Below are 101,068 nucleotides of genomic sequence, written 5' to 3'. Positions count from 1 at the left end.
GCCCAGCTCGCGCATGAGGCGTTCGACGGATGTGTATAAGAGACAGGTCGTCGTACGTGCGGGGGCGCGGGCTCAGCGGCGGGGTGCGGCGTCCGGCGGTGGGCACGGCGCCCGGCGGTGCGGTGGGGTGCGGTGCGGTGCCGGCTCAGCGTCCGGCGGCGGCGGGAGGAGCGGGCTCCGCGTGGGTGCGGCCCAAGAAGCGCTGGAGCGCGGCGTTCTCGATCTGGAAGACCTCGACTCCGCCGGTCGAGTGCAGCTCCAGCACCAACTGCGCCCGTCCGGCGGGCCAGAGGCGCACCTCGCCGCTCTCGACCGGCGCGTTCATGCCGTCCTCCAGCAGTTCGCGGCGGAGCGCCCAGTCGGTGCCGCCGTCGAAGACGAGGTGGACGGTGCCGGGATCGCCGTCGGCGTCGTAGCGCAGGTCGACCGGGACCGGGCGGGTGAGCGGGCCGTCGGTGATGAGACGGGCCCGGGTGTGTTCTTCGATCACGGGGGACATCGGCCGACTCCTCCTGTTATTAACGCTTTGAAATCTAATGTCCCATATCTCACGACGCGTGTGCCGCGCGTAAATGTGGGGAATATGCTCTTGCATATCATTCGCAAGAAAACCCTATGATTGGCGGGTTCACGGCCCGCCCGGGTAGCTGACCCTGGTCGCAGCCTTGCCCTCGCCGACCCCGCAGAAGCGGAGCCTCCCCCATGCATGTACCCGACGGTTTCATCAACGCACCTGTCTCCGTGGCCACCGGAGTCGTCGCCGCGGGCGCCGTCGCGGTCAGCCTGCGCGGCGCCCGCCGTGAACTGGGCGAGCGCACCGCCCCGCTCGCCGGTCTGATGGCCGCCTTCATCTTCGCCGTGCAGATGCTGAACTTCCCGGTCGCCGCCGGCACCAGCGGGCATCTCCTCGGCGGGGCGCTGGCCGCGATACTCGTCGGGCCCTACACCGGGGTCCTCTGCGTCACCGTGGTGCTCCTCATGCAGGGCATCCTCTTCGCGGACGGCGGCCTCACCGCCCTCGGCGTCAACATCACCGACATGGGCGTCGTCACCACCGTCGTCGCGTACGTGGTCTTCCGCCTGCTGATGCGGGCCCTGCCGCGCCGCCGGTCCACCGTCACGGTCGCCTCCTTCGTCGCCGCGCTGGTCTCCGTACCCGCCGCCGCCGTCGCCTTCACGCTCATCTACTGGATCGGCGGCACCACCGACATCCCCATCGGCGAGGTCTTCAAGGCGATGGTCGGGATCCACGTCCTCATCGGCATCGGTGAAGCCGTCATCACCGCCGCCACGGTCGGCGCCGTCATCGCGGTCCGCCCCGACCTGGTGCACGGTGCCAAGGGCTTCGCCGCGCCGCTCAAGCTCCGCGTGGGCGGGCAGCTGATCGACGCGGCCCCCGCCGCCCCCGCCGCGAAGCCCACCGTCGGCGTCGCGACCCGCTCCACGCGCGGTCTGCTGGCCGCCGGCCTGCTCACCGCCCTCGTGCTGGCCGGCTTCGTCTCGTACTACGCCTCCTCCAGCCCCGACGGCCTGGAGAAGGTCGCCACCGACAAGGGCATCGACCGGAACGTCGAGGAGCACGCCTCCGCCGACTCCCCGCTCGCCGACTACGGCGTCAAGGACGTGGACGACGCCCGCCTCTCCGGCGGACTCGCCGGGGTCATCGGCGTCGGCGTCACCGTCGTCGTGGGCGGCGCGGTGTTCTGGGTGATCCGCCGCCGCCGGGACGACGGTACCGACGTGGCCGCCGCGGAGGCGGACGCGTCGCTCGCCGAGAAGGTCTGAGCCGCCTCCATGGGTGCCGGCCACGCGCACCGTCTCTACCGGCACGGGCACTCGCCCGTCCACCGGCTCCCCCCGCACTGCAAACTCGCCGCGGTCTTCTGCTTCGTCCTCGTCGTGGTCTCCACCCCACGCGAGGCGGTGTGGGCGTTCGCGCTGTACGCGGTGCTGCTCGCCGCCGTCGCCGCGGTGGCCCGGATCCCCGCCGGGTACCTGCTGAAGCGGCTGGTCGTCGAGGTCCCGTTCGTCGCGTTCGCGCTGCTCATGCCGTTCTTCGTGCCGGGGGAGCGGACCGAGTTCCTCGGCCTCCACCTGAGCGTGGCCGGACTCTGGGGTGCCTGGAACGTCCTCGCCAAGGGCACCCTCGGCGTCGCCGCCTCGGTCATCCTCGCCTCCACCACCGAACTCCGCGCCCTGCTGCTGGGCCTCCAGCGGCTCAGGCTGCCGCCGCTCCTCGTCCAGATCGCGTCCTTCATGATCCGGTACGGGGACGTCGTCACCGACGAGATGCGCCGGATGTCCGTCGCCCGCCGCTCCCGTGGCTTCGAGGCGCGCGGAATACGTCAGTGGGGCGTCCTCGCCAAGTCGGCCGGCGCCCTCTTCATCCGCTCCTACGAACGCGGCGAGCGGGTCCACCTGGCCATGGTCAGCCGGGGGTACGCGGGCACCATGCCCGTCATCGACGAGGTGACGGCCTCCCGCACCCAGTGGGCGTACGCGGCGGCGCTCCCGCTGGGTGCCCTCGTCGTCTGCGCCCTCGGCTGGGCCCTGTGACGGGCCCGCGTCCCGGGGCGTCGCGCGGGCGCCCCGCACCTCCACCCTCCTGCCGCACGTCTGCTGGGATGAGCACATGAACAGCCCGACCCCCACCGATCCGCCCCTCACCCCCGTGCCGCCGTCCCTGGAGGTCAGCGGCCTCGCCTACGCCTACCCGGACGGGCACCAGGCGCTCTTCGGCGTGGACCTGACCGTCGGCAGGGGCGAGCGCGTCGCGCTGCTCGGCCCCAACGGCGCCGGGAAGACCACCCTCGTCCTGCACCTCAACGGCATCCTCGACGCGGGCGCCGGAACCGTCCGGGTCGCCGGACTCCCGGTCGAGAAGCGGAACCTCGCGGAGATCCGCCGCCGCGTCGGCATCGTCTTCCAGGACCCCGACGACCAGCTGTTCATGCCCACCGTCCGCGAGGACGTCGCCTTCGGCCCCGCCGCCTCCGGGCTGCGCGGCGCCGAACTGGAGGCGCGGGTCACCGCCGCCCTCACGCAGGTCGGCATGGCCGAGTACGCCGACCGCCCGCCGCACCACCTCTCCTTCGGACAGCGCCGCCGGGTGGCCGTCGCCACCGTCCTCGCCATGGAGCCCGAGATCCTCGTCCTCGACGAGCCGTCCTCCAACCTGGACCCGGCCTCCCGCCGCGAACTCGCCGACATCCTCCGCTCCCTGGACGTCACCGTCCTGATGGTCACCCACGACCTCCCGTACGCCCTGGAGCTGTGCGCCCGCGCCGTCGTCCTCAGCGACGGGGTCATCGCCGCCGACGGACGTACGCAGGACCTCCTCCTCGACGAGGAACTCATGCGCGCGCACCGGCTGGAGCTGCCCTTCGGCTTCGACCCGGGTTCCGTGACCGTCGGGACCTGAACCGAGTTGTCCCCCGGCGTCACGGGGTCGGGCACGTGCTCGCGGCGTTGCCGGAGCGCCCTGGCAGCTCCGCCGCAAGGGCGCTCCGGCGCCTCGCGATCGCACGCATCCGACCCCGCGCGTCCACCCGAGGGACAACTCCGCCCAGGCCCTGACAGCAGGTGACCCGCCCCCCATCGGACCCACGCGGCCGTGCAGGATGGGGGGATGAGCGGGAGCGCGGAAACAGACGTGGACGTACGGGGCACGGTGGCCCCCGGATTCGAAGCGGTTCGGGACGCCTTCGTACGGAACTTCGAACAGCGCGGTGAACGCGGCGCGGCCGTCGCCGTCTACCGCGACGGGCGCAAGGTCGTGGACCTCTGGGCCGGTACGAGAGACGTGGACGGCACCGAACCCTGGGCGGTCGACACCGTCCAGATCGTCCGCTCGGCGGGCAAGGGCATCGCCGCCGCCGTCCCCCTGATGCTCCACCAGCGCGGCCAGGTGGACCTGGACGCCCCGGTGGGTACGTACTGGCCCGAGTTCAAGGCCAACGGCAAGGAACGCGTCCTCGTGCGCGAACTTCTCGCCCACCGCGCCGGCGTGCCCGCACTGGACCGCCCGCTCACCCCCGCCGAGGCCGCCGACGGCCACACCGGCCCGGCCGCCGTCGCCGCCCAGCGGCCCCAGTGGGAACCCGGCACCGACCACGGCTACCACCCCCAGACCTACAGCTGGCTCGTCGGCGAACTCGTCCGCCGGGCCACCGGCCGGACCATCGGCCGCTGGATCGCCGAGGAGATCGCACGCCCCCTCGGCCTCGACTTCTGGTTCGGGCTCCCCGCCGACGAAGCCCACCGCATCGGCCGGATCGGCCCCGTCGAACCACCCGCGACCGGCGACCCCGGTGCCCTGCGGATGCGACCCAAGCGCGCCGTCACCGAGGCGTACGCCGACCCGCACTCGCTCACCCGCCGGGCCTTCGGCGCGATCCACCCCGACCCGGACGAGAACGACCCCGCCTACCGCACCGCTGAACTCCCCGCCTCCAACGGCACCGCCACCGCCCGCGCGCTGGCCCGCTGCTACGCCGCGATGATCGGCGACGTCGACGGCCACCGCCTCTTCGCCCCGGCCACCCTCACCCTGGCCCGCACCGAGGAGTCCAACGGCCCCGACCGGGTCCTCGTCGTCAACACCCGCTTCGGACTCGGCTACATGCTGCACGGCCCCGCCGCCCCGCTGCTCGGCCCCGGCTCCTTCGGCCATCCCGGACGCGGCGGCTCCCTCGGCTTCGCCGACCCCGAGTCCCGCATCGCCCTCGGCTACGTCACCAACGGCCTCCAGAAGGGAGTCACCGCCGACCCGCGCGCCCAGGCCCTGATCCGGGCTCTGCGCTCGGCGCTCTGAGGCGGGTCAGCCGGTCCGCACGGCTTTCATGTCAGGACAACCGGGTTGGTGATCGCCGCCATCTGCCGGTCCGGGTGGCGCACTTCGGCGCGGACGAACCCCGACTCCCCAGCGCTGGTCCGCCACTCGACCTCGCCGGAGCCCTCCGGCGCCAGCCGGACGTGGTGGACCACGCCCCGTTCGGTGTGGAAGGAGACGGTCGCGGACGGGGCGCCCCGCACCCGTGCCCGTACGACGGCCTCCCGTCCACGGGTGTCGAGGCACCCGCCCACCTCCGCCGTCTCCGCACCTGCCGTAGCGGTGAACGACACGTCCACGGCGGCCGATCCGGCGATCCAGCTCCGCCCCGCGCGGAGGGCGGCGAGCACGGCGGGCGTGGTCAGCTCCTCCGCGAGCACCACGGTGTGCGGGACGCCGAGTTGCCCCGCCAGATGGGTGTCGCTGTTACCCACGGCCGGCCGCCACCGGCTCCGGTGGACCTCGGCGGCCAGGCCGCGCCCCCACTCGGCGAGCGCCGCCTCGTTGTCCGCGTTCCACGGAAGGTCCGACGCCCAGAGGCCGTTCCACACCTCGACCGCGTCGAAGCCCTCGTACGCGTGGGTGAAGGTGCCGGTCGGATACGGTGCGTGCGGATGCGCGGCCACGCAGATCCCGCCCGCCCGGTGAACCTGGGCCAAACGGGATCCGATCTGCCCTTCCCGTACCCCGTACTCCCAGTCGACGACCTCTCCCGGCCCGATGCCGAGCGCGAGCCAGTGCCCGGTCGCCGTGGTCACCTCCGCGCCCAGGATCACCAGCAGGCCGTCACCAGACTGCTCGGCCCATCCTCCGTGCGCGGCAGCGGTGTTGTGGTCGGTGGTCGCGACGAAGTCGAGACCCGCCGCCCGCGCGGCGGCCGCCAGCTCCGCCGGGGTCAGCTCCCCGTCCGAGTACACCGAGTGCACATGACAGTCACCTCGGTACCAGCCGCCCATGACGCCTCCGTCCGGTGCGCCTCCGCGTGCGCACGGCCCGAGTCTCGTCCAACCCCGACTCAGGTGGGCGCGGTTCCGTGCAACACCCGTGGCCACACCCGCCCCACCGCAGTACGGTCGCCCCATGACGACACCCACCTCCCTCGCGCGTTTCGACGGCCACACCGTCCTCATCACCGGAGCGGGCCAAGGCGTCGGTGCCGCCACCGCCCGCAGGCTCGCCGCCGAAGGCGCCTCGGTACTCGTCACCGACCTGGACCCCGACCGGGCCGTCGCCACCGCGGCGCGGATACGGGACGAGGGGTGGGCGGCCGACTCCCTCGCCTGCGACGTCGGCGACCGGACAGCCGTGGAGGCGGCGGTGGCGTACGCGGTCACCGCCTTCGGCCGACTCGACGTCCTCGTGAACAACGCCTACGCGGCCGGGCCGGACGCCCCGCTCTTCGAGGACGAGGACGACGAGGAGTGGCAGCGCCGCCTCGACATCACCCTCGGCGGCGCCTTCCGCTGCTCCCGCGCCGCCCTCCCGCACCTCGCCGCCTCCGGCCGGGGCGCGATCGTCAACATCGGCTCGGTCAACGGCGAACAGGACTTCGGCGGCCACGCGTACAGCGCCGCGAAGGCGGGCCTGGCCAGCCTGACCCGCACCCTCGCCGGCCACGCCGGACCGCGCGGGGTGCGCGTCAACCTCATCGCCCCTGGCACCCTGCGCACCGACGCCTGGGCGGGCCGCGAGGCCGACCTGGACCGGGCCGCCGACCTCTACCCGCTCGGCCGCATCGGCGAACCGGACGACATCGCCGCCGCCGTCGCCTTCCTCGCCTCCCGCGACGCGTCCTGGATCACCGGCACCACCCTCCGGGTGGACGGCGGGCTGCTCGCCGTCCACACCGGTTTCAAGCGGGCGGTGAGGGAGGAGTGAACGGGCACCCGGGTCTCAACCCGCGTGCAGCATCAGCCCGATGCCGACCACCATCAGCCCGGCCGCCGCGATCCTCGGGGCGCCGAACCGCTCCTTGAAGAGCAGGGCGCCCAGCGCCGCGCCCACGATGATCGAGGACTCGCGCAGCGCCGCGACCGGGGCGAGCGCCGCGCGGGTCTGGGCCCACAGAACCAGCCCGTACGCGAGCACCGAGAGTGCCGCCCCGCCCAGCCCCCGGAGTGCCAACGGGCGGAGTTGGTGGACCAGTTCACCGCGCCGGAGGTAGAGGGCGTACGCCGGTACGGCGAGGCCCTGCGCGATCATCAGCCAGGCGATGTACCCCAGCGAACTCCCCGACGCACGTACCCCGACGCCGTCCACCGTGGTGTACCCGGCGATCGCGAGCCCCGTCCCGAGCGCCGCCACCAGGGCCGGCCAGTCCGGGCGGCGGCCGGAGCCCCGGATGCCCCAGAGGGCGAGGCCCACCAGGCCCGCCGAGGCCACCGCCACCCCCGCCGCGGCCCAGGCGCCCGGCCGCTCGCCGACGAAGACGGCCGCCAAGAGGGTCACCACGAGCGGGGCCGTACCCCGGGCGATCGGATACATCTGGCCGAAGTCGCCCAGGGTGAACGACCGCATCAACAACAGCATGTACGCGATGTGCAGCAGCGCCGAGACGCCCAGGTACGGCCACGCCGCCGCGTCCGGGAACGGCAGGAACGGAGCGGCGACCGCGCTGATCAGCAGCCCGCCGCCGGAGATCAGCGTGAAGGACAGGAGCTGGTCCTTGAGGGCGTGGGCAAGGGCGTTCCATCCGGCGTGGGTGAAGGCCGCCAGCAGCACCGCACCCGCGACCAGTGGGGTCACGCGGTCCGCTCGCGCACGTCCACCACCGTGCCGCCCGCGTGGGCGATCAGACTCTTCGGATCGAGCGGGAAGACCGTGTGCGGAGTCCCTGCCGCGGCCCATACGACCGGGTGGTCGAGCAGCCCCTGATCGGCCAGCACCCGGGGCTTCGTGACGTGCCCGAAGGGCGGTACGCCCCCGATCGCGTACCCGGTCGCCTCGCGGACCACGTCCGCCCCCGCGCGCTTCACCTTCGCCGCGCCCAGCACCTCACGCACCCGCTCGACGTCCACCCGGGAAGCTCCGTCCATCAGGACCACCACGGGGTCGCCGTCGGCCACGAAGACGAGGGACTTGGTGATCTCGGCCTGGCCGCAGCCGATCGCGGCGGCGGCCTCGGCGGCGGTCCGCGTGGCGTCGGGGAAGCGGCGTACCTCGACCTGGAGCCCCAACTCCGCCAGCGCGGCGGCGAATCGCGGGTGCGCCTCGGCGTGCGCGGCGGGAGCGGTGGGCTGCGGGGACTCGGCGTCGGGGCCGGTGGCGGAAGCGCTCATGATCCGCAGGCTACTCGCGCGAACGGGACGTGCGCAGCACGGTACGGGCGTTCGGGACACGCCCCGCATGCGGCGGTGCGCCGGTCCACGACCTGGACCGGCGCACCTGCAACCGTCATAGCGGCATTGCGGCTTTACCCCGCGCCCAGTACCGCCGCGACGACCGGACCGGCCGCGTCGCCGCCGTGACCGCCGGACTGGACCACCCCGGCCGCCGCCAAGTCGTCGCTGAATCCGGCGAACCAGCTGTTGGACTTGCCCTGCCCGTCGACTTCCGCCGAGCCGGTCTTCGCGCCCTTGTAGCCGCCCACCGGGGCCATGGCCGCCGTCGCGGTGCCGCGTGAGCTGGTCGCGGTGAAGTTCATCATCTCCCGCAGCTGCTCGGCGACGCCGCCGGGCAGCTGCTGGGCGGTCGCGAACGGCCGGTCGTCCAGGTCACGGGCGACGATGTAGGGCTGCCTGAACGCGCCGTCCTTCGCGGTCGCGGTGACCGACGCCATGTTCAGGGGGCTCATGAGGACCTTGCCCTGGCCGATGTACGAGGCCGCGGTCTCGGCCCCGGACGACTCGGGGATGCTTCCGTCGAAGGACTTGATACCGATCTTCCAGTTGTCCTGGCCCAGGCCGAAGTAGTCGCGGGCCTCCTGGCCGAGTGCCGTGTCGGCCAGGTTCTTGTCGTCCAGCGGTTTGACCGCCTTGATGAAGGCGGTGTTGCACGACTGGGCGAAGGCATTCCGCAGTGTGCCGCTCGGGATGGAGAAGTCTTTGAGGTTGTGGAAGGTCACTCCGTACCACGGGACGGTCGACGGACACTCCACGGGGGAGTCGATGCTTCCCACACCGTTCTGGATGATCATCGCCGCCGTGATGATCTTCATTGTGGAGCCGGGTGCGAGGCTGCCCTGCGTGGCCGCGTTGAAGCCGTCGGCCCGGTTGTTGGCGATGGCCCGTATCGCGCCGGTCGACGGCTGGACCGCCGCTACGGAGGACTCGCCGAACTGCTTCACTGCCTTCTCGGCAGCCGCCTGCACGTTCGCGTCGATGGTCGTCTGCACCTTGCCGGGCTTGCCCTTGGCGAGGGTCAGCAGGGTGATGGCGGGGGTGTTCTCGTCACTGCTCTCGATCGACGTCTCGATGCCGGCGCTGCCGCCCGCCTGCGCTCCGTACCGCTCGCGCAGCTCACCGATGACCGGGCCGAGGGACGGGTACTCCTCCTTGGTCAGCACCTTGCCGTTGCGGTCCACCATCTCTATCTCCGGATCGGAGGACTCACCGGTGACGATGGTGGCACCCTTGGTCAACTGCGGGTGCACGACCGTGGGTTGCCAGTCGACGAGCGGCTTGCCGGTGGTCAGCCCGCGTACCACGGTCAACGTGGAGGAGTAGGAGAGAGGCTGGCTCTTCCCCTCGAACGAGACGGTCCCCTTCACCGTGTACGGCACCGTCGCCCCGGCCGCCGCGCCCGGGGTGATCACGACGTTCTCGATGTGCGCCTCGGTGGAGTACCCGGTCAGTACGGGCTCCGCGTCCACCGGATTGTTCGTCAGCTGCGAGGCGGCGGGCCCGTTTCCGGACGACCAGGCGGCGAAGAACGCCTTCGACGTCGCGGCGATCTCCTTCGTGTCCGGTGGCCCGGTCCTCACCTCGGCGGGCGCGTCGGCCGAGGTGATGCCCCCGCTCCCGTCCTCGAACAGCACGGTGTACGCGCCATAGCTCAGCCCCCCGGCCACCAGCACGAACGCCCCGCCGGCAATGGCGACTTTGGCTCCGCCTCGCATGGTTGTGGTCCTTCCCCCGTGATCTTTCTTGAACGTGTTCAAGAACCTGTCTGCGCGGATGACTGTACGGGACACGCGTGGTGCGGGTGAAGGTTGTTACCAGACCGGGACGATGGCGGGGATCGGCGATGGGGGAGCGCTCTCCCGATGGATGGCCGGTTCTCGTCGGTGCGTGGTGCGTGGTGCGGGTCGGAGTGGCGCCGCCCCGCCCGGAGGGGCGCTCACGCAACGTTCACCCGTCCGTCAGCCGCCCATTGTGGTCATGGGCCTGTCAGTTCGGTGGAATCGGGCCATGGGAGACCACGGGCACCATCATGCGCACGGGCACGACCATCATGGACACCACGACGGGCACCACGGGCGGGGCTCCGGCGAACAGGCCCCCGCACCGGGCCGCAGGACCGTGCTCGGCGCCGCCGCCGGAGCGATGCTCTTCATGGCGGCGGCGCCCGGCACCGCCCGGGCCGCGGCCACGGGCACCGCGGCCGGCAGCGGTTCGGCCGCCCTGGCCGCGGGCGGCGCGGACCGGGCTTCGCTGATCACGCGGGGGACGACCCTCGTCCACGCGGACCTGCACAACCACACCGCGATGTCGGACGGCGACGGGGACCCCGCGAACGCCTTCTCCTCGATGCGCAGCGCGGGCCTCGACGTGGCGGCACTCACCGACCACAGTGGCGTGTTCACCATCGGGGGTCTCAGCTCCGCCGAGTGGAAGCGTACGGCCCAGCTGGCGGACGCGGCGAACGTCCCCGGCGTGTACACCGCGATTCGCGGCTTCGAGTGGACCCACGCGCTGCTCGGCCACGCGAACGTGTGGTTCTCCGACTCCTACGTCGACATGGCGCTCGCTCCGGGCATGAACGCCTTCTTCGACTGGCTGGACGACAAGGACGCGGTGGCCGGATTCAACCACCCCGGCCGTGAGGTGCTCCGCTTCGACGAGTTCGGCCACAACGCGGCCGTTCACGACCGCATGGTCAGCCTGGAGATGTTCAACCGGACCGACGACTTCCTCTTCGAGGGCTGGTCGTCCGGCAAGAGCTCGCCCCTGGTCGCCTGCCTGAACGCCGGCTGGCGCACCGGCCTGACCGGCGTGACCGACGAGCACGGCACGGACTGGGGCTTCCCGGAGGGCAAGGGCCGCAGCGGCCTCTGGGTCACCGAGAACACCAGGGCGGGAGTCCTCGAAGCGATGCGGGCGCGGCGCTTCTTCGCGACCCGGGTCTCCGGCCTGCGCCTCGACGCCACCGCCGCCGGTGTCCGGATGGGTGGCCGACTGTCCCTCGCCTCGGGGGACGTACGCTTCCAGGTCGACCTCGACCGGGGCCCCGAATGGGTCGGCAAGCAGCTGGACATCCAGGTCTTGCGACCCGGCACCGCCGCCCCCGAGGTCGTGGACGTCATCACGACGACAGCCGGCCGCGTCACGGAGTTCACGGTCCCGCTGGACACCGCGGACGGCGACTGGGTGGTCCTGCGCGTCGCCGACCCGACCCGGGCCAACGACACGCCGGGCCCGGCCGGACACGCCTGCAACGACTGGGGCGTCGCGTACAGCAGCCCGTGGTGGCTGCAGGGCTGACGCCCGCGCACGAGCGCCCCGCGGTCGGGAGGGCCCGATCACCGACCGGGCCCTCCCGCGCACGTTCGCGGCGGCTACACCCAGCTGTCCAGCCACATCCGGTTCCGCCACGCGTCCTCCGGGATCGGCGTCCCGGTGTACAGCGGCCAGAAATAGATGAAGTTCCACAGGATCAGCAGCACCAGCAGTCCCGCCGCCACCGCGCCGATCGCGCGGCGGCGTTCGCCGGTGGGGTCGGAATCGGAAGGGGACAGACCCAGTTCGGCGCGGGTACCGGCGCCCGCGGCGGGGCCGATCATCGCGCCGATCATCATCGTCACGGCGAGACAGAGGAACGGCACGAAGACGACCGCGTAGAAGAAGAAGATCGTGCGTTCCTGGTAGAAGAACCACGGCACCCACCCGGCCGCGACCCCGCAGGCGATGGCACCGGCCCGCCAGTCGCGGCGGAAGAGCCAGCGCCAGAGCACGTAGACCAGGGCGAAGCAGGCCGCCCACCAGAGCAGCGGGGTGCCGAGGGCGAGGACCTCGCGGGCGCACTTGCCGGTCGCCGAGTCGGTACAGCCGGGCTCCTCGTAGAAGTACGAGACCGGGCGGCCCAGGACGATCCAGCTCCAGGGGTTCGACTGGTACGTGTGCCCGGAGGTCAGGCCGACGTGGAAGTCGTAGACCTGCCGTTCGTAGTGCCAGAGGCTGCGCAGCCAGTCGGGGAGCCAGGTCCAGCCGCCGCTGCGGCCCTCCGCCGTGTCCGCCCACTGGCGGTCGTACCCCTTGTCGGTGATCAGCCAGCCCGTCCAGGAGACGAGGTACGTGGCGAGGGCGACCGGGACCGTGGAGACGAAGGCGGGCACCAGGTCGCGGCGCAGGACCGCGGCGTACGGGCGGACCGCTCCGGCGGTGCGCCGGGCACCCACGTCCCAGAGGACCGACATCACGGCGAACGCGGCCAGGATGTAGAGGCCGTTCCACTTGGTGCCGAAGGCGAGGCCCAGCATCAGCCCGGCCGCGAGCCGCCAGGGCCGCCACCCCAGGCGGAGCGTCTGTGCGATCCGGGTGTCCGGGCGGAGCACCCCCTCCTCGTCGACGGGGAGGGCCTCGGCGAGTTTGCGGCGGGCCCAGTCGCGGTCGTTGACCAGGCAGCCGAAGGCCGCGACCACGAAGAACATCAGCACCAGGTCGAGCAGGGCGGTGCGGCTCATCACGAAGTGCAGCCCGTCCACCGCCAGCAGTCCGCCCGCCAGACAGCCGAGGAACGTCGAGCGGAACATCCGGCGTCCGATACGGCACAGCAGCAGCACCGAGAGGGTACCGAGCACGGCCACCATGAACCGCCAGCCGAACGGCGTGAAGCCGAACATCTGCTCGCCGAGCCCGATGACCCACTTCCCGACCGGCGGGTGCACCACGTATCCGGGGTCGACGGGGACCTTCACCCGGGACGGGTCGTTCAGGATGACCTTGTCGATGTCCTTGGGCCAGGCGCCCTCGTACCCCTGCTTGATCAGGGCCCAGGCGTCCTTGGCGTAGTACGTCTCGTCGAATATCACCGCGTCGGGCTGCCCCAGCCGCCAGAAGCGCAGCACCCCGGCGACCAGCGTCACCAGCAGCGGGCCGCCCCATCCCGACCACCGCTCCAGCCGGGCCGCGAGGGCCGGCGGCACGCCGAGGACCCCCCAGGTGCGGGGGCTCGGCCGGTTGTAGGGAGGAATGAGGCGCTCGCGCAGCCCGATGTCCTTCCGGGGCACGTGGCCGAAGCGGTGCAGCCGCCGCTCCCAGGGGGAAGGCTGCTCGCCGGAGAGTTCGTCCCCGGCGTCGTGGCCCTGCCGGGCGTCGGGCGCAGTACTCGTCACCGCGCCATCGTAGGGAAAACAGCTGTGCGACGGGGGCCGCCGGGGCTGGGAGGATGGATCCCGTGACTGAAACGCCTGGAACGACCGGACCGCAGGGAACACCGACGACCGGAAAGCCGACGACCGGAACGCTGGTTCTCGCGGGGACCCCCATCGGCGACGTGGCGGACGCCCCGCCGCGTCTCGCCACCGAGCTGGAGACGGCCGACGTCGTGGCGGCCGAGGACACCCGGCGACTGCGCCGCCTGACCCAGGCGCTCGGCATCCACACCACGGGACGGGTCGTCTCGTACTTCGAGGGGAACGAGTCAGCCCGCACCCCGGAGCTGGTCGACGCGCTGACCGGCGGCGCGCGGGTGCTGCTGGTCACCGACGCGGGGATGCCGTCCGTCTCCGACCCCGGCTACCGCCTGGTCGCCGCCGCCGTCGAGAAGGACATCAAGGTCACCGCCGTGCCCGGCCCCTCGGCGGTCCTCACCGCGCTGGCGCTGTCCGGACTGCCGGTCGACCGGTTCTGCTTCGAGGGCTTCCTGCCCCGCAAGGCGGGCGAACGCCTCGGCCGGCTTCGCGAGGTCGGCGACGAGCGCCGCACCATGGTCTTCTTCGAGGCCCCGCACCGCCTGGACGACACCCTCGCCGCGATGGCCGAGGTCTTCGGCGCGGACCGCCGGGCCGCCGTCTGCCGCGAGCTGACGAAGACGTACGAAGAGGTGAAGCGCGGCCCGCTCGGAGAGCTGGCGGAATGGGCGGCCGAGGGTGTGCGCGGCGAGATCACCGTCGTCGTGGAGGGCGCCGGCGACAGCGGCGCCGAGGAGCTGGACGCGGCCGAGCTGGTGCGCCGGGTGCAGGTCCGCGAGGAGGCGGGGGAGCGCCGCAAGGAGGCCATCGCCGCCGTCGCGGCGGACGCCGGGCTGCCCAAGCGCGAGGTGTTCGACGCGGTGGTCGCCGCGAAGAACGCGGCGCGCACACCGGGCGCCTGAGCGGCCCTTGGGGTCGTACCTACTCCGTCAGCAGCCCGTGGACCGTCGCCACGAACGGGTCCCTGAACGACACCCGCCGGGTGCAGACGGCGGCCAGCGCCGTCCCGGTGTCCGGGCAGTAGCCGAGGAACGCCTGCTGCCCGGGGGTCGCCCCGGCGTGGAAGTTCACCGGGCCGTGCGGTGTCGCGTGCTGGAACCACGTCAGCGTGTGGGTGTGGGCGTGGCGCGGGCCCCGGCGCAGCACCGGGTGCCGCATCCCCGCGAGCGCGGTGGCGAGGGAGGCGTCCGGCGGAGGGACGAACGGGGTGACCCCGGCGGCCCCGGTCCCGGCGTACGCGCCGCTCGCCGCGAGGTGCGCCTCCAGGAAGGTGAGCAGGTCGTGCGGGGTGGAGCGGACGGCGCCCGCCCCGGCGAACCCGCCGATGCCGAGCACCGGCGTCGGGCCGCCGCCGCGCCGGTGGCCGACCGCGTCGGCCCCGGGCACGCCCGGGGCGAGCGAGGTGGCGTCCAGGTGCAGGGGGGCGAGCACCTCCCGGTGGACGAGGACGTCCCACGGGGTACGGGTCGCGGCGGCGAGGGTGTGGGCGAGGACCGAGACGGCGAAGTTGGAGTAGTGCCAGCGGGTCCCGGGCGCGTGGCGCGGTCGGGCCCGCAGGAAGGCGCGGACGACCCGGTCGGTGGGGTAGCCGGCGTACGGGGTGGTGGTCCAGCGCGGTACGGCCTGCGGGTAGAAGTCGGCCGGCAGCCCGGGCAGCCCCGAGGTGTGGGTGACCAGATGGCGCAGGGTGATCGCCCGTACGGACGGGTGCACCGGGTGGCCGGGTGCCAGGAGTTCGGCGGCGGGGGCGTCGTACGAGAGCCGGCCGGCGGCGACCAGCCGGGCGAGCAGCAGCCCGGTGAAGGTCTTGGACGCCGAACCGAGCTCGTACCGGAGCCGGTCGCGCGGCCGGTCGACGGGTGGCGGTGCGGTGCCGGTGACGTGCAGGGTGCGCCGGCCGTGGCGGCTGAGCGCGAGCACCAGGTCGGGCGCCGGGCCGATCACCCCGGCCGCCCGGGCCAGCAGCCGCGCGTCGGCACCGGCGTCCCGGTCGGCGGGGGCGGGGAGTCCGGTGGCGCCGGGGCCGGCGGGACCCTCGGGTCCGGTACGGGCGACGGCGGGGCCCGTGCTCACGCGGAGGCCGCCGAGGAGAGGTCCGACAGGGAGCGGGAGACCGCCAGCGCCGAGGCGAACGCGGCCACCAGCGTCGGGTGGTAGACGAGGTCGAACACCGTCTCCGGGTCGCCCTGCGGCATCTCCAGCAGCGCCGGCATCGCACCGTCGGGCTGCTGGGCCGCGGCGAAGCCGTCCCACGCCGCCGCGTCGAGCGTCGGCTCGGGCAGGCAGGCGTCGACGACCAGTAGCTCGCCGAGGAGGTCCCAGCGCTTGAGGTCGAGCCAGTCGTCCAGCCAGACCGGGAGCCAGAGCGCCAGGTAGTCGGCGATCGCGGGCGGGAGGTCCCCGGGGGACTGGCCCCAGTCGGTGAGGTGGAAGACGGTGTGGGTGATGCCGTAGCCGATGTGGCCCTCGACGGTCCACGGCTCCGGACGCCCGGCGAGCCAGGTCCGCCGGAACGCCTCGTCCTCCGGGAGGCTCGCCGCCAGCCCGAAGCGGCGCTCGACCGTGGAGATGCCGAGACGCCGGGTCGGCTGCACCTCCAGCCGGCTCCAGCTGCCCAGCCGGTGGTTGAGGCGGACGGCCGCTTCGAGGCCCTGGTGCCGGTACCCGAGTTCCTTGAACGGCAGGTACACCTCCATCGGCGCCGGGGAGAGCGGCTCCCGGCGCTGGCCCTCCAGCAGGCGGTGGCCGGAGTCCAGCAGCTCGTGCCAGGCGAAGTCGAGGAGGGAGCGGGCGAGGGAGGCCTGCTCCGATCCGGCGACGCCCTCACGGAAGATCACCTTGCTGATGAGGGCCAGCTCGCCGAGGGGCTGGAACCGGTCCAGCAGGCCGACCTCGGGGGAGGGGTCGTCCTCCAGCCGGAACCCGTCCCGGTGGGCGTGCAGCCACTTCAGGGCCTTCGCGCCCACCTCGTGGATCTGCCGGATACCGCTCATGCGGGCTGTTTCCTTCCGGATGTGGTGGTGACGGCGGCAGGGACCGCGTCCGCCGCGGTGGTCTCCTCCAGCCGGCCGACCGTGAGCGACGCGGCGAAGGCGGTCACCAGCGTGGAGTGGTAGCAGGCCAGGAACGGGTACGGCTCCTCGTCACCCGGAACCGCGTCTTCCGGGTGCGCCACCGGAGGGCCGGTCTCCGGGAGGGAACCGCCCGCGTGCTGGACCCGGGCGAGCACCGGCCAGGCCGCCGCGAACAGCTCGACCGGCGGCGGGCCGGGCAGGCCCGCGCCCACCGCGAGCAGTTCGCCGGCGAGGTCCCACTGGTGGCCCTCCAGACAGCCGTCCACCCAAGGCGGCAGCCAGGTCCGCAGATAGGCGTCGAGGTCGGCCGGCATCCGCTCGGGGGCGGTGCTCCAGTCGGTCACGTGGTACGCCGCGTGGGTCAGCGAGTATCCGGAGGAGCGCTCCAGCATCCACGGCTCGCAGAGCCCGCCCAGCCAGGTGCGGCGCAGGACCTCCTCGGCGTCCGCGTGCGGGGCGACGCCCACCCGGCGCTCCGAGTTGATCAGCCCCAGCTGGCGGTTGGCGTGCTGTTCGGTGTGGGCCCAGCCGCGGGTGGTGGCGATCCGCCGGGCGAGGTGCTCGAAGCCCTCGTGGCGGAGTCCGTGACCGGCGAAGGCCGCGTAGATCTCGAACGGGTACGCGGCGAACGGCTCGGAGCGCAGGAGCTCCAGCAGCAGTGCGCCGTGCCTGGTCTGCTCCCACGCGAAGGCGATCAGCCGCCCGGCCGTGGCGTGCGCCGGGTCGTCGGGGGCGATGACCCGCTGGGCGGTGCCGCACAGCTGGGCCAGCTCGCCGAGCGGCTTGAGGGTGTGGTCGACCTTGGTGTGCGGCTCCAGCACGTCCTCGGGCAGGACGAAGCCGGTGAGGTGGTCCTCGGTCCAGGTCAGCGCGCGGTCGCGTACCCCGCGCACCTCGTGCGCGAGGCCGGTGGCCGCGGCGGACACGGCGGACGCGGCGGGCCGGTGCGCCGCCGCGTTTTCGTGTCCTGCCGCGTCCCCGTGTCCCGCCGCGTTCCGGCCGCCGGGGTGGTCCGCCGTCACCTGCCGCGCTCCTCGATCATCAGCCGGGCCGCGCGGACGTTCAGGGCCACCCGGGGGTCCTGCCCTCCCATCAGCTCGACGAAGTCGAGCCCCCGGCCGAGACCGAGCGTCGGCGGCTCCCCGCCCAGGGCCGCCAGCCAGCGGCCGGTGCCCGAGGCCTGGAGCCAGTCGCGGCGGCGCACGGCGCGGACGAACCCGCGCGCGAGGTCGGTCACCCGGCCCCGGGCGATCCGCGCGACGGAGGACGCCGCCGCCGGGACGGCGAGCGGCGCGAGGAGGGAGACCTGGTGCGACAACGTCTGCCACGGCGCGTCGTCCAGGCCGGCCAGGCCCGGTTCGTCCAGTGCGGGTACGCCGGCCGTCAGAGGTCCAGTGGTGGAGGGGGCCACCCGGTGCAGGGTGGAGAGCATCGCCCAGTGGCTCCAGGCGGTGGAGGGGGAGGCGTCGGGGCGGGGCGGGAAGTCCCGTACCGCGCGGTGGAAGACCGCCACGTCACCGGGGTGCGGGTTCTGTCCGTACAGCACGCTCGGCAGCAGCAGGTCGGCTCCGATGACCCGTACGGCGGCGATGCCTGTTCTGTCGTCCTCGTGGATTCCGGCCGCGCCGCACACCGTGGCGAGGTGGCCCCCGCTCCTAAGAGCGAGGACCACCTCGTTCGCCAGGTCGTGCACCGCGTCCGAGAGCCGGGACGAAGCGCTTGACTGGTTCATCGGTGAAGGGTCAGCCCTTCTTCGGCCGCGGGGTGGGCGGCGAAAGAAGGAGGAACGAGCCGCCACCGAGGAGCGCCAGGTACGCGCACTCGCGCGAGTCCCGGTGCAGGCCCTCGACCTCGCCCGGGTTGAGCGCGGCCTCCAGGTCCTTGTCCAGGTCGGTCGTCGTGGTGGGGGTGATTTCGGTGTGCATGAGCGTTCCCGTTCTGTTCTGTGGAAAAGCCGGGGGTTGTGTACTTGCGTACAGATCGAGTGAAAACCAGATAAGCGAACCGCGCAAACCGGACATGCTGTTTTCTCGTGGTGCGGAATTCAATTGAATGCTCAATTCACTCCGCGACCCGTGAATGCGCCCCCGGTGCGCCCCCTGTCGACCCATTGCCCGCCGGGATTTCCGCCGCTGATCCGGCCTGCGGTCCTCCGGCGCACGGAGGTGCGGATGCCGGGAAATGCGCCCCCCGGCCGTGTGAACGGGCGGTGCGCGCCCGCGCGTCCCCAACGGCTGGTCTCCGTCGGGGTGCCCTCGCACCATGCGCGGACCAAGGGCTCACCAAGGAGTCCAAGAACGCATCAACACTGGTCCTGAGCCGGTGCGATTCGCATTCGGCGGGTGTGCACTGGAGAAGGAAGCACTCGGAGCGGCTTGTCCTGCGGACAAGAGGAGCAAGTATGAGTGAGATCGCGGTGAACACGGTCCACGAGGCCTATGCCTTCGCCTGCATGCGATGCGGACACGGCTGGGAACAGGCCTACGAAATAGAGCACCACGTCGACGGGGCCGGACACACCTTCGTGGTCTACAAGGCCGACGGGGAGCGGGTCCCCTCTCCTCTCTCGACACCTACCTGCACGAACTGCGGCGGCCACGTGGTCCGCATCATGCGCTCGGGGCGGGTCTCCCTCGTACAGCAGCTGCTGCAGGGCACCCCGCGGCAGAAGCCCGCCGCCCTGGCCGGGGCCGCCACCACCGGCATACCCGCCGGCCCGGACGACGACGAGCGGGTGGCGGCGGTCGCCGTACCGGCGGGTGCCGGAGCCGCCCGCCACTGGCACCTGACGGACCTGTTCCACCCCTTCCAGCGCCGCTGACCCCAGCTCCCGACGGCAGAGCGCCCGCCCGTGTCCCCGGACCCCGGGCGGGCGCCCCCGTGTCCGGCGCTCCTCGTACGATCAAGGGCATGAGCCGCACCGAAGCGCCGCCGCTGCCCGAACCCCTGCGTGTTCCGGTCGCCGATTCGCACACCCACCTGGACATGCAGGACGGCACCGTCGAGGAGGCCCTCGCACGGGCCGCCGCCGTCAACGTCACCACCGTCGTCCAGGTGGGCTGCGACCTCGCCGGCTCCCGCTGGGCCGCCGAGACGGCCGCCGCCCACCCCCAGGTGCACGCCTCGGTCGCCCTCCACCCCAACGAGGCCCCGCGCATCGTGCACGGCGACCCCGACGGGCACACCCGCGAAGGGGTACGCGCGCCGGGCGGCCGGGCCGCGCTGGACGAAGCGCTCGCGGAGATCGACGCGCTCGCCGCCCTCGCCCACGTACGCGGCGTCGGCGAGACCGGCCTCGACCACTTCCGCACCGGGCCCGAGGGCCGTGCCGCCCAGGAGGAGTCCTTCCGGGCGCACATCGAGATCGCCAAGCGGCACGGCAAGGCCCTGGTCATCCACGACCGCGACGCCCACGCCGACGTGCTGCGGGTCCTCGCCGAGGTGGGCGCCCCGGACCGCACGGTCTTCCACTGCTACTCCGGCGACGCCGAGATGGCCCGGATCTGCGCGCGGGCCGGCTACTTCATGTCCTTCGCCGGCAACGTCACCTTCAAGAACGCCCAGTCGCTGCGGGACGCCCTCGCCGTCGCCCCCGCCGAACTGGTGCTGGTCGAGACCGACGCCCCCTTCCTCACCCCGGCTCCGTACCGGGGCCGCCCCAACGCCCCCTACCTCATCCCCGTCACACTGCGGGCGATGGCCGAGGTCAAGGGCGTCGACGAGGACACCCTCGCCGCGACCGTCGACGCGAACACGGCGCGGGCTTTCGACTACTGAGCGTAGGAAGGATCTGCGTACGCAGTCGCGTACGCAATCGCCCGTACGCTTAGTGGGTGAGCAGCACAGAGTCCGACGCCCTCCTGGGCCCCGCAGACATCCGCGAACTGGCGGCGGCGCTGGGCGTACGCCCGACCAAGCAGCGCGGCCAGAACTTCGTCATCGACGCCAACACGGTCCGCAGGATCGTGCGCACCGCCGAGGTGCGGCCCGACGACGTCGTCGTCGAGGTCGGGCCGGGGCTCGGTTCGCTGACCCTGGCACTGCTGGAGGCGGCCGACCGGGTCGTGGCCGTGGAGATCGACGACGTACTCGCCGCCGCGCTGCCCGCCACCGTCGCCGCCCGGATGCCCGGCCGCGCCGAGCGCTTCGCCCTCGTCCACTCCGACGCGATGCTGGTCACCGAGCTGCCGGGCCCCGCGCCCACCGCGCTCGTCGCCAACCTCCCGTACAACGTCGCCGTGCCCGTGCTGCTCACCATGCTGGAGCGCTTCCCGAGCATCGAGCGGACGCTCGTCATGGTCCAGTCCGAGGTCGCCGACCGGCTCGCCGCCCGCCCCGGCAACAAGGTCTACGGCGTGCCGTCCGTGAAGGCCAACTGGTACGCCGACGTGAAGCGCGCCGGGGCCATCGGCCGCAAGGTCTTCTGGCCCGCCCCCAACGTCGACTCCGGGCTCGTCTCGCTGGTCAGGCGGGAGAAGCCGGTCGCCACCACCGCGAGCCGCACCGAGGTCTTCGCCGTCGTCGACGCCGCCTTCGCCCAGCGCCGCAAGACGCTGCGTGCCGCGCTCTCCGGCTGGGCGGGCTCCGCGCCCGCCGCCGAAGCCGCGCTGGTCGCCGCCGGAATCTCTCCGCAGGCCCGGGGCGAGGCGCTCACGGTCGAGGAGTTCGCCGCCATCGCCGAGAACAAGCCGGAGCTCCCCGTATGACCGACAGCGTCACCGCGACCGAGAGCCCGAGCACGGCCGCAAGCGTCACCGTCCGCGTACCGGCCAAGGTCAACGTCCAGCTCGCGGTGGGCGCGGCCCGACCCGACGGCTTCCACGACCTGGCCAACGTCTTCCTCGGGGTCGGCCTGTACGACGAGGTCACCGCGACCCCCGCCGAGGGGCTGACGATCACCTGCTCCGGCCCGGACGCCGCCCAGGTGCCGCTGGACCGCAGCAACCTCGCCGCCCGTGCCGCCCTCGCGCTGGCCGGGCGGTACGGCATCGAGCCCGCCGTCCACCTCCACATCGCCAAGGACATCCCCGTCGCCGGCGGCATGGCCGGAGGCAGCGCCGACGGCGCCGCCGCCCTCCTCGCCTGCGACGCGCTCTGGTCCACCGGCGCCTCCCGCGAAGAACTGCTGGAGATCTGCGCCGAGCTCGGCAGCGACGTCCCCTTCAACCTGATCGGCGGCGCCGCGCTGGGCACCGGGCGCGGTGAACTCCTCACCCCGCTGAAGACCGGCGGCACCTTCCACTGGGTCTTCGCCGTCGCGGAGGGCGGACTCTCCACCCCGGTCGTGTTCGGCGAGTTCGACCGGCTCACCGCCGGTACGGACGTCCCCGAGCCCACCGCGGCCCCGGCCCTGCTCGACGCCCTGGCCTCCGGCGACCCGGTCGCCCTGGCGAAGACCCTGAGCAACGACCTCCAGGCCGCGGCGCTCTCGCTGCGCCCCTCGCTCGCCGCGACCCTGGCCGCCGGTACGGACGCCGGAGCCCTCGCCGCACTGGTCTCCGGCTCCGGCCCGACCACCGCGTTCCTCGTCCCCGACGAGGCCACCGCCCACCGGGTCGCCGCCGCCCTCACCGCGTCCGGCACCTGCCGCACGGCCCGGGTCGCGGTCTCCCCGGCGCCGGGGGCGACGGTGGTCTGAGCAGCCCGCCCGCTTGCGGGCAGGCGCGCCGCCGGGGGCGAGGTGCGACCCGGTGCGTGCGTGCCCGGTCAAGATCCGCCGGACACGCACGCCCTAAACCCGAGGCTCGGTCACCGTGAGCTTCGTTGGGTTGCGGGCGGTCCACATGCCGGTCGCTCCCCACAGGGGCCGCAGGATGTAGCGGGTGTTACCCCGAACGTCCGTCACGATGCCCTCTCTGCCGGTGACTTCGTCGCGCACCCTGTCGCCCACCCACGGCTTTCCGTCCTTCATGAGTCGGCCTCCGTGCCGAGCTCACTCCAGACCTGCTTGCCCCAGCGGTACAGCTCAGTGCCCCAGCGGTCCGACAACGCGTCCACCAGGAGAAGGCCGCGGCCCTGAACCTGATCGCCGTTGGAGTCCGTTCGCAGGAGCGGGATGCTCGTCGAGCGATCCACCACCCCCAGCACGACGGTCGTGAGGGTGGGGCGCGTGACGAGGACGCGCATCGAGGTGAGCCGGGCGTGCTGTACCGCGTTGGACACCAGCTCGGAGAGGATCAGCGTCCCGTCGTCGATCGATTCCGGCCCCACCCCCCACGCGGTCAGCGCAGTACGGACGAGTCCGCGTGCGGTGGGTGCGCTCCGTGGTTCACGGGGGAGCGTCACGGAGTACCCGGGATGCCCGGTCGGGCGCGGCGTGGTGATCACAGTCATCAGGACCTCGGTGGGTGCGTGAACTGCTTGCGGTAGGGCCGCCGGGCTCCGGCGGCCCTACCCAGTCAAGGGCGGTTGCCCTGTCGGCAGAAGGAAATATCGGGCCGGACATGGTTGCGGCGACCGGAAACTTCGCTGTTCCCCGCTCACCGAAAGGGAGACGGTCACTACCGTGGGTGTGTGAAAGGGAACGAGCGCCTCAAAGGCTTCATGGGTGAGTACGGACTCACGCAGGCCGGCTTGGCCGACGCCGTGAACGCCCGACTCCTGCACAGCGGCTGTGAGGGTACGGTCAGCGACCGGACCATCCGCAACTGGCTCAGCGCGAAGACGAGTTGGCCACACAGCCGCCAGCGGGAGGCGTTGGAGGCCGTATTCGCCACCACTGCCGAAGCGTTGGGGTTCCGCCCGCCGCTCCCACGACTGTCTTCCGACGACGAACCGGAGCCGCCTGTGAGGCGCAGAGACTTCCTCGCCGCCACCAGCGGTGCAGCCGCAGCCGTTGCCGTCCCCCACGTGGGGTCCGCTTGCCGGGTCGGTGCTTCCGACGTCCTGCGGCTCCGCTCCGGCCTGGATGCGCTGATGGCCTTGGACGACCACCGGGGAGGCCACGAGAGCTTGAAACTGACCGCGTTGGCGGGAGCGCGTGAGGCGCTGGAGAAACAGAAACGCGGAGCTACTCAGCGGATCCGGCGCCGGCTCTTCTCGGTGGCCGCCGACTACACCGCAACCGCCGCTTGGAGTGCTCTGGACGCCCGTCGAACCGATGCGGCTCAGCACCTTCTGGGTCGCGCGTTGTACCTCGCGGGCATGGGACAGGACCCCATGGCGGAGATCAGGGTCTGGAACTCCTACGCCATGCTGGCCCACCAACGCCGGGAATACAGGGAGGCGGTGGATTCGGGACTGGCGGCGCAGGCCACGGCCATGACCAAGCGGGACCCGCTCTTCGCTTCGCTGGCTCATGCGAGGACTGCGCTGGGGCATTCGACCCTCGGCGACCGCCAGGCAGCCCTGCGCTCCCTGGGATGCGCCGAAGAAGCCTTACGGAGGTCGGAACCCGGGCTTCCTCGGCCGAGCTGGATGGACTTCTACGGGCCCTCCGAACTCGCCGCCATCACCGCCATCGTCCGTGACCGGCTCGGTGATCCGGCAGCCGCCGAGGCGGCTTCCCATCGTGCGCTGGCCGGAATCCCCCGGCAATTCCGCAGAAATCGCGCACTGGCCACCACTAGGCTCGCACTCGCGCAGCTGCATCAGCGGGACATCGACCAGGCATGCGCCACGGCCGCCACGGCCTTCGCCCTGATGTCGGGCCATCCCATCCCCGGGCGGCTGAGGTCGCTGCTCGGTGACTACCACCGGGACTTGATCACGCTTGCGCCGGACGCGAGCGTCGCAAGAGAGTGGGCGGATCGCTACCGATCCGAATGGAGCCGACTGTGACCGTCGCTGAACCGGAACTCCGGCACTTCTGCCACCCCGACCTGCCCAGCATCAGGCAGACGCTCATCGACGTGCACGCCGAGGCGCAAGGAGACGCACGCGACGACGAGTTCAACCAGAAGTTCCCCTGGTTCGTCGACCACTGGGGCGGTAATCCCCACTTCACCTGCGTGATCGCGTACGACGGTGAGGAGGCGGTGGGCTTCGCGTACGGGGCTCCGGCGCTGGACGGACGGGAATGGTGGCGGGAGCACGTCCAGCCGGCACCCGGGAAGAGCAGGACGTTCGCGTACTCCGAGCTGGCGGTCGGTACGAAGTGGCGCAAGAAGGGGGTGGCGGAACTGCTGTCCCGCGCGCTTCTCGACCGTCGTGACGAGGACCTCGCGGTCCTCCTGGTCGACGTCGAGCACCCGCGCGTACAGGCCCTCTACGAATCCTGGGGCTTCCGGAAGGTGGGTCAACGCCGCCCGTTCGCGGACTCTCCGGTCTACGCCGTGATGCTGGCCGAACTGCCGCTCCCGGCCTGACGGGGAGCGCGGAAGGGGACGGGCCCCGGCCGGTACCGGGCAGACCGTGGCCCGAGAGGGCTGCCCACCGCGGATTCCGTGCGCCCGCCCGCCTGCGGGCAGCCATCGTGCCGGGCGGAGCCTCCGTCCGGCGGACGGTCTCAGCGGAAGAGCGTGATGACGCCGAGTGTCGCGCAGACGACGCCCGCCACGAACTGGATGGTTCCCAGCGCTTTGAGCATCCCGGGAGGCACGGTCCTCGGGTTCCGGCCGGCCGCTTGCCGACTGTAGAGCTCGATGATCGTGTCGGTGCGGAGGAGGACGAAGAGCCCGACTCCCGTGAAGACCAGACCCACGAAGGTGAGAAGGACTTTCGCGCCGACGGGTGTCGGAGGGGATTCGGCCAGGGCCTGTACGACGTGCATGGGGGTCACTGCCCTTCCTGGGGTGATGGACAGGATCAGCCGGTCCGCAGGCTCGACTTCGCCAGCTCGTACGCGGGGAGCATCTGCTCGTGTTCCTCGGTGTCCAGGCCGCCGAGGTGGACGACGACCGGGCCCTTCGCGGTGGGGACGAGGAAGGCGTGTTCCTTCTTCGTCTCGTCCAGGGCCTCGACGGTCACCGTGTAGGCGGCCTCGACCCCGGCGACCGTGCCGGCCTCGATGTCCGTGTAGGTGACGTCGGTGGCGTCCCCCTCGGCCGTCACGAAGGCCGTGAGCTGCTCGCGCGGGGACGCGGAGGACTTCTCGCCCTGCCAGACCCGCAGATAGCCGATGTTCCCGGCGGGCTTCGCGTCGATCTCGCAGACCATGGTCATCGGACCCTGCTCGGCCAGGGCGGCGAGTTCGGGGACGGCGGTCACGTCGACGGCCTCGGGCGTCCACTCGGCGGCCAGGTCGAAGGTGACCGGCAGCTCGCAGGCGGACCCGGCGGCGCCGATGCTGGCGCCCTTGGCGGCGGGTTCCGCGGAGGGCTCGGTGTCCGTCCCGGACGAGGTGGGGGAGGCGGAGACCGCCGCGGCCTTGCCGCCGTCTTCCGTGTGCTCCGTACCGCAGCCGGACAGGGCGCAGACCGCCACCGCCGCCAGTACCACCGGGACCCCGCGCCGTGCCGCCGTGCCTGCCATGACGTTCCCACCCCTGAGACGCTCCGGTCCGGGGAGCCGCCCCGGAAGATCGCCGCACGCTACCGCATCCGCGCGGCGACTACCCTGGGAAGTCGATCCATCCCCTGGGCAGGAGTGAAATGGCCGTCAATCTGGTCAATGTCGAGCAGGTCAGCAAGGTGTACGGCACCCGTGCGCTGCTCGACGGTGTGTCTCTCGGCGTCTCGGAGGGAGACCGGATCGGTGTCGTCGGCCGCAACGGCGACGGCAAGACGACCCTCATCCGGATGCTCGCCCGGCTGGAGGAGGCGGACTCCGGACGCGTCACCCACCTCGGCGGGCTGCGTGCGGGCGTCCTCACCCAGCACGACTCCCTGGACCCGAAGGCGACGATCCGGCACGAGGTCATCGGTGACCTCGCCGATCACGAGTGGGCGGGCAGCGCCAAGATCCGTGACGTGCTGACCGGGCTCTTCGGCGGTCTCGCGCTGCCGGGCTTCGAGCACGGCCTGGACACCGTCATCGCCCCGCTCTCCGGTGGTGAGCGCCGGCGCATCGCGCTCGCCAAGCTGCTCATCGCGGACCAGGACCTGATCGTCCTCGACGAGCCCACCAACCACCTCGACGTCGAGGGCATCTCCTGGCTCGCCGGACACCTGCGGGCCCGCCGCTCCGCGCTCGTCTGCGTGACCCACGACCGGTGGTTCCTCGACCAGGTCTGCACCCGCATGTGGGACGTGCAGCGCGGCACCGTCCACGAGTACGAGGGCGGTTACAGCGACTACGTCTTCGCCCGCGCCGAGCGTGAGCGGATCGCCGCGACCGAGGAGTCCAAGCGGCAGAACCTCATGCGCAAGGAGCTGGCCTGGCTGCGGCGCGGCGCCCCCGCGCGTACCTCCAAGCCGCGCTACCGCATCGAGGCGGCCAACGAGCTGATCGCCGACGTGCCGCCGCCGCGCGACACCAGTGAGCTGATGAAGTTCGCCAACGCGCGCCTCGGCAAGACCGTCTTCGACCTGGAGGACGTGACCGTCCAGGCAGGTCCCAAGACGCTGCTGGAGCACCTCACCTGGCAGCTCGGCCCCGGGGACCGCGTCGGTCTCGTCGGCGTGAACGGCGCGGGCAAGACCTCGCTGCTGCGCGCGCTCGCCGAGGCGTGCCGCAGCCAGGGCGACGTCCAGCCGGCCGGCGGGAAGATCATCGTCGGCAAGACGGTCCGGCTCGCCTACCTCTCCCAGGAGGTGCACGAGCTCAAGCCCACCCTCCGGGTGCTGGAGGCCGTGCAGCAGGTCCGGGACCGGGTGGACCTCGGCAAGGGCCGTGAGATGACGGCGGGGCAGCTGTGCGAGCAGTTCGGCTTCACCAAGGAGAAGCAGTGGACGCCGGTGGGCGACCTCTCCGGTGGTGAGCGGCGACGGCTCCAGATCCTGCGCCTGCTGATGGACGAGCCGAACGTCCTCTTCCTCGACGAGCCCACCAACGACCTGGACATCGAGACCCTCACGCAGCTGGAGGACCTCCTCGACGGCTGGCCGGGCTCCATGATCGTGATCTCCCACGACCGGTTCTTCATCGAGCGCACCACCGACAAGGTGATGGCGCTGCTCGGAGACCGGGCGCTGCGGATGCTGCCGCGGGGCATCGACGAGTACATCGAGCGCCGGCAGCGGATGGAGGAGACGGCCACCCCGTCCGCCGCCCCCGCCGCGGCCAAGGAGTCGGCCGCGCCGGTCAACGCTCTCTCGGCGCAGGAATCGCGCGCCGCGAAGAAGGAGTTGCAGAAGGTCGAGCGTCAGCTCGGCAAGCTCTCGGACCGGGAGACCAAGCTGCACGCCCAGATCGCGGAGAACGCCACCGACTTCGGCAAGGTCGCCAAGCTCGATGCCGAGCTCCGCGAACTGGTCACCGAGCGTGACGAGTTGGAGATGCGCTGGTTGGAGCTGGCCGAGGAGGCGTAGGCGCTACGGGCGGACCCCGGACCCGGTTGCATGCCGGGTCCGGGGTCCGCCCGTTTCCGTACGGGGTCATTCGGGCAAAGCGGTTGATTACGGTGGTCGGGGTGCTTTTGCCGGGTAACTCGGCTTCCCGCGCTCACGGTTGACGGTGTGTCGGGAGGGGGCGGGGGCCCTGGTTTCCAGGGGTGCGTAACGGCGGCATCACGGCCCGGTTCTCCCTTGGGCACAGGGGGTGGACCGAACCGGTGCGCGTGGTGGTGCGGGTGGTACAAAGAAGCCCCGCCAGACTGTCGCGACGCCGCGGTAGCCATGCCCGTTCCGCTCCATTCCGGGGAGTTCCGGAGGTACGTCGCACGACGTCTCCGGTCCCCGCGGGATAGCGGGGGAGGCCGGAACGGGCACCGGACCGCACGAAGGGGGACGTGGCTATGACGCAGCCGCCCAGCCAGCAACCGCCGCAGGGAGGCTCGGGGACTCCGCAGGAGCCGCCGTCCGGGCCGCCCCGGCAACCGGCGACGCCGCCGCCCCCGCCCCCGGCGGCCCCGCCCGCGCCTCCCGCGCAGCCCCCGGCACCGGGTGCCCCGGCGTACGGCTACCCGGCCGCGCCCGGCCCGTACGGCCAGCAGCCCCCGGCCGCCGGAACCCCTGGCTACGGCTACCCGCAGGCCCCCGGCCCGTACGGGCAGCCGCAGCCGGGCCCGTACGGGCAGCCGCAGCCCGGGCCGTACGGCCAGCAGCCCCCCGGTCCGTACGGTCAGCCCCAGCCGGGCCCGTACGGGCAGCAGGCGCCGGGTCCGTACGGTCAGCCGCAGCCCGGTCCGTACGGGCAGCAGCCCTCCGGCCCGTACGGGCAGCCGGGTTACCCGGGTCACCCCGCGCCGCCCGTGGCTCCTTCCCCCTCCTCCGGGCGCGGGTTCTTCCGCGGCCGGACCGGAGTGATCGTGGCGGCGGCCGTCGCGGTGGTGGTCGTGGCGGCCGTCGGCGTGGGCTTCGCCGTCAGCGGGGACGACCCCGGCGGGAAGCCGGTCGCCCAGGGGAGTTCGGACGGGAAGGACAGCACCGGCCCCACCGCCGCGCCTTCGGGCGACGGGGACGACGGGGGCCGCGACACCGACGACGACCTGAACGCGGGCCGCAAGGACGGCGAAGCGAAGATCCTCTGGGCGAAGGACAACGACCTGAAGCTGCCGCGCGACGGCGCCACGGTCCAGGGCCCCTGGGCCGTCGGCGACACTCTGGTCACGGCCGCGTACCGGAACGTCTTGGGGTACTCGCTGGACACCGGCGAAGAGAAGTGGACCCTGAAGTTCGACACCGATATCTGTGCCGCGCCCGCGAACGCCACGGACGACGGCAAGATCGTCATCGGGCTGAAGGACGGTACCGGCGACGGGGCGGACTGCGTGCTGGTCCAGCAGATCGACCTCACCACCGGCAAGACGGGGTGGAAGAAGACGATCAAGCAGAACGGCATCTGGGACCTGCTCTCCGAGGTCGGTCTCGCGATCAGCGGTGACACCGTCACGGTCGGCCGGTCCGGCGGCACCGACGCGTTCCGGGTCAGCGACGGCAAGGAGCTGTTCGGTTCGCCCGCCGGCAAGTGCCGGCCGACCGCCTTCGCGGGCGGCTCGAAGCTCATAGCTGCCGTCAACTGCACCGTCGACGACCCGGAGAACCCGCAGCAGCAGATCCAGCAGATCGACCCGGTCACCGGCAAGCCGCGTTGGACCTACGAGCTCAAGCGCGGCTGGGAGGTCGACCGGGTGTACTCGGTCGACCCGCTCGTCGTCTCGCTGGTCGAGGAAAAGAAGAAGTCGTGGGGAATCCTCGCGCTGAAGGACGACGGTTCGAACCGTTCCCAGCTGCAGGGTGCGGCCGGGGACAAGTTCGCCCCGAAGTGCGGAAGTTCGCTGCACATCTTCGCCAAGTCCCTGGACGACTGCACCGGTGTCGTGGTGAACGCCGACACCGTCTACATGGCGACCGAGGCGGCCGGCACCACGGACCGCACCAACAAGGTGGTCGCCTTCGACCTCGACACCGGTAAACCCAAGTGGAGTTCGGCCTCCCCGGCCGGCCGGGTCATGGAGCCGGTCCGGATGGACGGTGCCAACCTCGTCGTCCACTTCGAGGTGTCCTGGGACAAGGGCGGGGCCATCGCCTCCATCGCGCCGACCGGTGGCGCCCCGAAGGTCCTGCTCCAGCATCCTGAGTCCACGACGAACACCGAGCAAATGATCTACAACGGCAAGTTCCTCTGGCTGGAAGGGCGTTCGATCATCGTCGCCGGCCGGCTCAGCGACTCCAGCAGCAAGGGCGACGATCGCGAGACCGCGGTGATCGCCTTCGGCGAGTGATACCGCCGCTCCCGGGCCACGTCCCCGGTTCCCCCCGCCCCGACCATCCCTTTCCCGAGGTACGTACGACATGACCCAGCCGCCCCCACCCGCCCAGCAGCCCGGCGAGCCCCCGAAGGGCGGGTTCGGCGCCCCGCAGGACCCGCCGCCCGGCGGATTCGGCGCGCCGCCGCCCTCCCCGCACGGGACGCCTCCGCCTCCGCCGCCGCAGGCCCCGGCTCAGCAGCCCCCCGGTCCGTACGGCGCACCGCCCCAGGCCCCTCAGCCGCCCCAGCCCCAGGCGCCCCAGCCCGATGCCCCGCAGCAGCCCGACGCCCCGCAGCAGCCCGCTGCCGGGCCCGCGTACGGGTACCCGCAGGGGCAGCCCCACCCGCAGGCCCAGACCCAGCCCGGGTACGGCTTTCCGCAGGGGCAGCCCGGGTACGGCTACCCGAACACGCCGACCCCCTCGCAGCCCGGCCAGCCCGGCTACTTCGGCCAGCCAGGCCCCGGGCAGCCGGGATACGGCTACCCGACGCAGCCCCAGTACGCGCAGCCGCAACCGCCCCAGGGCGCCGGCGGCGGCAAGAAGATCAGCGCCCAGGCGAAGATCATCATCGGGGCGGCTCTGGCCGTGGTGCTGATCGTCGGTGCCGGGATCGTCTACTCGGCGTCCGGCGACGGCGGCGGCACGAACGTCTCCACCGCGGGCCCCACCGGCGGTAGCGGTGGCAACGGCGGCGGCGGCGACAAGGGCGAGGGCGGCGGTGGTCTCGCCGGAGGCACCGAGAAGGTGCCGGCCTCCACCAAGTCGCACGTCGCCTTCCAGATCCCCAAGCCGAAGGTCTCCGACGTCACCACCGTCTACGGATCCTGGGTCACCGACAAGGCGTACGTGAAGACCGGCGTCTACGAGGTGGCCGGGTACGACCTGGTCAAGGGCACCAAGCTCTGGTCGATCCCGACGGCGGGGCAGGTCTGCGCGGCCTCCCGGCACATGACGAAGGACTTCAAGACCGCGATCGTCTTCCAGGAGGGCAAGCCGACCTCGGCGGACAAGTACCCGTCCTGCGACAAGCTCGGCGCGCTCGACCTGAACACCGGCAAGATGATCTGGTCGAAGTCGGTCGTCGCCTCCTCCAACGGTGACGAGCCGGTGAGCTTCGAGGAGGTGACGGTCAGCGGCACGACCGTCGCCGCGGGGGGCACCGACGGCGGCGCGGCCTTCGACATCGGCACCGGAGCCCAGCTCTGGGCTCCGAAGGTCTCCACCGACGACTGCTACGACACCGGATACGCCGGCGGCCCTGCGCTCGTCACCGTCCGCAAGTGCGGTTCGTACGACGACCCGACGCTCTCCGTCCAGACCCTGGACGCCAAGACCGGCGCCCCGCTCTCCTCGTACGAGATGCCGCCCGGCGTCGACTACGCGGGGGTCGTGTCCACCGAGCCGCTGGTCGTCGCCGCCGACATCGGCGACACGGCCGGCGACGGCTCCAGCATCTCCGACTACTTCTCCATCGACTCCGGGACCGGCAAGCTGATCGTCCGGATCTCCGCGGACGCCGAGCGGTACGCGGGGGAGTGCGGTTCCACCGAGGTGGAACGGTGCGTCGGCATGACGGTCGGCAACAACCGCCTGTACGTGCCCACCGAGTCCCACGAGGGCACCGCCGAGTTCGGCGACACCAACGAGATCGTGGCCTTCGACCTCACCACCGGCAAGCTGCTCGGTACGCGTGCCGACGCCGGCGAGCGGTACAGCATGATCCCGCTCCGCATGGACGGCACCAACGTCATCGCGTACAAGGTGCCCCCGTACGACAAGGGCGGCCAGGTCGTCTCGCTCGACGGGGCCACCCTCGAGGAGACGGTGCTGATGGAGAACCCCAGCACCGAGAAGACCCGGGACGCGGAGACGTACTTCGGCTACGACCGCGGGGAGTTCCTGTACGAGAAGGGGCGGCTCTTCCTGTCGCCGAACATTCTCAGCGAGTCCAGCGGGACCGACGACGACCGGCTTCTCGCCATGGCGTTCACCACCGGCTGACTCGCCGCCGGACGTCGTCCGGACGCCGCACGAAGGCCCCGCCGGCCGGAAGCAGACCGGCGGGGCCGATCGTTTTCCGTCAACCCCGTGACATCCGAAGCAGAAGAAATCGGCCTTCTGGGGGGCTTCTGCCACGTATGGGCGCCACGGCGTCGAACAAGCGTGTAGCTTGCCGGGTCTAGGCCGGGGGGCCGACGGTCGTGGCACACCTGCGCACGGCGGTTCACGGCGGTACTGGGGGTATCTGCGCGATGAGCGTGCGGCTCATGGTGGTCGACGACCACCGCCTGTTGGCCGAGGCGCTCGCCTCGGCACTCAAGCTCCGGGGGCACCGCGTGCTCGCGGCCACGGCGCCGACTTCGGGCGCCGCCGACCTGGTCATAGCCAGGGCCCCGGAGGTCTGTCTGTTCGGGACGGCCTCTCCCGCCGCGCCGGGCGCCTTCGATCCGATCCAGCGGATCGGACGCGAGCGCCCGCAGGTGGCGGTGGTGGTGCTGGGCCCGGTGCCCAGCCCCCGGGGGATCGCGGCGGCCTTCGCGGCCGGAGCGGCCGGATACGTCCGGCACGACGAGCGCATCGAGGGTGTGGAGCGGGCCATGATGAAGGCCAGGGCGGGTGAGGCGTCGGTGGCGCCCGCCCTGCTCAGGGGGGCCTTCTCGGAGCTGCTGCACCCGGTGGAGAAGCCCGACGACGAGGGCCAGCGGCTGCTGCGGCTGCTGACGCCCCGCGAGGCCGAGGTGCTGGTACGCGTCGCCGAGGGCGAGGGCACCCGGCTGATCGCCGCCGGGATGCGGATCGCGCCGAGCACCGCGCGCACCCACGTCCAGCGGGTCCTGATGAAGCTCGGGGTGGGTTCCCGGCTGGAAGCCGCCGCGCTCGCGGCCCGTACCGGGTTGCTGGACCGGGCGGTCGTCCACACGGCGATGGGCGCGGCGCGCGAGCCGGGGTACGACACGGCGCAGGGGCCGGACGCACCCTGAGTGGCGGGTGGGTCCGGCCCCTGCGGGGGCCGTGGGGGGAAGCGCGGTGCCGACCGGTCAGTGACCGGCGGGGCCGCCCGGCTCGATGGGCTCGACGGGGGCCTGCGTCGGGCGCAGCCACATCCAGACCAGGAACAGCAGTCCGAGGACCAGCATCGCGAGGCCGGTCCAGAGGTTGATGTGGACGCCCTCGGCCTTCTTGAGGTCGGCGTCGGACGGGTTGATGCCCGCGATGGTGACGATGACTCCGTAGACCACGAAGAGACCGCCGATGATCCGCCTGATGTCGAAGAGGCGTGCCGCCGTGGCGGACTTGCTCTCCAGGTCGGAGACTTCCTTGTGCAGCTCGGACATGGTGGTTCCTCCGATCAGAACGAGTAGGGGATGTAGCAGGCGGCGGCGATCACGATGGCGCCCCAGCCCAGCAGGGCCGGCTTGCGGTACCACGCGGAGTCGGACTCCTCCGGCACCTCGGGTGCGTCGGGGGACTCGGTGCCGTAGACCAGTCCGGCCAGTTCGGCTTCCGGCTTGGGGGCCGTGAAGAGGGTGACGACGACCATGACGACCGCACCGGCGACGAAGCCGACGATGGCGGAGACGAAGTTCGCGCCCTGGTCGGTCGGGATGCCGATGATGCCCTGCTTGTAGAAGACGAAGTAGTTGACCATCGCCGCGGTGGTGCCCGCGACCAGGCCCCAGACGCCGGACTTCATCGACGCCCGCTTCCAGAACATGCCGATGATGAAGACCACGAACATCGGGACGTTGAAGAAGGAGAACAGCGTCTGCAGGTAACTCATGATGTTCGTGAAGCTCGACGCGATGAACGCGGTGCCGATCGAGGCCAGTACGCCGACGGCGGTGACGAGGCGGCCGAACTTCAGGTAGTACGCGTCCGGCTCGTCCTTCTTCACGTACCGCGCCCAGATGTCCGTGGTGAACACCGTGTTGAACGAGGAGACGTTGGCGGCCATACCGGCCATGAAGGCGGCCAGCAGGCCGGTCACGGCGATGCCGAGGACACCGTTCGGGAGCAGTTCGCGCATCAGCAGCGGGATGGCGTCGTTGTACGTCAGGTCCGAGCGGTCGGTGCCGATGTTCGGGACGACGACGGCGGCGACCATGCCCGGGATCATCACCAGGAAGACGATGAAGATCTTCGGGAACGCGGCGATGAGCGGGGTGCGCTGCGCGGCCGAGAGGTTCTTCGCGGAGAGGGCGCGCTGCACCTCGGCGAAGTTGGTCGTCCAGTAGCCGAAGGAGAGGACGAAGCCGAGGCCGAGGATGATCGTCAGCCAGTTGGCGCCCAGCGCGTTGCTGTCACCGATGCCCGTGTCGCTCCAGGCGGACATGAAGCTGGAGCCGTGGCTCTTCTCCAGCGAGTGGGTCAGACCGTCCCAGCCGCCGACCCGCTTGAGACCGAGGATGGTCAGGGGTATGAGCGCGGCGAGGATGACGAAGAACTGGAGCACCTCGTTGTAGATCGCCGAGGAGAGTCCGCCGATGGTGATGTAGAGGAGGACGAACACACCGGCGACGACGATCGCGACCCAGCGGTCCCAGCCCAGCAGCGCTTCCACGACGATCGAGAGCGCGTACAGGTTGACGCCGGCTATCAGGATGGCGGCGAAGGCGAACAGGGCCGAACTCAGTACGTGGGCCGACTTGTCGAACCGCTGGAGGAGGAACTCCGGGACGGAACGGACCTTCGAGCGGTAGTAGAACGGCATCATCACCAGGCCGAGGAAGACCATGGCGGGGATGGCACCGATCCAGTACCAGTGGACGACGGAGACACCGTACTGCGCGCCGGTCGCCGCCATGCCCAGGATCTCGGTGGCACCGAGGTTGGCGGCCACGAAGGCCAGGCCGGTGACCCAGGCGGGCAGGGAGCGGCCGGACAGGAAGAAGTCGAGGCTGGTCTTCACGCTGGCGCGAGCCGCGAAGCCGATGCCGAGGACCACGACGAAGTAGATGGCCAGGATCGTGTAATCCAGGCCGTTCGTGGGGAGCCGGAGCCCTTCAGCCAGATAGTTCATGGGGGGTACTCGCTTCGTTGCGCGAACTGAACCTGATGAAACCTACGCCCCCGCGTTCAATAACTGAACAAAGCAACTGGTGTTCTTTGTTTGATCGTGATGCACGGGGGTGAAATGACCTGATGTAAAGAACCAGGTATCCACTTAAGCAAACACAGAGGAACAACTTGTCTACAAAGAGTTACGTCATTGACGCTCCTGTTTGATTGTGGTTAATTGTGTTTAGTTATGTTTGGAGGAACCTGGTGAAGAAGACGGCAACGACCCTCGCCGACGGTCGGGAACTGATCTATTACGACTCCGCCGAGGGCACCGTGCGTGACGCGGTGGACCGCAGGCCGCTCGACGCCGTCGCCACCTCGTCCGAGGTCCGGCGTGACCCGCTCCTCGGGGACTCGGTGGCCATCGCGTCCCACCGCCAGGGCCGCACCTACCACCCGCCGGCCGACGAGTGCCCGCTCTGCCCCTCCCGGGACGGGCGGCTCAGCGAGATCCCCGACGACGGTTACGACGTCGTCGTCTTCGAGAACCGCTTCCCCTCGCTCGCCGGTGACTCCGGCCGCTGCGAGGTCGTCTGCTTCGCCTCCGACCACGACTCCTCCTTCGCCGACCTCACCGAGGACCAGGCGGCCCTCGTGCTGGCGGCCTGGACCGACCGCACCGCCGCTCTCGCCGAGCTCGACCAGGTCGCCCAGGTCTTCCCCTTCGAGAACCGCGGCGCCGAGATCGGTGTGACTCTCGGTCACCCTCACGGCCAGATCTACGGGTACCCCTTCGTCACGCCCCGAACCGAAATGATGTTGCGTTCCGCCGTCGCCCACCGCGAGGAGACCGGACGCAACCTCTTCGAGGACGTCGTCGCGCGTGAGATCGCCGAGGGCGACCGGATCGTCCTCACCGGCGAGCACTGGGTCGCCTTCGTGCCGTACGCCGCCCACTGGCCGTACGAGGTGCACCTCTACCCCCGTCACCGTGTCGCCGACTTCCGTGACCTGGACGACGCGGCCCGCGCGGAGTTCCCGCAGATGTATCTGGAACTCCTGAGGCGCTTCGACCGGATCTTCGGCCCCGGTGAGCCCCCGACCCCCTACATCGCCGCCTGGCACCAGGCGCCGTTCCGCGCCCCCGGTCGCGAGGAGCTCGCCCTCCACCTGGAGCTGTTCACCATCCGTCGCACGCCCGGCAAGCTGAAGTTCCTCGCTGGATCGGAGTCCGGCATGGGAGCGTTCATCAACGACGTGCCGCCGGAGACCGCGGCGACGCGACTGCGAGAGGTAGCGAGCAAGTGAGCAACAGCACCCCGAAGAAGTACCTGGTGACCGGCGGCGCCGGTTACGTGGGCAGTGTGGTCGCCACCCACCTGCTGGAGGCCGGGCACACCGTCACCGTGCTCGACGACCTCTCCACGGGCTTCCGGGAGGGCGTCCCGCAGGGGGCCGAGTTCATCGAGGGCCGCATCCAGGACGCCGCGAAGTGGCTCGACCCCTCCTACGACGCCGTCCTCCACTTCGCCGCGTTCTCGCAGGTCGGCGAGTCCGTCGTGAACCCGGAGAAGTACTGGCTCAACAACGTCGGCGGCACCACCGCGCTGCTCGCCGCGATGCGTGACGCCGGGGTGCGCACCCTGGTCTTCTCCTCCACCGCCGCCACCTACGGCGAGCCGGTCTCCAGCCCCATCACGGAGACCGACCCGACCGCGCCCACCAACCCGTACGGCGCGACCAAGCTGGCCGTCGACCACATGATCACCGGGGAGGCCGCCGCCCACGGGCTGGCCGCCGTCTCGCTCCGCTACTTCAACGTGGCCGGCGCGTACGGGAACACCGGCGAGCGCCACGACCCCGAGTCCCACCTCATCCCGCTGGTCCTCCAGGTCGCCGCGGGAGAGCGCGAGTCGATCAACGTCTACGGCGACGACTACCCCACCCCCGACGGCACCTGCGTCCGCGACTACATCCACGTCGCCGACCTCGCCGAGGCCCACCTCCTCGCGCTGGGCGCCGCCACCGCGGGCGAGCACCTCATCTGCAACCTGGGCAACGGCAACGGCTTCTCGGTCCGCCAGGTCATCGAGACGGTCCGCGAGGTCACCGGCCACCCGATCCCGGAGACCGCCGCCCCGCGCCGGGCCGGCGACCCCGCCGTCCTCGTCGCCTCCGCCGCCACCGCGCACGAGCGCCTCGGCTGGACGCCGAGCCGTCCCGGCCTGGCCGGAATCGTCGCCGACGCCTGGGCGTTCGCCCGCCGAGAGGAGAACACCGCATCATGACCGAATCCACCACCGCCGTCACCGACGCCGAACTCGCCGCCTCCTTCCGCGTGCTGTACGGCAGCGAGCCCGAAGGCGTCTGGGCCGCCCCCGGGCGCGTCAACCTCATTGGCGAGTACACCGACTTCAACGACGGCTTCGTCATGCCGCTCGCCCTCCCGCACGTCGCCCGTGCCGCCGTCGCCCGGCGTACCGACGGGCAGCTGCGCCTGCACTCCACCGACGTCCCCGGTGGCATCGTGCAGCTCTCCGTCGACGGCCTGACCCCGAACGAGGGCCACGGCTGGGCCGCGTACCCGGCGGGTGTGGTCTGGGCGCTGCGCCGGGCCGGGCACGAGATCACCGGCGCGGACATCCAGCTCACCTCCACCGTGCCGACCGGCGCCGGGCTCTCCTCGTCCGCCGCCCTCGAGGTGGTCGTCGCCCTCGCCCTGAACGACCTCTTCGGCCTCGGTCTGAGCGCCGCCGAGCTGGCGGTCCTCGGCCAGGCCGCCGAGAACGACTTCGTCGGCGTGCCCTGCGGCGTCATGGACCAGATGGCGTCCGCCTGCTGCACCGACGGCCACGCCCTCCACCTCGACACCCGCGACCTCACCGTGCGCCAGGTGCCCTTCGACCTGGCCGCGCACGGGCTGCGGCTGCTCGTGGTGGACACCCGCGTCAAGCACGCGCTGGGCGACGGCGCGTACGCCGAGCGCCGGGCCGGCTGCGAGGAGGGCGCCCGCCTTCTCGGACTGGGCAAGCTGCGCGAGCTCGCCCACGGGGACCTCCCCGAAGCCCTCGCCCGGCTGGAGGCGGCCGGCGCGGACGAGTCCGTCGTCCGCTACGTACGCCACGTGGTCAGCGACAACGCCCGCGTCGAGCAGGTCATCGCGCTGCTCGACGCCGGGGACGTGCGCGCGGCGGGCCCGGTGCTCAACCAGGGCCACGTCTCGCTCCGCGACGACCTGCGGGTCTCCTGCGCCGAGCTGGACCTCGCCGTGGCGACCGCGAACGCGGCCGGCGCGCTCGGTGCCCGCATGACCGGCGGCGGCTTCGGCGGATCGGCGATCGTGCTGGTCGAGGAGTCCGACGCCGAGGCGGTCACCAAGTCCGTGCTCGACGCCTTCGCGGCGACCGGCCACGCGGCCCCGGGCGTCTTCGCCGCGGTCCCCTCGCAGGGAGCGCGTCGCCTGGTCTGACCGGCCCGCCCGCACCCCACCCGCGTGAACGAGCGCCGGGACCGGCCCCACGGGCCGTGTCCCGGCGCTCCGCCGTTCCCGCGACCTCCGTGTCCGAGTGCAGAATGCGCCCTCATTCGTCCACTTCCGTCCCACGACGGGACAGGAAGCACCCTCCGAACGCCGGGGACGGTCACTTCCGCGGAATCGGCTTCCCGTCCACCCGTACGCCCGTACGCTGATGCGCAGCACCGGTGGGGGCCGGTGCCGTTCAGGGCCGAGACGGACGGTGCGGCACCCGGGCACGGACGGCGGCTCGGTCCGCGCGGCGGGGCCGTGCGGACGGTTCCTCCCTCCGCGGGGCCGGGCGTCTTGACCGCCCCGATGTGTTCTCACCCGGGTCCGGCCTCAGGACGGTGGCCCGGGACCGTTCCACTGGGGGGTAGACGTGGCCCGTATCCGGGTTCTCGTGGTTGACGACCACCGTATTTTCGCCGAATCGCTCGCCGCGGCGCTCGCCGCCGAGCCGGACGTGGACGTGGCCGCCGCAGGCAGCGGCCCGGCGGCACTGCGCTGCCTCGACCGTGCCGCGACCGAGGGCCGCGCCTACGACGTGATGCTGGTCGACGCGGAGCTGGGCGGCGGGCCCCCGGTGGGCGGGGTCCCGCACCAAGGGGGCCCGGTCGACGGGATCTCGCTCGTCGCGGGGGTCCGCGAAGGGCGTCCGGGCGTTCGCACGGTGGTGCTCGCCGAGCGGGACGACCCGCGTCGGGCGGCGGCGGCGCTCCAGGCGGGGGCCTGCGGCTGGGTCGCCAAGGACTGTTCCCTGCAACGCCTGTTGGCGGTCATCCGCGGAGTGCTGCGCGGCGAGACCCATCTGCCGCCGGCCCTGCTCACCGGTGTGCTGCGGGAGTTGACGGCCGCGCGCAAACACCGCACGGAGAGCGAACTGCTGGTGGAGTCGCTGACCCCGCGCGAGCGGGAGGTGCTGCGCTGCATGGTCGCGGGGCTGGGGCGCAAGGCGGTGGCGGAGCGGCTCTACCTCTCGCCGCACACGGTCCGGACCCACATGCAGAACGTCCTGGGCAAACTCGGGGTGCACTCGACGCTGGCGGCCGTCGCCCTGGCCCGCAGGGCGGGCGTGGGTCCGGTCGACCTGACGTCCGAAGTGGTGGTGCTAACCGGGGACGTTGTCGAACGGGGCAGTCAACTGGCGTAGCAGGTCGGCGAGTTCGCCGCGCTGGCGCGAGGAGAGCTCGCCGAGGATGGCACGCTCCTGGTCGAGCAGCCCGGCCAGCGACTGGTCGGCCTTGTCGCGCCCCTCGGCGGTCAGCCGGACCAGCACCCCGCGCCGGTCGTTGGGGTCGGGGAGGCGCTCCACCAGGTTCTTCTTGGTCAGCCGGTCGATGCGGTTGGTCATCGTGCCCGAGGTGACCAGGGTCTGCGTCAGCAGCTGGCCGGGGGAGAGCTGGTACGGGGCGCCGGCCCGGCGCAGCGACGTGAGGACGTCGAACTCCCAGGGCTCCAGGCTGTGCTCGGAGAACGCGATGCGGCGGGCCCGGTCGAGGTGGCGCGCCAGGCGCGACACGCGGCTGAGGACCTCTAGTGGTTCCACGTCGAGGTCGGGGCGCTCGCGGCGCCATGCTGCGACCAGACGGTCGACCTCGTCCTCCATGTCGATCAGTGTAGAGGGTCCCTCGACATGAAGTCTCTTGATTCCGAGTGTCTTGACGTCAAGATACTTTGGGTCGATGCTGGAGGCATGAGCGAATCCGTCTGGGACCCCGGCCAGTACCTCCGCCACGCGGAGCACCGGACGCGCCCGTTCCTCGATCTCCTCGCCCGGGTCGGCGACCTCCCCGGCGGCCCCCGCCCCCGCATCGCCGACCTCGGCTGCGGCCCCGGCAACGTCACGACGCTCCTCGCCGACCGCTGGCCCGGGGCCCGGATCACCGGGTACGACAACTCCCCGCAGATGCTGGAGCGGGCCCGTGCCCACGCCACCGCCACCCTCGACTTCGCCGAGGCGGACGTGTCGGCCTGGACCCCCTCGGAGCCGTACGGCCTGATCGTCTCCAACGCCCTGCTCCAGTGGGTCCCCGGCCACGCCGACCGCTTCCCCATCTGGCTGGACGGCCTCGCCCCCGGCGGCACCCTCGCCTTCCAGGTGCCCAGCAACTTCCAGGCCCCCAGCCACGCCCTGATGCGCGAACTCGCCGAGTCCCCCCGCTGGCACGACCGCCTGGGCGGTCTCCTCCGCCACGAGGACGCCGTCCTGGAACCCGCCGCCTACTACGACCGGCTCACCGCCGCCGGGTGCACCGCGGTGGACGTCTGGGAGACCACCTACCTCCAGGTCCTGCACGGCGACGATCCGGTGCTCGACTGGGTCAGGGGCACCGGTCTGCGCCCGGTCCTGGCCGCACTCGCCGACGATTCCGAAGCCCTCGACGCCTTCCTCGCCCAGTACCGGGACCTGCTGCGTGCCGCCTACCCGCAGCGCCCGCACGGCACCGTCTTCCCGTTCCGGCGGATCTTCGCCGTCGCCCGGACGGGGGAGGCGTGAGCGCCGCACTCCCGGCGCACCGCCGTTTCCGCGGCGCGGACGCCGGGTGACCGGCGAAAAGCCCTCGACGGAGCGCCCCGCCCCGGCGCAGGCTCCGTACCCATGACGACGAAGCGGTCCCTGGTCCTGATGTCCGCCCGGAACAACGCCGACTGGTGCGCGGTGATGGGCCGCACCCACGGGGTGCCGGGCGAGTTCGGGGCGCAGGCCTGGACGGCGCCGGTCCGCACGCCGCCCTACTACCCCGACGCGGTGACCCTGGTCCCCGGCGCCGATCCGGCCGAGGTCACCGGGCGCATCGACCTCTCCGCCCCCGGCGCCACCGTCAAGGACAGCTTCGCCGATCTCGACCTGACGGCGGCCGGCTTCCGGGTGCTGTTCGAGGCCGCGTGGATCCACCGACCGGCCGGCCCGCCCGCCGCCTTCTCCGGCGCTCCGTGGGAGGTGGCCGAGGACCCGGACGCGGTACGCGCCTGGGCACACGCCTGGGACGACGGCGGCGGCGACGCGGACCTCTTCCGGCCAGCCCTCCTCGACGACCCCGGCACCTTCCTGCTCGCCGCCCGCGCCCCGGACGGCCGGATCACCGCAGGGGCGGTGGCGAGCCGCAGTGAGGGCGTGCCGGGCGGGGGCGTGCTCGGCCTGTCCAACGTCTTCGCCCGGGACGGAGGCGCGGACGCCGCCTGGCCCGGGGCCCTGGACGCGGCGCACCGGCTCTTCCCCGGGCTGCCGGTGGTCGGCTACGAACACGGCGAGGAGCTCGACACCGCCCTGCGCCACGGCTTCACCGCCACGGGCCCGCTGCGGATCTGGCTGCACGGCTGACAGGCTCCTCGCTCGCTGCATCCTGCTGCGTTCCGCACGGGTGAACGCTCCTCCGCCGTGCGACGCACCGCATCCGACCCCGCTCACCGATCCACCACGAATCGCCGGGCGGCCCTTAAACTGGGGCCAGGAGGTGCCCTGTGACGGTCATGGAACACCGGCCCCAGATGCGGTCCGAGGAGTTCGAGCGCATTGCCGCAGCCGCCGAGCGCGAGGGCGTCCGCATGGAGTTCGTCCACGGCAGGCTGAGGGTCAAGGCCGTGCCCGACGGCGACCACGACGAGATCATCCGCTGGCTCACGCGGCGCTGTATGCAGCACCGCCCCGAACTGTGGCTCTACCCCGAACGCGGCCTGAAGATCGAGACCTACCGCAACGGCAACGCCAAGCCCGACGGCGCGCTCGCTCCCGAGGGGGCCTTCGCCGGCCAGGGCGAATGGGCCTTCCCCGATCAGGTCCTGATGATCGTCGAAGTCACGTCCTACGACGCCGACACCGACAAGCGGGACAGGGAAGAGAAGCCCGCCGCCTACGCCGAGACCGGCATCCCGGTGTATGTGCTGATCGACCGCGACGCCTGCGAGGCCCTCGTGTACAGCGAGCCCGACGCCGGCTCCTACACCAAGATCCTGCGCCGCCCCTTCGGCAAGACCATCGAGATCCCCACGCCCGTCGGCTTCACCCTCGACACCGAACCCCTCAAGGACTGGGTGCGCTGACCGCCCGCACGCCCGCATACGGCGAAGGGGTCCCGCCACGTGAGTGGGGGACCCCTTCCGCGTAGGTACGCGACCGCGTCTCAGCTCTTGCGGTGTCCTATCAGCCGGGGCTTGGACTCCAGGTTCTCCAGGCCGTGCCAGGCCAGATTCACCAGGTGCGCCGCCACCTCCGCCTTGCGGGGCTTGCGGACGTCCAGCCACCACTGGCCGGTGAGGGCCACCATGCCGACCAGCGCCTGCGCGTAGAGCGGGGCCAGCCGCTGGTCGAAGCCCCGGGCCTTGAACTCCATGCCGAGGATGTCTTCCACCTGCGTGGCGATGTCGCTGATCAGCGAGGCGAAGGTGCCCGTCGACTGGGCGACCGGCGAGTCCCGGACGAGGATGCGGAAACCGTCCGTGTACGTCTCGATGTAGTCGAGCAGCGCGAACGCCGCCTGCTCCAGCAGCTCACGCGGGTGCCCTGCGGTCAGTGCGCCCGTCACCATGTCCAGCAGCTGGCGCATCTCCCGGTCGACCACGACGGCGTACAGGCCCTCCTTGCCGCCGAAGTGTTCGTACACCACCGGCTTGGAGACCCCGGCGCGTGCCGCGATCTCCTCCACGGAGGTCCCTTCGAACCCCTTGTCGGCGAAGAGGGTGCGGCCGACGTCCAGCAGTTGTTCGCGCCGCTCTTTCCCGGTCATCCGGACCCGCCGGGTCCGGCGTGCGGGGGGAGGGCTGCTCTTCTCGCTGCTCGTGCTGCCGTCGGTCGCCACGGTGACCATCATGCCGCGTCGGCGGGCACGGCCTCGCGCCGGGACTCCTTGCGTCGTGAGTCGATGCGGTCGGCGTCCGGCCACCGGACGTCGTACGCCCAGCCGAACTGTTCGAACCAGCGGATCAGCCGGGCGCTGGAGTCGATCTGTCCGCGCATCACCCCGTGCCGGGCGCTCGTGGGGTCCGCGTGGTGCAGGTTGTGCCAGGACTCACCGCAGGACAGCACGGCCAGCCACCACACGTTCCCCGACTTGTCGCGGGACTTGAAGGGGCGCTTGCCGACCGCGTGGCAGATCGAGTTGATCGCCCAGGTGACGTGGTGCAGCAGCGCCACGCGGACCAGCGAACCCCAGAAGAACGCCGTCGCCGCGCCCCACCAGGACATCGTCACCAGACCGCCCACCAGCGGCGGGATACCCAGCGAGATGATCGTGAAGGTCAGGAAGTGACGCGAGATCGCCCTTATGGCCGGGTCCTTGACCAGGTCGGGGGCGTACTTCTGCTGCGGGGTCTGCTCCTCGTTGAACATCCAGCCGATGTGCGCCCACCACAGGCCCTTCATCAGGGCCGGCAGGGTTTCGCCGAAGCGCCACGGCGAGTGGGGGTCACCCTCGGCGTCGGAGAACCGGTGGTGCTTGCGGTGGTCGGCGACCCACCGCACGAGCGGGCCCTCCACCGCCAGCGAACCGGCGACGGCCAGCGCGATGCGCAGCGGGCGCTTCGCCTTGAAGGAGCCGTGCGTGAAGTAGCGGTGGAAACCGATCGTGACGCCGTGGCAGCCGATGTAGTACATCGCCACCATCAGCCCCAGATCGAGCCAGCTGACGCCGTGGCCCCAGGTCAGCGGCACCGCCGCCACCAGAGCCGCGAACGGCACCACGATGAAGAGCAGCAGCGCGATCTGTTCGATCGACCGCTTGCTGTCGCCGCCCAGCGTGGCGGAGGGGAGTGGATCGGAAGCAGGCCCTGGTGTCGGTGGGTCCGGCTGGTCGGCCAGATCGGGGCTGATGGTCATGTGGTCCCCCGGGGGGTGAGGAGAACAAATCGGAATCGGCCTTGGCTACGGGACCGTAACCTACGGGATCGTAAGTACTGCAGTGACGCGGCCCACACCACCAGACCACGTTCCGTGCGCCGTTCGTGGTATCTCCTGCCCCCGTACGGGTAAAGCCTGTACGGCTCCGGCCGTCGTATGCCCCCGCCGTCCCACCCTGTGAGGCCACCGGACGCGCCGACGCCGGTGCCACATATCCTTGGAAGGGTCGGACAGCGCGGTCCGCACCCCGCTCGTCCCGGGGGCGGCAACAGCACGCTGCGGCCGTTGGCCCCGGATTCGTGCTCAACCACTGCAAGGAGCCGCACACTGTGAGCAGTGCCGACCAGACCCCTGCCGCCAGCAGCCCCGAACTGCGGGCCGACATCCGACGCCTCGGCGACCTGCTGGGCGAGACCCTGGTACGCCAGGAGGGCCCGGAACTCCTCGAACTCGTCGAACGCGTTCGCGCCCTCACCCGCACGGACGGCGAAGCGGCGGCCGAGCTTCTCGGTGACACCGATCTGGAGACCGCGGCGCAGCTCGTGCGCGCCTTCTCCACCTACTTCCACCTGGCCAACGTCACCGAGCAGGTGCACCGCGCCCACGAGATGCGCGACCGGCGTGCCGCGGAGGGCGGGCTCCTCGCCCGTACCGCCGACCGCCTCAAGGACGCCGACCCCGAGCACCTGCGCGAGACGGTCAAGAACCTCAACGTGCGGCCCGTCTTCACGGCCCACCCCACCGAGGCCGCGCGCCGCTCGGTGCTGAACAAGCTCCGCCGCATCGCCGCCCTGCTGGAGACGCCCGTCATCGAGGCGGACCGGCGCCGCGTCGACCTGCGGCTCGCGGAGAACATCGACCTCATCTGGCAGACCGACGAGCTGCGCGTCGTCCGCCCGGAGCCGGCCGACGAAGCCCGTAACGCCATCTACTACCTGGACGAGCTGCACACGGGCGCCGTCGGCGACGTGCTCGAAGACCTCTCCGCCGAACTGGAGCGCGTCGGCGCCCCGCTGCCCGAGGGCACCCGCCCGCTCACCTTCGGCACCTGGATCGGCGGCGACCGCGACGGCAACCCCAACGTGACGCCCGCCGTCACCTGGGACGTGCTGATCCTCCAGCACGAGCACGGCATCACCGACGCCCTCGAACTCATCGACCACCTGCGCGGACTGCTCTCCAACTCCATCCGCTACACGGGTGCCACCGAAGAGCTGCTCGAATCGCTCCAAGCCGACCTGGAGCGCCTCCCCGAGATCAGCCCGCGCTACAAGCGGCTGAACGCCGAGGAGCCGTACCGGCTCAAGGCCACCTGCATCCGCCAGAAGCTCGTCAACACCCGCGAGCGCCTCGCCAAGGGCACCCCGCACCGCGCCGGTTGCGACTACCTCGGCACCTCCGAGCTCCTCGCGGACCTCACCCTCATCCAGACCTCGCTGCGCGAGCACCGCGGCGGCCTCTTCGCCGACGGCCGGATGGACCGCACCATCCGTACGCTGGGCGCCTTCGGCCTCCAGCTCGCCACCATGGACGTACGCGAGCACGCCGACGCCCACCACCACGCCCTCGGCCAGCTCTTCGACCGGCTCGGCGAGGAGTCCTGGCGTTACACCGACATGCCGCGCGACTACCGGCAGAAGCTCCTCGCCAAGGAGCTCCGCTCGCGTCGTCCGCTCGCCCCGACCCCGGCTCCGCTGGACGCGGCGGGCGAGAAGACCCTCGGCGTCTTCCACACCATCAGGGAGGCGTTCGAGCGCTTCGGCCCCGAGGTCATCGAGTCGTACATCATCTCGATGTGCCAGGGTGCCGACGACGTGTTCGCGGCGGCGGTCCTCGCCCGCGAGGCGGGTCTCCTCGACCTGCACGCCGGCTGGGCGAAGATCGGCATCGTCCCGCTCCTGGAGACCACCGACGAGCTGCGCGCCGCCGACGTCATCCTCGACGAGATGCTCGCCGACCCGTCGTACCGACGTCTGGTCTCGCTGCGCGGCGACGTCCAGGAGGTCATGCTCGGCTACTCCGACTCCTCGAAGTTCGGCGGCATCACCACCTCCCAGTGGGAGATCCACCGCGCCCAGCGCCGACTGCGCGACGTCGCCCACCGCTACGGTGTACGGCTGCGCCTCTTCCACGGCCGCGGCGGCACCGTCGGCCGCGGTGGCGGCCCCTCGCACGACGCGATCCTCGCCCAGCCCTGGGGAACCCTGGAGGGCGAGATCAAGGTGACCGAGCAGGGCGAGGTCATCTCCGACAAGTACCTCATCCCGGCGCTCGCCCGCGAGAACCTCGAACTCACCGTCGCGGCCACCCTGCAGGCCTCCGCCCTGCACACCGCGCCCCGCCAGTCCGACGAGGCGCTGGCCCGCTGGGACGCGGCCATGGACACCGTCTCCGACGCCGCCCACTCCGCGTACCGCCGGCTGGTCGAGGACCCGGACCTGCCCGCGTACTTCCTCTCCTCCACCCCGGTCGACCAGCTCGCCGAGCTCCACCTGGGCTCGCGTCCCTCGCGCCGCCCCGACTCGGGCCTCGGCCTCGACGGACTGCGCGCCATCCCGTGGGTGTTCGGCTGGACCCAGTCCCGCCAGATCGTCCCCGGCTGGTTCGGTGTCGGCTCCGGCCTCAAGGCCCTGCGCGAGGCCGGTCTCGACACCGTCCTGGACGAGATGCACGGCCAGTGGCACTTCTTCCAGAACTTCCTGTCCAACGTCGAGATGACGCTGGCCAAGACGGACCTGCGGATCGCGCGCCACTACGTCGACACGCTCGTCCCCGACGAGCTGAAGCACGTCTTCGACGTCATCGAGGCCGAGCACGCCCTCACCGTCCAGGAGGTCCTGCGGATCACCGGGAACACCGAGCTCCTCGGCACCAGCCCGGTCCTCCAGCAGACCTTCGCCATCCGTGACGCCTACCTGGACCCGATCTCCTACCTCCAGGTCGCGCTCCTCAAGCGCCAGCGCGACGCGGCGGCGGCCGGCGAGGAAGCGGACCCGCTCCTGGCCCGCGCGCTGCTGCTCACCGTCAACGGCGTGGCGGCGGGTCTCCGCAACACCGGCTGATCCAGCGGTACGTGACGCATCAGGCGCCCTTGTCCGGACCAGTGGTCCGGGCGGGGGCGCCTTCGTGTCGCGGGGGCGCCGGACGTCACCCGTCCCGGCCCGACCGGGGTGCGGCCTTCGCCGGTACGGGGCTGCCAGGGCCGACGGCGCGGGGCGGCACCGGCCGGCCCTGCCGCCCCGCGCTCAAGACTCCACGCTCAAGACTCCACGCTCAAGGCCCCCGCGCTCAAGGCCCCCGTGCTCAAGGCCCCGCGCTCAAGGCCCCGCGGGGGCCCCGCCGCAGGCCCGTGCTCAGGGAAAGTAGAGGGCGAGTTTGTCCAGCGTGTGGCGCGTGAACAGGCCGCCGTAGCCGGTCCCGCCCCGGTATGCCGAGGTTAGCGAGGCGCCGGGGGCGGCCTCGACCGTGAGGGGGCGGCTGATCAGTGTCGTGCCGAGGAGGCGGGCGTCCTGGGCCGCCCACTGGGCCGCCTCGGGCCGCACGCGGGTGCTCACCAGTGCGGGGAGCACCTGTGCCACGTTGCGGGCGCCGGGTATGCCTCCGCGCGCGCTCTTCGCGTAGCTCATGGCCCACCCGGTGAACTCGTTCAGGATGGCCACGTCGATCTCGGGAACGGCCGCCGCGAAGACGAACATCTCGACCCTCGTCCCGAACCAGCGGGCCTTGCGATCGGCGCGGTAGGCGGTCAGCGACGGGTGCCCCTTCCAGTCCGACGACCTCACGGTGCAGCCGTCGGCCGTCAGTCGTCGGTTGAGTGCCGCGAGGTAGGTGGCAGCCGCGTCGGCGGTCGGTTCGGGCGCAGGCGAATTCATGCGCGGATTCTCCAACGCCCTTGGCACGCAAGGGAAGAGGGGCGCGCCCGGACGACGTGGGCGGCACCGTCCGTCCGGCGTTTTCCTCCTGCGCCCGCACCCGGGGGCAGAATGTCGCGGCGGTACCGGGCGCTGTCCCCTACAACGCCAGGAACGTCGCCACCAGCAGCGTCGCCCCCGCGACCCCGGCCGTCCACGCCGTGCGGGTCAGGCGCAGCCCGCCGCCCAGGACCAGGGACGCCAGGATCAGCGCGCCTCCCAACGGCAGCCACGCGTGCAGGAATCCGGGGACGCCGGTACGTACGGCTTCGGCGGTGCCGGGCTTCAGCACCACCGGGAACGCGTCGCCGCGTTGTGCCGCCACCGAGCGCGTGACGATCACCCCCGAGCGCGGCGGGGACTGGGTGTCCGGGGCGTACGTACCGGTGCAGGTGTCCTCGCCGCAGCCGGTCACGGTCAAGGTGCCGTGTTCGCGGCCCTTGGCCAGGATGATGTGGTGCGCGGTCTCCCACGACGCCCACCCGCCCGAGACGAGCAACAGCAGGGTGACCAGGGCCATCGCGCCGGTGCGGCCGATCAGGGCCGCGTGCTGGGAGGGGGTCCGCTTGTCCATGGGGGCCGATCTTTGGGCAGAACGATGCCCTTGGTCAACTTGCCGCCTGAAAGAGATGGGGAAGCGGTGAGATTGTCGGGAGTTGGGCGTTCTCGGGACCGATCCCCCTCCCTTGCCGTCAGCCGATCCGGAGCCCCAGGTACTCCCGCAGCGCATCCGCCTGTTCGGGCGTGGCCAGCACCATGATGCTGTCGTACGTCGCGTGCGGCTCGCGCGGAAAGTCCACGGACCGCCACGTACGGGGGGCGTCGGGGTGAACGGTCCGGGCCACGGCCTCGCAGGCGGCGAGGTGGTCGAAGTAGTCGTCCGCGAAGTGTTCGGCACGGACGGACACGTGTACGCCGTCCCGGTCGAACTCCAGCAGGTCCGCTCGTCCGTCCGCGAACCCGCCCTCGCCCGGCACCAGTTGCACGTCCCGGACGGCGGCGTCGGCGATCCGCGCGGCCCGTACCAGGAGGGCGGCGTAACCCTCGTGGAGGGAGTCGATGTCGTCACCGTGGACCGAGACCGCCGCGCCGAAGTCATCGAGGGCGCGGGCCGTTTCGTACGGAGTCAGCGTCTCCTGCGCGTATCCGGAGGCGGCTTCGAGGGCATCGCACGCCTCCGCCTCCGTCACCATCCCCGTGGCAACCAGAAGGGCCCCCACGCGCGTGCGGGTGATCGACGAGGTGTGCGGCATGGGCGGAGATTCTGCCAGTCCCCCGTGATCCGTGCGACGACGGTCGAGGGGCGGGACGACCCGCTCCGAGCCGCTGGGAAGTGAAGCTCCGGAGCCCGTGACACGATTTCGTGGATGCCCGTCGGGGGCGCGCGACCACGGAGGGCCGGAGGCCGGGCGCACGCGCAGGGGCTGCCGGGACGGCGGCCCCTGCGGGCTCGTGCGACTACCTCGCGGCCGTCTTCCGGAGCGCCGTGAGGATCGCCAGCGGCGTCGCCGCCGCCCACGCTTGCGGGGAGCAGGAGTGCGGGTAGGGAACCGGGCTCGGGTGGTCGGTGCGGCCGTAGCCGGCCATCACCTCGGGCAGCCGGTCGCCGTGGTGGCCGGCGGCGTCCAGCAGGCCGCGGGAGACCGTACGGACCTCGTCGGCCAGGCCCGCCCGCGCGAGTCCGAGCACGATGACCGCGTTGTCGTGCGGCCAGGAGGTGCCCCGGTGGTAGGAGAGCGGGTGGTAGCCCGGCTGTCCCGCCGCGAGGGTGCGGATCGCCCAGCCCGAGAAGAAGTCGGGCTCCAGCAGCCGCCGGCCGACCCGGCGGGCGTGCTCGTCGTCGAGGATGCCGGACCAGAGCAGGTGGCCCGCGTCGGAGGCGAGCGAGTCGACCTGCCGGCCCTTCCCGTCCAGGGCCAGCGCCGGGAAGTCCGGGCCGTCCATCCAGAAGTCCCGCAGGAAGCGGTCCCTCATGTCCCGTGCGGCCGCGTCCAGTTCGTCGGCCCAGTCGGCGTCGCCCCATACCGTGCGGGCGAGCCGTGCGGTGCGGACCAGGGCGTCGTACGCGTACCCCTGCGCCTCCGCGACCGCGATCGGGCCCTCGGCCTGGGTGCCGTCGAGGAAGCAGATCGCGCCCTCGGAGTCCTTCCAGTTCTGGTTGACCAGCCCACCCGGGTCCGGGGTGTAGACGAGGTAGCCGTTGTCGGCCAGCCCGCCGTCCCGGAACATCCATGCCACCGCCGCCCGCGCCTGCGGTTCGAGGCGCGCGGCGAGCGCGGTGTCGCCGGTGGTGAGGGCGTGGGCGTCCAGCAGCGTCAGGAAGAGCGGGGTCGCGTCCACCGAGCCGTAGTAGCGGCCGTACGGGACCTGGCGGAACGCGGCCAGCTCGCCGTGCCGGATCTCGTGCACGATGCGCCCCGGCTGCTCGCCCCGGAACGCGTCGTACTCCGTGCCCTGGGTCGCCGCGAGCGCGCCGAGGGTGGCCGCCGCCAGCTCGGGGCGGTAGGGGAGCGCGAAGTGCGAGGTGAGCAGGGCGTCGCGGCCGAAGAGTGTCAGGAACCACGGCACACCCGCCCCCGGCACCCGCAGGTGCTCGCCGTCGGGTCCGAGCGCCGGGACGCGAAGTGCGGCCAGATCGCCGAGCCCGCGTGCGCAGGCCGCCGCGAGCCCGTCCGGAGCGTCGGCGGGCAGGGGCAGGGCAGCTGCTGGACCTGCGGGATCCGTGAACTGCGCGCTGTCCGCGACCTGTTCGGCCGCAGCCGCGGCCGGTGTGACCGAAGGGCCGGGCACCGGTGCCCCGTTCGGCTGCGCGGTCACGGTCAGCAGCAGCTCGGCCGCGCCCTGGGCCGGTACCTCCAGGTGCCAGAGCAGCACCCGCGCGGTCTCCTCCCCTTCGACGGGAGCGACTTCGGTGGGGGCGGGGACCGAGGACACCGTCGTCCGGGACAGCCAGTCCTCGCCGCGCCCGTAGGCGAAGACCACCCCGTCCGGCATGGGCGTCGCGGTGCGTCGCGCCCCGTCCTTGTCGTAACGGCGCCCGTCCGACCGCAGTTCGAACTGGTCGGCGAAGTCCGCGTCCACGGTGATGCCCAGGACGGCGGACACCGCTTCGTCGCGGTTGCCGACCAGCCGGACGCGTTCCGTCAGGCAGCCGTCCCCGAGAGCCTGTTCACGGAAGACCGTGTAGGCGGGCGGCTCGTCGCGGGTGCCCGGCGGGGTCAGTACGCTCTGTGCGCACGCCTCTCCCGCAGCCGGTACGAGGACTCCGGGAACGGCGCCGTCCACGGTCAGGGTCCAGTGGCTCAGGTGGCGGGCGTCCCGGCGGAAGAGGCCGTCCGGGGAGGCGCCCCGGCGGCCGGTGATCCCGCCGTCCGCGCCGAGCACCGCAAACGTGCCCGCGCGGACCAGGGTGAGTCCGGTGCCGGCCGTCATGCGTGCGCTCCGACCGTCGCGTCCTGCGGATCCCCGGGGCCGGGAACACCGCTTCCGTCCTGTCCGTCCTGTTCGGCCGACACCAGCAGGTCCAGTGTCAGCGCGGCCGTCCAGCCGAAGTCACGGGTGCCGCGGGCCTCGGCGGTGACGGGGTCCACGTACTCCGCGAAGCCGCTGCCACCGGCCGCCGTCAGCATCGCCGCGCGCAGCCGGTCGGCCGCGCGGGTGTGCCCGTACTGCCGCAGGCCGCGCTCCAGCAGCCAGTTGGTGTTGAACCAGGCGGGGCCGCGCCAGTAGCGGGACGGGTCGAAGGCGGTGCCGGTGAAGTCGTACGAGGGGACCATCGGGACCTCGCCGAGCCGGAAGGCGGGGCTTTCGGCCGTGCCGACCAGCGCGTCGACGATTTCCGGCGGGAGGCCGGGGACGATCAGCGGGATCAGTCCGGCGACGCTCTTCTCGGGGATGAGCTCGTCGCTCACCAGGTCGCGGCAGAGGAACATGCCCGCCTGCGGCGACCAGAGCCGCTCCACCAGAGCCTCGGTGAGGCGGGCGGCGCGCTCTTCGTGCGGCGCCGGGTCGGCGCCCGTCTCGGCGGCGATCCGGGCGAGCGCGTGCTCCGAGACGATCAGCAGCGCGTTGACGCAGGGGTCCTCGACGGCGAAGGCGTGGCCGGTGCCCGCGTCGGCGTAGCCGCCGTCGCGGTAGTCGGTGGCGAGCCGTACGTACCGTCCGTAGTCCAGGTCGGTGGGCCGCTCGGAGGGCTGGCCGTGGTCGAGGTCGGCGCGCCGGTACGAGCCGGCGGTCGCGGGCTCCACGCGCTCCAGCGGCGCGTCCCAGCACGGGCTGTTGTCCATGCCCGGCTCCCACGGGTGGACCATGGCCGCGAGACCGCCGCCGCCCAGGTCCCGGGGGCCGGTGAGGTAGTCGTGCCAGGCGGCGAGACGCCCGTAGACCCGGGGCAGGAAGCCGCGCCGGCGGGAGTCCTCCGGGTCGGCGAGGTGCACCAGCCAGGCGGCCAGGGCGTGCACCGGGGGCTGCACGATTCCGGAGGTCTCGGTACCGGCGGGAGCACCGGCCGCCGCTCCGGCGCTGGAGGAGCGCCAGAAGTCTGGGCTCGGGAAGTACGCGTCGTGCGGGACCGAAGGGTTGAACACGATGTGCGGGACCCGGCCGTCCTCCCACTGCGCGTGCAGCAGCGTCTCCAGCTCGCGCTGGGCCCGCCGCACCGACAGGTGGCGCAGGCCGATCGCGATGAACGCGGAGTCCCAGCTCCACTGGTGCGGGTACAGGCCGCGGGACGGCACGGTCGAGGCGCCCGTCCAGTTGGCGAGGAGCACCCGGGCCGCACCCCGCCCGAGGGCCTCGGCGGAGGCGGTTGCCGGGGGACCGACGAGGAGCGAGGTCACGCGCCCGACCTCCGCAGGAACGCCGGGATGGAGCGGACGGCCTCGACCGGGTCGCCGGTCAGGCGGCACTCGGCGGCGAGGTAGCCGTCGAAACCGATGGTGTGCAGCGCGCCGATCCAGGCCGGCCAGTCCAGGTGACCGGCGCCCGGCTGGAACCGGTTGGAGTCGCTGACCTGCGCGTGGCCGATGTACGGGGCCGCGGCGAGGATGGCGGCCGACGGGTCGGCCTCCTCGATGTTCATGTGGTAGCTGTCGATGCCGATCTTCACCGAGTCCAGGCCCACCGTGCGCAGCAGGTCGACAGCCTGGTCCAGCCGGTTGACCATGTGGTCCTCGTACCGGTTGAGCGGCTCCAGGTAGAGGGTGACGCCCTCCGCGCGGGCGTGCTCGCCGAGCTCGGTGAGACCCGCGAGGAGCACCTCGCGGTCCTCCTCCTCGGAGCGCGGCGGCTCGAACGGGGGCAGCCGGCGGGAGAACATCCCGTACGACGCCGGCGTCTGCACGCCCCGCGCGCCGATCTCGGCCGCGACGCTGAGCTGCGACTTCATCTGCGCCAGGGCGTCCTTGCGCAGGCCGTCGTCGAACGCGGCGAAGAAGTGCAGCATTTCGACGCAGACGGTCGGCATGACGACGCCGTCGGCCAGCGCCCGCTTCAGCTCGGGGAGGCGGTCCCGGAAGTGGAAGTCGCCCCGCGAGCGCAGCTCGACGGCGTCGAACCCGGCGTCCTGGGCGAACGCCCATTTCTCCTGGAGCGTGTCACCGGGGAGCAGCTGCTCCTGACAGGCGGTCTTCAGCGAGGTCTTCGGCATGAGTGGCCTTTCGGGCGCCGCCGGCGGGCGGCGCACGGGGGAGGGGCGGGGCGGGGCGAGGAGCGGGGCCGGTACGGGACGGGGTGTCCCGTACCGGCGGGACGCGCGGGGTGGGGCCGGAGTGCGGCTCAGAACTCCAGGACGACCTGGAGGGCGTCGGCGGGACGCTCGTCCAGCAGGACGTAGGCGTCGGCGGCGTCCGCCACCGGGACGACATGGCTGACCAGGGACTTCACGTCGACCAGGCCCTCGGCGACCAGCGAGAGGAAGGTCTGCTGGAGGCGTTCGACGGTCCACCGGCCGGCCAGCTGCGGGGGGACCCCGCCGATCTGGGAGCAGATGAGCTGGACCCGGTTGTGGTGGAACTCGTCGCCGAGCCGCAACCCGGCGCCGTCGCCCTGGTAGAAGCCGGAGGCCACCACCCGGCCGCCCACGGTCACCGAGCGCAGCGCCTCGTGGAGGGCCGGGTAGACGCCGCTGATCTCGATGGCGACGTCGGCGCCCAGGCCGCCGGTGGCCTCGCGGACGCGCTCGGCGACGCTGTCGGTGCGGGCGTTCAGGGTGCGGCGCGCACCGTAGGAGCGGGCGGTGTCGAGCCGGCCGTCGAGGGCGTCGACGGCGGTGACGCGGGCGCCGTTGAGCTGGGCGAGGCGGGTGGTGAGCAGGCCGATGACGCCCTGCCCGAAGATGGCGACCTCTTCACCGAGGTGGATGTCGGCGGACAGCACCGCGTTGTACGCGATGGCGCCGACGCGGGCGAAAGCGCCCGCCAGCGGTTCGAGCCCGGCCGGGAGGGTGTGACCGACCATCCGCTCGGCGGGCACGATGCCCTCGCTGCGGTGGCCCCAGATGCCCCAGACCAGGTCGCCCACGGCCGGCATCCCGGGTACGGCGGTCAGCTCGGGAGAGACCTCGGTGACCTCGCCGACCTCGGAGTACCCCCAGCCCGCCACCGGGTACTCGATGCCCGCGGCGCCGTCGCGGAAGATGCGGGCCTCGGCGTCCCAGGTCCGCGTCAGATAGGGGTTGGTGCCCCGGTAGGCGGTGAGCTCGGTGCCCGCGGAGATGCCGGAGTAGCGCGTACGGACCCGCAGGTGGCCCGCCGGGAGGGCGGCGCTCTCGTGCTCGGCGACTTCTACCTGGCGAGGGCCGGTGAACTGGACGACGCGTTCCACGGGGGTCTCCGTTGGTGCTGAGAGGTGACTGCTGCTGACTTAGGTCGAAGATATCTCAGAGTTATGTCTTGTCAATAAGCAAAAGTGGTGCTGAGATGCGTCATGGAAGTGCGTAAGTGGCGTGAGGAAACAGCATGGTGTTGAAGACCCGACGGTCGAAGGCGACCCTCTTCGGACTCGCCGCGACCCTGGGAGCCGGTCTGCTCGCGGGCTGCTCCGGCAGCACTGGTGCCGAGAAGCCGGACAACCGGATCACGGTCTGGTCGCAGGAGAACCTGGCACCGCGCATGGCGGCGACGAAGAAGGTGGTCAGCCGCTTCGAGAAGGAGACCGGGATCAAGGTCGACCTGGTCGGCGTGGACGAGGCCCAGCTCCCGCAGCTGATCATGTCCGCGGCCGCCGCCGGTGACCTCCCCGACGTGATCGGCGCCGTCCCCATGGGACAGGTCTGGCAGATGTACGGCAGCGGGCTGCTCAACACGAAGGTCGCCGGAAAGATCGTCGACGACCTCGGCGCCGGAACCTTCAACGCCAACGCCCTGGGGCTCACCGAGGACTCCGGCACCACCCTCGCCGTCCCCTCCGACGCCTGGCTCCAGCTCCTCGTCTACCGCAAGGACCTCTTCGCCAAGGCCGGACTCGGCGCACCCGACACCTACGCCGCCGCCCTGAAGGCCGCCAAGACCCTCGACAAGGGCCCCGTCGACGGCATCTCGCTGGCCACCGACCCCTCGGACGCCTTCACCCAGCAGAGCTTCGAGGACCTCGCCCTCGCCAACGGCTGCCAACTGGTGGACGACGACGGCACCCCCGCCCTCGACTCCGCCGCCTGCCGCACCGCCTTCGCCGCCTACGACGAACTGGGCGGGAAGCACGGCGCCCCCGGTACCCAGACCGTGGACTCCACCCGCGCCACCTACTTCTCCGGCAAGTCCGCCATGATGGTCTGGTCCTCGTTCCTCCTGGACGAGCTGGCCGGCCTGCGCTCCGACGCGCTGCCCAGCTGCGCCGCGTGCAAGGACGACCCCGGGTTCCTCGCCCGCAACACCGGAATCGTCACCTCCCTCCAGGGCCCCGACGGCAAGGAACCCGCCCAGTTCGGCGAGATCACCTCCTGGGCCGTCACCAAGACCGCCGAGACCGGCGCCTCCGCCAAGTTCATCGAGTACATGATGGGCAAGGGGTACGAGGACTGGTTCGGCATGGCCCCCGAGGGCAAGATCCCGGTCCGCACCGGCACCGCCACCGACCCCGGCGCCTTCCAGAAGGCCTGGCGCGCCAGCGTCATGGGCGTCGACAAGCGCGAGTCCATGCAGAAGGCCTACCCCTCCGAACTCCTCGACCGCCTCGTCTCCGGAGTCGGCGACATGAAGCGGTGGGGCCTCGCCCAGGGCCAGGGCGCCCTCGTCGGAGCCACCAACGGCGAACTGCCCGTCGCCAAGGCCATCGGAGCGATGACCAGCGGCCAGACCTCACCCGACGAGGCGGCCGAGGAAGCCAACGACGAAGTGGCAGCCCTCCAGAAGTCCCTCCAGTAGCCGCACGGCCGCTCTCCCCCCGAGGTAACCGACCCATGAGTACGAAAACCAGCGGCGCGACGGTGCGCCGCGGACGTCCACGGACCACCAGCAGCCGGGAGAACCGCGCGGGCCTCGCCTTCGTGACCCCGACCTTCCTGGTCGTCCTGGTCGTGGTGATCCTGCCGATCCTGTGGACCGTGCTGCTCGCCTTCCAGAACGCCAAGCTCGTCGACATCCAGGAGAACGGCCTCTTCGGCAACTGGACCCTGGACAACTTCCAGCAGGTCTTCGGCTCGCCCGGCTTCTGGAGCAGTCTCGGCACCACCCTGCTCTACACGGTCGGCGCCACCGCGGGCTCCATCCTCCTCGGCCTGGTCGCGGCCCTCGCGCTGCGCAAGCCCTTCCGGGGCCGCGGCATCCTGCGCGCCTCGATGCTGCTGCCGTACGTCGCACCGGTCGTCGCCGTCTCCTTCGTCTGGGAGGTGGCCCTCAGCCCGCAGTACGGCATCGTCAACGAGTGGGGCGGCAAGCTCCTCGGCTGGGACGACCCGATCGCCTTCCTCTCCACCCGCTCCTACGAAGTCAGCCTGCTCGGCGCGCACTTCGACATCCCGCTCGCGCTGCTCACGGTCATCGCCTTCGAGTCCTGGCGCTACTTCCCGTTCGCCTTCCTCTTCATGCTGGCCCGGCTCCAGGCGGTCCCGGACAGCCTGGAGGAGGCCGCCGAGGTCGACGGCGCCACCCTCTCGCAGCGCTTCCGTCACATCCTGCTGCCGCAGATGATGCCCGTCATCGCCCTGCTGTCCGTCCTGCGCTTCATCATGACGTTCAACAAGTTCGACGACATCTACCTGCTCACCGGGGGCGGTTCGGGCACGGACGTCGTCGCGGTCCGCGTGTACGACTTCCTCACCTCGCGCTTCGACGTCGGTGCGGCCTCCGCCCAGGCGCTGATCCTCGCCCTCGTCCTCATGGTCCTGCTGGGCCTCTACTTCATGTTCTTCGGCAAGAAGGTCCAGGAGGAGCAGGCATGACCACCGCCCCGTCCGTCGCACGGCCCGAGGCCACCCGTCCCGGCGGCACCGCCGGCCCCGCCCCGCGCAAGCGGCGCATGAGCCGCGCCCAGTTCGAGGAACGGTTCTTCGGCATCGCCCGCTGGGTCGTGATCGCCTTCCTCGCGGTGATCACGATCGTGCCCTTCTACTACATGCTGCTGCTGTCGGTGAAGCCCATCGACTCGCTGCTGGTGGACCCCGGGAGCCTCTGGGTCTCCTCGAAGGACTTCACCCTCGACACCTACCGCAGCGTCCTGAAGTCCACCGAGGACGGCGGCCAGGGCTTCCTCGGCATGCTGGGCAACTCCGCCCTGGTGGCCGTCGCCACCGTCCTGCTGACGCTGGCCGCCGCCGTACCCGGCGCGTACGCCGTCAGCCGCCTCAAGTTCTTCGGCAGCAGGCACGTCAGCGCGCTCTTCCTGGCCGTCTACCTCTTCCCGGCCACCCTGCTCGCCGTCCCGCTCTTCGTGATGTTCGCCAAGATGGGGCTCTCCGGCAGCCTCGTCGGACTCGCCATCGTGTACATCGCGCAGACGGTCCCTGTCTCGATCTACATGATGAAGAACTACTTCGTCACCATCCCGTTCTCCATCGAGGAGGCCGCCGCCATCGACGGCGCCTCCCGCCTCCAGACCGTGCGCAGGGTGATCCTGCCGCTCGCGCTGCCCACCCTGATGGCGACCGGGCTCTACGTCTTCATGATCGCCTGGAACGAGTTCCTCTTCGCGCTCCTCTTCCTCGCCGCCGATCCGGACAAGTGGACGGTCTCCCTCGGCCTCCAGCAGCTCGCCAACGGCATCGAGGTCTCCAAGACGGTCCTGATGGCCGGTTCGGTCATCCTCACCATTCCCGTGGTAATCCTTTTCTTCGCCTCCGAGCGGCTCCTCACCGAGGGGCTGACCAGCGGCGCGGACAAGGGCTGACAACCTGGCAGTGAGGAAGACCGGCTGACGCCGGGTCACTGGCGGCCGCGCCCCGAGGGGAGGCGCGGCCGCAGGCCGGCCCACGGGGGCACGAGAGACGGGACGAGGACGGCGACGATGGCAGGAAACCAGGCGAGCGCGGGGCACCTGCTGCGGCTCATCCGCAGCGGCGAGGCCACCACCCGCGGCGAGCTCCAACAGGCCACCGGCCTCTCCCGGTCGACCGTCGGACATCGCCTCGACCAGCTCTTCGGAGCCGGCTGGCTGCGCGGCGCGACCGGTACGTCCACCGGCGGACGCCCATCCTCCCGGCTGGAGTTCGACCCCACGCACGCCGTGGTGCTCGTCGCGGACCTGGAGACCCGGCACGGCCGCGCCGCCGTCGTCGACCTGTCCGGGAAGGTCCTCGCCGAGCGGACCGGGACCCTGGTCATCGCCGACGGCCCCGACATCGTCCTCGACCGGATCGCCCGCTGGTTCGGGCCGCTCCTGGAGGAAGCGGGCGCCGCACCGGACCGGGTCTGCGGCGTCGGCCTCTCCGTCCCCGGACCCGTCGACTGGGAGAGCGCCCAGGTCGTCCAGCCGCCGATCATGCCCGGCTGGGACCGCTTCCCCGTACGCGAGCGGATGCGCGCCGCACTCGCGGAGCACTTCGGCCCGGACGCCTTCGGGCCCGCCGTCTCCGGGGCGACGGCCGCGGGCACCGAGTCCCTGCCCGTCTACGTCGACAACGACGCCAACCTCATGGCGCTGGCCGAGCAGCGCGAGAACTACGCCGACTGCGGCGCGTTCGTGCTGGTCAAGGCGTCCACCGGCATCGGTGCGGGCATGGTCGTGGGCGGCGAGATGTACCGGGGCATCGACGGCGGCTCCGGCGACATCGGCCACATCCGCCTGCACGACCGGCTCGACGCGCTCTGCATGTGCGGTTCCTACGGCTGCCTCGCCGCCGTGGCGAGCGGCCGGGCCATCGCCGAACAGCTCACCGCCGCCGGAGTCCCCACCGCCTCCGGCTCCGACGTGCGCCGCCACCTCGCCGCCGGACAGCCGGACGCCCTCCGGCTCGCCCGCGCCGCCGGACAGCGTGTCGGCGAGGTGCTCGTCACCGTGGTCACCCTCCTCAACCCGGGCGTCCTGATGCTCGGCGGCGACCTCGCGAGCACCCCGTTCCTCACCGGCGTACGCGAACTCCTCTACCAGCGGGCCATGCCCCGCACCACCGCCAACCTCCAGGTGGTCACCACCTCGCTCGGCGACCGCGCCGCCCTCGCCGGAGCGGCCGTCATGGTGGTCGAGCGCCTCTACGACCCCGACCGGGCCGACGCCCGCCTCGCCGCGGGCGCGGCCGGCTGACCCGGGCCGAAAGTCCCGCCTGTCCGGCGACGCCCGGCACGCACCCCCGCCGTACGCACCTCGATGGAGAGCACCATGTCCCAGAGCCCCGCCACCAGCACCCCGTCCGACGCCTGGCCGTATCCGCCGGTGCGCGTCGGTCTGGTCGGGGCGGGGCCGTGGGCCCGCACCATGCACGCCCGGATGCTGGCGGCCGGACCCGAGACCACGCTGACCGGGGTCTGGGCCCGGCGCTTTGAGGCCGCCGCCGAGGTCGCGGGCGCTTACGGGACGACGGCCGCCGGCTCCTTCGAGGAACTGCTCGACGGCTGCGACGCGGTCGCCTTCGCCGTACCGCCCGCCGTGCAGGCGTCGCTCGCCGTCCACGCGGCCAAGGCCGGCAAGGCCCTGCTGCTGGAGAAGCCGCTCGGCGCCGACCTCGCCGCCGCCCGCACGGTCGCCGACGCGGTCGCCGAGCACGGGGTGGTCTCTCAACTCGTCCTCACCAAGCGCTACCACCCCGCGACCCGCGCCTTCCTCGCCGAAGCGGCCGGCCGCGAGTTCACCGGTGCCCGCTCCTGCTACCTCCACGGGGCCTTTCTCGGCGGAGAGTTCGCCACGTCCTGGCGGCTGGAACACGGCGCGCTGCTCGACCTCGGACCGCACCTGCTGGACCTGCTCGACAGCGCGGTCGCCCCGATCGTCTCCGTACGCGGGACCGGCGACCCCCGCCGCTGGATCGAGCTGACCTGCGAACACGAGAACGGCGCGGTCAGCCAGGCATCGCTGTCCGGGAGCGTCCGACTGCCCGGCGCGCGTACGCGTATCGAACTCTTCGGGGCCGGGGAGGAGTTGGTCTACGACACCGCCGGTATCGACCACGAGGAGTGCTGGCCGGTGCTCCGCCGCGAGTTCGCCGACGCCGTGCGCACCGGAAGGAGCACCGGCATCGACGCGGCGCGAGGTCTGCGCATCCAGCGGCTGCTCGACCAGGCCCGCCCGCAGGCCGCCTGACGGGCCACCGGCCGGGCCGGCGGGCCCCTCAGCCCGGCGGGGGGCGGGGTGCGGGTGCGGGGGCCGGGAGCGGAGCGCATTTCTCTTCCGCCACGGTCGGTCCGGGTGTTCCGCCGAGTTGTTCGAACGCGGGGCGAATCCAGGGTGAATTCCGAGGGGGAATGGTTGCCTGGGAAATGGTCGCTCATAAGTGCGGCATTCGGTGGGTGGGCCGTGCCGTCGCGGATGTTCCGGCCGGAGCCGAAAACCCGGACGGGGCTGTGACGGAGATACCTTGCCGGAAAGCGGAAGAATACGGCCGGGTTTATTGCCGGAGGCTGTCCGTGCGCTGCCGGAGAGGGAGTGTCTACGATCACCACGACGGCGGTCCTGGGGGCGTGAGTACGCCGGGAAACCTGGCTCCCCGTCATGAGAAATCGCATCGTGCATGACCTTGGGGGGAATCGCGATCATGCTTTCCGATCTGACCGCCGCCACGTGGTGGATCATCGCGGGAGTCGTCACCGTCGCCCATGCGGCCGGAATGTACGTGCTGTATCCGGCGGGCAAGCTGAGGTGGCTCACGGCCGTGGCCATGCCACTCCTCGCCATGGTCCTGGTGCCCGGTTACGCGGCGGTGAGGGACTATTCGGTCGAAGTCACGCTGTATCTCTACTGCGTCACCCTGGTGCTGCTCCTCATCCTTTTCGGTCTGTTGGCGAAGAAATTCGTGGCGGCGACCGCAGAACAGATGAAGCACCCCGAGCGCCGGGTCCAGGTGAGCAAGGCCGCCCTGTACGGGGCTGCCGGTGCGGGCGTGGTGTGGGTAGCGGTCGCGGTCTCCTTCTGGCCGTCCGCCTGAGGGGCGGACGCCGGGCCGGCCCGCGGGCCGCCCCGGCGGACAGCCGGTCACGGCCCCCGGCCACTCAGGAGTTGTACGCCCCCTGGGCCCGCTCCAGGCCGTCCGCGAGCAGCGACTCCACCGCGTCCGCCGCCCGGTCCACCAGGTAGGCCAGCTCCTTGCGTTCGGTGGAGGAGAAGTCCTTCAGCACGAAGTCGGCGACCTGCATCCGGCCCGGCGGGCGGCCGATGCCGAAGCGCACCCGGTGGTACTCGGGGCCCATCGACTTCGTCATCGACTTCAGGCCGTTGTGCCCGTTGTCGCCTCCGCCCAGCTTCAGCCGCAGCGCCCCGAAGTCGATGTCCAACTCGTCGTGGATCGCGACGACATGGTCGGTCGGCACCTTGTAGAAGTCGCGGAGCGCCGTCACCGGGCCGCCCGACAGGTTCATGTACGACTGCGGCTTCGCCAGGATCACCCGCCGGTTCGCCGGTCCGGGCGGGCCGATGCGGCCCTCCAGCACCTGCGCCTGCGCCTTCTGCGCCCGCTTGAACTTCCCGCCGATCCGCTCCGCCAGCAGGTCGGCGACCATGAAGCCGACGTTGTGGCGGTTCGCGGTGTACTCGGGGCCGGGGTTGCCGAGGCCCACGACGAGCCAGGGATCGGTGACGTCGGACATCTGCGCGCTGTCTCCTCGGATGCGGGCCGCGCGGGAAGGACGGCCGGGGGGCGGGGCTGGTACGGGTGTTGTACGGGCCTGGAGGCGCCCGGGTGTGGTGCGCCTGGAGGCGCCCCGCACAGGCCGACGGGGCGACGGCCCCCCGTGAAGGGAGGCCGCCGCCCCGTCAGTCAAGCAGGTCGGACGAGGTCGAGGCTCAGGCCTCGGTGGTCTCGGCCTCGGCGGACGGCTCCTCGGCCTGCGCGGCGACGACCTGGAGCACGATGGCGTCCTCGTCACCGGAGAGCACGGAGCCCTTCGGCAGCGTGATGTCCTTCGCGAGGATCGAGTCACCGGCGGTGAGACCGGCGACGGAGACCGTCACGGACTCGGGGATGTGGGTGGCCTCGGCCTCGACGCTCAGAGTGTTCTGGACGAACTCCAGCAGGAAGGCGCCCGGGGCCAGGTCGCCCTCGGTCTCGACCGCGATCTCGACGTTGACCTTCTCGCCGCGCTTCACGGTCAGCAGGTCGACGTGCTCGATGTTGCCCTTGAGGGCGTTGCGCTGCACGGCCTTCGGGATGACCAGCGCGCTCTTGCCGTCGAGCTCGAGGCCGATCAGGACGTTCGGGGTGCGGAGCGCGAGCTGCAGCTCGTGGGCCGGCAGGTTGATGTGCACGGACTCGGCGCCGTGGCCGTAGACGACCGCGGGAACCAGGTTGGCGCGGCGGGCGCGACGGGCGGCACCCTTGCCGAACTCGGAACGGGCTTCGACGGCGAGGTTGATCTGGTCGGCCATGGCTGCACTCCTCGTGAGGTGACGGAAAACGGAACTGGTCACCCGGCCACGACTTGATGGCCTGCTACGAAGAGCGCGTCGATAACGGAGCGCCGTACATGAGTACGGCCTCCCTCGCCGAGCAACTCAGTGAGTCTACCCGGCGGGGAGGCCGTCCCCCAAGTGGATCAGTCCCGCCGGCACGAGTACCCCTGTGACCTGCGGGTTACTCGTGCCACGTGGCGGAGCTTCGTGCGGCGGTGAGGGTCACCGTCACCGGTCGGCGCGATTCAGCACCGACCCGTCCCGATCAGTGCTCGTCGCTCTCGAACAGGCTGGTGACCGAACCGTCCTCGAAGACCTCGCGCACCGCGCGCGCGATCGTCGGGGCGATGGAGAGCACCGTGATCTTGTCGAGCTCCAGCTCGCCCGGGGTCGGCAGGGTGTCCGTGAAGACGAACTCGCTGACCTTGGAGTTCTTCAGCCGGTCCGCGGCCGGGCCCGAGAGGACACCGTGGGTGGCCGTCACTATGACGTCCTCGGCACCGTGCGCGAACAGGGCGTCGGCGGCGGCGCAGATCGTGCCACCGGTGTCGATCATGTCGTCGACCAGGACGCAGACCCGGCCCTCGACGTTGCCGACGACCTCGTGGACGCTGACCTGGTTCGGGACGTCCTTGTCGCGGCGCTTGTGCACGATCGCCAGCGGGGCGTCCAGGCGGTCGCACCAGCGGTCGGCGACGCGCACGCGGCCGGCGTCCGGGGAGACGATCGTCAGCTTCGAGCGGTCGACCTTGGCGCCGACGTAGTCGGCCAGGATCGGCAGCGCGAAGAGGTGGTCGACCGGACCGTCGAAGAAGCCCTGGATCTGGTCGGTGTGCAGGTCGACGGTGAGGATGCGGTCGGCACCCGCCGTCTTCATCAGGTCCGCGACCAGACGGGCCGAGATCGGCTCGCGACCGCGGTGCTTCTTGTCCTGGCGTGCGTAACCGTAGAACGGCACGATCACCGTCACCGAACGTGCCGAGGCGCGCTTGAGCGCGTCCAGCATGATCAGCTGCTCCATGATCCACTTGTTGATCGGAGCCGTGTGGCTCTGGATCAGGAAGCAGTCGGCGCCGCGGGCGGACTCCTGGAAGCGTACGTAGATCTCACCGTTGGCGAAATCGAAGGCCTTCGTCGGCACGAGACCGACACCCAGCTGGTGTGCGACCTCCTCGGCCAGCTCGGGGTGGGCGCGGCCGGAGAAGAGCATGAGTTTCTTCTCGCCGGTCGTCTTGATCCCGGTCACAGCACAGTCTCCTCAGACGTGTATCTGACCGCTGCACGCATCTGTCCCGATGTGCAACGTGCCAGCCGAAATGGGTGAGCATCTATCACGGTACGCCGAGTCCGGCGCACGTGTTTCCGGTCAGCTTTCGCCGTCGGAATCCTGCGTGGCGGCCAAGGCGGCCTGAGCGGCGGCGCTTCCGGGCCGCTTGCGCGCGACCCAACCCTCGATATTCCGCTGCTGGCCCCGGGCGACGGCCAGGGAACCCGCGGGTACATCCTTGGTGATGACCGAGCCCGCGGCGGTGTAAACCCCGTCGCCGACCGTGACCGGTGCCACAAACATATTGTCCGAGCCGGTGCGGCAGTGAGAGCCGATCGTCGTGTGGTGCTTGGCCACCCCGTCGTAGTTCACGAACACGCTGGCGGCGCCGATGTTGCTGTGGTCGCCGATGGTCGCGTCGCCCACGTAGGACAGGTGGGGGACCTTGGTCCCCTCGCCGATCGTGGCGTTCTTCATCTCGACGTACGTACCGGCCTTCGCCTTCGCCCCGAGCTTCGTGCCGGGCCGCAGATAGGCGTAGGGGCCCACGGTGGCGCCGGGGCCGATCTCGGCACTGTCGGAGACGGTGTTGTCCACCCGGGCGCCCTCATGGACGACGGTGTCCTTCAGCCGCGAGTTCGGGCCGACTTCGGCGTCCTCGGCGACGTGGGTGTTTCCGAGCAGCTGCGTACCGGGGTGCACCACCGCGTCCTGTCCGAAGGTGACCGTCACGTCGACGAGCGTCGAGGCCGGGTCCACGATCGTCACGCCGGCCAGCATGGCCTCTTCCAGCAACCGCTGGTTGAGCAGGCGGCGGGCCTCGGCGAGCTGTACGCGGTTGTTGATGCCGAGGATCTCCCGGTGGTCGCCGGCGACCGAGGCGCCGACCCGGTGGCCCGCCTCGCGCACGAGGGACAGCACGTCGGTGAGGTACTCCTCGCCCTGGCTGTTGTCGGAGCGCAGCTTGCCCAGCGCGTCCGCGAGCAGCCGGCCGTCGAAGGCGAAGACCCCGGAGTTGATCTCCCGGATCGCGTGCTGGGACGGGCTCGCGTCCTTGTGCTCGACGATCTCGGTGACGGCGCCGGTGACGGCGTCGCGCACGATCCGGCCGTACCCGGTGGAGTCGGGCACCTCGGCGGTGAGCACGGTGACGGCGTTGCCGTCCGAGGCGTGGGTGGCGGCGAGCGCGCCGAGCGTCGCACCGGAGAGCAGCGGGGTGTCGCCGCAGACGACGATCACGGTGCCCTCGACGCCGCCGAGTTCCTGCAGCCCGATGCGGGTGGCGTGCCCGGTGCCGTTCTGCTCGGCCTGGAAGGCGGTGCGTACGCCCGCGTCCGTCTCCGTGAGGTGCGCGACGACCTGCTCGCCGGCGTGCCCGACCACCACGACGAGGTGTTCCGGCGCGAGTTCACGGGCTGCGGCGACGACGTGCCCGACGAGCGAGCGTCCGGCGACCTCGTGGAGGACCTTGGGCGTCTTCGACTTCATGCGGGTGCCTCCACCCGCTGCGAGGACGACGACTGCTGCGGGGCTGTTGGCGCTCACGGATGTGCCCTTCGGCTTTCGGGTGCGGTCACCCGCAGGATACCGGGGAGCCCTCAGGGCGGCCGGGCGGGCCGAACGCGCAGCGGGTCCCGGCCGAGGTGGCCGGGACCGGCACCGCGGCCGGCTGTGGAAGTTACTGCGTGGGTGGTGCTCAGCCCTCGTCGGACTTGAGCGCCGCCATGGCCCGCTCGGTCACTTCGGTGACCTTGCCGAGGGCGGGGATGGTCACGACCAGTCCCTGCTCGCGGTAGTAGTCGATGATCGGCTCGGTCTGCGTGTGGTAGACCTCGAGCCGGGTGCGGACCGTCTCCTCGTTGTCGTCGTCCCGCTGGTACAGCTCGCCGCCGCAGATGTCGCAGACACCCTCGGTCTCCGGCTGGTTGTACGCGACGTGGAAGACGTGCGAGCTGTCGTTGCGGCAGATGCGGCGACCCGCGATCCGCTTCACGACCTCGTCCTCGGGGACCTCCAGGTCCAGGACCGCGTCGAGTGCCACACCCTTGCTCTTGAGCATCTCATCCAGCGCCTCGGCCTGGCCGACGTTGCGCGGGAAGCCGTCGAGCAGGAAGCCACCGGCCGCGTCGGGCTGGGACATGCGGTCCTCAGCCATCGCGTTGGTCACCTCGTCCGGCACCAGCTGGCCCTTGTCCATGTAGGACCGGGCCTCCTTGCCAAGGTCGGTGCCCTGGCTGATGTTGGCGCGGAAGAGGTCGCCCGTGGAGATGTGCGGAATCGACAGGTTCTTGGCAAGGTACGCGGCCTGCGTTCCCTTGCCGGCACCAGGAGGCCCGACGAGGACGATTCGCATCAGCGGAGGAACCCTTCGTAATTGCGCTGCTGGAGCTGACTCTCGATCTGCTTCACGGTTTCCAGACCCACACCCACGATGATGAGGATGCTCGTCCCGCCGAACGGGAAGTTCTGGTTAGCACCGCCGAAGCCTGCCAACGCCATCGTCGGCACCAGAGCGATCAGACCCAGGTACAGCGAGCCCGGCCAAGTGATCCTGTTGAGCACGTAGCTCAGATACTCGGCTGTAGGTCGACCTGCCCGGATACCCGGGATGAACCCACCATACTTCTTCATGTTGTCGGCTACTTCTTCGGGGTTGAACGAGATCGCCACGTAGAAGAACGCGAAGAAGACGATCAGGAGGAAGTAGGACGCGATGTAGTACGGGTGGTCGCCCTTGACGAAGTGGTCCTTGATCCAGTTCGCCCAGCCCGCGTTGGAGTTGGAGAACTGGACGATCAGGGCCGGGATGTAGAGGAGCGAGGAGGCGAAGATGACGGGGATAACGCCCGCCTGGTTCACCTTGAGCGGGATGTACGTGGACGTACCGCCGTAGGAACGGCGCCCGATCATGCGCTTCGCGTACTGCACCGGGATGCGGCGCTGGGCCTGCTCGACGAAGACGACGAGGCCCACCATCACGAAGCCGATGAGGATGACCGTGCCGAACTCGATCCAGCCGTCGGCGAGCTTGCCGCTCTCCTTGATGGCCCACAGGGCGCTCGGGAAGCTGGCGGCGATCGAGATGAACATCAGGATCGACATGCCGTTACCGATGCCGCGGTCGGTGATGAGCTCACCGAGCCACATGACGCAGGCGGTGCCGGCCGTCATCGTGACGACCATGACGATCGTGGTGAAGATCGACGAGTTGGGGACGATCTGGTCGCCCACCGAGCAGCTGCTGAAGAGCGCGCCGCTGCGGGCGGTGGCCACGAGGCCGGTGCCCTGGAGGATGGCCAGCGCGACCGTGAGGTAACGCGTGTACTGAGTGATCTTGGTCTGCCCGGACTGTCCCTCCTTCTTGAGGGCCTCCAGCCGGGGGATGACCACGGTCAGCAGCTGAAGAATGATGCTGGCCGTGATGTACGGCATGATGCCGAGCGCGAAGATCGTGATCTGCAGCAGCGCACCACCGCTGAACATGTTGACGAGACCGAAGAGGCTGTTATTGCCCTTGCTGGCCTGGTCGATACAGGTCTGGACGTTCTCGTAACTCACTCCCGGTACGGGGATGTGGGCCCCGAGCCGATAGAGAACGATGATGCCGAGCGTGAAGAGCAGCTTCTTGCGCAGGTCGGGCGTCTTGAACGCCCGGGCGAACGCGGTGAGCACGGTGCCTCCTGCGACCCCCGCGCTATGCGTAGAGGTGACGGTCTTGAGGTTCGACGGATACGACGGACACAAAAAAAGTCAAAGTGTCCCAGGGCGGGTGCCCGAGGGGTTAGCACACAACTCACGCCACCTTACCGGCGACCATGCCCCCCTAGGAACGACCAACCGGGGATGCCTCTTGGAAGAGGCATCCCCGGTCGGGTGTTCAGTACATCGAGTTGTCCGAGTTGTCTCAGACGAGCTCGGTGACGGTGCCGCCGGCGGCGGCAATCTTCTCCTTGGCGGAGCCGGAGACGGCGTCAACCGAAACCTGCAGCGCCACGGAGATCTCGCCCTGTCCGAGGACCTTGACGAGGTGGTTGTTGCGCACGGCGCCCTTGGCGACCAGACCGGCCACCGTGACCTCTCCACCCTCGGGGTAGAGCGTCGCGAGCTTGTCCAGGTTCACGACCTGGTACTCCGTGCGGAACGGGTTCTTGAAGCCCTTGAGCTTCGGCAGGCGCATGTGGAGGGGCATCTGGCCACCCTCGAAGCGCTGCGGAACCTGGTAACGAGCCTTCGTTCCCTTGGTACCACGACCTGCGGTCTTACCCTTGGACGCCTCACCACGACCCACACGGGTCTTGGCGGTCTTGGCGCCCGGGGCAGGCCGGAGGTTGTGGGCCTTCAGCGGGCTGTTCTCCGCCATGTCAGTCAACCTCCTCAACCGTCACGAGGTGGCGGACGGTGTGAACCATTCCGCGGAACTCGGGGCGGTCCTCCTTGACAACCACGTCGTGCAGGCGCTTGAGCCCGAGCGAACGCAGGGTGTCGCGGTGGTTCTGCTTGCTACCGATGTACGACTTCGTCTGCGTGATCTTGAGGCTGGCCATTACGCACCAGCCCCGGCACGCGCACGGAGCAGAGCCGCGGGAGCGACGTCCTCGAGAGGCAGACCGCGGCGGGCCGCGATCTCCTCGGGACGCTGCAGGCCCTGGAGGGCCGCCACGGTCGCGTGCACGATGTTGATCGCGTTGGAAGAACCGAGCGACTTCGACAGGATGTCGTGGACGCCGGCGCACTCGAGCACGGCACGCACCGGACCACCGGCGATAACGCCGGTACCCGGGGAAGCAGGCTTGAGCAGGACGACGCCCGCAGCCTTCTCGCCCGTGATCGGGTGAGGAATCGTGCCCTGGATGCGCGGAACCTTGAAGAAGGACTTCTTGGCTTCCTCGACACCCTTGGCGATGGCCGCGGGAACTTCCTTGGCCTTGCCGTAACCGACACCGACGGTGCCGTCACCATCGCCCACCACGACCAGCGCGGTGAAGCTGAAGCGACGACCACCCTTCACAACCTTGGCGACGCGGTTGATCGCGACAACGCGCTCAACGTACGCGGTCTTCTCGGCGGCGCTGGGGCCACCGTCACGGCCCTTCCGGTCCCGCCGCTCGCCGCCACCGGCACCGCTTCCGCGGCGCTGGGGTCCAGCCATTGGAATTACCTCTCTCTGTTACGTCCGCTGTGCGTAGGAACCGGGGCTTAGAACTTCAGCCCGGCTTCACGGGCGGCGTCAGCCAGAGCGGCAATCCGCCCGGCGTACTGGTTACCACCGCGGTCAAACACGACGGCCTCGACGCCTGCGGCCTTGGCGCGCTCGGCGACCAGGGCGCCGACCTGCTGGGCCTGAGCGCTCTTGTCACCTTCGCCACCACGGATGGAGACGTCCAGGGTCGACGCCGACGCGACCGTGTGGCCGGCGATGTCGTCGATGACCTGGGCCACGATGTGACGGTTGGAACGCGTCACGACGAGGCGGGGACGCTCCGGCGAACCGGAGACGTGCTTGCGGACGCGGATGTGGCGCCGCTTGCGGGCAGCGCGCTTGTACGCGTCGCCCTTGGCGATCTTCACGCCGTATGCCATGGCTACTTACCAGCCTTTCCGACCTTGCGGCGGATGACCTCGCCCGCGTACTTGACGCCCTTGGCCTTGTACGGGTCGGGCTTCCGCAGCTTGCGGATGTTGGCGGCTACCTCGCCGACCTTCTGCTTGTCGATGCCCTCGACGCTGAGCTTCGTGGGCGACTCGACCTTGAAGGTGATGCCTTCCGGAGCCTCGATGAGGATCGGGTGGCTGTAGCCCAGGGCGAACTCCAGGTTGGAGCCCTTCGCCTGGACGCGGTAACCGACACCGCTGATTTCGAGCGCCTTGCTGTATCCCTGGGTCACGCCGGTGATCATGTTCGCCACCAGCGTGCGGGACAGGCCGTGAAGGGCCTTGTTCTGACGCTCGTCGTTCGGGCGGACGACGTTCAGAACGCCGTCCTCACCCTTGGTGACCTCGATCGGCGCGGCAACGGTGTGCGTGAGGGAACCCTTGGGGCCCTTCACCGCGACCGTGCGGCCATCGATGGTGACGTCCACACCGGCGGGAACCTGGATGGGGAGCTTGCCGATTCGCGACATGAGCTATTCCTCCGATTCCCGACTACCAGACGTAGGCGAGGACTTCCCCACCTACGCCCTTCTTGCTGGCCTGCTGGCCGGTCAGGAGACCGTGGGACGTGGAGATGATCGCCACGCCCAGGCCGCCGAGGACCTTCGGCAGGTTGGTGGACTTTGCGTATACACGCAGACCCGGCTTCGAGATTCGCTTGATGCCGGCGATCGAGCGCTCGCGGTTCGGACCGAACTTCAGGTCGAGAACGAGGTTCTTGCCAACCTCGGCGTCCTCGACCTTCCAGCCGGTGATGAAGCCCTCCTGCTGGAGGATCTCCGCGATGTGCGACTTGATCTTGCTGTGCGGCATCACGACGGAGTCGTGGTACGCCGAGTTCGCGTTACGCAGACGCGTGAGCATGTCTGCGATCGGATCAGTCATGGTCATGAGTTGGCCTTCGGCCTCTCTCGCCGGGGTTTCCTGTATGCGCCATCCCTCTCCCCACTCTGTGGCGGGACGGGTGCGGTGCGGGGACCTACGGCGTAGTAAGTCGGTCTAGGGCGGCAGGCGCCCAACCCTTCTAGCCTACGGCATGAAAGGAGGGGCTCCTGCCGACCAGATGCTTACCGAGAGTCTCCGGGTAATCCCAACGCCCAAAGGGCGAGGGGAAATTACCAGGAGCTCTTGGTCACGCCCGGCAGCTCGCCACGGTGAGCCATCTCACGAAGGCACACGCGGCACAGGCCGAACTTGCGGTAGACGGAGTGCGGGCGGCCGCAGCGCTGGCAACGCGTGTACGCGCGAACGCCGAACTTCGGCTTGCGGGCAGCCTTAGCGATCAGGGACTTCTTCGCCACGGTCAGTTCTCCTTGAACGGGAAGCCGAGGTGACGAAGGAGGGCACGACCCTCGTCGTCGTTGGTCGCCGTGGTGACCACGGTGATGTCCATGCCCCGGACCCGGTCGATCTTGTCCTGGTCGATCTCGTGGAACATGACCTGCTCCGTGAGACCGAAGGTGTAGTTACCACGGCCGTCGAACTGCTTCGGCGACAGGCCACGGAAGTCACGGATACGCGGCAGCGCGAGCGACAGCGTACGGTCCAGGAACTCCCACATCCGGTCACCACGAAGGGTGACGTGGCAGCCGATCGGCTGGCCCTCGCGCAGCTTGAACTGCGCGATGGACTTGCGGGCCTTGGTAACGGCAGGCTTCTGGCCGGTGATCGTGGTGAGGTCGCGCACGGCGCCGTCGATCAGCTTGGAGTCGCGGGCGGCGTCGCCCACACCCATGTTGACCACGATCTTGACCAGGCCGGGAACCTGCATGACGTTCTCGTACGAGAACTCCTCACGCAGCTTGCCGGCGATTTCCTCGCGGTAGCGCGTCTTGAGACGCGGCGAAGTGGTGGCAGTCATCAGATGTCCTCACCAGTCCGCTTGGCAACGCGGACCTTGTTGCCCTCGTCGTCAAAGCGGTAGCCGACGCGGGTGACGACCTTGTTGCCGTCCTTCTCCACAACCAGCTGAACGTTGCTGACGTGAATCGGGGCCTCAGTGGTGACGATGCCGCCGGTCTGCGAACCGCGAGCCGTCTGACCGGCCTTGGTGTGCTTCTTGACCCGGTTGACACCCTCGACGAGGACGCGGTCCTGAGCGGGGTAGGCCACGATGACCTTGCCCTGCTTGCCCTTGTCCTTACCGGTGATGACCTGAACCAGGTCGCCCTTCTTGATCTTCATGCTTACAGCACCTCCGGCGCGAGCGAGATGATCTTCATGAACTTCTTCTCGCGCAGCTCCCGGCCCACCGGGCCGAAGATGCGGGTGCCGCGGGGGTCGCCGTCGTTCTTCAGAATGACGGCTGCGTTCTCGTCGAAGCGGATGTACGAGCCATCCTGACGACGGCGCTCCTTGACGGTGCGAACGATGACGGCCTTGACGACGTCACCCTTCTTCACGTTACCGCCGGGGATCGCGTCCTTGACGGTGGCGACGATGACGTCACCGATGCCCGCGTAGCGGCGACCCGAACCACCGAGAACACGGATGGTGAGGATTTCCTTCGCACCCGTGTTGTCGGCGACGCGAAGTCGCGACTCCTGCTGGATCACGTCTATCTCCTGATCGTCTGCCGGTTCCCGGCGGGGAGCTCCGTAAGTGGATTACGGAGCTCCCTCACCGAGCCTGGCGGAACCGACCTGAGGGGAACCCCTCAGGAATTACTTGGCCTTCTCGAGGATCTCGACGATGCGCCACCGCTTCGAGGCGGACAGCGGACGCGTCTCCATGATGATGACGCGGTCGCCGACGCCGGCAGTGTTCTGCTCGTCGTGAGCCTTGAGCTTGTTCGTACGGCGGATGACCTTGCCGTACAGAGCGTGCTTCACGCGGTCCTCGACGGCGACGACGACGGTCTTGTCCATCTTGTCGCTGACGACCAGACCCTCACGGGTCTTGCGGAAACCGCGGTCGGTGTTGGTCTCAGTCACAGTCTTCTCGCTCATCAGGCGCTCTCCACCGTTTCGATGCCCAGCTCGCGCTCACGCATCAGGGTGTAGATCCGCGCGATGTCCTTACGGACGGACTTGAGCCGACCGTGGTTCTCGAGCTGACCAGTTGCCGCCTGGAAGCGGAGGTTGAACAGCTCTTCCTTGGCCTCGCGGAGCTTGTTGAGGAGCTCCTCGTCGCCCAGTTCGCGCAGCTCGGACGCCTTGGTACCGACCGACATCACGACTCACCTGCCTCGCGCCGAACAATCCGGCACTTCATCGGAAGCTTGTGAGCAGCGCGGGTAAGCGCCTCACGAGCAATCTTCTCGTTCGGGTAGGACAGCTCGAACATCACCCGACCGGGCTTGACGTTCGCGATCCACCACTCGGGAGAACCCTTACCGGAACCCATGCGGGTCTCGGCAGGCTTCTTCGTCAGGGGGCGGTCCGGGTAGATGTTGATCCAGACCTTGCCGCCACGCTTGATGTGGCGGGTCATCGCGATACGAGCTGCTTCGATCTGGCGGTTCGTCACGTACGCCGGGGTCAGCGCCTGGATGCCGTACTCGCCGAACGCAACCTGCGTACCACCCTTGGACATACCGCTGCGCTTCGGGTGGTGCTGCTTGCGGTGCTTGACCCTACGGGGGATCAGCATTTCGGTCAGGCCTCCGTTCCGGTGCTCTCAGCAGCCGGAGCAGCGGCGGCGGGGGCGTCGGCCTTGGGGGCCTCCACCGTGCCGGGCTGCTGCGGCTTGCGTCCGCGACCGCCACGCTCGCCACCGCGGCCACCACGGCCGGCCGGGCGGTCGGTGCCGCCACGGGCCGGGCGGTTGCCGGCGCGGGCAGCGGCGTTCTCGGCGCGGACCTCGGCGATGTTCTTGACGTCGCCCTTGTAGATCCAGACCTTCACGCCGATGCGGCCGAAGGTCGTCTTGGCCTCGAAGAAGCCGTAGTCGACGTTCGCGCGGAGCGTGTGCAGGGGCACGCGGCCCTCGCGGTAGAACTCCGAGCGGGACATCTCGGCGCCGCCGAGGCGGCCACCGCACTGGATCTTGATGCCCTTGGCGCCGGCCTTCATCGAGCTCTGCATGCTCTTACGCATGGCGCGACGGAAGGAGACGCGGGAGGAGAGCTGCTCGGCGACGGCCTGGGCCACCAGCTGAGCGTCAACCTCGGGGTTCTTGACCTCGAGGATGTTCAGCTGGACCTGCTTGCCGGTCAGCTTCTCCAGCTCGCCGCGGATGCGGTCGGCCTCGGCGCCGCGGCGGCCGATGACGATGCCCGGACGAGCGGTGTGGATGTCGACGCGGACGCGGTCGCGGGTGCGCTCGATCTCAACCTTCGAGATGCCGGCGCGCTCCATGCCCTTCGTCATCATGCGACGAATGGCGACGTCTTCCTTGACGTAGTCCTTGTACAGCTTGTCGGCGTACCAACGGGACTTGAAGTCCGTGGTAATGCCGAGCCGGAACCCGTGCGGGTTTACCTTCTGGCCCATTACCGGGTTCCTTCCTTGCTGCTGACGACCACGGTGATGTGGCTGGTCCGCTTACGGATCCGGTAGGCACGGCCCTGAGCACGCGGACGGAACCGCTTCAGGGTCGGGCCCTCGTCCACGTACGCCTCGCTGATGACCAGCGAAGAGGCGTCAGGGTGGTCGTAGTTGTGTGCAGCGTTGGCAATGGCGCTGTCAAGCACCTTGCCAACCGGCACGCTCGCGGCCTGCGGGGCGAAACGCAGGACCGCCTGAGCCTCCGTGGCATCCATGCCACGGATGAGGTCCACCACTCGGCGGGCCTTCATGGGCGTGACGCGGATGTACCGCGCCTGGGCCCTGGCTTCCATGGTTGTCCCTTCGGTGTGAGTCATAGTCGTTTCCACCCCGCGTTAGCGGCGCTTCGACTTCCGGTCGTCCTTGACGTGGCCGCGGAAGGTGCGAGTCGGCGAGAACTCGCCGAGCTTGTGGCCGACCATCGACTCGGTGACGAACACCGGGACGTGGATCTTGCCGTTGTGCACCGCGATGGTGTGACCCAGCATGGCCGGGATGATCATCGAGCGACGGGACCAGGTCTTGATGACGTTCTTGGTGCCTGCCTCGTTCTGTACGTCCACCTTCTTGATGAGGTGTCCGTCGACGAAGGGCCCCTTCTTGAGACTGCGCGGCATCTAAACCCGCTCCTAGCGCTTCTTGTTCGTCTTGCGGCGGCGGACGATGTACTTGCTCGATGCCTTCTTCGGCGAGCGAGTACGACCCTCCTTCTGACCCCACGGCGAGACCGGGTGACGTCCACCGGAGGTCTTGCCTTCACCACCACCGTGCGGGTGGTCAACCGGGTTCATCGCGACACCGCGGACGGTCGGGCGAACGCCCTTCCAGCGCATACGGCCGGCCTTGCCCCAGTTGATGTTCGACTGCTCGGCGTTGCCGACCTCGCCGATGGTGGCGCGGCAGCGGGCGTCGACCAGCCGGATCTCACCGGAAGGCATACGAAGGTGGGCCATCGTGCCCTCCTTCGCCAGCAGCTGCACGGAGGCACCGGCGGAACGGGCGAACTTCGCGCCGCCGCCGGGCCGCAGCTCGATGGCGTGGATGGTCGTACCGACCGGGATGTTGCGCAGCGCCAGGTTGTTGCCGGGCTTGATGTCGGCGGTCGGGCCGTTCTCGACACGGTCGCCCTGCTTCAGGCCCTTCGGAGCGACGATGTAACGCTTCTCGCCGTCCGCGTAGTGCAGCAGTGCGATGCGCGCGGTGCGGTTGGGGTCGTACTCGATGTGCGCGACCTTGGCCGGCACGCCGTCCTTGTCGTGACGACGGAAGTCGATCACGCGGAAGGCGCGCTTGTGGCCACCACCCTGGTGGCGAACGGTCACACGACCGGTGTTGTTACGGCCGCCCTTGCTGTGCAGGGGGCGGACCAGCGACTTCTCCGGCGTGGACCGCGTGATCTCGACAAAGTCGGCGACGCTGGAGCCACGACGGCCCGGCGTCGTCGGCTTGTACTTGCGGATACCCATGTTTTCTCAGTCCTCGGAAATATTCCGGATCCTGGACGTCCCTACCTCCGTCAGGAGGTCGGGCCGCCGAAGATGTCGATACGGTCGCCCTCGGCGAGGGTCACGATGGCGCGCTTCGTGTCGGCGCGCTTGCCGAAACCGGTCTTGGTGCGCTTGCGCTTACCCTGACGGTTGATCGTGTTGACCCCGGTGACCTTGACCGAGAAGACCGCCTCGACGGCCTGCTTGATCTGGGTCTTGTTGGAGCCGGGCGCGACGATGAACGTGTACTTGTTCTCGTCGAGCAGCGCGTAGCTCTTCTCGGACACGACCGGCTTCACGAGGATGTCGCGCGGGTCCGAGTACGTCTTGCTGGTAACGGTCGCCGTGCTCATCAGGCGTCGCTCCCTTCGGTCTCAGCGGTCTGGGGGCCAGACACGAAGGACTCGAAAGCGGCCTGGGTGAAGACCACGTCGTCAGAGACGATCACGTCGTACGTGTTGAGCTGGCCCGGCTCCAGGATGTGCACCTGGGGCAGGTTGCGCGCGGAGAGCCACGCGGCCTCGTCGGCGCGGTCGACGACCAGGAGCAGGTTGGGGCGCTCCGAGATCTTGCCGAACAGCGTCTTGGCGGCCTTGGTGGAGACTCCACCCTCGACCACGCCGGTGATGACGTGGATGCGGGAGTGACGCGCCCGGTCCGAGAGGGCACCGCGGAGGGCGGCGGCCTTCATCTTCTTCGGGGTGCGCTGCGAGTAGTCACGCGGCTGCGGGCCGTGGACGACGCCACCGCCGGCGAACTGCGGCGCGCGGGTCGAACCCTGGCGGGCGCGGCCGGTGCCCTTCTGGCGGTACGGCTTGCGGCCACCACCACGGACTTCGCCGCGACGCTTGGTCTTGTGCGTGCCCTGACGGGCAGCAGCCAGCTGAGCGACAACGACCTGGTGGATCAGCGGAACGCTGGTCTTCGCGTCGAAGATCTCCGCGGGGAGCTCGACGGTACCGGCCTTGTCGCCTGCCGGCGAAAGGATGTCAATGGTGCTCATTACCTCAAGCCCCCTTGGCCGCGGTACGGACCAGTACGAGGCCGCCGTTCGGACCGGGGACCGCGCCCTTGATGAGGAGCAGACCCTTCTCCGCGTCAACCGCGTGGATGGTCAGGTTCTGGGTGGTGACGCGCTCGTTACCCATGCGACCGGCCATGCGCATGCCCTTGAAGACACGCCCAGGGGTGGCGCAGCCACCGATCGAACCGGGGGAACGGTGCTTGCGCTGGACGCCGTGACCGGCGCCGAGGCCCTTGAAGTTGTGACGCTTCATGACACCGGCGAAGCCCTTGCCCTTGCTCTTGCCCGTGACGTCAACCTTGACGCCGGACTCGAACACCTCGGCGGTGAGCTCCTGGCCCAGCGTGTACTCGCTGGCGTCCGGGGTGCGCAGCTCCACCAGGTGGCGGCGCGGGGTCACGTCGGCCTTGGCGAAGTGACCCTTGAGGGGCTTGTTCACCTTGCGCGGGTCGATCTCGCCGAAGGCGATCTGGACCGACTCGTAGCCGTCGTTGTCGTTGGTGCGGACCTGGGTGACGACACAGGGCCCGGCCTTGACGACGGTCACCGGGACAACCCGGTTGTTCTCGTCCCAGACCTGGGTCATGCCGAGCTTCTCGCCCAGGACGCCCTTAATGTTCTTAGCCATCTCGCGCGTCACCTCAGAGCTTGATCTCGATGTCGACGCCGGCCGGCAGGTCGAGACGCATCAGCGAGTCAACCGTCTTCGGCGTGGGGTCGAGAATGTCGATGAGGCGCTTGTGCGTGCGCATCTCGAAGTGCTCGCGCGAGTCCTTGTACTTGTGCGGCGACTTGATGACGCAGTACACGTTCTTCTCAGTGGGCAGCGGCACCGGGCCCGCGACCGACGCACCAGTGCGGGTCACCGTCTCGACGATCTTCTTCGCCGAGGAGTCGATGACCTCGTGGTCGTAGGCCTTGAGCCGGATGCGGATCTTCTGTCCCGCCATGGCTACTAGTAGTCCTGTCTCTCGAAACGCTCTGGAACCCGGGGGTTCTCCAGTCCTCCGCATCCGACCCACGCGGTCGGGCGTGTCGCATCCCCTCTACGAAAATCTCCCGAAGGAGATCCCAACCAAGGGGGTGCGGGCCCAAAGACCGCGCTGCGCTCAATGAAGAGCAGATCGGGGGCGGAACGCCCACCGGGTGCCTGGTCTATGCCCCTCTGACGCTTCCCGGAAGATTCCCGTACTTCCGACCCGTACAGGGTCGACGAGTACTGTGGGACTCGCTTCCGGTCCTCCCGGCGGGAGGCGCGCAGCATTGACACTCAACCGAGCAACCTGGCCAGTGTGCCACACGGGAAGCGACCCTGGCCAATCGGCCGAGGATCTTACCCCCCACGAGCGATTGCTCAAACGCGGGCACGCTTCAGGGTGCCGCCGGCGTCCCCGTGACAGCCGTGGTGCCGAGCGCGGGCCGGGGGCTCGGCCGGTGGATCGACAGGGCCCGGTGACCGCTGTTCCCGGCCAGCCGCGCGGCCGTGCCACCCTGAGGCTCCTTCGCGCGGCCGTGCCACCCTGAGGCTCCTTCGCGCGGCCGTGCCACCCTGAGGCTCCTTCGCGCGGCCGTGCCACCCTGAGGCTCCTTCGCGAGGCCGTGCCACCCTGAGGCTCCTTCGCGAGGCCGTGCCGGACACGGCCCAGGCCCCGGACCGCCCGGTCCCGTGCCGTCGCCGACTCCTGGGAGGGTGGCCCCCGTGCTGCATCTGCGCCTGATCGTCCCGGCGGACCGCACCGACGACGTGGTGCGGCTGCTGGAGGGCAGCGTGGGCACCACCCACCTCGTGGTCCTTCCCGGCGCGGCCCGCTCCCCCGCGGGAGACCTGGTGCTCTGCGACGTGGCCCGGGAGGCGGGCGACCCGCTCATCGGGGCGCTGCGCGGGCTCGGGATCGACCGCGAGGGCTCGATCACCGTGGAGAACCCGGAGCTCACCCTCTCCACCCGGGCCGACGAGGCCGAGGAACAGGCGCCCGGCGACGGTGCGGACGCCGTGCTCTGGGAGGAACTGACGGAGGTCACCCACGAGGAGTCGACCTTCAGCATCACGTACGTCGCCTTCCTGACGATCGCCACCATGCTCGCGGCGGTCGGCGTGATGCTGGACAACGCGATCCTGATCGTCGGGGCGATGGCGGTGGGCCCCGAGTTCGGCCCCCTGGCCGGGGTCTCCACCGCCCTGGTGCAGCGGGCTCCCCGGCTGGTCTCGCGTTCGCTGCTGGCGCTGATCGGCGGCTTCGCGGCGGCGATGGTGATGACGGCAGGGTTCGCGTGGCTGCTGGACGCGTGCGGCCTGTTCAGCCGGGCGATGGTCGAGGGCGACCGGCCGAACACCGCTTTCATCTGGCAGCCGGACTGGATGTCGTTCGTGGTCGCCTTCCTCGCGGGCGTCGCGGGCACCCTGTCGCTCACCTCGGCGAAGTCGGCAGCCCTGATCGGGGTCACGATCTCGGTGACCACGGTGCCGGCGGCGGCCAACGCGGCGGTGGCGTTCAGCTACTCCGACTACGCGCAGACGGTGGGTTCCTCGCAGCAGCTCCTCGCCAACCTGGGCGGCATCGTGCTGGCCGGCACCCTCACCCTGCTCGCCCAGAAGGCGCTCTGGGCCCGCCAGTTGAGCCGTTCCACCGCGCCGGGAGGCGCCGGGCGAAAGCGCGGCTGAGGTGCGGCCGAAGCGCGGCCGAGGCTCGGGGAGCGTGCGGCCGTGGGCGCGGGTGGTGCCGTTCGCGTGCGCGTGATCGTGCCCGTCCGCGTCTGCCAAGCTGGGCGCCATGAGCGAGTACCGGGCAGTGGGCGTGGTGGGTCTCGGCCGGATGGGGCTGACCCTGGCGGCGGGTTTCCGGAGGGCGGTCGCCCCCGGTCTGCTGTTCGCGGCGGGCCGGTCCGCGTCCAGCGTGGCGCGCCTGCAGGAGACCGTGCCCGCCGCGACGGTCCTGGCCCTGAGGCAGTTGCCCCACCACACCGACGTGATCGTGCTGTGCGTACGGAACGCGGACCTGCCGACGGCCCTGGACGAGCTGCGGCCCGGGCTCACCGCCCGGCACCTCGTGATCACCGTCAACAACGGCCTGCCGCTCCGCACCCTCGCGGACGCGGTCCCCGGCCCGGTGGCCAAGCTGATCCCGAGCGTCGGCAACGACAAGGGGGCCGGGGCGACCCTGCTGGTACCGGGCCCGCGCCTGACGGCCGGGGCCACCGAGGAGCTGCTCGGCCTGCTCCGGGCCTTCTCGACGCCGTTCGTGATCGAGGAGAGCCAGGGCCGGGCCGCGACCGACCTGGCGTCCTGCGGTCCGGCGCTGCTTGCCGGTGCCGCCCGGGCCATGGTGGACGCCCAGGAGCAGCGGGGCGCCCCGCTGCCCGGGGAGCTGGCCGAGGCCCTCGTCGCGCAGAGCCTGCACGCCCTGAGCCGCCTGCTCGGGGAGGGCGCCTCGCTGGACGAGGTCGTGGACCGGGTCGCCGTACCCGGAGGCAACACGGCCGCCGGCCTGGAGGCCGCCCGCGACGGCCTCGCCGGGGCGTGGGGGGCGGCGTTCCGGGCTACGGAGGGGAACGAGTGGTCCAAGTCCGCGCCGGAGTTGGGTACGGCGGTGCAGGACTGACCGGAGTCCGTCCCCCGACCGCCGTCCGGGGAGGGCGTCGGTGCTCCCGATCAGCGGGTTGCGAGCGCCCTGATCTCCTCGGCGATCAGCAGGGGGTCTTCCTCGGCCATGTAGTGGCCGCACGACACCGTGCGGTGCTCCAGGTCGTCGGTCCAGGCACTCCACAGGCTGTGGGCGTGGTAGCCGAGAGCGGCGCCCCAGTCCTGCTGGAGGACGGTCACCGGCATGGCCAGCTTGTTGCCCGCCTCCTTGTCGGCGGTGTCGTGGTCCACATCCACACCGGCCGAGGCGCGGTAGTCGGCGACGACGGAGGGGACGGCCGCGGCCGAGGCGGCCAGGTAGTGGGCGCGGACGTCGGCGGGGATCGCGTCCGGGTTCTTGGTCCAGGCGTCGAGGAAGTAGCCGAAGAAGGTGTCGGCGGCCCCCCGGATCATCTCCTCGGGCAGGCCGGGAGCCTGGGCCATCAGGTAGAGGTGGAAGCCGACCGCCCCGTCCACGCCGCGCAGCGCGTCCCACATGTCGAGGGTCGGCAGGACGTCGAGGAAGAGGGCGCGGGCGACGGCGTCCGGGTGGTCCATCGCGGCGCGGAAGGCGACCAGGGCGCCGCGGTCGTGACCGGCCAGGACGAACCGGTCGTGGCCGAGTCCGGCGGCGAGGCGTACGACGTCACGGGCCATGGTGCGCTTGGCGTAGACATCGGGGCCGGTCTCGGCCGGCTTGTCGCTGGCACCGTAGCCACGCAGGTCGGGACAGATGACGGTGTGATCCGCTGCCAGGTCGGCGGCGACGTGCCGCCACATGAGGCGGGTCTGCGGGAAACCGTGCAGCAGAACGACGGGTGCGCCCGCGCCGCCGACGGCTGCGCTCAGGGTGACGCCGTCGTCGACGGTCACGCGGTGCTCGGTGAAACCGGGAATGCTCAGGGCTGTCACAACGACTCCTGTGAGAGATGACAGAGTGGACGATCCGGACCTCGGGCCTCGGTGAGCCGGGCCGTCCGGGGACGTCATCCAGGTTGTGGGCGCCGGATCAGCGATCGATGAGTGGACGCGCGCCCCGGCGGTGAAAGGACCCCTGTCGTGGGCGTGGAGTTCGGACTGCTGGGCCCGGTGGCCGCTTGGGCGGCCGACGGTTCGCCGCTCCCGCTCGGCGCACCCCGCCACCGGGAGGTGCTCGGCCGGCTGCTGATCGCCAGGGGCCGGGTGGTGCCGGTCGGCCGGCTGGTGGCCGACCTGTGGGAGGACGACGCCCCGGCAGGCGCGGTCGGCGCGGTCCGTACGTTCGTCGCGGCCTTGCGCCGCGCTCTGGAAGCCGACCGTCCGCCCCGACGGCCCTCGCGCCTGCTGGTCACCGAGGGTCCCGGTTACGCGCTGCGTACGGATCGCGGGTCGGTCGACGCCTGGCGGTTCGAGGACGCGGCCGCCCGTGCCGCCGGCGCGCCGCCGCACGGGGCGGTCGCCCTGTGGGACGAGGCACTCGCGTGCTGGCGGGGAGCGGTGCTGGCCGACTTCCCCGCCGTCGCGTGGGCCGCGGCCGAACGTGCCCGGCTGGAGGCGCTGCGACTCGACGCGGTCGAGCGACGTGCCGACGCCCGGCTGGCGACCGGCGCCGCCCGTGACGCGGTCGCCGACCTGCTGGCCCACGTCGCCGCCCACCCCGGCCGGGAGGACGGCTGGGTGCTGCTGGCCACCGCGCTCGACCGTGCGGGGCGGCACGGAGAGGCTCTGCGGGTGCTGGCCCAAGCCCGTGAAGCTCTGGGCGGCGGGGACCGTACCGGGCGAGCCCTGGCTCGGACCGAGGCGCGCATTCTCGGTGGTCCGGCGGACTCGGCCGCCGAGCCGGCCGGGGTGGCCGACAGCGTCTGGGACCGGGCGGCGGCCTCCTGGGACCGCTCGGTGCCCGCCCGCGCCAAGGCGCGGTTGCACGCCACCGCCGGCCTGCTCCGCGACCTCGCGGTCACCGGGCCCGACGGCCTGGAAGAGGCGCACCGGCACCGGCGGGACCTCGTCGCGGCGGCCGAGACGACGGGCGACCCGGAACTGGCCGCCCGGATCATCGGTTCCTACGACGTACCCGCCGTGTGGACCCGCGCCGACGACCCGGACGGCGCCGGGGAGCTGTCACGGGCCGCGGCCCGCGCCGCCGCCCGGCTCGGCCCCGAAGGGCCTGCCGCCCTGCGTGCCCGGCTGCTGTCCGTGGTGGCTGTCGAATCCCGGGGAGATGCCGCCTCGGACGCCCCGCTTCCCCGAGCCGGCGACGCCCCCGCCGCCGAACCGTGGCGCCTGCGCGCCGAACGCGCCGCCGAGGAGGCCGTCCGGCTGGCCCGGCGCCTCGGCGACCCCGCGCTTCTCGCGTTCGCGCTCAACGGCGCCTTCATGCAGGCCTTCGCCGCCTGCGGTTCGGCCGCCCGCCGGGACGCCCTCGGCGTCGAACTGACCCGGCTGAGCATCGACCACCAGCTCCCCGGGCACGAGGTACTGGGCCGCATCGTCCGTCTCCAGGCTCTCGCCGGCCAGGGCCGTTTCGCGGAGGCGGACATCGAGGCGGAGGAGATCGACCGGCTCGCACACCGCAACGAACGCCCGCTCGCCGGTGTGTTCACCGCCTGGTACCGGGCGCTGCGCACCTGCGAGGCCGAGGGCTGGCGCGTCGCCCGCCCCGGATACGCGCGGGTTTTGGCGGAGACGGCCGAGTGCGGCATGCCCGGCCTCACCCGGGGGGCCGCCGCGCTGGTCGCGCTGGTCCCCGTGATGCGCGGTGACGCCCTGCCCGGTCCCGGTGACTTCGCGGGCCTGGACCCGGGCCCGTACCGCCCATGGCTGGAACCCCTGCTGCTGGCCGCGTCGGGCGCCACCGAGGAGGCCCGTCAGGCGCTGACGAACGTTCCCCGGCCTCCGCACGACCTGCTCCAGGAGGCGCTGTGGTGCGTACTCGCGCGTGCCGCCGCATCCGTGGGACATCTGCCCGTCCTGCGCCGCGCCCGTGCGGAACTCGCCGCTGCCGGGGCCGAGTACGCCGGAGCGGGCAGCGGCCTGATCTCCTTCGGCACGGTCGCCCGCCACGTGGCCGCCGTGGACGCCGCACTGCGGAGGCCGGCCTCCTCCACCGGGCCGGCCACCGACGACGGCGAGGCGTGAGCGCGTTCCCGGACTCCACCGACGACGGCCGGCCGGGCGTGCGGTGAGGGCGGTGCCGTCTTCCCGGAGGGCGGGTCCGGCGGCGTTCGGTGCATGCCATCGCACGGCGGAAAGTCTCCCCGACGGTCCGGTTGCGGTCGCGTGGAGCCGGCGTGATCAGTCGCCGACGAACCACAGGTACAGGTGCGACCCCGCCTCGACGATCCGGCACATTGCGCGGGCTTGCTCGACCCAGTCGCCTCCCCACGCGGCCGGCATCCGGTCGAGTTCCGCCGTCAGCAGCGGCACCTGCCGCCCGTTGAAGACCGCGTCCCCGTACGGCGTCAGGGCCGCGAGCATGGGGAACCGGGCCGTATCCAGCTCCGCGAAGGCGTCGGCCCACTCGACCCGCGTCGTGGCCCGGGCCACGACCTCAAGGGTGTCGCCGCGTACTTCCATGCCGATCATCCGATGAGCGTAGAAGCGTCCCGCCTTGCCGTCGAAGGGTTTCGGTACCACTCCGTCGAACCGGACCCGGCTGTCGTCACGAGTTCCGCCGGGGCGCGAACGGGCCGTCCAGCGCCGCCCATTGCAGCAGCATGATCGTCTTGCCGTCGGTGACCCGCCCGTCGCGGGTCATGGCGAGGGCCTCGGCGAAGGGCACGTCGAGGACCTCGATGTCCTCCCCCTCCTCCTCCACGCCGCCACCGGCTCCGGTCCGGTCGGCCTCCGTGTACGGGGCGGCGTAGAAGTGGAGCCGTTCGGTGACGGACCCGGGGCTCATGTACGCGTCGAAGACGTGCGTGAGCGGGCCCAGGGTGATGCCGAGTTCCTCGGCCGCCTCGCGGCGGACGGCGGTGAGCGGGTCGTCCGCGTCGAGCAGCCCGGCGGCGGCTTCGACGAGCATGCCGTCGGGGTGGTCGTTGACGTAGGCCGGGTACCGGAACTGCCGGGTGAGCAGCACGCGGCCCCGCCCGGTGTCGTACGGCAGGACGACGGCGCCGTTGCCCCGGTCGTACGTCTCGCGCTGCTGCGTCTCCCAACGACCGTCGCGGCGGCGGTAGTCGAAGGTGGTGCGGCGCAGGACGTGCCAGCCCCTGGAGGTGAGTTCGACGGCCTGGACCACGACGTCAGGATTGCGGTCCAGGCCGCGACCCGCCCGATCGAGGCCGGTACGGCCCCGATGGTCGGGAGTATCGATGCCGGGGCGGGCGGTCACGCGACCTCGCCCGGCGTACGGCGGGGGATCTCGCTCGCCTCGAAGTAGACGGGCAGGCCGCGGCGCCGGGCTGTGGCGACGTCCTGGTCGGCCCCGGCGGACTCGCCGGGGAGGCGGAGTACGGCGTCGCAGTGCGCGAGCAGCCGGTCGGCGACCGGGTAGAGGACCTCGTCGGCGAGCGGGTCGGTGGGACCCGCGCCTGCGGAACGCAGCACGGGCAAGGCGACCCACTCGCCGATGACGGGGACGTGCCCGGCGGCGAAGACCGGCCACGCGGCACCTTCGAGGCGGCGGAGGTTGTCGGCCATGGCCTGCGGGTCGCCGTCGGTGCCGGAGCGGTACGGGCCGGCGATGAGGATGAGCATGGGCTTGTTCGCCACGAGTGTGCCGTTCATGCCGACTACACTACACGCAGAAACGCGCAAGAACAGGAGAGAACGTGCATGCTTGCTGCTGAACGACGCGATCACCTACTCGGTCTGCTGGCCCGCGAGGGCAAGATCGTCGCCAAGGACGTCGCCTCCGAACTGGGCATTTCCGAGGACAGCGTCCGCCGCGACCTGCGCGACCTCGCGGCCGAGGGGCTGTGCCAGCGGGTCTACGGCGGGGCTCTGCCCGTCTCTCCGGCGGTGGCCGACTACGCGGCCCGGCAGGAGGTGGCACCAGGCGGGAAGCAGCGGGTCGCCGCGGTGGCGGCGGGCCTGGTGCGGCCGGGCGGCTCACTGATCCTGGACGGCGGCACCACCGCCCTCGCGGTCGCCCGCGCGCTCCCGCCGGACCTCGCCTGCACCGTGATCACCCACAGCCCGACGATCGCCGCCGCCCTGATCGACCACCCGCGGGCGGAGCTCTACCTGCTCGGGGGCCGCGTCTTCAAGCACTCGGCGGTCACCTGCGGCGCGGCGGCGGTCGAGGCCGCGAGCTACGTCTCCGCCGATCTCTGCCTGCTCGGCGTCACCGGCGTCCACCCGGAGGCCGGACTGACGACCGGGGACGCGGAGGAGGCGGCGATGAAACGGGCTCTCTCCGCGCGGGCCGCGGAGACGTACGTCCTGGCGTCCTCGGAGAAGATCGGCACGGCCTCGCAGTACCGCGTCCTGCCCTGGGAACGCGTCACCGGCCTGATCACCGACGCCGACCCGGGCGACCCGGTGATCGAGCGGCTCGTGGCGGAGGTGGGGGTGGAGGTACTGGCCGCCGGGTGACCTCTACGGGGCGGGTGACGGTGGAGCGGGTCCGGGGCCGGGCCAGGGCACGCCTGGCGACATCCGCGCTTCGGAAGGGCGCCGAGCGCCTCTTGAGGGGCGGATCAGCGTGAACGAGCCCTCCCGCCCCGCAGTCTCCGGCAAAGTGGAAAGCTCGCAACCAGGCGCAACGAGTTGGACGGGAGGGGCGCCATGGCCCTACGTTTCGTCGGTAAAGATCCCGAGTCCGGTGACCACGGATCGCCCGCCGTTTGGGTGGATCAAGAATCCAAGGACCTTGTGATTCAAGGGTGGACGGCGGACGACCAGACCGTGAGCGAAAGCTCGCGGGACGTGCGAATCCCCGGACACGAGTCGGTGATCAGAGTTCCGAAGCGGATGGTCCCGCTTCTCCGGGAGGCGCTTCGTGTCGCAGAGTCTGACTGACTTTTCCGACCTCATCAGGTCCGTGCGGGAGTCAGCCGTCCACCTTGAGATGCGCGATACCTACGGCGTCGAAAACGAGATCGACGGCTTCGCAGCGTGGAAGCAGGGCCACAGGCTTTCCACGGGGGACCCGGCATCCTGGTGGCGTCCATGGCTCGACCTCGTGCAGGAGGTCACGGCCAAAGGTGTGGTGATCCGACGGGCACGCATCGTCTCTGAGCCCGTCAGCGAATACATCGCCTTTGAGCACTCGGGCACGTTCACGAACGTCGCGGCCGGAGAAAGGATCCGTTGGCTACCTCGTCGCAACGCCTCGGACCTTGCTCTACCGGGCAATGACTTCTGGTTGTTCGACGGCCGAATCGTGCAGTTCAACGTCTTCGACGGAGTCGGCCGGTGGGTCCACACGGACCAGACGGAAGAACCTGCTGTAGCCGAACTGTGCGCATCGTCGTTCGAAGCGGTCTGGGAGCGAGCGATCCCGCACGAGAAGTACACCGTCTGATTCCTGACCGGTCAGCTCATGCCTCCCTCTCCGCTCTCCAGCGCTCAATCGGCACGAGCCGCCGTGGCCGCCCGCTTGCAGGGCCTCATGCAGGACGCCGGCCTGACAGGGCATGAGTTGGCCATTCGGTGCGGCTGGCACAAGTCGAAGTCGTCACGGATCGCGAGAGGGAAGACACCGCCCTCGGACGCGGACATCCGCGCCTGGTGCGCTGCCTGCGGGGCCGACGACTCCGCGGCTGATCTGATCGCCGCGTCCCGGAACGCGGAATCGATGTACGTCGAATGGCGGCAGATCCACCGCGACGGAATGCGTCGCGTCCACGAGCAGACCGTCCCGCTGTACCAACGGACCCGCTCGTTTCGCGTGTACGCATCGAACGTCGTGCCGGGGATGCTCCAAACTCCCGGCTACGCGACAGGACTTCTACGGTCCATCACAGCCTTCCAGGGAACGCCGGACGACGTGGCCGACGCTGTGCGGGCCAGGACGAGGCGCTCCCGCGTGATCCGGGAGGGCGACCACCGGTTCGCCTTGGTACTCGAAGAGACGGTGCTCTACTACCGGGTGAGCGACGATCCCGCGATGGCGGCCCAACTTGATTACCTGCTCTCGGTGATGGGACAGCAGAACGTATCTCTCGGCATCATCCCGGCAGGTGCCCGCCGTACCGTCTGGCCGCTCGAAGCCTTCTACGCCTTCGACGATCGACAGGTGGCGGTGGAGACGCTCACCGCTGAGATCAACCTGACCACGCCGGGCGAGATCTCCACGTATCTCCGAGCCTTCTCCGAGCTGTCCCGGACCGCCGTGCGGGGAGCTGAAGCCCGTGCCCTCATCGCCAAGGCACTCACCGCCCTCGGGTGAATCTGTGCAACCGCGTGCAACAGCGTGGCTGCTCCGCAGGGGCGCTTCTTACGGTCGGCTCATCAACTGCGGAGTGGCACGGAAGGCGCACGGTGTGAGCGGACGAGGGCGTACGACGATGAGCGGACCGGTGAACCTGGCACTTCCCCTGCCGCCTCCGAAACCGGAGGCGGGCTGCGGAGTGTGCGAGGCGCTGGCCGCACAGCGCTTTGCCGCGCGGGACAGAGGTGACCTGTCGGCGGCAACCGATGCCGATGTGGAGATCAGGAACCACCCGCACCAGACCAGGCGGGGAAGGTGACGCGCTCGGTCGCACGGTTCGTGCGGCACCGGATCGCACAGCACCCGGATACGGATGTGACGTTCGAGGCGGAGTGCCTCGGCTGCACATGGCGGTCGTCGGCGTCGACGGACAGTGCGGCGGTCGATGTGGAGTGCATGAGCCACACGGGGCGCAGCAACCATCGAGGCTTCCGGCGTATCTGCACCTCGTTCGCGGCGGTCGTCCGCGACGAGTGACCTGAGTTTCGGGGAAAAAACTCCTCCGTCTCCCAAAGTAGGGTCCTGCCGTCCGGGACCAAGAGGCCAACAGCCAACTGGCTTCGCCACACCACTCTGCCTCCGGTAGGGCGCTGCGACACGGCTTCGCCAGACGGTGTGGGCGAAGGTGGCGCTCACCGGGTCCTGACCCCCCGGGCCATCTGGTTTGCGGAGCATTACGACCACCGGGTCCCGCTTCCCGGGACCCGGTGGGACGAGACCCCGTCCCCCGTGTCCCGGGCCCCAGGGACACGGCGTTTCGGGACTCCAAAAGCTCTAAAGAACTTGAGAAAGAACCAAACCAACCCCCCTCCCCCACCAGGGGGTTCGAGGGCGACTCCACACCTCTCGGCGTGTCCTCACCCGGACGGGTGAGTTTCGGTAACTCAGCTGGATTTTCGTCCGGTTGGCAGGCATATGCTCCCCCCAACAGCAGGGGCATCCGCCCCTCACCAGACATAGGACGGCCCCCGCCGGGACTGGCATCCCGATCGAGGGCCTGGCCAACCAGGAAGACAAACCTTCCCAATGGATACCCATGAGGTTAGCGCGCACCCGCGCGCCCAGACAGTGGTCATCGACCGCAGTCGCACCCGGACCACCGGGCTCTCGCACGTCACCGTGCCGCTCACCAGCGAGTTCGTGGTGGTCGGCAACCACCTGGCGCAGCACCCCGAGCTCTCCCTCGTCGCGATCGGCGTCTCGGTGCACATCCAGTCGCTGCCGCCCGGCCGCCGCGTGGGCATCAAGGCGCTCGCCGAGCGTTTCCAGGAAGGCGCCGAGACCATCGCGCGGGCCATGCGCGAGCTGGAGCGGTGCGGGTACCTGGACCGCCCCCGGGACCGTGTCGGCGAGGGCCGGTTCATGACGCGGACGATCGCGTACAACCACCCCGACGCCGCCCACCACGACCGCGCCGCCCGGGCAGCCGTGGCCGAGCGCCAGGCCGCCGGGCGGAGGGCTTCCGGTCTGAAGGCACTCGGGCGGAGGCCGACCGCCGTACCCCGGCAGCGGGCGGGCTCTCCGGCCACCGCCCGGCGTCACGGCACCCGGCCCGCGCACGTCCGGAGCGGTGCGCAGCAGCGTCCCGTACGGGAGATGTGCACGGCATCGGACGCGCTGCGGGAACTGTGGGAGCCGGTGGCCGTCGCGGCTGCGATTGAGGACGCGTCGCCCGCCCCGGCAACCGCCGCCGCCATGGAACGCCCCCGGGCTCACGCGGAGGCGCCCGCAAAGGTGCTCACGGCCGCCGAACCGGACGCGCCGGACGCGCCGCTGGTCGAGGCCGTACGTACGGAGCCGGACGCTCCACCGCAGCCGCAGCCACCGGCCCCCGCACCCGCCCCGCCCGCACCCGCTCCTGCTCCCGCTGCCCCTGCGCCTTCGGTACCCGCTGCTCCGGCGCCACCCTCCGTGCCCAATGCCGCCTCCATCCGCGCCTCCCTCCCGCAGCCGGTCCGGCCGGCCGCGCCCACCGCCGCCGAGCTCGCACGGCTCGCGGTCGCCGCCGAGTTGCTCAGCGGGCTGCGGGGCGAGGAGAAGCAGCTACGGCTCAGCGAGAAGGACGTGCGGGAGCTCGCGCCGACCGTGGCGGTCTGGCTGGAGCGGGGCGTTCACACGGACCAGGTGCGGGAGGCCCTCCTCGGCGACCTGCCCGCGCAGGTGAAGTACCCGGCGAAGTTCCTCGCCAAGCGGCTGACCAGCCAACTTCCCCCACCGCTCCCGCTCCCCACCGAGCGCGGGAGCCGACCGGCGCCGAACCGTCCGGCGGTCCTCCCCATGCAGAACTGCCCTGCCTGCGACCGGGCGTTCCGGGCCCCCGAGCAGATCCGGTGCGACCGCTGTCTACTGGCCGACGCGGTGGACCCGGGGATCGAACCGCCGACGAACTGACCTGCTCGGACACTCGAACACTCCGGCACTCCGGCTTGTGGCGGCACTCCGGCTGTGGCGGCATCGACGGTCAGGCGTACGCCCTCCCCCGGGGCAGCGTGACAACCACACTGGAGTGAGCAAGAGAGCCAGAGACAATACTTGACCGATCGTTTCACTATTGCCTAAGGTTCCACCGTGGCCAGAACCAAGGAATTCGACCCGGAAGCCGCACTGCGGGCAGCCCTGGAGCTGTTCTGGCGACGCGGCTACGAGGCGACCTCGATGACGGACCTCGTCGAACACCTCGGCATCGGGCGCGCCAGCATCTACGCCACCTTCGGCAACAAGCACGAGCTGTACCTGAAGGCGCTGGACCGCTACACCGAGACCCGCGATTCGCATCTGCTGCGCGAGCTCTCCCAACCGGGCCCCGCACTGCCGGCGGTACGCGCGGTGGTGCGGCGCTTCGCGGCCGAGGCGCACTCCGACGACCACCGTGCGAAGGGATGCTTCGTCACCAACACGGCCGCCGAGCTGAGCGCGCACGACACGGCGGCGAACCGCCGGGTCGAGGCGAGCTGGGACCGCATCGAGACCGTGCTGTGCTCGGCACTGATACGGGCCCAGGCGCAGGACGAGTTGCCCGCGGACCGTGATCCGCGCGGGCTCGCGCGGATGCTGCTGGTACTGATGCAGGGCCTGCGGGTGGTCGGCAAGGCGTCCGACGATCCGGGCCGGGTGCGGGACGCCGCCGAGCACGCCTTGAGGCTGCTCGACTGACGGCACACCGATCGGTGCCGCGGAACGCCCCGAGGGGCGTCGTGAGTAACCCCCTCCGAGGGGGCGCTCCATGACTTCATAACAGACCGTTCAGTCAAATATGGGGGCGAGATGAGCGACCCGCACAGCAGGAACTCTTCGGTCGGGCCCACCCCAGCCGGACCCACCCCAGCCGGGCCCACCTCGACCGAGTCGTCACCCGGTCCCGCGTTACCCGCGTTACCCGGCCCCACGCCACCCGGCCCCGCCTTCGCGTTGCTCGGCACCGTACAGATATCGCTGATCTTCACCCTCACCTCGCTCGTCGTGCCGCTTCCCCGGATCGGCCGCGAATTCTCTCTCGACCGGGCCGACTTGGTCCTCCTCAGCGCCGCCTACGGGCTGACGTTCGCCGGGCTGCTGCTCTTCGGCGGCCGGGTCGCCGACCGTTTCGGCGGGCGCCGCGCCCTGACCGTGGGGCTGCTCGTGTTCGCCGTGGCGTCCCTCGCCGCGCTGCTCGCCCCGGGCCCGCAGACCCTGCTCGCCGCCCGGTTCGCCCAGGGCGCGGGCGCCGCGCTCTCCGCACCCGCCGCCATGGCCGTACTGCGCACGGTCTTCCCCCGGACCGCCGCGTACGGACGGGCGATGGCCACCTGGGGCGGTCTCTCGGTACTCGGCGCGACCGCGGGGAATCTGCTCTCCGGGGTCGTCTCGGCGCTCGCGTCCTGGCGGACGGCCCTTGCCGTGCCGGTCGTGGTGGCCGTCCTCGCCCTCGCCCTCGCCCCGAGGTTGCTGCCGAACACCCGGACCGCTGAGAACCGTTCACTGGATCTGCCGGGCGCTCTGCTCGCCACCGCCGGAATCACCCTCGCCGGTTACGGTCTCGTCCTCACGGAGGCCCACCCCTGGGGATCGGCAGCCGTGCTGGCCCCGCTGCTCACGGGAACCGCGCTGCTCGCGGCATTCCTGATGGCCGAGCGCCGCGCCCTCGACCCGCTCCTCCCCCTCGAATTCCTCCGTGACCCCCGCCGGGCCCTCGCGCTCGCGGCCATCGGTCTGACCGCCGCCGGGACCGGCACGACGTTCGTCCTCCTCTCGCTCCACCTCCAGCAGGACCGCGGCTGGACGCCGCTCCAGACCTCCGCCGCCTTCGTCCCGTTCGCGGCGACGCTGCTCGCCTCGGGCCGTACGACGGGCCCGCTCATCGCCAGGTACGGCGCGTCCGCCGTCACCACCTCGGGGCTCACGGTCGCAGCGACGGGCTTGGCGCTGCTCGCGCTCACCGGCCTGGCACCGCACGCCCCGTACGCGTACGGCCTTCTCCCCGGCCTGCTCCTGCTGCCCGCCGGAGCGGCCGGCGCCTTCGCGGGGGCCGCTGTCCTCGCGACGGACGGGGTGGAGCCGCGACGAACCGGGCTCGCGGGCGGCGTCATGAACACCGCGATGGAACTGGGGCCCACCGTCGTCCTCGCCGCCCTGCTCACCCTCGGCTCCGACGCCGCCTCACTCGCCGCGACGGCAGCCGCCCTCGCAGCCCTCGCAGCCCTCGCCGCCCTAGCCGCCCTCAACACCCGCGCCCCATAGCCAGCACCGACATGGCCGAGTACCGACGTGGCCGAGTACCGACCCGGCCGAGTACCGAACCGAAGGAGTCATCATCATGACCGCACGTTTCACCGGTAAGACCGTCCTCGTCACCGGCGCCGGCTCCGGCATCGGCAGAGCCGTCGCCCTCGCCTTCGCCGCCGAAGGCGCCTCGGTCGTCGCGGCCGGTCGTACCGCCGCATCGCTCGACGAGACGGTCGCCCTGATGGAGAAGGAGGGCGGTTCGGCAGCCTCGTTCACCGCGGACGTGACCCGCTCCGAGGACGTCAGGGCACTGGTCCGCCACACCGTCGAACGCTTCGGCAGCCTGGATGTCGCCGTCAACAACGCGGGTGTCCTCCGGGCCGGCGCGCCCGCGGCAGACCTTCCCGAGGCAGACTGGCGCACTCTGCTCGACGTCAACGTCACGGGCGTGTTCCTCTGCCTCCAGGCCGAAGTCGCCCGGATGCGCGAGCAGCCGACCGGTGGCGCGATCGTCAACATCTCCTCCAATCTGGGCGCGCACGTCCGCATGCCCGGTCTGGCCGCGTACATAGCCACCAAGGCGGCCGTGTCCGCCCTGTCCCGGGGCGCCGCCCTGGACCACATCGCCGAGGGCATCCGCATCAACGCCGTCAGCCCCGGTGCGACCGCCACCACCATGTCGCTGCGGCCCGGCGAGTCCGACGCCGACCGCGCCGTCCGGATGCGGGGCGCGTCGCCGTTGGGGCGGGTCTCGTCCACCGCCGAGATCGCGGCAGCCGTGCTGTATCTGGCCTCCCCGGAGGCCGCTTCCGTCGTCGGCGCCGACTTGGTCGTCGACGGCGGCGCCTCCGCCTGATCACGAGCCCCGCCACGGCTCCCGCCACGAGCCCGGACATGAGCCCCGCCGGGTGGAAATCCCGTCGCCCGCCCTCCCCGCCGCTGCGTAGAGTGACAGTCGTTTTCCCATCCGCACCGGGGGCCCGACCATCATGCGTACGCACTATCCGCGCACCCCGCACCTGCCCTGGTCGCCCGGTGCCACCTCGGACGACGTGCGGGTGACGGACCTGGCGGGGCTCACCGGGCGCGAGGTCGTCGTCACGGAGAAGCTCGACGGCGAGAACACCACGCTCTACGCGGACGGGCTGCACGCCCGCTCACTGGACTCCGCCCACCACCCGTCCCGGGGCTGGGTGAAGGCGCTCCAGGGGCGGGTGGGTTCCCGCATTCCGGCGGGGTGGCGGGTGTGCGGGGAGAACATGTTCGCGCTCCACTCGATCCCGTACGACCGGCTGGACGGCTTCTTCTACGGCTTCTCCGTCTGGGACGGCGAACGCTGCCTCGGCTGGGACGAGACCACCGCGTTCCTGCGCGGGCTGGGCATCCCCGTACCGCCGGTGCTCTGGCGCGGGGTGTTCGACGCGCGGGCGGAGAAGGCGCTGCGGAAGCTGACGCTCGACACCGGCCGGCAGGAGGGGTACGTCGTTCGGCCCGCCGGGTCGTTCCGGGCCGACGAGTTCGGGCGGGTCGTGGCCAAGTGGGTGCGGCCGGGACACGTGACGACCGGCACGCACTGGATGCACGCGGCGGTGGTCCCGAACACGCTGGGCCCGTCCGCCGCCCTGTGGGCCGTACGTTCCGGGGGTGCGGTCGACGCGGACGCCCTGCGCGAGGCGCTGCCGCCCTCGCGGGAGGACCAGCCGGACGCCCGTACGGCGGAGGCCATGGGCGAAGCCTCCGGCGCCTTCGGCGACGAGCGGCTGACCGGGGTCCTGGCGGGGCTGCTCCACCGTGACCGGCGGACCTCGATCGCGCCCCGGCTCGCCCCGGTCCTCGGCATGCCGCAGGCGGTCCGGGTGGCCGACCTGGTGGGGCTGCACCGTTCACTGCACCGCCCGTACCCGGACGAGGAGCGCCGCACCGGGCTGACCCGCATGTCGTGGGCGGCCGACCTGGGGACGCTGCACGCGCTCGCTGCGGCCACCGCCCCCACGGCCGAGGCACGCGAGCAGGTCGCGTGGTCCGCGCTGCACGCCGACGAGATCCGCGAACCCGCCGGGCTGCGCGGGGCGTTCGACGACCTGGAGCCGGACGCGGCCGACCGCTGCCGGGCGCAGGCCCGCGAGGCGTACGCGCTGGGCCGGATCAGGACCGCCGGGGAGGCGGTCGCCGCCACCTGGCGTTGGCGCTCCGGCGACTTCCCGCGCCTGGTGCTGCTGTGCGGGCCGTCCGGCAGCGGCAAGAGCACGTACGCCCGCACCCTGCCCGGGGTCACCACGTACATCGCCCTCGACGACCTGCGCGAGGCGCGCGGCGACCGGGCCGACCAGAGCGCCGACGCCGAGGTGGTCCGGGAAGCGGCCGAGCGGCTGGACCGGGCGTTGCGGCCCCGCACGACGACGGTCTGGGACGCGACCTCGCTCACCCCGAGGCAGCGCACCCTGGTCCACGCCGCCGCCTCGCGCCGGGACGCGATGGTCACGCACGTGGTGGCGGTGGTGGGCGCGGGCGAACTGGCCCGGCGCAATGTCCACCGCACGCATCCCGTACCGCCCCGGGTGCAGGAGGCGCAGCTGCGGCGATACGTCCCGCCCTACCCCGGCGAGGCGCACCGGACCTTCTACCTGGGCGCGAGCGGGACGGTTGAGGCGAAGGCCTGATGCGGACGAGCGGAACAGGGGAGGCGAAGGCCTGATGCGGACGAGCGACGAGATCTACCACCGGATTCGCTGGGACGCCCGCTTCGATCCGGCGCGGTTCACGATCGGGGTGGCGCAGCGCGGCCGGGAGCCGAAGCGGGTGCCGTTGCCGCGCTTCACGCCGGGCGGAGAGGTGCCCTGGCACCGGGTGCTGTTCTTCGAGGCGGACGGCGAGACGGTGTGGGACCGCGCCTCGGGCCTGGACCGGGTGGACTCGACAAAGGCCGGGCGGGTGCGGGAGACGCGGTCGCTGCCGTCGCCGTACTTCGCTGCCCGTACCCCGTACGCCTTCGACGGCCGGGCGTGGGAGCCCGCGTCCCCGACGCAACCAGCGCCGCCCGCAGGCGGGTTGAGCGTACTGACGTGGAACACGCTCTGGGACCGCTACGACTCCGAGCGCATCGACACCGCCCGCCGCCGCCCCCTGCTGCTCGACGCGTTGCGGGCCGCCGACGCGGACGTCATCGCCCTCCAGGAGGTCGAACCTCCGCTGCTGGACCTGCTGGCGGGCAGTGCGTGGGTCCGCCAGGAATACGCGTTCGGGGCGGGCCTGGACGGGCGCGAGGTCGCCGACTGCGGGCTGCTGGTCCTCAGCCGCCTGCCGGTGCGCGAGGCGGGGTGGCACCCGCTGGGGCGGCACAAGGCGGTCGCGGCGGTCGTCGTGGAGACGGCGGACGGGCCCGTCACCGTCGCGGTGACCCACCTCAGCAGCGACCACTCCACCGAGGGCGCCGCTCGCCGGGACCGCGAACTCGCCGACCTGGCAACGGGGTTCGCGGATCTGGACGGCGACCTCCTGATGGTCGGGGACTTCAACGACGGCGGCCCGAACCCGCAGTCGCGACTCGGCCTGCCCGACGCCTGGACGGCGGTCCACGGCCCTGACGACCACACCCCCACCTTCGATCCCTCGGTGAACCCGCTGGCCGCCGTGGGCTCGCTGACGGGCCGCGTGTCCCGCCTGGACCGGGTGCTGTACCGCTCGCAGCGGCTGCGTCCGGTGGCGGCCGGGCTGGTGGGCGCGGCCCCGGACGCGACCGGGCTGTACGCCTCGGACCACTTCGGGGTGCGCGTCGAGCTGTCCACGGCGGACGGGCCGGAGGCCGAAGGCGCCCCGGACGCGGGTGAGTCGGTACTCGCCCGGGTGGGCCGGGCGCTGCCCGGTGCGAGCGTCCACCTCGTCGGCTCGCGGCGGACGGGCGGTGCGCTGCCGGGGGCGGACGTGGACCTGGTTGCGGTGCTGCCGACCCCGGTCGGCGCCCGGGCGCTGGGGCGTCGGCTGCCGGATGCCGAGGAGGTGCGAGAGGTGGTCGGGGCCCGGGTTCCCGGGGTGCGATTCCTTCTCGACGGGCTGCGGGTGGACCTGGTGACGGTGGACCTGCCGGCGGCCGGCCCCGACGGAGTGACCCCCGCCGAGGCGGTCGGGCGGCGCGTGGAGCTGGGCCCTGCGGCGGCCGTCGCGCTGAGCGCGGTGAGCGACGCGGAAGAGCTGCTCGCGGCGACCGCCCCGTACCGCGCCGCCTTCACGGAGCTGCTCCACGACGTGAAGGCCTGGGCGCGGGCGCGCGGGCTCGACTCTGCACCGTGCGGCGGACTGCCGGGGCTCGCGTGGACGGTCCTCGCGGCGCGGACGGTCCTGGAGGCGGGTGCCGCCCGGTCGGCAGGCACGGTCCGGCCGACGCGTACGGCGCTGCTGCGGCGGTTCTTCGCCCGGTGGGCGGAGTGGGACTGGACCCGGCCCGTGGCGTACCCGGGCGGCCCGGCTTCCGACGACGTCCCGGACGCCTCCGCCACCGGCGACGCAGTAACGATCCTGACCCCGACCGCCCCCGTACGCTCCTGCTCCACGCAGGTGTCCGCGGCGGGCCTGGAGCTGATCGCCGAGGAGCTGTTCCGCGCGTGGGAGGTGCTGGACGCGGCGGCGGACGCCGACCCCGTCCCGTACGCCCGGCTCTGCACCCCGCCGCCGCTCCATCTGCGCCACTCGGCCTGGGCGGTGGTCTCCGTACGCGAAGGCGGTGACGAGGGCCGCTTCCGGGGACGCCTCCTGGCGTTCCTCGACGCCCTCGCCCGGTCCGGCTCCCCGGACACCCACGCCTGGCCCCGCCCGGTCGCCGGGGGCGCGGACGGCGCGGGGGACGCGGGGTTCGTCCGGTACGCCGTCGGGCTCGGCGCCACGCCCCCGGACGCGCAGCGCCTCACGGAGATCGGCGCGGAGATCCTGCGCGGCCTGCCCGGCGCCCGGGTGAGGCGGGTCGTGGTGGCACCGGCCCTGGGCTGAGGGACGCCGCAGATTCCCCGCTCGCGTGGCCGACTTCTCCGACCGGACGCAGGATGGAGGTTCCCGGGGGGAGTGGTGCTGCTACGGCCCCGACAGGAGAGAACGATGAGCAACGGCGTCTACCTGGCCTACGACTATCCGGTCCTCGGAGCCTTCTGGACCGCGATGTGGGTCTTCATCTGGGTCCTGTGGCTGGTGCTCCTCTTCCGGATCATCGCCGACATCTTCCGCGACGACGACATGAGCGGCCTCGCCAAGACCGCCTGGCTCCTCATCGTGATCGTGCTCCCGTACATCGGCGTCTTCGCCTACGTCATCGCGCGCGGGCGGGGCATGGGCCGCCGTGAGCACAAGCACGCCAAGGAGCAGCAGAACGCGTTCGAGACGTACATCCGCGAAACGGCCGGCAACACCAGCCCGGCCGACCAGCTCGCCAAGCTCTCCGAGGTACGTGCGCGGGGCGACATCTCGGACGAGGAGTTCCAGCGGGCCAAGGCGAAGATTCTCGGCTGACCGCCGCGCAGGACCCCGGGACCGGGTCGCCTCCCCACCGCGGGAAGGGAACCCGGTCCCGGCGCCGCGCTCAGCCCTCGGCCCACTCCGCCACGGTGACGACCTCGGCCTGCTGCGGGAAGACCTTCTCCGTCAGGACCCGGTGCACCTCCGGATCGCCGTCCGCGCAGGCGTCCGAAAGGACCGTGAGCCGGTAGTCGAGGTCGGCGGCCTGGCGCACGGTCGAGAGCACCACCCCGCTGGTGGCGATACCCGCGAGGACCAGGTGCTCGATACCGCCGGCCCGCAGCACCATGTCGAGGTCGCTGCCCGCGAAGCCGCTCACCCGCCGCTTCACGACCACGACGTCCTCCGGCCGGGTCTCGACCCGCGGGTGGATCGGGTTGGGGTCCACACCCGCGGGCGCCGACCGGCGCCCCGCCAACCCGGCGAACATCTTGTTGCGCGGGTGGATCTCGGGCGCACCGGGACGGAACCCGACCGTCACGTGGATGACCGGAATCCCTTCGCTCCGGGCGTGGTCGACGGCCACCCGCAACCGGTCCAGGTAACCCGGCCCGGCAAGGCGCTCGACGATGAGTGTCTGGACGTCCATGATCAGCAGGGCTCGCTCGGACATTGGATTCCTTCTCTCGTACGGGGTCGACGGCCGCTCGTCGGGGCGACGGTACGCGCGCCTCCCCACCCGGCTCCCCGCAGGGGTACACCGACAGAGACCGGGCGAAGCGCGCCGCGAAGGAACACTTGATACTTGACGGATGAACAACAGCACCATGCCCCCCGTGGCTGCCGCGTGGGCCCTGCGCCCCGCGCTCCCCGGTGACCTCGAAACCATCGCGGAGCTGCGCGCCGTCGTCCTGCGGCCGGACCTGGAACGACTCGGGCGGTACGACGAACACCGCGTACGCCAGCGGCTGCGCGACACCTTCGTACCCGAGCACACCTCCGTCATCGAGGTGGACGGGGCCTTCGCCGGAAGCGTGACGCTGCGCCCCGCCGAGCGGGGCCGCCTGCTGGAGAACTTCTACCTCACTCCCGAAGTGCAGGGCCGGGGTGTGGGTACAGCGATCCTCCGGACGCTGCTCACCCGCGCCGACGAAGCGGGCGCGGAGGTCCGGCTGATCGTCGTGCAGGGCAGCGCCGCGCGCCCGCTGTACGAGCGCCACGGATTCGTGGAGGAGAGCCAGGACCCGATCGACGTGTACATGGTGCGCCGCCCGGTCCGCAACGCCTCGGCGGCCGTCACCGACTGAGCGCGGGCACAGGGGCGCGGGCGGAAGCGGGGTCGGGGGACCCCCGGGCACCGGCCGAGGGCGCGGACGAAGGCGGGGCGGGCTTCCCGCGCGAGGGATAGACCCGCCCGGATCATGGGCAGGCTCCCGCCGCCCCCGCTCCCCGCCCGGTGGCCCGAGCAACCGGAATCACATATTCCAAGAACGTACGTGCGAACGAATCGGGCTACTGTCGCGGGGAGCGAGTCAAGGAGAAGCATGAACACCCGCATCCGGACCGGTGCACTCGTCGGCACGGCCTCCGCCCTGCTGCTGGCCACCGCCTGCACGGCCGATGCCACGGCCCCCGCCATCTCGGTCGAGGGCAGACTCGGCACGGCGAAGATCCACGGAAAGCCCCGTACCGTCGTCGCACTCGACGACGCCAGCGCCGACATCGCGCTCTCCCTCGGCTTCAAGCCGGCGGCCATGCCCGCGGCCGCCGAAGGAGTCCCCGGCGGCATCACGCCCTGGACCAGGACCGCACTCAGCGGCAAGCACCCCCGCCTGCTCCGAGCGGACGGCGACCTCGTCGCCCAGGTCGCCTCGTACAAGCCGGACGTGATCCTGGCGACCCGCGACCGCACCCTCGACCCGGTGTACGCGAAGCTCTCCGCCATAGCTCCCGTCGTGCACTACGTCAAAGGGCCCGACGCGGACCCCTGGCAGACCAGCACCCGCATCATCGCCAAGGCACTCGACGTCAAGGATCAGGGCGAACAGCTGATCAGCGCCGCCGAACAGATCGCCCTCGACGCCCGCGCGGCCTTCCCCGCCATGGCCGGAACCCGCTTCAACCTGCTGGTCTCCCCCATGCCCCACGGCGTCGGGGCGGTGAAATCGCGCGAGGACACCTCGGCACGCGTCCTGCGGAAGTTCGGGATCAAGCTGAACGAACTCACCACCCAGCTCCCCGCTGCCAGCAACCCGGCACGCACCTACCTCGACTACGCGGACGTCGGCCGGGCCGACACCGACATCGTCTTCGCCGCCGGCACCACGAACGCTCTCTCCACCCTGGAGAAGGCCCCCGCCTTCCGCACGATGCGGGCGGTCGCCGAAGGCCGGTACATCCCCCTGAACCCCGCTCTGGCCGAGGCCCTCGCGGAGCCGACCCCGCACAGCATCGAATGGGCCGTCGAAGAGCTGGCTCCGAAGATCGGCGCGGCCGCCATGGCGGCCCGCTCCTGACGAAGGGCCGTAGCGGACCCCGCGAGCCCCCGGTTCAGGACATGAATCCGGTCGGACCCAGAAAAAGAAGGGCCCCGTCCCAC

Annotated in this window: 104 protein-coding genes; 46 read left to right on the top strand and 58 right to left on the bottom strand. The window is 71.2% G+C overall.

From position 1 onward, the window contains the following. Positions 1-145 precede the first annotated feature (145 nt). Positions 146-499, bottom strand: coding sequence for an SsgA family sporulation/cell division regulator (locus tag ACFWEP_RS01370; RefSeq protein WP_387363667.1), 354 nt, complete (start codon positions 497-499; stop codon positions 146-148). A 203-nt stretch (positions 500-702) separates the two neighbouring features. Here ACFWEP_RS01370 and ACFWEP_RS01365 point away from each other — a divergent pair, with 203 nt between their 5' ends. From ACFWEP_RS01365 to ACFWEP_RS01350, 4 genes are all read left to right on the top strand, one after another. Further along, complete coding sequence (locus ACFWEP_RS01365) at positions 703-1,785, top strand: energy-coupling factor ABC transporter permease (RefSeq protein WP_387363664.1); 1,083 nt, start codon at positions 703-705, stop codon at positions 1,783-1,785. 9 nt (positions 1,786-1,794) lie between these two features. After that, positions 1,795-2,556, top strand: a complete 762-nt coding sequence (gene cbiQ / locus ACFWEP_RS01360) for a cobalt ECF transporter T component CbiQ (protein ID WP_387363661.1) — start codon at positions 1,795-1,797, stop codon at positions 2,554-2,556. A gap of 76 nt (positions 2,557-2,632) precedes the next feature. Beyond that, complete coding sequence (locus tag ACFWEP_RS01355; protein ID WP_387363658.1) at positions 2,633-3,421, top strand: energy-coupling factor ABC transporter ATP-binding protein; 789 nt, start codon at positions 2,633-2,635, stop codon at positions 3,419-3,421. Positions 3,422-3,652: 231 nt separating this feature from the next. Next, on the top strand, positions 3,653-4,813 hold the full coding sequence (locus tag ACFWEP_RS01350; RefSeq protein ID WP_387363679.1) for a serine hydrolase domain-containing protein: 1,161 nt from the start codon (positions 3,653-3,655) through the stop codon (positions 4,811-4,813). 26 nt (positions 4,814-4,839) lie between these two features. Here ACFWEP_RS01350 and ACFWEP_RS01345 read toward each other — a convergent pair whose 3' ends face one another. After that, on the bottom strand, positions 4,840-5,787 hold the full coding sequence (locus ACFWEP_RS01345; RefSeq protein WP_387363655.1) for a CehA/McbA family metallohydrolase: 948 nt from the start codon (positions 5,785-5,787) through the stop codon (positions 4,840-4,842). Positions 5,788-5,911: 124 nt separating this feature from the next. Between ACFWEP_RS01345 and ACFWEP_RS01340 the strand changes: the two genes are divergently transcribed. Then, positions 5,912-6,709: an SDR family NAD(P)-dependent oxidoreductase gene (locus tag ACFWEP_RS01340; RefSeq protein ID WP_387363652.1), complete on the top strand. Its 798-nt coding sequence runs from the start codon at positions 5,912-5,914 to the stop codon at positions 6,707-6,709. A 15-nt stretch (positions 6,710-6,724) separates the two neighbouring features. Here ACFWEP_RS01340 and ACFWEP_RS01335 read toward each other — a convergent pair whose 3' ends face one another. From ACFWEP_RS01335 to ACFWEP_RS01325, 3 genes are all read right to left on the bottom strand, one after another. Continuing rightward, positions 6,725-7,576, bottom strand: coding sequence for an EamA family transporter (locus ACFWEP_RS01335; protein WP_387363649.1), 852 nt, complete (start codon positions 7,574-7,576; stop codon positions 6,725-6,727). After that, a complete protein-coding gene (locus ACFWEP_RS01330) occupies positions 7,573-8,109 on the bottom strand; it encodes a YbaK/EbsC family protein (RefSeq protein WP_387363646.1) in 537 nt (178 codons plus the stop codon). The genes ACFWEP_RS01335 and ACFWEP_RS01330 overlap by 4 nt, the downstream gene beginning before the upstream one ends. A gap of 134 nt (positions 8,110-8,243) precedes the next feature. Beyond that, positions 8,244-9,887 carry a penicillin-binding transpeptidase domain-containing protein gene (locus ACFWEP_RS01325; RefSeq protein ID WP_387363643.1) on the bottom strand — a complete coding sequence of 548 codons (1,644 nt, stop codon included), beginning with the start codon at positions 9,885-9,887 and terminating at the stop codon, positions 8,244-8,246. A 292-nt stretch (positions 9,888-10,179) separates the two neighbouring features. Between ACFWEP_RS01325 and ACFWEP_RS01320 the strand changes: the two genes are divergently transcribed. Continuing rightward, positions 10,180-11,472, top strand: a complete 1,293-nt coding sequence (locus tag ACFWEP_RS01320; RefSeq protein ID WP_387363640.1) for a CehA/McbA family metallohydrolase — start codon at positions 10,180-10,182, stop codon at positions 11,470-11,472. Positions 11,473-11,546: 74 nt separating this feature from the next. Here ACFWEP_RS01320 and ACFWEP_RS01315 read toward each other — a convergent pair whose 3' ends face one another. Beyond that, positions 11,547-13,322 (bottom strand): dolichyl-phosphate-mannose--protein mannosyltransferase, encoded by a 1,776-nt coding sequence (locus ACFWEP_RS01315; RefSeq protein ID WP_387363637.1) that lies wholly within the window; start codon positions 13,320-13,322, stop codon positions 11,547-11,549. 62 nt (positions 13,323-13,384) lie between these two features. Here ACFWEP_RS01315 and rsmI point away from each other — a divergent pair, with 62 nt between their 5' ends. Continuing rightward, positions 13,385-14,302, top strand: a complete 918-nt coding sequence (gene rsmI / locus ACFWEP_RS01310; protein WP_387363634.1) for a 16S rRNA (cytidine(1402)-2'-O)-methyltransferase — start codon at positions 13,385-13,387, stop codon at positions 14,300-14,302. A 19-nt stretch (positions 14,303-14,321) separates the two neighbouring features. On the opposite strand, the gene ACFWEP_RS01305 is transcribed toward rsmI, so the two are convergent. The 5 genes from ACFWEP_RS01305 to ACFWEP_RS01285 are packed head-to-tail and all read right to left on the bottom strand — an operon-like array spanning position 14,322 to position 18,399. Further along, positions 14,322-15,473 (bottom strand): serine hydrolase domain-containing protein, encoded by a 1,152-nt coding sequence (locus ACFWEP_RS01305; protein ID WP_387363631.1) that lies wholly within the window; start codon positions 15,471-15,473, stop codon positions 14,322-14,324. Next, complete coding sequence (locus tag ACFWEP_RS01300) at positions 15,470-16,393, bottom strand: DUF6895 family protein (protein WP_387363628.1); 924 nt, start codon at positions 16,391-16,393, stop codon at positions 15,470-15,472. The genes ACFWEP_RS01305 and ACFWEP_RS01300 overlap by 4 nt, the downstream gene beginning before the upstream one ends. Continuing rightward, complete coding sequence (locus ACFWEP_RS01295; protein ID WP_387363625.1) at positions 16,390-17,496, bottom strand: DUF6895 family protein; 1,107 nt, start codon at positions 17,494-17,496, stop codon at positions 16,390-16,392. Before ACFWEP_RS01295 ends, ACFWEP_RS01300 begins: the two co-directional genes overlap by 4 nt. Next, the gene (locus tag ACFWEP_RS01290; RefSeq protein ID WP_387363622.1) at positions 17,493-18,206 is read right to left on the bottom strand and encodes a hypothetical protein; all 714 of its coding nucleotides are present in this window, start codon (positions 18,204-18,206) and stop codon (positions 17,493-17,495) included. Before ACFWEP_RS01290 ends, ACFWEP_RS01295 begins: the two co-directional genes overlap by 4 nt. Before the next feature lie 10 nt (positions 18,207-18,216). Further along, entirely contained in the window at positions 18,217-18,399 is a 183-nt protein-coding gene (locus ACFWEP_RS01285) for a hypothetical protein (protein ID WP_328719957.1), read from the bottom strand. A gap of 476 nt (positions 18,400-18,875) precedes the next feature. Here ACFWEP_RS01285 and ACFWEP_RS01280 point away from each other — a divergent pair, with 476 nt between their 5' ends. From ACFWEP_RS01280 to ACFWEP_RS01265, 4 genes are all read left to right on the top strand, one after another. Further along, positions 18,876-19,295 (top strand): hypothetical protein, encoded by a 420-nt coding sequence (locus tag ACFWEP_RS01280; protein ID WP_387363619.1) that lies wholly within the window; start codon positions 18,876-18,878, stop codon positions 19,293-19,295. Between the two features lie 89 nt (positions 19,296-19,384). Continuing rightward, on the top strand, positions 19,385-20,251 hold the full coding sequence (locus ACFWEP_RS01275) for a TatD family hydrolase (RefSeq protein ID WP_387363616.1): 867 nt from the start codon (positions 19,385-19,387) through the stop codon (positions 20,249-20,251). Positions 20,252-20,307: 56 nt separating this feature from the next. Further along, positions 20,308-21,180, top strand: a complete 873-nt coding sequence (rsmA, locus tag ACFWEP_RS01270) for a 16S rRNA (adenine(1518)-N(6)/adenine(1519)-N(6))-dimethyltransferase RsmA (protein WP_387363613.1) — start codon at positions 20,308-20,310, stop codon at positions 21,178-21,180. Continuing rightward, positions 21,177-22,112, top strand: coding sequence for a 4-(cytidine 5'-diphospho)-2-C-methyl-D-erythritol kinase (locus ACFWEP_RS01265; protein ID WP_387363610.1), 936 nt, complete (start codon positions 21,177-21,179; stop codon positions 22,110-22,112). Before rsmA ends, ACFWEP_RS01265 begins: the two co-directional genes overlap by 4 nt. A 269-nt stretch (positions 22,113-22,381) precedes the next feature. Here ACFWEP_RS01265 and ACFWEP_RS01260 read toward each other — a convergent pair whose 3' ends face one another. Next, positions 22,382-22,807, bottom strand: coding sequence for an ATP-binding protein (locus ACFWEP_RS01260; RefSeq protein WP_387363607.1), 426 nt, complete (start codon positions 22,805-22,807; stop codon positions 22,382-22,384). A 180-nt stretch (positions 22,808-22,987) separates the two neighbouring features. On the opposite strand from ACFWEP_RS01260, the gene ACFWEP_RS01255 reads away from it, so the two are divergent. Together ACFWEP_RS01255 and ACFWEP_RS01250 are read left to right on the top strand one after the other, a co-directional pair. Beyond that, entirely contained in the window at positions 22,988-24,253 is a 1,266-nt protein-coding gene (locus ACFWEP_RS01255) for an XRE family transcriptional regulator (protein ID WP_387363604.1), read from the top strand. Then, positions 24,238-24,780 (top strand): GNAT family N-acetyltransferase, encoded by a 543-nt coding sequence (locus ACFWEP_RS01250; RefSeq protein WP_387363601.1) that lies wholly within the window; start codon positions 24,238-24,240, stop codon positions 24,778-24,780. Before ACFWEP_RS01255 ends, ACFWEP_RS01250 begins: the two co-directional genes overlap by 16 nt. 140 nt (positions 24,781-24,920) lie before the next feature. On the opposite strand, the gene ACFWEP_RS01245 is transcribed toward ACFWEP_RS01250, so the two are convergent. Together ACFWEP_RS01245 and ACFWEP_RS01240 are read right to left on the bottom strand one after the other, a co-directional pair. Continuing rightward, positions 24,921-25,193, bottom strand: a complete 273-nt coding sequence (locus tag ACFWEP_RS01245) for a hypothetical protein (protein WP_387363598.1) — start codon at positions 25,191-25,193, stop codon at positions 24,921-24,923. Between the two features lie 26 nt (positions 25,194-25,219). Next, a complete protein-coding gene (locus ACFWEP_RS01240) occupies positions 25,220-25,885 on the bottom strand; it encodes a lipoprotein (RefSeq protein WP_387363595.1) in 666 nt (221 codons plus the stop codon). Positions 25,886-26,004: 119 nt separating this feature from the next. On the opposite strand from ACFWEP_RS01240, the gene ACFWEP_RS01235 reads away from it, so the two are divergent. The 4 genes from ACFWEP_RS01235 (at position 26,005) to ACFWEP_RS01220 (ending at position 33,185) form a co-directional block, all read left to right on the top strand. Then, the gene (locus ACFWEP_RS01235) at positions 26,005-27,822 is read left to right on the top strand and encodes an ABC-F family ATP-binding cassette domain-containing protein (RefSeq protein WP_387363592.1); all 1,818 of its coding nucleotides are present in this window, start codon (positions 26,005-26,007) and stop codon (positions 27,820-27,822) included. A gap of 425 nt (positions 27,823-28,247) precedes the next feature. Beyond that, positions 28,248-30,176, top strand: coding sequence for a PQQ-binding-like beta-propeller repeat protein (locus ACFWEP_RS01230; RefSeq protein WP_387363589.1), 1,929 nt, complete (start codon positions 28,248-28,250; stop codon positions 30,174-30,176). A gap of 70 nt (positions 30,177-30,246) precedes the next feature. Next, positions 30,247-32,205 (top strand): PQQ-binding-like beta-propeller repeat protein, encoded by a 1,959-nt coding sequence (locus ACFWEP_RS01225; protein ID WP_387363586.1) that lies wholly within the window; start codon positions 30,247-30,249, stop codon positions 32,203-32,205. Between the two features lie 251 nt (positions 32,206-32,456). After that, entirely contained in the window at positions 32,457-33,185 is a 729-nt protein-coding gene (locus tag ACFWEP_RS01220) for a response regulator transcription factor (RefSeq protein ID WP_387363583.1), read from the top strand. 57 nt (positions 33,186-33,242) lie between these two features. Here the strand turns inward: ACFWEP_RS01220 and ACFWEP_RS01215 are convergent, their stop codons facing one another. Together ACFWEP_RS01215 and ACFWEP_RS01210 are read right to left on the bottom strand one after the other, a co-directional pair. After that, the gene (locus tag ACFWEP_RS01215; protein ID WP_387363580.1) at positions 33,243-33,539 is read right to left on the bottom strand and encodes a hypothetical protein; all 297 of its coding nucleotides are present in this window, start codon (positions 33,537-33,539) and stop codon (positions 33,243-33,245) included. 14 nt (positions 33,540-33,553) lie between these two features. Beyond that, a complete protein-coding gene (locus ACFWEP_RS01210; RefSeq protein WP_387363577.1) occupies positions 33,554-35,224 on the bottom strand; it encodes a sodium:solute symporter family protein in 1,671 nt (556 codons plus the stop codon). 245 nt (positions 35,225-35,469) lie between these two features. Between ACFWEP_RS01210 and galT the strand changes: the two genes are divergently transcribed. From galT to ACFWEP_RS01190, 4 genes are all read left to right on the top strand, one after another. After that, positions 35,470-36,513, top strand: coding sequence for a galactose-1-phosphate uridylyltransferase (galT, locus tag ACFWEP_RS01205; RefSeq protein WP_387363574.1), 1,044 nt, complete (start codon positions 35,470-35,472; stop codon positions 36,511-36,513). Then, positions 36,510-37,493: a UDP-glucose 4-epimerase GalE gene (gene galE / locus ACFWEP_RS01200; RefSeq protein ID WP_387363571.1), complete on the top strand. Its 984-nt coding sequence runs from the start codon at positions 36,510-36,512 to the stop codon at positions 37,491-37,493. The genes galT and galE overlap by 4 nt, the downstream gene beginning before the upstream one ends. Further along, a complete protein-coding gene (gene galK, locus ACFWEP_RS01195) occupies positions 37,490-38,674 on the top strand; it encodes a galactokinase (protein ID WP_387363567.1) in 1,185 nt (394 codons plus the stop codon). Before galE ends, galK begins: the two co-directional genes overlap by 4 nt. Positions 38,675-39,101: 427 nt before the next feature. Beyond that, positions 39,102-39,872, top strand: a complete 771-nt coding sequence (locus ACFWEP_RS01190) for a DNA-binding response regulator (protein WP_387363564.1) — start codon at positions 39,102-39,104, stop codon at positions 39,870-39,872. On the opposite strand, the gene ACFWEP_RS01185 is transcribed toward ACFWEP_RS01190, so the two are convergent. Next, positions 39,831-40,328: a MarR family winged helix-turn-helix transcriptional regulator gene (locus ACFWEP_RS01185; RefSeq protein ID WP_387363561.1), complete on the bottom strand. Its 498-nt coding sequence runs from the start codon at positions 40,326-40,328 to the stop codon at positions 39,831-39,833. The two genes, ACFWEP_RS01190 and ACFWEP_RS01185, sit on opposite strands and share 42 nt — an antisense overlap. An 87-nt stretch (positions 40,329-40,415) precedes the next feature. On the opposite strand from ACFWEP_RS01185, the gene ACFWEP_RS01180 reads away from it, so the two are divergent. From ACFWEP_RS01180 to ACFWEP_RS01170, 3 genes are all read left to right on the top strand, one after another. After that, the gene (locus ACFWEP_RS01180) at positions 40,416-41,219 is read left to right on the top strand and encodes a trans-aconitate 2-methyltransferase (protein ID WP_387363558.1); all 804 of its coding nucleotides are present in this window, start codon (positions 40,416-40,418) and stop codon (positions 41,217-41,219) included. Between the two features lie 102 nt (positions 41,220-41,321). Next, the gene (locus ACFWEP_RS01175; protein WP_387363555.1) at positions 41,322-42,044 is read left to right on the top strand and encodes a hypothetical protein; all 723 of its coding nucleotides are present in this window, start codon (positions 41,322-41,324) and stop codon (positions 42,042-42,044) included. A gap of 149 nt (positions 42,045-42,193) precedes the next feature. After that, positions 42,194-42,763, top strand: coding sequence for a Uma2 family endonuclease (locus ACFWEP_RS01170; protein WP_387363676.1), 570 nt, complete (start codon positions 42,194-42,196; stop codon positions 42,761-42,763). 80 nt (positions 42,764-42,843) lie between these two features. On the opposite strand, the gene ACFWEP_RS01165 is transcribed toward ACFWEP_RS01170, so the two are convergent. Continuing rightward, entirely contained in the window at positions 42,844-43,530 is a 687-nt protein-coding gene (locus tag ACFWEP_RS01165) for a TetR family transcriptional regulator (protein WP_387363553.1), read from the bottom strand. Next, positions 43,527-44,534 (bottom strand): acyl-CoA desaturase, encoded by a 1,008-nt coding sequence (locus tag ACFWEP_RS01160; protein ID WP_387363550.1) that lies wholly within the window; start codon positions 44,532-44,534, stop codon positions 43,527-43,529. Before ACFWEP_RS01160 ends, ACFWEP_RS01165 begins: the two co-directional genes overlap by 4 nt. A gap of 350 nt (positions 44,535-44,884) precedes the next feature. Here ACFWEP_RS01160 and ppc point away from each other — a divergent pair, with 350 nt between their 5' ends. Next, a complete protein-coding gene (gene ppc, locus ACFWEP_RS01155; protein WP_387363547.1) occupies positions 44,885-47,617 on the top strand; it encodes a phosphoenolpyruvate carboxylase in 2,733 nt (910 codons plus the stop codon). Positions 47,618-47,908: 291 nt separating this feature from the next. On the opposite strand, the gene ACFWEP_RS01150 is transcribed toward ppc, so the two are convergent. From ACFWEP_RS01150 to ACFWEP_RS01120, 7 genes are all read right to left on the bottom strand, one after another. Beyond that, entirely contained in the window at positions 47,909-48,427 is a 519-nt protein-coding gene (locus ACFWEP_RS01150; RefSeq protein ID WP_387363544.1) for a hypothetical protein, read from the bottom strand. A gap of 139 nt (positions 48,428-48,566) precedes the next feature. Further along, positions 48,567-49,040 (bottom strand): hypothetical protein, encoded by a 474-nt coding sequence (locus tag ACFWEP_RS01145; protein WP_387363541.1) that lies wholly within the window; start codon positions 49,038-49,040, stop codon positions 48,567-48,569. A 118-nt stretch (positions 49,041-49,158) separates the two neighbouring features. Continuing rightward, a complete protein-coding gene (locus ACFWEP_RS01140) occupies positions 49,159-49,719 on the bottom strand; it encodes a hypothetical protein (protein WP_387363533.1) in 561 nt (186 codons plus the stop codon). Between the two features lie 205 nt (positions 49,720-49,924). Beyond that, positions 49,925-51,898, bottom strand: a complete 1,974-nt coding sequence (locus ACFWEP_RS01135; protein WP_387363530.1) for a glycogen debranching N-terminal domain-containing protein — start codon at positions 51,896-51,898, stop codon at positions 49,925-49,927. Further along, the gene (locus tag ACFWEP_RS01130) at positions 51,895-53,304 is read right to left on the bottom strand and encodes a trehalase family glycosidase (protein ID WP_387363527.1); all 1,410 of its coding nucleotides are present in this window, start codon (positions 53,302-53,304) and stop codon (positions 51,895-51,897) included. Before ACFWEP_RS01130 ends, ACFWEP_RS01135 begins: the two co-directional genes overlap by 4 nt. Then, positions 53,301-54,113 (bottom strand): sugar phosphate isomerase/epimerase family protein, encoded by an 813-nt coding sequence (locus tag ACFWEP_RS01125; protein ID WP_387363524.1) that lies wholly within the window; start codon positions 54,111-54,113, stop codon positions 53,301-53,303. Before ACFWEP_RS01125 ends, ACFWEP_RS01130 begins: the two co-directional genes overlap by 4 nt. A gap of 128 nt (positions 54,114-54,241) precedes the next feature. After that, on the bottom strand, positions 54,242-55,288 hold the full coding sequence (locus ACFWEP_RS01120) for a zinc-binding alcohol dehydrogenase (protein ID WP_387363521.1): 1,047 nt from the start codon (positions 55,286-55,288) through the stop codon (positions 54,242-54,244). Between the two features lie 134 nt (positions 55,289-55,422). On the opposite strand from ACFWEP_RS01120, the gene ACFWEP_RS01115 reads away from it, so the two are divergent. From ACFWEP_RS01115 to ACFWEP_RS01090, 6 genes are all read left to right on the top strand, one after another. Next, on the top strand, positions 55,423-56,826 hold the full coding sequence (locus tag ACFWEP_RS01115) for an ABC transporter substrate-binding protein (RefSeq protein WP_387363518.1): 1,404 nt from the start codon (positions 55,423-55,425) through the stop codon (positions 56,824-56,826). Between the two features lie 35 nt (positions 56,827-56,861). Then, positions 56,862-57,842, top strand: a complete 981-nt coding sequence (locus ACFWEP_RS01110; protein ID WP_328719925.1) for a sugar ABC transporter permease — start codon at positions 56,862-56,864, stop codon at positions 57,840-57,842. A gap of 77 nt (positions 57,843-57,919) precedes the next feature. Then, positions 57,920-58,786 (top strand): carbohydrate ABC transporter permease, encoded by an 867-nt coding sequence (locus tag ACFWEP_RS01105; protein ID WP_387363673.1) that lies wholly within the window; start codon positions 57,920-57,922, stop codon positions 58,784-58,786. Between the two features lie 117 nt (positions 58,787-58,903). Further along, on the top strand, positions 58,904-60,139 hold the full coding sequence (locus ACFWEP_RS01100) for an ROK family protein (RefSeq protein WP_387363513.1): 1,236 nt from the start codon (positions 58,904-58,906) through the stop codon (positions 60,137-60,139). A gap of 75 nt (positions 60,140-60,214) precedes the next feature. After that, positions 60,215-61,132: a Gfo/Idh/MocA family protein gene (locus ACFWEP_RS01095; RefSeq protein ID WP_387363510.1), complete on the top strand. Its 918-nt coding sequence runs from the start codon at positions 60,215-60,217 to the stop codon at positions 61,130-61,132. 451 nt (positions 61,133-61,583) lie between these two features. Continuing rightward, a complete protein-coding gene (locus ACFWEP_RS01090) occupies positions 61,584-61,973 on the top strand; it encodes a hypothetical protein (protein ID WP_387363507.1) in 390 nt (129 codons plus the stop codon). A 64-nt stretch (positions 61,974-62,037) separates the two neighbouring features. Here the strand turns inward: ACFWEP_RS01090 and pth are convergent, their stop codons facing one another. From pth to rpsJ, 27 genes are all read right to left on the bottom strand, one after another. Further along, positions 62,038-62,631, bottom strand: coding sequence for an aminoacyl-tRNA hydrolase (gene pth / locus ACFWEP_RS01085; RefSeq protein ID WP_387363504.1), 594 nt, complete (start codon positions 62,629-62,631; stop codon positions 62,038-62,040). Between the two features lie 196 nt (positions 62,632-62,827). Then, the gene (locus ACFWEP_RS01080) at positions 62,828-63,409 is read right to left on the bottom strand and encodes a 50S ribosomal protein L25/general stress protein Ctc (protein WP_387363501.1); all 582 of its coding nucleotides are present in this window, start codon (positions 63,407-63,409) and stop codon (positions 62,828-62,830) included. A 289-nt stretch (positions 63,410-63,698) separates the two neighbouring features. Continuing rightward, positions 63,699-64,679 (bottom strand): ribose-phosphate diphosphokinase, encoded by a 981-nt coding sequence (locus ACFWEP_RS01075; RefSeq protein ID WP_387363498.1) that lies wholly within the window; start codon positions 64,677-64,679, stop codon positions 63,699-63,701. A gap of 120 nt (positions 64,680-64,799) precedes the next feature. Next, positions 64,800-66,245 (bottom strand): bifunctional UDP-N-acetylglucosamine diphosphorylase/glucosamine-1-phosphate N-acetyltransferase GlmU, encoded by a 1,446-nt coding sequence (glmU, locus tag ACFWEP_RS01070; RefSeq protein WP_387363495.1) that lies wholly within the window; start codon positions 66,243-66,245, stop codon positions 64,800-64,802. Between the two features lie 151 nt (positions 66,246-66,396). After that, positions 66,397-67,053: an adenylate kinase gene (locus ACFWEP_RS01065; RefSeq protein WP_387363492.1), complete on the bottom strand. Its 657-nt coding sequence runs from the start codon at positions 67,051-67,053 to the stop codon at positions 66,397-66,399. Next, positions 67,053-68,372, bottom strand: coding sequence for a preprotein translocase subunit SecY (gene secY / locus ACFWEP_RS01060; protein WP_387363489.1), 1,320 nt, complete (start codon positions 68,370-68,372; stop codon positions 67,053-67,055). The genes ACFWEP_RS01065 and secY overlap by 1 nt, the downstream gene beginning before the upstream one ends. Positions 68,373-68,604: 232 nt before the next feature. Next, complete coding sequence (rplO, locus tag ACFWEP_RS01055; RefSeq protein ID WP_328721293.1) at positions 68,605-69,060, bottom strand: 50S ribosomal protein L15; 456 nt, start codon at positions 69,058-69,060, stop codon at positions 68,605-68,607. Position 69,061: 1 nt separating this feature from the next. Then, the gene (rpmD, locus tag ACFWEP_RS01050; protein ID WP_219611742.1) at positions 69,062-69,244 is read right to left on the bottom strand and encodes a 50S ribosomal protein L30; all 183 of its coding nucleotides are present in this window, start codon (positions 69,242-69,244) and stop codon (positions 69,062-69,064) included. Further along, a complete protein-coding gene (gene rpsE, locus ACFWEP_RS01045; protein WP_266705207.1) occupies positions 69,244-69,849 on the bottom strand; it encodes a 30S ribosomal protein S5 in 606 nt (201 codons plus the stop codon). Before rpsE ends, rpmD begins: the two co-directional genes overlap by 1 nt. 47 nt (positions 69,850-69,896) lie before the next feature. Next, positions 69,897-70,280, bottom strand: coding sequence for a 50S ribosomal protein L18 (gene rplR / locus ACFWEP_RS01040; RefSeq protein WP_387363484.1), 384 nt, complete (start codon positions 70,278-70,280; stop codon positions 69,897-69,899). A gap of 2 nt (positions 70,281-70,282) precedes the next feature. Continuing rightward, complete coding sequence (gene rplF / locus ACFWEP_RS01035; RefSeq protein ID WP_327176185.1) at positions 70,283-70,822, bottom strand: 50S ribosomal protein L6; 540 nt, start codon at positions 70,820-70,822, stop codon at positions 70,283-70,285. A gap of 22 nt (positions 70,823-70,844) precedes the next feature. Continuing rightward, complete coding sequence (gene rpsH / locus ACFWEP_RS01030) at positions 70,845-71,243, bottom strand: 30S ribosomal protein S8 (protein WP_266705211.1); 399 nt, start codon at positions 71,241-71,243, stop codon at positions 70,845-70,847. A 224-nt stretch (positions 71,244-71,467) separates the two neighbouring features. Then, a complete protein-coding gene (locus ACFWEP_RS01025) occupies positions 71,468-71,653 on the bottom strand; it encodes a type Z 30S ribosomal protein S14 (protein ID WP_030368403.1) in 186 nt (61 codons plus the stop codon). A 2-nt stretch (positions 71,654-71,655) separates the two neighbouring features. Further along, positions 71,656-72,213, bottom strand: a complete 558-nt coding sequence (gene rplE / locus ACFWEP_RS01020; protein WP_387363480.1) for a 50S ribosomal protein L5 — start codon at positions 72,211-72,213, stop codon at positions 71,656-71,658. Beyond that, positions 72,213-72,536 (bottom strand): 50S ribosomal protein L24, encoded by a 324-nt coding sequence (gene rplX / locus ACFWEP_RS01015; RefSeq protein ID WP_275493828.1) that lies wholly within the window; start codon positions 72,534-72,536, stop codon positions 72,213-72,215. Before rplX ends, rplE begins: the two co-directional genes overlap by 1 nt. A gap of 2 nt (positions 72,537-72,538) precedes the next feature. Beyond that, positions 72,539-72,907, bottom strand: coding sequence for a 50S ribosomal protein L14 (rplN, locus tag ACFWEP_RS01010; protein WP_003966950.1), 369 nt, complete (start codon positions 72,905-72,907; stop codon positions 72,539-72,541). A gap of 108 nt (positions 72,908-73,015) precedes the next feature. Beyond that, positions 73,016-73,300 carry a 30S ribosomal protein S17 gene (gene rpsQ, locus ACFWEP_RS01005; protein WP_275493827.1) on the bottom strand — a complete coding sequence of 95 codons (285 nt, stop codon included), beginning with the start codon at positions 73,298-73,300 and terminating at the stop codon, positions 73,016-73,018. After that, complete coding sequence (rpmC, locus tag ACFWEP_RS01000) at positions 73,300-73,524, bottom strand: 50S ribosomal protein L29 (RefSeq protein WP_275493826.1); 225 nt, start codon at positions 73,522-73,524, stop codon at positions 73,300-73,302. The genes rpsQ and rpmC overlap by 1 nt, the downstream gene beginning before the upstream one ends. Beyond that, complete coding sequence (gene rplP, locus ACFWEP_RS00995) at positions 73,524-73,943, bottom strand: 50S ribosomal protein L16 (protein WP_014047785.1); 420 nt, start codon at positions 73,941-73,943, stop codon at positions 73,524-73,526. The genes rpmC and rplP overlap by 1 nt, the downstream gene beginning before the upstream one ends. A 5-nt stretch (positions 73,944-73,948) precedes the next feature. Continuing rightward, complete coding sequence (gene rpsC / locus ACFWEP_RS00990) at positions 73,949-74,785, bottom strand: 30S ribosomal protein S3 (RefSeq protein ID WP_328721287.1); 837 nt, start codon at positions 74,783-74,785, stop codon at positions 73,949-73,951. Next, positions 74,785-75,132 carry a 50S ribosomal protein L22 gene (rplV, locus tag ACFWEP_RS00985; RefSeq protein WP_026290933.1) on the bottom strand — a complete coding sequence of 116 codons (348 nt, stop codon included), beginning with the start codon at positions 75,130-75,132 and terminating at the stop codon, positions 74,785-74,787. The genes rpsC and rplV overlap by 1 nt, the downstream gene beginning before the upstream one ends. A 42-nt stretch (positions 75,133-75,174) precedes the next feature. After that, positions 75,175-75,456 (bottom strand): 30S ribosomal protein S19, encoded by a 282-nt coding sequence (gene rpsS / locus ACFWEP_RS00980; protein ID WP_023539342.1) that lies wholly within the window; start codon positions 75,454-75,456, stop codon positions 75,175-75,177. A gap of 12 nt (positions 75,457-75,468) precedes the next feature. Beyond that, the gene (gene rplB, locus ACFWEP_RS00975; protein WP_328721286.1) at positions 75,469-76,305 is read right to left on the bottom strand and encodes a 50S ribosomal protein L2; all 837 of its coding nucleotides are present in this window, start codon (positions 76,303-76,305) and stop codon (positions 75,469-75,471) included. Between the two features lie 50 nt (positions 76,306-76,355). Beyond that, on the bottom strand, positions 76,356-76,679 hold the full coding sequence (gene rplW / locus ACFWEP_RS00970) for a 50S ribosomal protein L23 (RefSeq protein WP_266705244.1): 324 nt from the start codon (positions 76,677-76,679) through the stop codon (positions 76,356-76,358). Next, positions 76,679-77,329, bottom strand: coding sequence for a 50S ribosomal protein L4 (rplD, locus tag ACFWEP_RS00965; RefSeq protein WP_266705246.1), 651 nt, complete (start codon positions 77,327-77,329; stop codon positions 76,679-76,681). Before rplD ends, rplW begins: the two co-directional genes overlap by 1 nt. A gap of 4 nt (positions 77,330-77,333) precedes the next feature. Further along, on the bottom strand, positions 77,334-77,978 hold the full coding sequence (gene rplC, locus ACFWEP_RS00960) for a 50S ribosomal protein L3 (protein ID WP_275493820.1): 645 nt from the start codon (positions 77,976-77,978) through the stop codon (positions 77,334-77,336). Positions 77,979-77,991: 13 nt separating this feature from the next. Further along, positions 77,992-78,300 (bottom strand): 30S ribosomal protein S10, encoded by a 309-nt coding sequence (rpsJ, locus tag ACFWEP_RS00955; protein WP_003948644.1) that lies wholly within the window; start codon positions 78,298-78,300, stop codon positions 77,992-77,994. Between the two features lie 749 nt (positions 78,301-79,049). Here rpsJ and ACFWEP_RS00950 point away from each other — a divergent pair. Next, the gene (locus ACFWEP_RS00950) at positions 79,050-80,012 is read left to right on the top strand and encodes a DUF389 domain-containing protein (protein WP_387363471.1); all 963 of its coding nucleotides are present in this window, start codon (positions 79,050-79,052) and stop codon (positions 80,010-80,012) included. Between the two features lie 109 nt (positions 80,013-80,121). Beyond that, positions 80,122-80,949, top strand: a complete 828-nt coding sequence (locus tag ACFWEP_RS00945) for a pyrroline-5-carboxylate reductase family protein (protein WP_387363468.1) — start codon at positions 80,122-80,124, stop codon at positions 80,947-80,949. 50 nt (positions 80,950-80,999) lie between these two features. Here ACFWEP_RS00945 and ACFWEP_RS00940 read toward each other — a convergent pair whose 3' ends face one another. Further along, positions 81,000-81,881, bottom strand: a complete 882-nt coding sequence (locus ACFWEP_RS00940) for an alpha/beta fold hydrolase (RefSeq protein WP_387363465.1) — start codon at positions 81,879-81,881, stop codon at positions 81,000-81,002. A gap of 147 nt (positions 81,882-82,028) precedes the next feature. Here ACFWEP_RS00940 and ACFWEP_RS00935 point away from each other — a divergent pair, with 147 nt between their 5' ends. Further along, positions 82,029-84,086, top strand: a complete 2,058-nt coding sequence (locus ACFWEP_RS00935; RefSeq protein ID WP_387363462.1) for a BTAD domain-containing putative transcriptional regulator — start codon at positions 82,029-82,031, stop codon at positions 84,084-84,086. A 156-nt stretch (positions 84,087-84,242) separates the two neighbouring features. On the opposite strand, the gene ACFWEP_RS00930 is transcribed toward ACFWEP_RS00935, so the two are convergent. The 3 genes from ACFWEP_RS00930 to ACFWEP_RS00920 form a co-directional block, all read right to left on the bottom strand. Further along, positions 84,243-84,533, bottom strand: a complete 291-nt coding sequence (locus ACFWEP_RS00930) for a hypothetical protein (RefSeq protein WP_387363459.1) — start codon at positions 84,531-84,533, stop codon at positions 84,243-84,245. Positions 84,534-84,609: 76 nt separating this feature from the next. Next, positions 84,610-85,284, bottom strand: a complete 675-nt coding sequence (locus ACFWEP_RS00925) for an NUDIX domain-containing protein (protein ID WP_387363456.1) — start codon at positions 85,282-85,284, stop codon at positions 84,610-84,612. Next, positions 85,281-85,664, bottom strand: coding sequence for a DUF4406 domain-containing protein (locus ACFWEP_RS00920; protein WP_387363670.1), 384 nt, complete (start codon positions 85,662-85,664; stop codon positions 85,281-85,283). The genes ACFWEP_RS00925 and ACFWEP_RS00920 overlap by 4 nt, the downstream gene beginning before the upstream one ends. 63 nt (positions 85,665-85,727) lie before the next feature. On the opposite strand from ACFWEP_RS00920, the gene ACFWEP_RS00915 reads away from it, so the two are divergent. The 10 genes from ACFWEP_RS00915 (at position 85,728) to ACFWEP_RS00870 (ending at position 98,523) form a co-directional block, all read left to right on the top strand. Further along, a complete protein-coding gene (locus ACFWEP_RS00915) occupies positions 85,728-86,489 on the top strand; it encodes a DeoR/GlpR family DNA-binding transcription regulator (RefSeq protein ID WP_387363453.1) in 762 nt (253 codons plus the stop codon). A 406-nt stretch (positions 86,490-86,895) separates the two neighbouring features. After that, entirely contained in the window at positions 86,896-87,420 is a 525-nt protein-coding gene (locus ACFWEP_RS00910; protein ID WP_387363450.1) for a DUF6879 family protein, read from the top strand. A gap of 18 nt (positions 87,421-87,438) precedes the next feature. After that, entirely contained in the window at positions 87,439-88,287 is an 849-nt protein-coding gene (locus tag ACFWEP_RS00905; RefSeq protein ID WP_387363447.1) for a helix-turn-helix domain-containing protein, read from the top strand. Positions 88,288-89,355: 1,068 nt separating this feature from the next. Next, positions 89,356-90,720, top strand: coding sequence for a hypothetical protein (locus tag ACFWEP_RS00900; RefSeq protein WP_387363444.1), 1,365 nt, complete (start codon positions 89,356-89,358; stop codon positions 90,718-90,720). 177 nt (positions 90,721-90,897) lie between these two features. Continuing rightward, the gene (locus tag ACFWEP_RS00895) at positions 90,898-91,482 is read left to right on the top strand and encodes a TetR/AcrR family transcriptional regulator (protein ID WP_387363442.1); all 585 of its coding nucleotides are present in this window, start codon (positions 90,898-90,900) and stop codon (positions 91,480-91,482) included. Between the two features lie 255 nt (positions 91,483-91,737). Then, positions 91,738-93,045, top strand: a complete 1,308-nt coding sequence (locus ACFWEP_RS00890) for an MFS transporter (protein ID WP_387363439.1) — start codon at positions 91,738-91,740, stop codon at positions 93,043-93,045. Between the two features lie 76 nt (positions 93,046-93,121). Further along, a complete protein-coding gene (locus ACFWEP_RS00885; RefSeq protein WP_387363436.1) occupies positions 93,122-93,886 on the top strand; it encodes an SDR family NAD(P)-dependent oxidoreductase in 765 nt (254 codons plus the stop codon). A 133-nt stretch (positions 93,887-94,019) separates the two neighbouring features. Beyond that, positions 94,020-95,690, top strand: coding sequence for an RNA ligase family protein (locus ACFWEP_RS00880; RefSeq protein ID WP_387363433.1), 1,671 nt, complete (start codon positions 94,020-94,022; stop codon positions 95,688-95,690). A 34-nt stretch (positions 95,691-95,724) separates the two neighbouring features. Further along, a complete protein-coding gene (locus ACFWEP_RS00875) occupies positions 95,725-98,010 on the top strand; it encodes a poly(A) polymerase (protein WP_387363430.1) in 2,286 nt (761 codons plus the stop codon). 105 nt (positions 98,011-98,115) lie between these two features. Further along, positions 98,116-98,523, top strand: coding sequence for a PLDc N-terminal domain-containing protein (locus tag ACFWEP_RS00870; RefSeq protein ID WP_387363427.1), 408 nt, complete (start codon positions 98,116-98,118; stop codon positions 98,521-98,523). Between the two features lie 70 nt (positions 98,524-98,593). On the opposite strand, the gene ACFWEP_RS00865 is transcribed toward ACFWEP_RS00870, so the two are convergent. Next, positions 98,594-99,142, bottom strand: coding sequence for a cysteine hydrolase family protein (locus ACFWEP_RS00865; protein ID WP_387363424.1), 549 nt, complete (start codon positions 99,140-99,142; stop codon positions 98,594-98,596). Between the two features lie 139 nt (positions 99,143-99,281). On the opposite strand from ACFWEP_RS00865, the gene ACFWEP_RS00860 reads away from it, so the two are divergent. Together ACFWEP_RS00860 and ACFWEP_RS00855 are read left to right on the top strand one after the other, a co-directional pair. Further along, positions 99,282-99,776, top strand: coding sequence for a GNAT family N-acetyltransferase (locus tag ACFWEP_RS00860; RefSeq protein WP_387363421.1), 495 nt, complete (start codon positions 99,282-99,284; stop codon positions 99,774-99,776). A gap of 237 nt (positions 99,777-100,013) precedes the next feature. After that, positions 100,014-100,985: an ABC transporter substrate-binding protein gene (locus tag ACFWEP_RS00855; RefSeq protein ID WP_387363418.1), complete on the top strand. Its 972-nt coding sequence runs from the start codon at positions 100,014-100,016 to the stop codon at positions 100,983-100,985. The last annotated feature ends 83 nt before the right edge of the window (positions 100,986-101,068 follow it).

Origin of the sequence: Streptomyces sp. NPDC060198 (assembly GCF_042728415.1) — a bacterium.
Taxonomy (GTDB): Bacteria; Actinomycetota; Actinomycetes; order Streptomycetales; family Streptomycetaceae; genus Streptomyces.
This window is presented reverse-complemented; position numbering and strand designations above follow the sequence as displayed.

Bases quoted from the DNA above. Each gene is read 5' to 3' on its own strand.
- ACFWEP_RS01355 (WP_387363658.1), top strand. From the start codon at position 2,633: ATGAACAGCCCGACCCCCACCGATCCGCCCCTCACCCCCGTGCCGCCG.
- rplX (WP_275493828.1), bottom strand. From the start codon at position 72,536: ATGAAGATCAAGAAGGGCGACCTGGTTCAGGTCATCACCGGTAAGGAC.
- rplF (WP_327176185.1), bottom strand. From the start codon at position 70,822: ATGTCGCGAATCGGCAAGCTCCCCATCCAGGTTCCCGCCGGTGTGGAC.
- ACFWEP_RS01115 (WP_387363518.1), top strand. From the start codon at position 55,423: ATGGTGTTGAAGACCCGACGGTCGAAGGCGACCCTCTTCGGACTCGCC.
- ACFWEP_RS00900 (WP_387363444.1), top strand. From the start codon at position 89,356: ATGGATACCCATGAGGTTAGCGCGCACCCGCGCGCCCAGACAGTGGTC.
- rplB (WP_328721286.1), bottom strand. From the start codon at position 76,305: ATGGGTATCCGCAAGTACAAGCCGACGACGCCGGGCCGTCGTGGCTCC.
- rpsQ (WP_275493827.1), bottom strand. From the start codon at position 73,300: ATGAGCGAGAAGACTGTGACTGAGACCAACACCGACCGCGGTTTCCGC.
- ACFWEP_RS01140 (WP_387363533.1), bottom strand. From the start codon at position 49,719: ATGCCGCACACCTCGTCGATCACCCGCACGCGCGTGGGGGCCCTTCTG.
- ACFWEP_RS01080 (WP_387363501.1), bottom strand. From the start codon at position 63,409: ATGGCCGACCAGATCAACCTCGCCGTCGAAGCCCGTTCCGAGTTCGGC.
- ACFWEP_RS01290 (WP_387363622.1), bottom strand. From the start codon at position 18,206: ATGAACCAGTCAAGCGCTTCGTCCCGGCTCTCGGACGCGGTGCACGAC.
- rplD (WP_266705246.1), bottom strand. From the start codon at position 77,329: ATGAGCACCATTGACATCCTTTCGCCGGCAGGCGACAAGGCCGGTACC.
- rpmC (WP_275493826.1), bottom strand. From the start codon at position 73,524: ATGTCGGTCGGTACCAAGGCGTCCGAGCTGCGCGAACTGGGCGACGAG.
- rpsE (WP_266705207.1), bottom strand. From the start codon at position 69,849: ATGGCTGGACCCCAGCGCCGCGGAAGCGGTGCCGGTGGCGGCGAGCGG.
- ACFWEP_RS01275 (WP_387363616.1), top strand. From the start codon at position 19,385: ATGAGCCGCACCGAAGCGCCGCCGCTGCCCGAACCCCTGCGTGTTCCG.
- ACFWEP_RS01175 (WP_387363555.1), top strand. From the start codon at position 41,322: ATGACGACGAAGCGGTCCCTGGTCCTGATGTCCGCCCGGAACAACGCC.
- ACFWEP_RS01090 (WP_387363507.1), top strand. From the start codon at position 61,584: ATGCTTTCCGATCTGACCGCCGCCACGTGGTGGATCATCGCGGGAGTC.
- ACFWEP_RS01095 (WP_387363510.1), top strand. From the start codon at position 60,215: ATGTCCCAGAGCCCCGCCACCAGCACCCCGTCCGACGCCTGGCCGTAT.
- ACFWEP_RS01145 (WP_387363541.1), bottom strand. From the start codon at position 49,040: ATGGACAAGCGGACCCCCTCCCAGCACGCGGCCCTGATCGGCCGCACC.
- ACFWEP_RS00860 (WP_387363421.1), top strand. From the start codon at position 99,282: ATGAACAACAGCACCATGCCCCCCGTGGCTGCCGCGTGGGCCCTGCGC.
- ACFWEP_RS01065 (WP_387363492.1), bottom strand. From the start codon at position 67,053: ATGCGAATCGTCCTCGTCGGGCCTCCTGGTGCCGGCAAGGGAACGCAG.
- ACFWEP_RS00915 (WP_387363453.1), top strand. From the start codon at position 85,728: ATGCTTGCTGCTGAACGACGCGATCACCTACTCGGTCTGCTGGCCCGC.
- ACFWEP_RS00875 (WP_387363430.1), top strand. From the start codon at position 95,725: ATGCGGACGAGCGACGAGATCTACCACCGGATTCGCTGGGACGCCCGC.
- ACFWEP_RS00930 (WP_387363459.1), bottom strand. From the start codon at position 84,533: ATGATCGGCATGGAAGTACGCGGCGACACCCTTGAGGTCGTGGCCCGG.
- rplO (WP_328721293.1), bottom strand. From the start codon at position 69,060: ATGGCGGAGAACAGCCCGCTGAAGGCCCACAACCTCCGGCCTGCCCCG.
- ACFWEP_RS01210 (WP_387363577.1), bottom strand. From the start codon at position 35,224: ATGAACTATCTGGCTGAAGGGCTCCGGCTCCCCACGAACGGCCTGGAT.
- ACFWEP_RS01225 (WP_387363586.1), top strand. From the start codon at position 30,247: ATGACCCAGCCGCCCCCACCCGCCCAGCAGCCCGGCGAGCCCCCGAAG.
- ACFWEP_RS01280 (WP_387363619.1), top strand. From the start codon at position 18,876: ATGAGTGAGATCGCGGTGAACACGGTCCACGAGGCCTATGCCTTCGCC.
- ACFWEP_RS01170 (WP_387363676.1), top strand. From the start codon at position 42,194: ATGGAACACCGGCCCCAGATGCGGTCCGAGGAGTTCGAGCGCATTGCC.
- ACFWEP_RS01285 (WP_328719957.1), bottom strand. From the start codon at position 18,399: ATGCACACCGAAATCACCCCCACCACGACGACCGACCTGGACAAGGAC.
- ACFWEP_RS01250 (WP_387363601.1), top strand. From the start codon at position 24,238: ATGGAGCCGACTGTGACCGTCGCTGAACCGGAACTCCGGCACTTCTGC.
- ACFWEP_RS01105 (WP_387363673.1), top strand. From the start codon at position 57,920: ATGAGCCGCGCCCAGTTCGAGGAACGGTTCTTCGGCATCGCCCGCTGG.
- ACFWEP_RS01135 (WP_387363530.1), bottom strand. From the start codon at position 51,898: ATGACGGCCGGCACCGGACTCACCCTGGTCCGCGCGGGCACGTTTGCG.
- ACFWEP_RS00855 (WP_387363418.1), top strand. From the start codon at position 100,014: ATGAACACCCGCATCCGGACCGGTGCACTCGTCGGCACGGCCTCCGCC.
- ACFWEP_RS01125 (WP_387363524.1), bottom strand. From the start codon at position 54,113: ATGCCGAAGACCTCGCTGAAGACCGCCTGTCAGGAGCAGCTGCTCCCC.
- ACFWEP_RS01165 (WP_387363553.1), bottom strand. From the start codon at position 43,530: ATGATGGTCACCGTGGCGACCGACGGCAGCACGAGCAGCGAGAAGAGC.
- ACFWEP_RS00905 (WP_387363447.1), top strand. From the start codon at position 87,439: ATGCCTCCCTCTCCGCTCTCCAGCGCTCAATCGGCACGAGCCGCCGTG.
- ACFWEP_RS01240 (WP_387363595.1), bottom strand. From the start codon at position 25,885: ATGGCAGGCACGGCGGCACGGCGCGGGGTCCCGGTGGTACTGGCGGCG.
- rpsC (WP_328721287.1), bottom strand. From the start codon at position 74,785: ATGGGCCAGAAGGTAAACCCGCACGGGTTCCGGCTCGGCATTACCACG.
- ACFWEP_RS01235 (WP_387363592.1), top strand. From the start codon at position 26,005: ATGGCCGTCAATCTGGTCAATGTCGAGCAGGTCAGCAAGGTGTACGGC.
- rplW (WP_266705244.1), bottom strand. From the start codon at position 76,679: ATGAGCACGGCGACCGTTACCAGCAAGACGTACTCGGACCCGCGCGAC.
- ACFWEP_RS01370 (WP_387363667.1), bottom strand. From the start codon at position 499: ATGTCCCCCGTGATCGAAGAACACACCCGGGCCCGTCTCATCACCGAC.
- rplE (WP_387363480.1), bottom strand. From the start codon at position 72,213: ATGACTGCCACCACTTCGCCGCGTCTCAAGACGCGCTACCGCGAGGAA.
- rpsH (WP_266705211.1), bottom strand. From the start codon at position 71,243: ATGACCATGACTGATCCGATCGCAGACATGCTCACGCGTCTGCGTAAC.
- ACFWEP_RS01110 (WP_328719925.1), top strand. From the start codon at position 56,862: ATGAGTACGAAAACCAGCGGCGCGACGGTGCGCCGCGGACGTCCACGG.
- ACFWEP_RS00945 (WP_387363468.1), top strand. From the start codon at position 80,122: ATGAGCGAGTACCGGGCAGTGGGCGTGGTGGGTCTCGGCCGGATGGGG.
- ACFWEP_RS00885 (WP_387363436.1), top strand. From the start codon at position 93,122: ATGACCGCACGTTTCACCGGTAAGACCGTCCTCGTCACCGGCGCCGGC.
- ACFWEP_RS00870 (WP_387363427.1), top strand. From the start codon at position 98,116: ATGAGCAACGGCGTCTACCTGGCCTACGACTATCCGGTCCTCGGAGCC.
- pth (WP_387363504.1), bottom strand. From the start codon at position 62,631: ATGTCCGACGTCACCGATCCCTGGCTCGTCGTGGGCCTCGGCAACCCC.
- cbiQ (WP_387363661.1), top strand. From the start codon at position 1,795: ATGGGTGCCGGCCACGCGCACCGTCTCTACCGGCACGGGCACTCGCCC.
- rplC (WP_275493820.1), bottom strand. From the start codon at position 77,978: ATGGCTAAGAACATTAAGGGCGTCCTGGGCGAGAAGCTCGGCATGACC.
- ACFWEP_RS01180 (WP_387363558.1), top strand. From the start codon at position 40,416: ATGAGCGAATCCGTCTGGGACCCCGGCCAGTACCTCCGCCACGCGGAG.
- ACFWEP_RS01185 (WP_387363561.1), bottom strand. From the start codon at position 40,328: ATGGAGGACGAGGTCGACCGTCTGGTCGCAGCATGGCGCCGCGAGCGC.
- ACFWEP_RS00865 (WP_387363424.1), bottom strand. From the start codon at position 99,142: ATGTCCGAGCGAGCCCTGCTGATCATGGACGTCCAGACACTCATCGTC.
- ACFWEP_RS00880 (WP_387363433.1), top strand. From the start codon at position 94,020: ATGCGTACGCACTATCCGCGCACCCCGCACCTGCCCTGGTCGCCCGGT.
- ACFWEP_RS01215 (WP_387363580.1), bottom strand. From the start codon at position 33,539: ATGTCCGAGCTGCACAAGGAAGTCTCCGACCTGGAGAGCAAGTCCGCC.
- ACFWEP_RS01325 (WP_387363643.1), bottom strand. From the start codon at position 9,887: ATGCGAGGCGGAGCCAAAGTCGCCATTGCCGGCGGGGCGTTCGTGCTG.
- ACFWEP_RS01365 (WP_387363664.1), top strand. From the start codon at position 703: ATGCATGTACCCGACGGTTTCATCAACGCACCTGTCTCCGTGGCCACC.
- rpsS (WP_023539342.1), bottom strand. From the start codon at position 75,456: ATGCCGCGCAGTCTCAAGAAGGGGCCCTTCGTCGACGGACACCTCATC.
- ACFWEP_RS01265 (WP_387363610.1), top strand. From the start codon at position 21,177: ATGACCGACAGCGTCACCGCGACCGAGAGCCCGAGCACGGCCGCAAGC.
- ACFWEP_RS01150 (WP_387363544.1), bottom strand. From the start codon at position 48,427: ATGAATTCGCCTGCGCCCGAACCGACCGCCGACGCGGCTGCCACCTAC.
- ACFWEP_RS01260 (WP_387363607.1), bottom strand. From the start codon at position 22,807: ATGACTGTGATCACCACGCCGCGCCCGACCGGGCATCCCGGGTACTCC.
- ACFWEP_RS01230 (WP_387363589.1), top strand. From the start codon at position 28,248: ATGACGCAGCCGCCCAGCCAGCAACCGCCGCAGGGAGGCTCGGGGACT.
- rplR (WP_387363484.1), bottom strand. From the start codon at position 70,280: ATGGCATACGGCGTGAAGATCGCCAAGGGCGACGCGTACAAGCGCGCT.
- galK (WP_387363567.1), top strand. From the start codon at position 37,490: ATGACCGAATCCACCACCGCCGTCACCGACGCCGAACTCGCCGCCTCC.
- rpmD (WP_219611742.1), bottom strand. From the start codon at position 69,244: ATGGCCAGCCTCAAGATCACGCAGACGAAGTCGTACATCGGTAGCAAG.
- rplV (WP_026290933.1), bottom strand. From the start codon at position 75,132: ATGGAAGCCAGGGCCCAGGCGCGGTACATCCGCGTCACGCCCATGAAG.
- ACFWEP_RS01220 (WP_387363583.1), top strand. From the start codon at position 32,457: ATGAGCGTGCGGCTCATGGTGGTCGACGACCACCGCCTGTTGGCCGAG.
- ACFWEP_RS01300 (WP_387363628.1), bottom strand. From the start codon at position 16,393: ATGAGCGGTATCCGGCAGATCCACGAGGTGGGCGCGAAGGCCCTGAAG.
- rpsJ (WP_003948644.1), bottom strand. From the start codon at position 78,300: ATGGCGGGACAGAAGATCCGCATCCGGCTCAAGGCCTACGACCACGAG.
- ACFWEP_RS01100 (WP_387363513.1), top strand. From the start codon at position 58,904: ATGGCAGGAAACCAGGCGAGCGCGGGGCACCTGCTGCGGCTCATCCGC.
- ACFWEP_RS01160 (WP_387363550.1), bottom strand. From the start codon at position 44,534: ATGACCATCAGCCCCGATCTGGCCGACCAGCCGGACCCACCGACACCA.
- ACFWEP_RS01345 (WP_387363655.1), bottom strand. From the start codon at position 5,787: ATGGGCGGCTGGTACCGAGGTGACTGTCATGTGCACTCGGTGTACTCG.
- rplP (WP_014047785.1), bottom strand. From the start codon at position 73,943: ATGCTGATCCCCCGTAGGGTCAAGCACCGCAAGCAGCACCACCCGAAG.
- ACFWEP_RS01320 (WP_387363640.1), top strand. From the start codon at position 10,180: ATGGGAGACCACGGGCACCATCATGCGCACGGGCACGACCATCATGGA.
- ACFWEP_RS01330 (WP_387363646.1), bottom strand. From the start codon at position 8,109: ATGAGCGCTTCCGCCACCGGCCCCGACGCCGAGTCCCCGCAGCCCACC.
- ACFWEP_RS01340 (WP_387363652.1), top strand. From the start codon at position 5,912: ATGACGACACCCACCTCCCTCGCGCGTTTCGACGGCCACACCGTCCTC.